The following is a 115343-nucleotide window of genomic DNA, read 5'->3' as shown; positions in this document are numbered from 1 at the left end:
TGGCGCCTTCAACCCGGCAGCCCGCATGCCGAAACAGGGCCAATGCCTCTTCATTCAGGAATTCGACGCCGATTTCGGCCAGAATATACAGCGCGCCCTGATGGATCGCCTCGCATCCGTCTTCGTTCAAGGGGGTTGTCGGCTGGTCAGTGTTGCAAGGCACGGACCACGGCATCTGATCCAGCCGGAAGGTATCGCTGCGCCGCGCATTGCCGCCACGACCGCCATGACGGCGGGCGCGCTGGGGTGCTGGGGTATCCATTGCCATGCGACCCTCCGTGCATGTGCCACTCTACAGACGCTAGCGATGTCAAGGGGAGCGCGACAAGCGGAGTGTTGTCAGCAGGGCTGTGGTGTTGGGGAACGGCGGCAAAGGAGGGGCGTTGCGGACGGTGGATGGTTTCGACAAGCCGCGCAGCGACGGGCCGCGGTGCGGCGATCCACGGTTGAATCTGTAGCGCTTTATGCTGGCCAAGTCCTTGAGAGATATGATCTGAGTGCTGGGGGCAGCCAAATCGCCGTGCCGTGGGGGCGGCCCGGCGATGCGCGGCGGCCTTCGGCCTTGATTCCGCGCAACCGAATGACGCCAAAGTCCCGCAAAGCTGACTTTTGTCACCCGTGGCAGCGCTTTGTTTCAGCTACGGAACACCAGCGTTCCGATAAAAAAAGCCGAGCAGCATTGCCCGGCTTTTTTCGCCCTTCGAAAAGGTTTTTCATTCTGCTGCGATCGCATGACTTTGCGGGGTGTCATCCTCCACCAGTTCAAGAACCTCTCTGGTAATTTCGGCGTTTCGCTGCGCGCGCAAGGCAAGGTCTTCGACATCAAGCGCCAATGTCTTGTGCGACAGGCCCAGCCGGTTCAACTGCCCCTCAGACAGGCGCATCAGGTTTGCGGTGATGATGGTCATGTCACGCTCTCGCAGCCATGCATCATAAGCGCCCGGCTGACGGTACCGCACGCGCCCCCAAAGGCTGATGACCCCATGCTTGCGTAGGCTTGGGCGGGCAGGCTGCGGATGGTTGGTCGAGGTCATGGACATGGTATCCTCCTTTTGTTGATACCGCACTAACGCCTGCGCGCCGGGTTTCATCCCCAGCTCGCTTTTTGGTGAGAAAATTCTTCAGCATGACCTGCGCCCCGCCCCCAACAACCCGATGACCCGGTAAATCTGTCGTTTTTTGTCAGATCGCGGGATGAAACCCACAGCTTGTGCGTTCTTTGGCCAACAGCGCGGAAAGATTTGCGCAACTCTGGCATGGCTTATCGGACGGATCGGACAGGCAGCCCCATCCCCCGCCCATGTCAGGGACCATACAAACATCAAGGCTGCCCGGACATAATCTGATGCGCGCAACTTCTTCCAAGTGCCTGAACGCGTCTGCGCGGGTGCAATCCTTGACGCTGGCTGAGCCGCAGAACCTGCCACCGGCCTCGGCGCAAACCGTTTCTGCTACAGGCCACGCAGCCGGGCAGGTCTTGCGGCACTGTGTGCTGTCAATTCTGGTGCTGGCCGTCCTGTGGGGGGCATTGACCGGCTGGCGGGCGGACGCTCTGATCTTCGGGCTGCCGGCAATCCTGCTAGGGGCGATGGTTCCGTTTCTATTGCCGCCAGCATCCGGTTTCCGCCTGTCGTTGCGCGGGGCCATACGCTTCGCACTCTGGTTTGCCGTGCAATCGGTGCGGGGTGCCGTCGATGTCGCATTGCGGGCTTTTTCGCCGGACATGCGGCTGCGCCCGTGCTTTCGGACATATCCGCTCAATCTGCCTCTGGGTGCGCCGCGGATCACGTTCATCAACATCATCACACTACTTCCCGGCACCCTGTCGGCCGAAATCAATGACGACATGGTGACCGTCCACATGCTCGATGCGCACATCGAACTGGAACCCGAACTGGCAGAACTCGAGACCCGCATTCGCGCGCTGTTCGCCCTACCCCAGCCCCCGGAGCATTCGTCATGACCACTTTTCTGTCCCTGATCCTGATTGCACTGCTGCTCTCGATCCTTGCAGGGCTTGTGCGCATTTTTCGCGGCCCCGAACCGGCTGAACGGATGCTGGCTGCGCAATTGTTCGGCACGGCGGCGGTGGCTATCCTGCTGATCTTGTCGCAGCTGATGGCACTGCCCGCGCTGCTTGATGTCGCAATGGTATTCGCCTTGCTGGCAGCCATCACGCTGGTGGCCTTTGTCGTGCTGGCATCACGGGGGGTGCGCTGATGCAGGACGTTGTCGCCGCTGTCCTGATTACAACTGGCACTGTGTTTTTCATTGCGGGCACCGTCGGCTTGCTGCGGTTTCCAGATATTTTCTGCCGCCTGCACGCGCTGACCAAAGCCGACGGACTGGGGCTTGCACTGATTGCGCTTGGGGTGGCCTTTCTGGCCGCCACGCCGGGGGCGGTATTTCGTATCGTGCTGATATGGTTCTTTGTTGCTGCCGCCAGTGCAACCTGTGGTCATCTGGTCGCCCGCTACGCACGCCGCAGTGGTGCGGGGGTGCGCCATGACTGACCCGCTGGTGATCTTTGATCTGCTTCTGGCGCTGGCAATCGTCGCGCTTGCCGCAGCATCGCTGAGTGTGCGTGATCTGTTTTCCATGATCGTGCTTTTCATCATCTTCGGACTGCTCTCGGCGCTGGCCTGGGTGCGTTTATCCGCGCCCGATGTCGCATTGGCAGAGGCTGCGATCGGCACAGGCGTGACTGGTGCGCTGCTGCTCAAGACGTTGCATCATCTGCGCTTTGCCTCGGGGACATTGGGCCAGAAAGCGGCCTATGGCGTTACGCCGGTCGCCCCGGTGCCAATGGCCGTAATCATGACCAATGCAGTGTTTTGCGGGCTGATCACCCTTGGGCTGGTCGTGGCGTTTCTGGGCGCACCGGCTGCCGGGCCGGGCTTTGATCCGCTGGTGGCCGAGGCCATGCCCCAAAGCGGCGTCGAACATCCGGTCACAGGCGTTTTGCTGAACTTCCGGTCCTATGACACGCTGATGGAAGTGGTTGTGCTGCTGGCCGCAGTGGTCGCTGTCTGGCAGATCGAGCGCGGGCTGTCCGAAGCCCCGGCCCCCGCGATGGGCGAGGTCTGGCAAGGCTTTGCGCGGCTGGCCCTGCCCGCCATCGTTGTGGTTGGCACCTATCTTCTATGGGTGGGGGCCGAGGCGCCGGGCGGGGCGTTTCAGGGCGGCGCGGTGCTTGCGGCTGTGGGGCTTTTGCTGCTGCTGACACGCGCCTATGTCCCGCAGCCCGCCCATCGCGGCATTGCGCGCGGGGCCTTTGTGCTGGGCACAGCGGCCTTTGCGCTGGTCGCACTTCTGGTCGCCAGCGGCGGGCGCGTGGCGTTCGAATATCCGCTGGACCACGCCAAAACCCTGATCCTGCTGATCGAGGGGATGGTGACCATCTCCATCGCTGTCACTCTGGCCGCGCTGTTTCACGGGCGCGAGCCGGTCGCGCTTGCCAAAGGGGACCGCAATGACACCTGATCTGATTTATGGCCTGACCGGGGTTGCCGTTTTCGGCATCGGCCTTGTTGGTGCGCTGTCTGCGCAAGACCGGCTGCGCCGGGTGCTGGCGCTCAAGCTCTGCTCGGTTGGTGCAGGTTTCCTGCTGGTCGTTGGGGCTTGGCGCGAACCGCCGGCAGCGCCCGACCCTGTGCCCCATGCGCTGGTGATTACCGGCATCGTCGTCATGGTCAGCGCGACAGCCGTTGCCCTTGCCCTGATCCGCCGTCTGCAAACTCTGGAAGCGACCGATGAGCGTTGAAATCTCTCCCATGATCCTTTCGGTGTTTGTGCCGCTATTCGGCGCGATTGCCGCCTTTGTGCTGCCGCGCGCGGCCGCGCTGATCGGGTTTGCAACGCTGGTCCTGACCTCCGGCGCAGTGGCCTGGCTGGCGCGCGATGTGCTGGCAGCGGGGGCTGTTGGTCTGCCGCTTGGCGGTTGGGGCGCGCCTCTCGGGATTGATCTGCGCGCTGACGGGCTGAGCGTGGCGATGCTGGCGCTGACCAGTGTGGTCGGGTTTCTGGTCAGTATTGCCGCGCTTGATAGCCTCAAAGGGCCAGAGCAGGCACGCCAGCGGCAGTATTTCTGGCCGCTCTGGCTGCTGTTGCTGACGGGTATGAACGGGGTTTATCTCAGCACCGATATCTTCAACCTCTATGTCATGATCGAAGTGATTGCGCTGGCTGCTGTGGGCCTGACAGTCCTCAGCGGCAGCCGCGCCGCACTTCAGGCGGGGCTTGACTACATGTATGCCTCAATCTTTGGGGCGCTGTTGTTCCTGATGGGGGTGGGGTTTGTCTATCTGCAACTGGGGCGACTGGATTTCGCAGGGCTGACCGGGGCCGCACCGACCGGCGCATTGATTGCCGCACTGGCGCTGATCTTTGTCGGGCTTGCGCTGAAAACTGCGCTTTTCCCGCTGCATTTCTGGCTGCCTGCCGCCCATGCCAACGCCACTGCACCTGCAAGCGCGCTGCTGTCGGGGTTGGTGGTCAAGGCCGCGCTTTATGTCGTGCTGCGTCTGGCGCAATACATGCCGTTTCCGTCGGAAAACCTGCTGACGCTCGTGGGGCTGATGGGCGCGGGCGCGGTGATCTGGGGCGGGGTTCAGGCCCTGCGCGCCGAGCGGCTGAAGCTGCTGGTGGCCTGGTCCACAGTCGCACAGATCGGGCTGATCTTTGTGGCCTTTGCCCGCGCGGGCGAGGTAGGGTTGTCGGAAAGCTGGAAGGCGGCCGCACTTCTGATCCTTGCGCATGGCATCGCCAAGGCCGCGATGTTTCTGGCCGCAGGCCGGATTAAGGACGAGATCGGCCATGATGTGATCCGCGATCTGGACCGTACGCCGATACGGCCCACGCTGGCACAATTCACATTCGCATTGGCCGCAATCAGCCTGATTGGCCTGCCGCCTTCGCTGGGTTTCATCGGCAAATGGTCCTTGATGGAAGGCGCGATGGCAGCGGGCTACTGGCACTGGGTTGGCGTGACAATGGCAGGCACATTGCTGTCAGTCGCCTATTTCAGCCGCGTCTTTGCGGGCTTCCTGCGCTTTGACCGGGTGCGCGCACCAGTGGGCGAGCATCAGGGCTGGGCCTTGGCCGATGCGGCCCCGCTGACACTGGCACTGATGGCGATTGGCCTTGGGCTGCTGGCCGCACCTGTCCTGAGCTTCATTGAAATCGGTTATCCTTTCGGAGTGGCGCCATGATGGATGCACCCCTTCTGCCCCTGTTCATTCTGCTGACCTCGCTTCTGGCCGCGCCGATCCTGTTCGCGCTGCCGGAACGGGCGGCACGGTTGCGCACTGCGATCAATCTTGGCATGGCAGCGCTGAAAGTGGCGCTGGTCGGCTGGCTGAGCATCAAGGTCAGTCAGGGCGTGATCTATGATCTGCGCTTCGAGATGCTGCCGGGGCTGGAATTCAAGCTGCAAGCCGACCCGCTGGCAATCCTGTTCATCGCGCTTTCGGCGGTGCTCTGGCTGATTACGACGATCTATTCTGTGGGCTATCTGGAGCACGGCCCGCATCGCGCGCGCTTCTTCGGTTTCTTCAGCCTGTGCGTGGCCGCAACCGTGGGGATTGCCTTGTCGGGCAACCTGTTCACCTTCTTGCTGTTTTACGAATTGCTGACGCTGGCAACCTACCCGCTGGTCATCCATCGCGGCACCGCTGAGGCCCTGCGCGCCGGGCGCATCTATCTGATCTACACGCTGGCGGGGGGCTTGGTGCTGCTGCTGGGCACGCTGGGCCTGTGGGTTCTGGCAGGCACGACCGATTTCGTTCCCGGTGGCGTACTGGCCGATGTGGTCGCAGAAAACCGGTTGGCGGCGCAACTGCTGTTCGTGGTGCTGATCGGGGCGCTGGGGGTCAAAGCCGCGCTGGTGCCGTTTCACCGCTGGCTGCCGATTGCAATGGTCGCACCTGCGCCGGTTTCGGCCTTGTTGCATGCAGTGGCGGTGGTCAAGGCCGGGGCCTTTGGGATCATGCGCGTTGTCTATGAGGTTTTCGGGATCGAGACTGCGCAGACCCTTGGCATGACCGCGCCGTTGGCAGCGCTGGCGGGCGTCACCATCATCTATGGCTCGATCCGCGCGATCACGCAGGATGACATCAAGAAGCGGCTGGCCTATTCAACTGTATCTCAGGTCAGCTACATCACGCTGGGCGTGGCCCTGGCCAGCCCGATCGCCGCCGTGGGTGCGCTGGCGCATCTGATCCATCAAGGGTTGATGAAAATCACCATGTTCATGGCGGCTGGAAATCTGGCCGAAGGGCTGGGTGTCAAGCGGGTCAGTCAGATGGACGGTGTCGGCCGTGCCATGCCGGGGACGATGCTGGCCTTCACTCTGGCCGCGCTGGGCATGATCGGCCTGCCGCCCTTGGCCGGATTTGTCAGCAAGTGGTACCTCGCCCAAGGCGGGTTGCAAGCAGATCAGGTATGGGTGATCGCGCTGCTGCTGGGCTCCAGCCTGCTGAACGCGATCTACTTCCTGCCAATGCTGCACCGGGCATGGTTCCGTGATGCCGCGCCAGAGGGAACAGGCGCACCGGGCCGCCCCCGCATTGGCTGGATGCTGGCCGCACCCCCTGTCACCACGGCGGTACTGGTGCTGGTGGCAGGCAGCTTTGCCAATGCACCCTTCAGCCCGCTGGAATGGACCCGCTTCATTGTCGCCATCGAGTATCAGGAGTAACACCATGAGCCTTTTGCCCTACATTGCCGCTCTGGGCCTGCCGCTGGGGCTGGCCGTATTGCTGACATGGGCGCAGGCACGCAGCCTTGTCTGGCGTGTCATGCCCTTTGCGCCCCTGTCTGCGCTGGCGCTTGCGCTGCTGGGTGACATGCCCATGACCGCACAGGCGGAATGGCTGATCCTTGGCCTGCATCTGGGCCTTGATGACACCTCGCGCCTGTTCGTGATCTTTACCGGCCTGCTATGGTGCGCGGCAGGCGCAACTGCGCGCCACTGGATGCGCGACGACCCGCGCGCCACAAGCTTTGGCGTCATGTTTCTGATGGCGCAGCTTGGCAATCTGGGCCTGTTGATGGCGCAGGACGCGCTGAGCTTCTATGCCTTCTTCGCGCTGATGAGCTTTGCGTCTTATGGTTTGGTCTTGCACAGCCGCACCCCGCAGGCGTTGGGGGCCGCGCGGCTCTATATAGGCTTTGTGGTGCTTGGAGAGCTGGCGTTGTTTGCAGGGCTTGCGCTGGCCGGGGCGCAAGCGGGATCGTTCCTGCTGACTGATCTGCGCCAGACCGCGCTGAGTGATATTTCGGTGGCGCTGCTGATGATCGGCTTTTGTGTGAAGCTGGGGATCATGCCGCTGCATTTCTGGCTGCCGCCTGCGCATGGCGCGGCCCCTGTGCCAGCCAGTGCTGTGCTGTCAGGCGCCATGATCAAGGCGGGGCTGTTTGGTATGATAACCATCTTGCCGCTGGGCAGCGCTGCCTATGCTGACCACGGCACTGTGCTGATGGCGGCAGGGATGGTCACGATCTTCGCGGCCCTGTTGCTGGGCGTGCAACAGGCCAACCCCAAAGCCGTGCTGGGTTTTTCCAGCGTCAGCCAGATGGGCATTCTGGCCCTTGGTCTGGGCGCGGGTCTGATGGTGCCGCAGGCATGGGCCGCGATCGTGCCTGTGCTGATATTTCTGGCCGCCCATCATGCGCTGGCCAAGGGGGCGCTGTTTCTGGGCACAGGTGCCTTTGCCGCGCAAACCGGGCGCGTCACCAGATTGGTTGTTACACTGGCGCTGCTGTTTCCTGCACTTGTTCTGGCCGGACTGCCCGCCAGTTCGGGCGGTCTGGGCAAAGAGGCGCTGAAAACTGCGCTGGGGGCAGCCTCTCCGGTGTGGCTTCCCTGGCTGACAGTTGCCCTGAGTCTCTCCGGCGTTGCAACGACCCTGCTGATGGCGCGCTATATCGCGATGATCTGGCATAACCCGCCAAAGGCACCCGCAAACCTTGCGCCAGAGGCGGTTCTGTTACCCTTTCTGCTCGTGTCGGCAGCGTCACTAGCCCTGCCCGCAGTCTGGGGCACCCTTGCGCAGACAGTGGCCGCGCCAATCCGGCTGGCCCCGTCGGGGGCGCTATGGCCAGTGCTGTGTGGGGTGGTTCTCGCTGCTGGTGTGGCGGTATTTGCACATGCGCAGCGCATCGGCGCTGGCGTCTTCCTGTCGCAGTTGACCGCGCCTTTTCGGGCCTTTGGGGCGCGTGCAGATGCGATTGTCGCAGCCAAACGCCGCGCCGCGCGCAGGCTGGGCCATTCAATACCCAAAGCGCTGGGCGAAACCGCTGACCAATGGCGGTTGGGCCAGACCGCCATAGCGGGACTGATCGTGCTGACCCTTGCGGTTGAACTGCGCACGACTCTGCCCGCCGAGACGGCCATTTTTCCTGAACAGCAGCAACACCCAATGCCGCTGCAAGACCTGACCCTGACACCTGATTTCTGACAAGGAGAGAGTGACATGCGCCACGAGACTGACTTCACCATCGCCACCGCCAACCCATCAGAGCCACCACAGGCGGGTTTCACCCTGCTGCGCTACCGCGTCAGCAATTTCCGCTCGGTCACGGATTCAGGCTGGCTGGAGGCCGATACAGTAACGGCCCTGATCGGGGTCAATGAATCCGGCAAAACCAACCTGTTGCTTCCCTTGTGGAAGCTGAACCCCGCCAGCGAGGGGGGATTGCAGCCGACATCGGATTATCCCAAGGCACTGTTTGCCACGATCCGCAACGCGCCCGAACAGTTCCAGTTCATCACGGCCGAATTTGACACAGGGCGAGAGGCCGCAAGACTGGCAGAACTGGCGAAAATCCCGCTGGCGCAGGCGCGGCGCGTATCTGTCGCACGGCTCTATGATGGCAGCTACCAGATCAACTTTCCCGACTACCGGCTGGATGAGGACGGCACTATTGCCGCCGCGCTGACGGCACTGCGCCTGGCGCGCACCGATCTGGACGACATGACAGCCGACCCGCTTTTTGACCCCGCCTGCAAGCTGATGGATAATCTGCTGGCGGAGTTGAGCGATGCCGCGAATGTCACAGGCAATGATCTGCGACTGGCGCGCAATTGCGTGGCAGCCCTGATCCCCGAAGATCCGCCCGCGACCAGCCAGATCATCCCGCTTCTGCGCGCATTGCAGAAAAAACTGGGGCAACAGATGGCGGCCATGATCGCACCGGACCCCGCCGCGCGCGAGGACATACGTCAGGCCGTGATCACTTGCTTGCCAAGGTTTGTGTATTACTCGAATTACGGCAACCTCGATTCAGAAATCTACCTGCCACATGTGGTGGAGAACATGGGCCGTGCAGACCTTGGCGCGAAGGAAAGCGCAAAGGCCCGCACCCTGCGCGTGCTGTTCGATTTTGTCGGCGTTCAGGCGCAGGAAATCCTCGAACTGGGGCGTGATTTCCGCGATATCCGCGACGAGGCAGAGGCGCAGATGATTGCCGAGACTGGCAAGGCGGGGCTGGTGCGCAGCCTGTGGCAGCGCGCGCGCGGCCATGAACACCAGCCGGACTCGGTACTGCTGTCGCAGATTGCCGAGGCCAAGCGCACGCGCTCGATCCTGCTGCAATCGGCAGGGACCAAATTGACCGCAAGGTTTGCCGAGTGGTGGAAGCAGGGCGATTACCGCTTCCGTTTTGAAGCAGATGGCAATCATTTCCGTATCTGGGTGGCCGATGCGCGGCGTCCGCAGGAAGTGGAGCTTGAGCACCGCTCGACCGGGTTGCAATGGTTCCTGAGCTTCTTTCTGGTCTTTCTGCACGAGGCTGAGGGCGCGCATGAAAACTGTGTTCTGCTGCTGGATGAACCGGGCCATTCCCTGCACCCGCTGGCCCAGCGGGACCTGTCAGCGTTTTTTGAAGGTCTGGCGCTGAAAAATCAGATTCTCTATACAACCCACTCGCCTTTTCTGGTCGATGCCGACCGCCTTGCGCGGGCGCGCAAGGTGTTTGTGGGGCGCGATGGGTCCACCCGTGTCAGTGGTGATCTGCTGGAGGCCGAGGGCAGCGACAGCCAGCGCGGCGCTGGTTTTGCAGTGCGTGCCGCGCTCAATCTTGCGGTGGCCGAGGTCAGCATGGGCTGCGCGCAGCCCGTCCTTGTGCAAAGCCGGGTCGAGCAGACCTATTTGGGTGTCATCAAGACCCTGAGCATTGCCTCTGGCCGCTTCGTTCCACAGCGTGACATGGTGTTTGCCTCTGCCTGTAGCCCAGAGGTCATGCAGGTCATGGCGCGTCTGCTGACCGAAACACAGACTACGCCGCCCAGACTGGTCCTCGATGGTTCTGCGCAAGGGCGTGCGCTGGCGGCAAGGCTGGCCGACGACAAGACGACACTGGCACTTGAAAGCATAACCGGGCGACAGGACAGCACGGTAGAAGACCTGTTTCCCGCCACGGAACTGGCGGCGCAGCTGGACCGCGTGGAACGCAGGCCAGAGCGGCTGTTTGCCGATGTGGTTGTGGCAGACCGGCCCTTTGTTGCCCAAGCGCTGGTATGGGCCAAGGCCGAAGGCATATCCTTGCCCGAAGACTGGCGGTTTCAACTGGCAGAGCGTGTGCGCCGCAAAATGCTGGACGCAGGACCAGCCCGACTTGCGGAGGGGGCAATCGCAAATTGGTGTAAGCTGTTAGAGGGGCTGGCCGCTAAATAGTGGCAGATCGGCGTGTTGGCATATGCACAACCATTCGTCGGGTTCGCACGGGCAAGGTCAGCCGTTGCTGCGATGCCGGCTGTTACCTTGGCTCCCGGCATTACGGTCACTCGGTCGCATGTGTTGCGCTTATCAAGGTGACTGGCTGGCGCATGTCCGCAACTGTCACGTCTGCGACAGGTCGATGGATCAATAACGATCGTCGAATGAGGTCAATCCCGAGTATCGTGATCCGGGTCGCCGGGCCGGGGCATGCTGGATCATCGCATTCCACCTCGACCACAGTGATAAGTGCGTTTGGCCCTGCGCGCGCATGCGCGCGCACCAGACCCTTGACGCGCTGGATGTGCCAGAGCTTTGACGCTTTCTGGCGCAGTTCGGTGGCAAAACTCATAGTTGTGTGGGGTTGGGCGCGTCGCCATAGGTTGCGATGGGGTCAAATGTTTTTGCGCGCTCGGTAAAGCGCAGTTTTGTGCCCGCTTTATTTTTCATCGGGACAGTCCGATAAAAACACGACCGATAGCCGACATGGCAGGATGCGCCAGAGCCTGCGACTTGCACCCGCAGCCAGAGTGCGTCTTGATCGTCGTCAATCCGCGCTTCAATCACATGTTGCACAAGGCCCGAGTTTGCACCCTTTCGCCACAGGGTCTGCCGCGACCGACTGAAGTAATGCGCCTCTCCGGTTTCGAGTGTCAGGCGCAGGGCGTTTGCGTCCATCCAGCCGAGCATCAGCACCTCGCCCGTCTGATGATCGGTGGTGATGCAGGGCATCAGGCTATCGGGTCCGAACTTCGGGGCGAGGATATTGCCTTCCTCGACTTCCTCAATCGTGCGGCGGGGGTGGAATTCGATGATGGGCATTGCGTAGCCTTGTGGTATGAATTGTTATAATATAACAAACACATTTGCTCAGATCATTCAAGCCGGAAGCCCACCATGCCCGATCCCATTCCTGTAACCTTGCTCACTGGATTTCTTGGTGCAGGCAAGACGACACTGCTGAACCGCTTGCTCCATGATCCAGAAGCAGGCCGTATTGCCGTTGTGGTGAATGAATTCGGTGATGCCGGGCTGGATCACGATCTGATTGAGGAAGCCGCCGAAGATGTGGTGCTCATGCCTGGGGGCTGTGTCTGCTGCTCGATCCGGGGGGATTTATCCAAGACGTTGCTCTCACTACTGGCGCGACGGGCGCGTCAGGAACTGGCCTTTGACCGGGTGGTGATTGAAACCACCGGCCTCGCTGATCCCGGTCCGATCCATCATACGCTTCTGGTCGATCCCGTGCTGGCCCCCAATTACGCGCTGGATGGAACCGTCACAGTTGTCGATGCCGCTCTCGGCGCGGCAACGCTGGATCGCCACGCCGAGGCACAGGCGCAAGTCGCTATGGCGGATCGGATCGTTGTGTCAAAGCTTGATCTGGCAGATACGGCCACTCTTGCTTCATTGCATGCGTGTCTTGACCGGCTAAACCCCGGCACCCCGCGCATAACAGCGGATCAGGGCGCTGTGCCTGCCGGCAGCTTGTGGGGCCTTGGCGCGCTGCGCAAACCGATGGCGCAAGATCATGCGCTGGAATGGCTTGCCCAGCCCGCCGCCGACCCATTGGCAGGGCTGTCGGGCTTGAGCAAGCCGCAGCCTAAAGCCGTTGACCTGGCCGCGCCCTCTCATCATGCGACAGATGGCCGGGTCACTACGGCATCGGTCACTCTGGCCGACCCGATCCCCGCTGAGGTGTTCGATTTCTGGCTTGATACGCTGATTGCCTTGCGCGGCGCCAACATCCTGCGCCTGAAAGGCATCGTGCATATCAAGGATGTGCCAACGCCTTTTGTTTTTCATGGGGTTCAGCACATCTTCGAACCACCCGTGCCGCTGGAAAGCTGGCCAAAGGGCGACACGACCAGCCGCGTTGTGATCATCGCGCGTGACATGCCGAAATCAGACCTGAATGAGAGCCTGTCCTTGCTGTCCCTGTCCAAACTGCCCGACGCAGCGGATGAGGCGGGTCTGGCAGGCATGACTGTCCACTCATTGGAGCAGCCGTTCTGATGGCGGCCCGGCGAGATACAAGACGCGTGCAATCGCCCACAGACCTATTCTGAAAGCGTCATGTCCGCATCCAGACGTGCCGCGATGATACGGCGCGCATTGGCCAGATCGTTGCCTTCGGCCCGCTTTCTGGCGGCATCAAGATCATGCCCATGACCCAGCCACCGCGCGACGCAGCGCTGAAGGATCGTGTCTTCCGCTGTATCCAGCCAGATCGAGAAATCCCAAAGTGCGGCCAGATCCGACCACGGTTTTTCGTCAAAGAGCAGATAATTCCCCTCAATGATGACCATCTCGCAATCAGGAGAGATGACACCCGCGCCCGCAATTGACAGATCGCGCGCGCGGTCGAACAGGGGATACACCACTTCCGCGTCAGAGCGCAGCCGCCGAACCAGAGCGATGAAGCCTGCCACATCGAAACTCTCTGGTGCGCCCTTGCGCGCCCGTAGGCCGCGCGCATCAAGAAGGCGGTTGTCCAGATGGAAGCCATCCATCGGAACCAATTCTGCCCGCTGGCCATTGCGGCGCAGGGCATCGCGCAGCGCCATGCCAAGCACAGATTTTCCGCTGGCAGGCGCACCTGCCACGGCAATCAGTTTCCGGCCCGTGCCGTGCAGATCGCGCAGCCGTTTCAATAGGTCTGGCGAAATGGAATCAAGGGGTTGGGCTACACTCAAGGCAGGTCTCCATGCGGCATAGAAGGTGGAAAGGGCTTGGCCGTATAGCGCATATCAACGCCTACAGACATCAACCAGCCTGCTGCCCGACATAGTCCCCGATGGCGGCATTCACGCCACGCGATTCCAGCAGCGCGTACCAGCGACCGAACGCTTCGGCAAATTGCGGCGCGTCCTTGACATCGTGGTAAATCGGCACCTGCTCCAGCCAGGCTGCCGGATGGACATGCGCGGCGGCTGCTGCCGTTTGCAGAACCGGCCAGAGCGGGTCATTCGCCTCGATCCGCGTGCCGTTTTCGCGCTGGCCCAGACAATAGCGCGCCCAGAGCGCCGATACGAGCGCCAGCCCTTGCACCGGCGCCCCCTTCGCCAGCCCATCGCGGATGGACGGCAGAAGGAACCCCGCATGACGACTGGCGCCGTCGAAGGCCACGCGCCGGGTTGTGTCATGAATATCGGGATTGGCGAAACGCGCCTCGATCAGGTCGATATAGTCCAGCGCCGAGATACCGGGCACGGCAGGCACATGCGGCGCAATCTCTTCGCAGGCGACTTTGCGAAACATGGCACGGATGGCGTCATGCGCCATGGTGGCGGCTATCGTGTCCAGCCCCAGCAATTCGCCCGCCCCGCAAATCACCTGATGACCGCCATTCAGGATGCGGATCTTCATTGTCTCATAGGGATGCACATTGCAGGTGAAAACTGCGCCCGCTTGCCCCCAGTCAGGCCGCCCAGCGCAGAAATCATCCTCGATTACCCATTGGCGGTATTTTTCATGCGTCACAGGGGCTGCGTCGATAATCCCGAAGCTGCGCACCAGCGCAATTTCGCGCGGGCCAGTGGAAGGCACGATGCAGTCCACCATGCTGTTGGGAAAACTGCACTGCGCCTCGACCCAATCAGCAAGGCCGGGGTCCGACAGCCGTGCAAGGCCCACTACCACGCGGCGCAAAATATCGCCATTGCCTTGCAGATTGTCGCAGGACAGGCAGGTAAACGGCCCCGTGCCCTGAGCGCGCCGCAGGCGCAGCGCCGCAACCATTGCGCCAAAAGCGGTACGCGGGCTTGCGGGATGGCGTGCATCATGGCGGATATCTTCGTGGCCGGTATCCAGCCCGCCGGTTTCCGGGACCATATAATAGCCGCCCTCGGTCACGGTCAGGGATACGATGCGGATGTCGGGCTGCGCCATGCGGGCGATCAGCGCGGCATTGTCTTGCTGGACAGGCAGAAAATCCACCATCGCGCCGGTGACTTCGGCGGATTTTCCGGCGGGATCAAGCTCGATCAACGTGGTCAGGCAGTCTTGCGCCAGCAGCTTGTCGCGCATGGCGCTATCGCCTTGGCGCACGCCCGCGCCGATGATCGCCCAGTCCTGCGCCAGCCCCATTTGCATCAGCCGATGCGTGTACCACGCCTGATGCGCGCGGTGAAAATTGCCAAGGCCGATATGCACAATACCGGGCCGCAGCGCTTTGCGATCATAGCGCGGCACAGGGACAGTGGCCGGGATTTCCCCCAACGTCCCCTGCGACAACTGTATCAACTCATCCATTGCCCGCCATCCACATTATAGGTCTGCGCGACGATGTAATCGGCCTCGGACGAAGCAAGGAAAACGGCCATGCCGGTCAGATCCTCGGCCACGCCCATCCGCCCGAAAGGCACACCCGCGCCGACTTCACGTTTCTTCTGGCCGGGTTCTTTGCCTTCATATTTCGCAAAGAACGCATCGACCCCATCCCAATGTTCGCCATCCACCACACCGGGCGCGATGGCGTTCACGTTGATGCCATGCCGGATCAGGTCCAGTCCGGCCGATTGCGTCAGGCTGATAATCGCGGCCTTGGACGCACAATAGACAGCCACCAGCCCTTCACCCCGCCGCCCGGCCTGGCTGGCCATGTTGATGATCTTGCCGCCCCCGCCGCGTTCAATCATGTGCCGCGCCACGGCCTGCATCGTGAATAATGCGCCCGCGACATTGATCTCGAAACACCGCGCGTAATCAGCGCGCGTTATCTCGATAATCGGGGCGGCGGTGAAAATCGCGGCATTGTTGATCAGGATGTCGATTTGGCCGAAATGCGCCACGCTGGCCGCAACAGCAGCGTCGATACTGTCTTGGCATGTCACGTCCATTTCGACGGCAAAGGCGGCATCCCCCAATGCGGTTGCCTCAGTTCGCGCGCGCGCGATGTCTATATCGCCCAGCACCACTTGGGCACCTTCGCGGATATAGGCCTTCGCAAAGGCCAGCCCGATACCCCGCGCAGCCCCGGTGATCAGGGCAGTCTTTCCGTTCAGCCGTTTCATGCGATGCGCAATCCCTTGTCGTCAAAGCGGTGGATCATGTCGGCGCGCGGGGTCATATGGATGGGGTCGCCATGCTTGAAGCCGACTTCGCCATCGGCGCGCACGGTGATGCTTTCGGCCAGCCCGGTCTTATGAACATGGAAAAACGTATCCGACCCCAGATGTTCCGAGACACCGACCACCCCGGACCAGCGCCCATCCTCGGCGGAAATGCTGATATGTTCAGGGCGGATGCCGATGGTGGTTGCGTTGTGCTTCGCAGCCTCTGCGCCCTCGATCAGGTTCATCTTGGGCGAGCCGATGAAGCCAGCCACGAACAGGTTGCGGGGGGCGCGATACAGTTCCAGCGGGCTGCCGACCTGTTCGATATGTCCCGCGCGCAGCACCACGATCTTGTCTGCCATGGTCATCGCCTCGACCTGATCATGGGTGACGTAGATCATCGTCGTTTTCAGTCGGTTGTGCAGTTCGCTGATTTCCAGCCGCATGCCCACCCGTAGTGCCGCGTCAAGGTTCGAGAGCGGTTCATCGAAAAGAAACGCCGCCGGTTCGCGCACGATGGCGCGGCCAATGGCGACACGCTGGCGCTGCCCGCCCGAGAGTTGCCCCGGACGGCGGTCCAGATAGTCGGTCAGGTTCAGCACAGCGGCCGCCTGTTCAACGCGGCGATCCTGTTCGGCGCGGTCAAGCCCTGCCATGCGCAGCGGAAAGGCGATATTCTTGCGCACAGTCATATGCGGATAAAGCGCATAGGATTGAAACACCATCGCAAGCCCGCGTTTGGCAGGCGGGATAGAGGCCGATGGCCTGCCATCAATCCTGATCTCGCCGGAACTTACATCTTCCAGCCCCGCGATCAGGCGCAGAAGCGTGGATTTGCCGCAGCCCGAGGGGCCGACGAAGACGGTGAATTCGCCATCCTTGATCGTCAGGTCCAGCGGTGGAATGACCGTGACTTCACCGAAGCTTTTCGTCACCTGTTCCAGAACGATTTGTCCCATGTCTGTGTTCCTTATTTCACGGCGCCGAAGGTCAGACCGCGCACAAGTTGTTTCTGGCTGAACCAGCCCAGGATCAGGATCGGCGCAATTGCCATCGTCGAAGCGGCCGAGAGTTTCGCATAGAACAGACCCTCGGGGCTGGAATAGCTGGCGATGAAGGCCGTCAGCGGGGCTGCGCGGGCAGCGGTCAGGTTCAGGGTCCAGAACGCCTCGTTCCAGGCCAGGATGATGTTGAGAAGAATCGTCGAGGCAATGCCGGGGATCGCCATCGGCGTCAGAACATAGAGGATTTCTTCCTTCAGGCCCGCCCCGTCCATCCGCGCGGCTTCCAGAATCTCGCCGGGGATTTCCTTGAAATAGGTGTAGAGCATCCAGATCATGATCGGCAGGTTGATCAGCATCAGCACGATGGTCAGCCCAACGCGTGTATCCAGCAGCCCGAACTGGATGAAGATCAGATAGATCGGGTAAAGCACACCCACGGCAGGCAGCATCTTGGTGGACAGCATCCACAGCAGGATATCCTTGGTGCGGCGCGAGGGCACAAAGGCCATCGACCACGCCGCCGGGATTGCGATGATCATGCCAAGGATCGTTGATCCGCCCGCGATGATGATCGAGTTCCACAGGAAGCGGCTGTAATTCGAGCGCTCCTGCACCACGCGGTAGTTTTCCAGCGTCCAGTCGAAGAAGAACCACACAGGCGGGTCGGCGATGGCCTGCGCCTCGGTCTTGAAGCTGGTCAGGATCGTCCAGAGGATCGGAAAGAACAGAAGCAGTCCGATGATCCAGGCGATCAGTGTGTTGAATGACTTGCGTTGTGTCGTGACAGAACGTGCCATGGTCGCCCCCCTATCGGTCCAGGTTCTTGCCAACGATGCGCATCAGGAAGAGCGCAAAGATATTGGCGAGAATGACCGCATATATCCCCCCGGCAGAGCCAAGCCCGACATTCTGGCTTTCCAGCACGCGCTGGAAGATCAGATAGGTCAGTGTTCTTGTGCCGAACGAGCCTTGGGTCGTGACGAAAATTTCAGCGAAGATCGCGAGCAGAAAGATCGTCTGGATCAGAATGACGATGGTGATGGCGCGCGACAGATGCGGTAAAATGATATGCCAGAAACGCGACAGCACCGGGGCGCCATCCATCTCGGCGGCCTCTAGCTGTTCACTGTCGAGCGACTGGATTGCCGTCAGCAGGATCAGCGTGGCAAAAGGCAGCCATTGCCAGGACACGATCAGGATGATCGAGAGCATAGAGGCGTCCGACAGCCAGATGATTGGATCGGCCCCGAAGGACCGCCACAGGTGTGAGAGAAGGCCGTTATTGGGGTCCATGAACATGTTCTTCCACACCAGCCCCGAAACGGTCGGCATGACGAAGAAAGGTGCGATGACAAGGATGCGGACAACGCCTTGCCCCCACATGGGTTGGTCGAGCAGGATCGCAAGCAGGATGCCCAATGTGACAGTGATCAGCAGCACACCGCCGACGATGATTACCGTTGCCTGCACCGAGGGCCAGAACGCGCTCGAGGTGACAAAACGGACGTAGTTTTCAAACCCGACCCAGCCCTGAAACCCGCCGCGCAAGGGCAGATAGCGCTGGAAGGAGAAAATCAGCGTCAAGGTGAGCGGCACCAGCATCCAGCCCAGAAGCAGGATGACCGCAGGCGCCAGCATCAGCCGCGCCGCTGAGCGCGAAGCCTTGGTGGACATGGCACTGGCCTTTCATCGAGGCAAGCGGGGCTTGCAGATGGGTGGAAGTCAGAGGGGCGCGAGGAAAACGCCCCTCTTCAATGGGTGCCGGGGCTTAGTAACCCGCAGCTTCCATTTCATCCGTGACCAGCGCTTGGGCACGTTCCAGCGCCTGTTCCGGGGTCAGTTGCCCTGCCACCATCGCCGAGAATTCCTGCCCGGCGGCTGTGCCGATGCCAGCCCATTCGGGGATCGCCACAAACTGGATACCGACATAGGGGACAGGGTCGATGGTCGGGTTGTTCGGATCAGCCGCATTGATGGACCGCAGCGTCATGTCTGCGAAAGGAATGCTGGCATATTCCGGGTTTTCATAAAGCGACGTGCGTGTGCCCGGAGGAACATTTGCCCAGCCCTCACGCTCGGCCACCAGCTCCAGATAAGCTTTGGATGTTGCCCAATTGATGAACTCCATCGCGGCTTCTTCCTGCTGCGTGCCGGCAGGGATAGCCAAGGCCCAAGCCCAAAGCCAGTTTGCGCGCTTGTCCATCCCGTCCTTGTTCGGTGCAAGCGCAAAGCCCACGCTGTCCGCCACGGTCGAGTCGTTAGGGTTGGTCACGAAGCTGGCAGCCACAGTTGCATCCAGCCACATGCCACAGCGCCCTTGCTGGAACAGCGTCAGGTTTTCGTTGAACCCGTTATTCGCGGCACCCGGCGGGCCGTAATTTTGCAGCAGATCATTGTAGAAGGTGACAGCTTCCAGCCATTCGGGACTGTCAAGCTGGGCGTTCCAGTCCTCGTCAAACCAGCGCGCACCAAAAGAGTTGGCGACCGTGGTAATGAAGGCCATATTCTCGCCCCAGCCTGCGCGCCCGCGCAGACAGATCCCGTTGATGTTATTGTCGCGATCCGTCATCGCGGCGGCGGCCGCAGCTATGTCATCCCAGGTGGGTTCCTCGGGCATTTCCATCCCGGCGGCTTCCATCAGGTCGGTGCGATACATCACCATCGAGCTTTCGCCATAGAACGGCGCAGCAAACATCGTGCCCTCAAAGGACAGGCCAGCCCGCATGGCAGGCAGGATGTCATCCTTGTCATAATCGTCCGGCAGCCCGTCCAGCGACACAAGCCAGCCGCGTTCGGCCCAGATGGGGGCCTCATACATGCCGATTGTCATGATGTCGAACTGGCCACCGCTGGTTGCGATATCCTGTGTGACACGCTGGCGCAGGATGTTTTCTTCCAGAATGACCCATTCCAGCTCGATCCCGGTTGCATCGGTGAATTCGCTGCTGAGCGCCTGCATGCGGATCATGTCGCCATTGTTGACGGTCGCGATCGTCAATGATTGGGCATATGCGCCCGAGGCCGCGATCAGCGCAAGCGCCGTCGATGCCACAAGTGACTTACCGAGTCTCATCTGATTCCTCCCTGAACGATATGAGTGGCGTGAGCGTAAATCAAATATTGCCACGCGGTCAATAAAAATTTTACACGCGAAAACTTTATGCCGATTTGCGCAGGATCAACTTGGTGGGATACAGGAATTCTGTGCGCTCTTCGGGAATGGCACCATCCTCGATCATGTGAAACAGGACTTCGACAGCCTTGTTGGACACGGCGTCATAATCATGTGCGACCGTCGTCAGTGGCGGACAGGTAAAGCGCGAGACGGGGTGATCGTCATGGGACATCACGCGCATCGCATGTTCCGCGCCAAAGCCCACGGACAGCCCCTCTTCGAAACAGGCGGTCAGAAGGCCCACGGCCAGACGGTCATTGCTGCACAAGATGGTATTTGTCGCGAATGCCTTTTCCCGAATGGCCTTTAGCCCGCCTTCATAACCGATGCGCTCAAAATCCCAGCCTTCGCCATCAACCTTGACGATATGAGGTTCTCTTCCCAGACGCTTCATATTGGCGATAAAGGCCAGCCTGCGTTTGTTGGCATTCGGGTTGGCGGGATTGCGCATCTCGAACAGCACAGGGGAAGAGCCGGTGCGTATCAGATATTCGACGCTCTGGGTTACGAAATCGGTATTGTCTGACCCCACGAAAACCTTGCCGACACCCTCGATATTACTGTCGAACAGCACTGTCGGCACATCTTCGCAAAAGCGCTCGACCGCCGCGCGATCAGATACGCGCCCTAGCGGGGCCAGCAATACGCCCGCAGGCTTCAGAACGCGCAGACTTTCAAGGATGGCATTCTCCAGCTTCTGTTCGCCATGTGCTGAAAACAGGATCGGCCAGAACCCCGCATCAATGCAGCGCCGTTCAATCTTGCGCGCGATTTCGGCAAAGAACGGGTCCGCCAGATAGGGCACGACGACACCTACAATTTTCGTGAGCTTGCGGTTCTGGTTCATCGCAAAGATGTTCGGACGGAAGTCATAATGTTCCAGCGCAGTCTCGATTCGCTTGCGGGTTGTGGAGCGTACGCTGTCAGGGTCCTGAAAATACTTCGAAACGGTCGGCCGCGATATGCCGCTTACCGCTGCGAATTCTTCCATATTGCGTATCTTCTGCCCGGTCACTGCGCTCTGTCCTTTAGTTAACGGCCAAGCTGAAACTTGACAGGGGCAATGATAATCTTATCGCGCGCAAACTTACAACAAGTAAAATATGAATATCAGCACCATATATAGCATATAGCCACCGACCGGTGATCGCTATGTGATGGGTGCGATGGGCGACACTTAGGCGCCTACTGATTGTGCCAGCGGCACGCTGACATTGCAGCAGGTTTTGGTCCAGCCCCCCGCGTCTGGCTGTTTCCGCCAAGCGTCTGGTCGAGGAGGCATTGAAAATATCAGTTATCGCATCAGGACCAGCGGCACCTTGCAGGCGCGGATCATGGCGGTGGTGGTGGAGCCGATGATCAGGCTGCGAATGCGGGAATGGCCATAGGCCCCCATCACCAGCATGTCGAAACCGGCGTCCTCCACCAGCCGCGCGAGGGCCGTTTCCGGCTGTCCGGGCAGGATGGTCGTTTCCGCCAGGATGCCAGCGGCGCGCAGCGTGGCCTGCGCATTCTCCAAGCCCTTTGTCACCAGTGCGCTGGCAGTGCCCACAGTGACAATATGGACTGTCAGCCCCAAAAACACCGGGCTGCGCGCGATATGGTCGATGGCTTTCAGCGCGGATGTGCCGCCATCAAACGCGACCAGAACCTTCTCTATGGGCCGGAACGCGCGGGATGCGACCAGCACCGGCTTGTGCGCGCTACGCAGAATCCGTTCCAGATTTGACCCCAGATGCCCGGTTGCGAAATCCGCTGCCTCGCCGCGTTTGCCGATCACAATGACGCGGGCCTGATCCTCAATCTCGGCCACAGTCTCGACAATGTCGCCATGGCGCAGGCGGGTCGTGACCCCGGACACATTCGCTTGCTCTAGCCTGTCGCGCGCATCATCCAGAATGGCGCGGCCCCGCTCCATCATCAGTTTCGCGCGCTGCGCATCAAGCGTTGCCAGTTCATTCAGCAGCGCTGTGCGCGCGCCAAGCGCGATGGCGCCAGACCTGTCACTGGTCTCGGCCCCGTCACGGCGGCGAAGCACATGCAGCAACTCGACCGGTACATCTGTGCGTCCTGCGATCCACGCGGCATGATCACAAACAGAGGCCGAATAGACCGACCCATCCACCAGCGCGATAACTTTCTCACTCATATCCGTTCCTTCCTCAATGTGCGCTCAGCTTGTCCAGCGCACCGGGCTTGTCATGGATGCCCAGCCGGTCAACCAGCGTTTCCGAGGCATCATTCATCCCGACAACCTCAACCTGCGCCCCGTCGCGGCGGAATTTCAGCACCGCCATATCCAGCGCCTGCACCGAGGAAATATCCCAGATATGGGCGCGGCTGACATCAATGATGACACGGTCGGGCGCTTCGCGGAAATCGAAGGCCGCCATGAAATCTTCAACCGAGCCATAGAACATCTGCCCTTCGACCCGGTAGGTGCGGATGCGCCCATCGGGGCTGATGTCACTGGTGACACGGAAGAGTTGCGCAATCTTGGCCGCGAAGAAAATGCCCGACAGCAGCACACCCACCAGCACCCCGATGGCGAGGTTATGGGTGTAAACAACCGTTGCCACCGTCGCCAGCATCACCACGGAACTGGACCGCGGATGGCTGCGCAGATTGGCGATGGAGGACCATGAAAAGGTGCCGACAGACACCATGATCATAATCGCCACCAGCGCGGGCATGGGAATGATGCTGACCAGATCGCCCAGCCCCACCACAAGGATCAGCAGGAACACACCCGCCACAATTGACGACAGCCGCCCCCGCCCCCCGGATTTGACGTTGATGATCGACTGCCCGATCATCGCGCAGCCCGCCATGCCGCCAATGAAGCCGGTTGCGGTATTGGCCAGCCCTTGCCCCACGCATTCCTGATCGCGATTCGATGTGGTGTCGGTCAGATCATCGACGATATTCTGCGTCATCAGGCTTTCGAGAAGGCCCACCACCGCAATCGCGGTAGAATAGGGCAGGATGATCAGCAGCGTTTCCAGCGTCAGCGGGATTTGCGGGATCAGGAAGACCGGCAGCGTGTCGGGCAAATTGCCCATATCGCCCACAGTCCGCACATCCAGCCCCAGTGCCCAGACCAGCGTCGTCAGCACGATGATCGTGACCAGCGGAGAGGGTACAGCCTTTGTCAGGCGCGGGAACAGGTAGATGATCGCAAGGCCGCCTGCGACCAGCAAATAGGTCAGCCCGGTCACATTGCGCGGGTCGAGTTCTGGCAGTTGCGCGAGAAAGATGAGGATCGCCAAAGCGTTGACGAAGCCAGTCATCACCGATTTCGATACATAGCGCATCACGAACCCCAGCCGCAGCACGCCTGCGCCGATCTGGATCAGCCCCGCCAGCACAGTCGCTGCCAGCAGGTATTGCAGCCCGTGATCGCGCACCAGCGTCACCATCAGTACGGCTGTTGCGGCTGTCGCGGCCGAAATCATCGCGGGCCGTCCGCCGGTAATCGCTGTGATCACGGCAATCGAGAAACTGGCATAAAGTCCCACCTTCGGATCGACACCTGCGATGATCGAAAAGGCAATCGCTTCGGGAATAAGCGCGAGCGCCACCACCAGCCCCGACAGCAGGTCGCCGCGAATATTGCCGGTCCATTGCCGACGGTAGGCATCAATTGAAATCATGCGAAATCTGTCCCCAACCGCGCCGCGCAAAGGCGCGCGCATCGGTATCATGTCTGGTTTTCTTCAGGTTGTCCGGCGGATCGGCGGCCGGAAGAGCCAGCCGGGATTTGCACCCGGCTCCAGGTTCGCTAGACGCGCCGGATAACGGAAGTTGCCGAGGATGCCAAGCCTGCATCCCCATTGGCGCAGGTAAAAGCCCGAATTCACAACGCCGCTGGTTCTTTTTGCAGCATATATCGTTCATTCACATGCAGCGCCGTCGCCCCGACAGTGCGCGCAATCTCGCCAAACGGCCCCTGAACGACGGAGCGAGGCCCGAAACGCACCTTGTCGTATGCGCAGGGTGAAGCGATTTCCCCCAATGCTTTTCGCTGCTCGTGATGCGAATCACACAGCAAGTCACGAGTTTCGCTGCGTGCCATGCGATTGCACTGATGGATCGGCCGATGATTAAACTGACGCGTTTCTCCGGCTTCTGCGGGGGTGCGGTTCCGAAAGCGGGGATGACGGTTTTCAGGACCGTGTATGCATGCGGTAGCCCGGATGGAACAAGAGACGCACATAGGTGATCATATCCTCGCCGCGTTGTGTCGTCCGCTCCATCATCAGCAATGCGTCTGCGGGCTGGCAACCCAACACTTTGGCGTCTGCGGTCGTCGCGGCGTAACCTGAGAAAGCGAAATCTCCCCTGTCGAAAGGCACTTCGCGTACCAACCACTCATTCGGGCTGAGCGTGTCGAAATCGGCATCAAGCGCGTTCGGGACTGCGGTTGAATTGATCCAGCGGGTCTCGAAAACATAGGGCCGACCATCTGCTGTGTACAGCGTTTGCAGATGCAGGATCTTGCGGCCATTCGCAAGATGCAGCAGCGTCAGCACATCTGGTGGCGGCGCGCTCATGTGCCGATGCAGTATCCTGTGGTCGAAGCGGTGGCCCTTGCCCTCGATCTCTTCGCGAATGATCGGGATGCTGAACTCGGCCTTGCGTGCAGGGGTAAGCGCGACCCGTGTGCCCGCCTTGCGCCGCCGCTCCAGCAATCCGGCATCTGCAAGGCCTTGCAGGGCACGATTGACAGTTGCGCGGGCGCATCCGAATTCCCGCGCAAGATCAGCTTCATGCGGGATCAACTCACCTGGTTTCCAGATACGTTGACGAATGCAGCGACGCACTTCTTCCTGCACGGTCAGCCATGTCTTTCGTTCGCTTTCAGTCACAGGTCCTGTCCAAGGTTTTGCAGCACCGCGCGATAGGCCTGCGTGATCTCGTGGTGCCGTATATGCCGGCCATGCTGGACCAAATGCCTGCCCGCAGACCAGACGTCCAGCACCATGCGGTCATCCCCTGCGAAAACATAGCTGTCCAGAATCTGATCGCCTTGTCGGTTCATAAGATCGACATGAGAGCTGTCAAGCGCGATCAGATCAGCAAGCAAGCCCGGTTGCAGCCCGCCAGACGCACGACCAGCCGCAATTGCGCCTCCTTTGCACACAGCCGAAAACAGACGACGGCCCGTCGACTCGGCATTGGTTGCAAGCGCGGCGCGCGAACGGTCGCGCAGGCGTTGCGAATATTCCAGTGTTCGCAGTTCTTCAGCCAGAGCGATCCTGAGGTTGGAATCTGATCCAACGGCGATTGTGCCCCCCGAACCCAGCCAGCGCGTTGCATCGAAAATCCCATCCCCAAGGCTTGATTCTGTGATCGGGCACAGACCCGCGACGGCACCACTTCTTGCAAGGGCTTCGGTTTCATGCGGCAGCATCTGCGTGCAATGGATGAATGTGTAGCGCGCATCCGGAGCCATGTTTTCAAGGACCCATTCGGCAGGGCGTTTGCCCAGCGCGCGGTAAACCTCGTCTACCTCTGCCTGCTGTTCGGCCAGATGCATATGGACCGGACCATCTGTGAGTGTGACAATCTGCGCCAGCCTGTCCGGTGCCACTGCGCGCAGGCTGTGCGGTGCCACGCCCATAGCGCAATCGCCGGGTAAAGCCTGAAGGGCGGTATTGGCCGCTTCGTGCAGACGCGCGAAACGGTCAGGGTCGTTGCCGAAGCGGGTCTGCCCCGCCTCCAGTGGCCGGCGATCCAAGCCGCCGAACTGGTAATGGACGGGTAACAATGTCAGCCCGATGCCGGTCGTTTCTGTCGCCGCAATGATGCGTTCCGACATTTCAGCCAGATTAGCATAGGGTGTACCATCAGGCTGGTGATGCAGGTAATGGAACTCGACATTTGCAGCATAGCCTGCCTCCAGCATCTCCATCTGAACATATGCGGCGATCGCTTCGACATGATCCGGCGACAAACGGTTGAGAAAGCGGAACATCAGCTTTCGCCATGTCCAGAAGCTGTCTTGCGGGTCGGGGCCGCGCGCTTCGCTCAAGCCTGCCATCGCGCGTTGAAAGGCATGACTATGGGCATTTGCGGGCGCTGGCAGCAGGATGCCAACCCTCGACGCGCCCGTGTCATGCGCGTTCGGCTGCACATTGGTGATACAGCCATCTGTTCCGACCGTCACAAGGACATCGCGCGCCCAGCCTTGGCTGGTCAGCGCCTGCTCCGCCCAGATTTTCATGCCATTATCCTCTTGACAGATTAATATGTATATACATAAACACGATAAGCATACATTTTACAAGGCCGACCATGCTTCTTGCAAACGCAACCATTGTGACTGTGACCGCCAAGGGCCAATACGGCCTAATCGAACGGGGCAGTCTGGCCATCGAAGGCCAGAATATCGCATGGGTCGGCGATTCTGACGCGCCGCCTGCGCAATTCCGCGAAATGGAGCGGCTGGATCTTGGTGGCAGGTTGGTCACGCCAGGGCTGGTGGACTGTCACACCCATCTTGTTCATGGCGGCAACCGTGCGCGCGAATTCGAAATGCGACTTCGTGGGGCAAGCTATGAGGAAATCGCGCGGGCGGGCGGCGGTATTGCATCGACCGTGGCGCAAACCCGCGCCGCCTCGGAAGAGGCGCTGGTTGCTCTGGCCTTGCCGCGCGTGGATGCCTTGATCGCCGAAGGGGTCACGACGCTGGAAATCAAGTCCGGCTATGGGCTGGATACTGACACTGAACTAAGAATGCTGCGCGCGGCCCGGCGTATCAGCAGGCTGCGGCCTGTTCATGTCAGAACCAGCTATCTTGGTGCACATGCCATTCCATCCGGTATGGACCCTGATACTTACATTGACGAAGTCTGCCTGCCCACGCTTGACGCGGCCCATGCTGAAAAGCTGGTCGATGCCGTTGACGGATTCTGCGAAGGCATCGCGTTCACACCCGCCCAGATTCAACGGGTCTTCGCCCATGCGCGCGCCTTGGGTCTGCCGGTCAAGCTTCATGCCGAGCAATTGTCCAATACAGGCGGGGTGCAACTGGCGGCAAATTTCGGTGCGATATCAGCCGATCATCTGGAATATGCCACTGACGCTGACGCGGCGGCAATGGCCCGCGCGGGAACTGTCGCGGTCATTCTGCCCGGCGCATATTACACATTGCGCGAGACACAGGCCCCGCCAATTGATGCCTTTCGCACACATGGCGTGCCGATGGCATTGGCCACCGATTGCAACCCCGGATCATCCCCGATGACGTCGCTTCTGCTGACCATGAATATGGGCGCGACCCTCTTTCGGATGACGCCTGAAGAATGTCTTGCGGGTACGACGCGGTATGCGGCCCTCGCCCTTGGACTGAGCGACCGGGGCCACATCACCACAGGCGCACGCGCCGATCTGGCCATTTGGGATGTCGAACACCCATCAGAGCTTTCCTATCGCATCGGCTTCAACCCGCTCTGGAAGCGCATCTACGGAGGCATTTTGTGACCATCACCCTTACCCCCGGCGCGACTTCTCTGGATCAATTGCAGGCCATCTGGCGCTCTGGTGTCCCGGCACGGCTGACTGACACGGCGCGCTCTGCAATTGACGCTGCCGCCGCGATGGTTGCACAGGCTGCCACTGGCAATGTCGCGGTCTATGGGATCAATACCGGCTTTGGCAAACTGGCTTCGGTGCGCATCGCGCCGCAGGATACGGAACAGCTACAGCGTAATCTGATATTGTCACATTGTTGCGGTGTCGGTGAGGCGCTGGACGTTCCGACCACGCGGCTGATGATGGTGCTCAAGCTCCTGTCGGTCGGACGTGGTGCGTCGGGGTTGCGCTGGCAAACAGTGTCGCTTCTGCAAGACATGCTGGCGCATGGCGTGACGCCGGTCATCCCGGCACAAGGTTCGGTTGGTGCTTCGGGTGATCTGGCGCCTTTGGCCCATATGGCCGCCACTTTGATCGGTGCAGGCGATGCGTATTTTGAAGGTCAGAGAATGCCCTCCGAGGCTGCGCTTGTCCGGGCTGGCCTCTCGCCTGTCACACTGGGCCCCAAAGAGGGCCTCGGCCTTATCAATGGCACCCAGTTTTCGACCGCATGCGCATTGGCCGGGTATTTCGATGCGTTGCGGAATGCGCAAAGTGCCGTTGCAATCTCCTGCCTGTCAACAGATGCGATCATGGGCTCGACCGCGCCCTTGGAACCGGCCCTGCATTCGCTGCGCGGCCATAAAGGCCAGATAGATGTTGCGCATGCGATGCGCGCCATCATGGACGGCTCTGATATCCGCGAGAGCCATCGCGACGAAGATGCCCGCGTGCAGGATCCCTATTGCATCCGCTGCCAGCCGCAGGTGACAGGGGCTGCACTGGACTTGCTGCGTTTTGCTGGCCGCACGCTTGAGATCGAGGCCAATGCCGTTTCCGACAACCCGCTGGTGCTTGTGAACGAGGGGAAAATTGTTTCAGGCGGGAATTTCCACGCCGAACCCGTCGCCTTCGCGGCTGACCAGATCGCGCTTGCACTTGCAGAAATCGGCGCGATTGCGCAGCGCCGCGTGGCACTGATGGTGGACCCGACGCTCAGCCACGACCTGCCGCCCTTTCTGACGCCAGAACCGGGGTTGAATTCGGGGTTGATGATTGCGGAAGTGACATCTGCCGCGCTGATGAGTGAAAACAAGCATCTGGCCAATCCGTGTTCGACCGACTCGACGCCGACTTCGGCCAATCAGGAGGACCATGTTTCTATGGCCGCACATGGTGCGCGGCGGCTGGCGCGAATGAACGCCAATCTCAGCGCTATTCTGGGGGTCGAGTTACTCTGTGCCGCGCAAGGCATAGAATTCAGGGCCCCGCTGACAACATCTGCAAAATTGCAGCGCTTGCTTCAGATCACCCGTAAACATGTTCCCGCCTTGGCTGATGATCGCTATATGGCCGATGACCTGAGCCGCGCCGCCGCCCTTGTCACTGGCGGGGATGTGGTGAAGGCCTGCGATGTCGATCACCTGCTGCGAGGCACAGCGTGATCGCTGTCGAGGTCACACAGGGCGATAGCCCCGTGGTTCTGGCCCTGCCACATACTGGCACCTGGCTGCCGAAGGATGTGATTGCGCGCCTGACCCCGCGCGGGCAGATCCTGGCGGACACAGACTGGCATGTCGAGCGGCTTTACGATGGCCTTTTGCCCGGCGCAACGACCGTGCGCGCGACCTTCCACCGCTATATGATCGACGCCAATCGCGACCCGTCGGGCGCAAGCCTCTATCCCGGACAGAACACCACCGGACTGGTTCCGCTGACCGATTTTGATGGTGCGCCCCTCTGGACCATTCCGCCCGATGCTGCCGAGATTGAGGCGCGGCGGGTGGCCTGTCATGCCCCTTATCACGCGGCGCTGGCCGCAGAACTGGAACGGGTGCGTGCAAAGCACGGTGTTGCGATCCTGTATGATTGCCATTCCATCCGCAGCGAAATTCCCTTCCTGTTCGAGGGCCGTCTGCCCGATTTCAGCATTGGCACGAATGACGGCACCGCCTGTTCCCCGCAGGTCGAAGCCGCAGTCACGGCAATTTGCCAGCGGGCAGAGGGTTTCAGCATGTGCTTGAACGGTCGTTTCAAGGGGGGGTGGACGACCCGCCATTACGGCCAGCCCGCGCAGTGGCTTCACGCTATCCAGATGGAACTGGCGCAATCCACTCATCTGGCGCAGGAAGCGCCGCCCTTTGCCTATCACCCTGTCAAGGCCGGTCGATTGAGGCCGCATTTGCGCGCGATCCTTGAAACACTGGACACGCTCGCCCCAACCCTGAGAGGACGATCATGACCAATCCGCGTCATAACCTTCGTGACATTTACCCGCCCACTGGCACCGAGATCACCGCAAAAAGCTGGCAGACCGAGGCCGCGATGCGAATGCTGATGAACAATCTGCACCCGGATGTGGCTGAAAACCCGCATGAGCTTGTGGTATATGGAGGCATTGGCCGCGCGGCGCGGACATGGGAGGATTTCGACCGCATCGTGGCAGGGTTGAAAGACCTCGAGGCTGATGAGACCTTGCTTGTGCAATCCGGCAAGCCTGTTGCGATCATCCGCACACACCCGGACGCACCGCGCGTGCTTATCGCCAATTCCAACCTTGTGCCTCACTGGGCGACATGGGCTCATTTCAATGAACTCGACCGCAAGGGCCTGATGATGTACGGCCAGATGACGGCCGGGTCATGGATCTATATTGGCACACAAGGTATCGTTCAGGGCACGTATGAGACCTTTGCCGAGGCTGGCCGCCAGCATTATGACGGCACGCTCAAGGGACGCTGGATTCTGACTGCGGGTCTTGGCGGTATGGGCGGCGCGCAGCCTTTGGCTGCCGTGATGGCAGGTGCCTGTTGTCTGGCGGTGGAATGCGACGAGACACGCGCGGATTTTCGTATTCGCACGCGCTATTGTGACGCCAAAACCCATAGTCTTGATGAGGCGCTGGAGATGATCAAGCGCTGGACAGCGGCGGGAGACGCAAAATCTGTGGCTCTCATCGGCAATGCCGCCAAGGTTTTCCCAGAGATATTCAAGCGCGGCATCCGCCCCGATATTGTGACCGATCAGACATCGGCGCATGACCCGGTGCATGGCTATCTGCCGATCGGCTGGAGCGTTGCAGAATGGCGCGAAAGGCAGGAGAGTGACCCCACGGCCGTTGAAAAAGCAGCACGCGACAGCATGAAAACCCATGTCGCGGCGATGGTGAATTTCTGGAATGCAGGTGTGCCGACGCTGGATTATGGCAACAATATCCGGCAGGTCGCCCGCGAAGAGGGGTTGGAGGACGCCTTTGCCTTTCCCGGTTTCGTGCCTGCCTATATCCGGCCTCTGTTCTGCAAGGGCATTGGTCCGTTTCGCTGGTGTGCGCTGTCAGGTGACCCCGAAGATATTTACAAGACTGATCAGGCGATGCGCGAATTGTTCCCTGAAAACGACCATCTGCACCGATGGCTTGACATGGCGCGCGACCGCATAGCCTTTCAGGGTCTGCCCGCGCGCATCTGCTGGCTGGGCCTTGGCGACCGCCACCGCGCTGGCTTGAAATTCAACGAAATGGTGGCCTCTGGCGAATTGAAGGCACCCATCGTGATCGGGCGCGACCATCTGGACAGCGGGTCAGTTGCCAGCCCCAACCGCGAGACGGAAGCCATGCTGGACGGGTCGGATGCGGTGTCGGACTGGCCGCTTTTGAACGCGTTGATGAACACGGCCTCAGGCGCGACATGGGTCAGCTTGCATCATGGTGGTGGGGTCGGCATGGGCTTCTCGCAGCATTCGGGCGTAGTCATCGTGGCCGATGGAACGCCAGAGGCCGCCAGACGATTAGAGCGCGTGCTGTGGAATGACCCCGCTTCCGGCGTCTGGCGCCATGCCGATGCTGGTTACAGTGATGCACTGAAATGCGCGAAGGAACATGGCCTCCGTCTTCCTGGTATTTTGGGGAACTGACGGCCCTTGTTCTTTGGCACCGGAGGGTCATGGAACAAGGGCGAGGAATGCTGCGGGGGGATCAATTTCGACTGGGATGAAAGTGTCCATATTCCCAAGTGTGGCCGGTTTCTTGCAATCTGCGATCAACCAGTCAGCGCGGGCCATTCGCGCAGAAGCGCTTCGCGAATGGCCTTGACCCCGTTGAACCGGAGATCATCCTGCCCCGGACAGCTTACAGGCACTCTCGATCCAGAAGCCGCGCACCGGCTGTGGCGGCTTCTACCCGGTTGCTTGCCCCCAAGACACGAAATATCGCCGAGAGGTGAAACTTGATCGTTCCCCCACTCAGGCCCAGACTACGTGCCATCGCCTTGTTTGATTTGCCTTCGACCAGAAGTTTCAACACTTCATACTGTCGCGGCGTCATGTCTGACACCGCCATCTCTCGACGTATGGGCAAAGGGTCTTTTACAGGGGGCGCAGGGACAGCAATGCTTTCTGAGATTGCAAGTTCTGGAAAGAATGGAGGCAGGTAGACGTCACCCCGGCAGATCGAGCGGATGGCGCGCGAAAGTTCTGAAACGCCAAGTCCCTTGCTGATGTAACCCTGCGCGCCGATGCTGAGTGCTGTCAGAATATCAATTCGATCTCGTGACCCCGAAACAACCGCAACCCGTATCTCTGGAAAGCGCTCTCTCATCGATCTGAGTGTTTGCCAGTTATTTCTGCCCGGCATGTTCAGATCAAAAAGGGCGACGTCTATATCACGACATTCGGACATTTTCTGCACGGCTTCATCAAAAGAGCAGGCCAATACAATGTGTGAGAACCCAAGTCGGGCGGTTAAGACATCGCTTAGTGCGATCCGAAAGAACTCGTCATCATCCGCCACCAATGCCGTAGTCCCGACACCGACAAGTTTTCTATCCATTTCCAACTTTGCCTGCCCCAAGCTTGTGCAACACACGCGTCTGCATGGCGTGATTGCGTTATGCAAACCGCTGATCGGAATTCTGATCTGCTGGTTTATGTTTGTTCTATAGGTGAACTACGCGGCCTTCGATCAGGGCCGTTGGCGGTGATAGATTTGAGTAAGGAAAGAAGTGCCTGATGGTTTTTCATCACGATCCTCCGTTTTCTTTGGACAATTGCAGTACTGGACGTGCGTAGTGTCGAACGGGTGGGCCGCGTCCTACGACTGAAGTGCCAGCCTTAGGCGCCTTACAACTATAGCGTGCAATTCGTGCTTTGCAACTCAACCTTTGCATTTTGCTATGATTTTCAATGCGGATAATCATATGCTTATCGAGGATAGACCCAGTAGATCCTGATGGTGGGAAACTGTTGCGCCGCTTGGCCTGACAAAACACTGCGGACAGGCCAACCAAGGCGGGCGCCACGTCGCCGCGACCCGAATGTGAAAGAGCTGATCAAGCAAAGGGTAATGCAGGACAGGTTCGCCGGGGTTGCTGGTCCGGGATTTCACCTGCTGAAACGGGTGCAAAGTCGTGTCGTGCGGGCTTAGCGGATAGGCACGCGCCGGTCCACGCCCAGCGTGATGCGCCCATTATTCAGCCCGGGGATGATCAGGCTGATCGGCTGGCTGATCAGGATGGTGCGAAACTCAACGCCTTGGGAACTTTCGGTGCCAAGCGTGATTTGCAGATCAGATGAAGCAAAGGCAATCGCATCGCGCAAGGTCAGTTCAAGCTCGGCATTCGATATAGCCGGATTCATCAGGATCTGTCTGGCTGCGCGATCCGCCGCATAGGACATTTCATTGCGGATATGCAGGCCGCGCCCGAATTCGATGATTCCCAAAAACACAGCAATACCAACCATGCTCACCAGCGCGAACTCGACAGCGGTTGCGCCGCGCTCGGACCGCGCAAAACACTTGAGGCAAGCGCTCATCGAACCTGCACCCAGAGTTCCCGCGACTGCGAAAAGCTGGGCATGAACAGCCCAGTATAGGTTTTCGTGCCCGACAGAACATAGAAAATATGGGTCGGAGTTGCCCCGTCGCAGGTTGTATTCTGACCCACTGGCGTTGACGGGTCTTCCGGGCAGGCGTGAAACAACCTGACATCAAGCTCAAGCGTGGCATCACTGGCAGATGTCGGCGCGACCACCATATTCTTTTCTGCGGTCATCCTCAGTATCTGGTCGACTGCGGAAACGCCTATATCCTCTGCTGCACCCTGTGCCCCCGCCCGCAGGACATGCCCGATCGTCATCCGCTCGGAAATCGCAAGACCAATATCGACCATCGCAAGAAGCGCGAGGGTCAGCATCGGCGCGACAAGGGCGAATTCGATGGCCGATACAGCGCGTTCATCGCGCAGAAAGGCGCGCAACCTGCATTGCCCATCAGGCCTACATTGCATTCCCGTGTTGAGAGACTGGTGAGCCATCGTCTGCGGTTCATCCTGAAATTGCAAACGCGCCGCTCGGGGCTTGGTGTGTGCCAAGCGACGCATCATTCATGCTACTGAGAATGGCTGCGTAAACCCACTTGATCTGACGGACTGGCCAAATGGCCAAGTTTCGACCGTAAATATACAATTCTGTGGGTTTATTTGGCGAATTGCTGCGGCTGGGTGCGGCGGGAACATATCAGTGCCGCCAATGCCGTCCATCTGGCTGGCCAAATGTCCAGCCCATCAGTCCAACTATATCGATGCTACCGAATCGGTGCAGCCTCAACCTAACGCTGAAAGTTTGGCGTTGGACATGTCCTGTAGATGGCATTGGGCATCAAACTGGGCGCTCCCCTCGTACCGAAGGATAGGAACAAAGCAATGAAATACCTCATCACTCGCTTCAAGAACGACGAATCCGGCGCTACTGCAATTGAATATGGCCTGATCGCTGGGCTGGTTTCGGTGGTGGTCGTCGGCGCACTTCTTGCGCTAGGGCCTCAACTGACAAGTGTTTTCCAAACCATCACAGGCGCGTTGAGTGGCGTTGAGTAAACCGGATTCTAAAATATCGGCATGCAAATCGGCGGGGACACCCTCGCCGATAGCTGCGCGCCTTGTTTGGGTCTGGTAGACACGCCGGCCCCTTAAACTTGCAATTGAAAAGGACGGCACATGCTGCGCGGATTCATCCTTCTTGTGGCTTTGTCTGCAGGCGCGATTGCGGCATGGATGTCCATGGGCGCATCTGGCGCGCTGACAGCGGCCACGGCCCGCGAAGATATCGAAGCCATGCCGCGTATGGCAGAGATCCTTGTCGCTTCCACCAACCTGTCTTCTGGGGCACTGGTCGGCCCGACTGCCCTGCGCTGGCAGGTCTGGCCTGAAGAGGCGCTTAATCCAGCCTTCATAACACGCGATGATCGCCCGGACGCCGTTCACGAGATGGATGGCTTGGTCGTTCGCAACGGATTTCTGGCGGGCGAACCAATCCTTGATGCGAAACTATCTGCGGCCGATGCGGGGGCTCTGTCGGTCATGCTGGCAAGCGGCAAGCGCGCCGTCGCTGTGCGGGTCAGTGCCGAAAACAGCGCGGGCGGGTTCGTGTTGCCCAATGACAGGGTCGATATCTTGCTGACAACATCGCAAGTCAATTCAAGCGGCAAGAACACGGTCAGCAGCAGGGTCATTTTGCAAAACGTCAAGGTTCTGGCCGTGGACCAGATGAGTGATGGTGTAAGCGAAGCCGTGGTCGGCAGGACGGCCACGCTGGAACTGACCGCCGCACAGGTCGAGATTCTGACCGCTGCCGAGGCCACAGGTGCCCTGTCACTTGCCCTGCGGTCCCTCGCAGACAGCTTTGAGACGACCGAAGTCACCACCGCAGAGAAGCGAACCGTGCGGATCCGGCGGGGCAGTGAGGTAGACGTGGTTGAACTGGATTGAAGGCAGCGAAACCGGAACTGAAATTTTGGATCGGACCTAAGATGCAACATGCGCCGCTAAAGCTGACACCTGACGCAATGATCAGCATGCCACGGATCCAGCCGGTGGGCCGGACGCCGCATATCTCGATACATGCCTATTGCGAAACACCCAATCTTGCCGCGTCGATGCAGCGCGCAGCCAGTGACCGGCGCCTGTATCGGGCCACATGCGATATCAGGGCCGGTGGAATAAGCGCGGCCATTGCGGAATATCGTGACAGCCCGACCCCGGATTTGCTGATCCTTGAAAGCGCGGCTGCGCGTGAAGACCTGCTGTCGATTCTGGCGAAACTGGCGCCTGTATGCGACAGCCGGACCAAGGTGGTTGTGGTGGGCACCAGCAACGACATTGCGCTGTTTCGGGAACTGGTGGCGGGTGGCATTGCGGAATACCTGCTAGCCCCAGTGGGCGCATTGACGATCATCGGCGCAGTGCTGAGGTTATTTCCAGAAGAAAGCGGAACACGTCTTGGCAAGATTCATGCCGTGATCGGCGCAAAGGGTGGGGTCGGGTCGTCAGTGTTTGCGCAAAACCTGGCGTGGACTGTTTCACACTGCACCCATGCCACGCTGCTTGCCGATCTGGACCTGCAATTCGGAACCGCTGCGCTGAATTGCAATATCGACTGCCCGACCGGGTTTGCTGAACAGCTTCCCGAAGTGGACCGCCTTGACGGAGCCTTGCTGGAGCGGCTGCTTTTCAAGCGCGGGAAAGGCCTGAGCCTTCTTCCCTGCGCGACCGCAGCGCATATCGCCAGCGACCCCGATATGGCCACCATCGAAAAGGTGCTGGATCTGGCGCGTTGCGCGTTTCCGCATGTCGTGCTGGACCTGCCTCATGCGTGGTCACCCTTGGTGCGCAGCTCACTTCTGGCCGCCGATGATATTATTCTGGTTGCCGAACCGGACCTTGCGAACCTGCGCAATGCGCGCAGTCTGGTTGATTTCCTCAGACAGTCGCGCCCCAATGACCCGCCACCGCGATTGATCGTCAACCGGGTTGGGGTGCCCAAGCGTGTAGAAATTCCGCCGCAAAAATTTGCAGCTGCGTTGGAAGTCCCCCTGACAGCAAAGATCGCGGACGATCCGGTGGTGTTCAGTGCTGCGGCGGCCAATGGGCAGATGATCAGTGAATTCTCTCGCAAGTCGGCGGTCACACCAACACTCGAAGCGCTGGCCGGACAGCTAACCGGTATGACGGCCCGAAAAAAACGCAAAGGATTATGGGGGTTCTGGGGCGGGCGGGCGTCGTAGTCCGCACAGGACACACACAGGGACTTTGACCCTATTCCCACAGCGCTGGCAATTTACGCGACCTGCCAGCGATACGACAGCAAAGGCACAAGCGCGGGTCCAACTACGCCACGACGAGGAGAGCGCCAGATGTTTGGCAAAAGACGTGACTTCACGCCTGCGGATGCAACGGCACCGTCAAGCACAGTGCCTCTAAAGGTGGTGGCGGAGAAAGCAGACCCTGTTGCTGCGCCGGTTGATGACGCGCGGACATCGGAATCGCAAAGGGCCAAAGCTTATTACGACCTGAAGCGAGAAATTTTTGCCGCGCTTCTTGAAACGATAGATGTGGCGCAGCTTGGCACTATGGAAGTAGAAGAGGCCCGCCGCGAAGTCAGCATCATCGCGAATGATATCCTGACGGCAAAAAAGGCCCTCATTTCGACGGCTGTTCAGGATGAACTGGTTTCAGATATCTGTGATGATGTGCTGGGTTACGGCCCGCTAGAGCCTTTGCTGGCTCGGGATGACATTTCGGACATCATGGTCAATGGCGACAAGCACATCTTCATCGAGGTTGGCGGAAAGGTCATTCAGACAGGTATCCGCTTTCGCGACAACACCCAGCTTCTGAACGTCTGCCAACGGATCGTGAGTCAGGTTGGGCGCAGGGTCGATGAATCCAGCCCGATCTGTGATGCGCGGCTGCTCGATGGCAGCCGGGTCAATGTCATCGCGCCGCCCCTCGCGCTTGAAGGGCCAACCCTGACAATCCGGCGCTTCAAGAAAGACAAGCTGACGCTTGATCAACTTGTCGAATTCGGTGCAATCACCCCAGAGGGGGCTGAGATCCTCAAGATCATCGGGCGGGTCAGGTGCAATGTTCTTATTTCGGGCGGCACAGGGTCCGGCAAGACCACGCTTCTTAATTGCCTGACCCGATACGCCGAAGCTGACGAACGCATCATCACCTGCGAGGATTCTGCCGAGTTGCAACTTCAGCAGCCCCATGTCGTCCGGCTGGAGACCCGCCCCCCGAATATTGAGGGCATCGGCGAGATTACCATGCGGCAACTGGTCAAGAACTGCCTGCGTATGCGCCCCGAGCGGATCATTGTGGGCGAAGTGCGCGGCCCTGAGGCGTTTGATTTGCTACAGGCGATGAATACGGGTCACGACGGTTCTATGGGAACGCTGCATGCCAACAGCCCGCGAGAGGCCCTTTCCAGACTGGAATCCATGATCACGATGGGTGGTTTCTCTCTGCCAATCAAGACAATCCGGGAGATGGCTGTATCCTCGATAGATGTCATCGTTCAGGCAGCGCGACTGCGCGACGGATCACGGCGCATCACGCATATCACCGAGGTCCTCGGGCTGGAGGGCGATGTCCCGATTACACAGGACATCTTCGTCTATGACATTACGGGAGAGGATGACCAGGGCAAGATTATCGGACGGCACAGATCGACCGGAATCGGACACCCGGCATTCTGGGACAAGGCCCGGTATTATGGTGAAGAACACCGCCTGACTGCCGCACTGGAAGCCGCGCAAGCCTATGGTTCCTGAATTGGTCGCTAAAGCTAAGGATGAAAGATGTCCATCTCTGCCAATGTCTACATGGCTCTGACCTTCCTGCTTACCGCGCTGAGTGTGGGCGGCTTGCTGTTTGCAGCTTTTCAACCGCGACTGGCCAGTGCCGCCCGCACAAGACGCCGGGTTGGAATGGTTCTTGGGGCGCGTCACTCATCCTCTGCCGTGAGTGGCACCGGCGAGGGCAAGCGCCGCAGACGATCCGTGGAAGAAACCTTGCGCGAGATTGAAGAAAAGCAGAAGGCCGTCGCCAGAAGCCGCTCACGCAAAAGCCTGAAAAGCCGATTGGGTGAAGCGGGTCTGATCTGGTCCAGAAAGGCGTATTGGGGCGTATGCACGGCAACGGCGTGTACGATCCTGCTGGTGCTTTGGGCGACCACCGGCCTTGCGCTGTCAACCGCCACAATCCTGTCAGCGCTGGCGGGCCTGTTGCTACCCGATGCATATCTGCGCTTTCGCCGAAAGCGCAGGCTGGCGGCTTTTGCCGCGCAATTTCCCGATGCGGTCGATGTGATTGTGCGCGGCGTCAAGTCGGGTATGCCACTGGCAGACTGCATCAGGGTGGTTGCGTTCGAGGGGCAAGAGCCGGTCCGAAGCGAGTTTGCGACCGTCCTTGATGATCAGAGCCTTGGTCTGCCAGTGCAGGAAGCAATTCAGCGGATGGCCGAGCGGGTGTTTCTGCCGGAAACCAATTTCTTGTCCATTGTCATCACAATCCAGAGTCGATCCGGCGGCAACCTGACCGAAGCGTTGGGGAACCTTTCAACGGTGCTCAGGGAGCGCAAGAAAATGACTGCCAAGATCAGAGCCATGAGCGCCGAGGCAAAAGCTTCTGGCTGGATCATCGGTGCGCTGCCGGTGATCGTGGCGTCACTGCTTTTTGTGACAAGTCCCGAATATATCTCACTGCTCTTCACGACAATGACAGGCAACGTGGTTCTGGCCATCAGCGCGTTCTGGATGCTGACGGGTGTGCTGATCATGCACAAGATGATCCACTTCGACTTTTAGGGTGGCCGCAATGATACTCGAGTCCGTTATTGCCAGTAGTGATCTTGTCGTGCCAGTCTTTGCCGCGCTGGCCTTGTTTTGCGGTGTGCTTGTGCTTGGGTGGCCCTACCTTGTTCCAGACCCCCTTACGCAGCGCATGAAGCAGGTGCTGAACACGCGCGGCAGGGAACAGCGGCGCGACAGATCACAAGCAATCGAGGGCCAGAAGCGGCGGCTGCTGCGCAGTGAACCAAGCAAGATGCTCGCCGCTATCGTCAAGCGGTTCAACCTGTCGCGGCAACTGGAGGACGGGGTGACCGTACAACTGCTGCGCACAGCCGGATTTCGCGGCCGATCCCCGGTTATCACCTATCTTGCGATGCGGGTGCTTATGCCAGTTTGTGTGATGGGTTTTGTCGCGGGCTATATCTTCCTGATCATCAAACCCGACGTGCATGTCATGGTGATTCTGGCAATCCTCATGGTCGCTGGATATCTGGGGTATTACGTGCCGCTGATATATGTGAAGAACAGGATAGCCAAACGCCAGCAATCAATCCGGCGAAGCTGGCCGGACGCGCTTGATCTGCTGTTGATCTGTGTCGAGTCCGGCATGAGCAGTGAACACGCGTTTCGCAAGGTGGCCGACGAGATTGGCGATCAGTCAAAAGAACTGGCAGAAGAACTGTCGCTGACCACTGCAGAATTATCGTTCCTGCCGGACCGGCGGACGGCTTACGAAAACCTTGGCAGGCGTACGGATCTGGATGAGGTCAAGGCCGTTGTCTCGGGGCTGATGCAATCAGAGAAATATGGCACATCCCTTGGCCATGCATTGCGCGTCCTCGCCGAAGAGAACCGCGCAATGCGCATGAGCGAGGCCGACAAAAAGGCCGCAGCACTTCCCCCGAAGCTGACGGTGCCGATGGTCATCTTTTTCCTGCCGGTCCTGTTCGCGGTGGTGATCACCCCTGCCGTAATCCAGATCATCAACAACTGATGCTGTGCCCGGCTTGAACAACGGAGGCGACCCAATGCAAGACGAGGCAAAGCTGCTCCCCCCTCGGTCCGCCCCCTATGCCATGAAGCGCGCGTTAAGCGCCGAATGCGGCCAACGCCTTGCTGAATTTGGCTGTGATGGCAGCGGCAGCGTGGCAATCATGACGGCGCTTCTGATGCCTGTGCTGGTCCTTGGCATGGGCCTAGGGGCAGAGACCGGCTATAACTACATGACGCAGCGCAACCTGCAACATGCCGCAGATCTTGCGGCCCATACTGGCGGTGTCAGACTGCGCGCAGGTGACAGCCCCGAAGCGATCCATGCCGCGGCGCTGCATGTGGCGACCGCGGCCGGTTTTGCGGCTGAAATGGGCGACTTTGATCTGCACACACCGCCGTCCAGCGGTCCCAATGCCGGAAACACGAATTCTGTCGAAGTGCTGCTGACCAGAAACCAACCCAGATTCCTGTCTGCGATTCTCAGCAATGAACCAATTCTGATTGGGGCCAGAGCTGTGGCGCAGGTGACAGCCTCGAATTCTGCTGCTTGTGTTCTGGCGCTTGCCCCGACGCAATCCCGCGCCATCACAGTGAGCGGGAATACTGACGTTTCGCTGGAAGGCTGTGATGTCGCGTCGAATTCGAACGCTTCGGATGCGTTCTGGATGGCAAATTCATCGGCAAATCTTGCTGTTGGCTGTGTGCACACGGTGGGTGGCTATGTCAGCAGCACCAATCTGCGCCTTCTGGACTGCGTCGCACCCAATGACTACGCCCCAAAAGTGCGCGACCCCTATGCCGACCTTGAAGAACCAAGCACAAACATACCCTGTGAAACCAACACCAATGTGTCGGTATTTGAGCCGACTCATATGCACCCAAGCGGTGTCATGGCGATGCGGATCTGTGGGGGGCTGGACATCAAAACTCAGGTGTCTTTCAAGCCCGGCCTGTACATCATTGATGGTGGTGATCTGTCGTTGAACGCGAATGCCGATGTCACCAGCGCCCAAGCCGGGATGACGGTCGATGGCGCGACCTTCTTTCTCACTGGGAACTCTCGACTCAAACTGACCGGGAATGGCGGGTTGAACATGCAGGCCCCGACATCGGGTCCATATGACGGGGTACTTATATTCGCGAGTCGCAGCCAGTCTGGCTTGACCCATGAGATACGCGGCAATTCCGGATCGACAACGCAGGGCGCCCTTTACGCGCCCACCACCAACATCAGTTTCAGCGGGAATTCGACAACGACCAATGGCTGTACGCAAGTTATTGCCAATACAGTTGAATTCACCGGCAATTCAACGCTCCGTTCGACATGCTCTACCTTTAATGCACGCCGGATCGAAACTAATGTGACGGTAAAAATAGTGGAATGACCCACGAAGCCAGCTTGGCTGTTACCCTCTCGCAGTGATGGTACGATCTGTTCGCGGTCGGGATATCGCCCGACATCGAACACTCAGGCGACTGATTTCGAAGGTCGTCGTCACACCCGAAGAAAAAGTCTTCAAGATAAGGCTGGAAGGACGGATTTCCGAGCTTATGGACGCCCCGAACCTCTATGCCAAAATGCGTATAAGAGCGTCGGGGGGAACAATGGTAGCGGAGGAGGGACTTGAACCCCCGACACGCGGATTATGATTCCGCTGCTCTAACCAACTGAGCTACTCCGCCACATGACTGCGCCATTTATTCGAGGGATGATGCAGCGTCAAGACCTGATCTTGAATGTCTTGACACGTGCGTGTGACGCATAGGTCGTATGCCGGTTGCCAAGGCCCTCAAGACCCAATCTTCTGAGGGATATCGAATTCTGGCGCTGCAAGTTCGAACCCCGAAAATGAAAACCCTGGCGACACTGTGCACCCGACAAGTGTCCAGTCGCCAAGTGAGCGTGCTGCCTGCCAATAGTGCGCCGGAACAATGCCTTGCGGGTTTTGTCCTGCCTTCAGATCGGCACCCAGAATCAGACGCTCGGCGGGGCCGGTGTCGTGCTTTGCACAAAGCAGTTCCAGCGGGGCACCGGCATGGAAGTGCCATATCTCGGTCGCATCAACACGGTGCCAATGGCTGCGCTCGCCTTGTTTCAGTAGGAAGAGAATAGCAGTCCCCGCCGGGCGCGCACCCGGATCAGCCGCGGCAACCCATGTCTGACGATACCACCCCCCTTCCGGGTGTCGCGTCAGGGCGAAACGCTCAATAATCTGGTCAGCCGTCATTTCTGCCCCCCTTGTTCGCTCATGCATTTATCAGTGTGACGTTGCTAGACAGGGCCATCTGCAAGTTTGAATACCGGTTCCATCCGACCAAGTATGTCTGCCGCCAGATGGCATTTGATCTGATGGCCGCCGTCCAGCACGCGCATGGGTGGCACTTCAGTCTCGCATAACCCGCCCGGAACCTCGGATTTCCAGCGGCAGCGGGTCTGGAAGGGGCAACCCGGCGGCGGGTTCATGGCCGAGGGGATGTCACCGTCCAGAACGATGCGCTTCTTGACAATGGAGGTGTCGGCAACCGGCACGGCTGACAGCAGCGCTTCGGTATAGGGATGGTAGGGCGGTGCAAAGACCTGATCGGTGCTGCCCAGTTCGACCACATGGCCCAGATACATGACCATCACGCGATCAGACAGATAGCGCACGATGCTCAGGTCATGGCTGATGAACAGCAATGTGGTGCCATTCTGGCGCTGGATATCCATCAACAATTCGGTCACGGCGGCTTGCACCGACACATCCAGCGCAGAAACAGGTTCATCCGCGACCACCACCTTGGCATCACCAGCAAAGGCGCGCGCAATGCCAACGCGTTGTTTCTGCCCCCCCGACAACTGCCGTGGCATCCGCGTGGCGAATTCACGCGGCAGCTTCACCAGATCAAGCAGCTCAAGCATACGCTTCTCGCGCTCTGCTGTGGTCTTGCCGATCTTGAAAATCTCCAGAGCCCGGACAATCTGCGCGCCAACCGTCATGGACGGGTTTAGGGTGTCGAAGGGGTTCTGAAACACCATCTGCAAGGACGAGACAGCATCTGTGTTGCGTTGCTGGATGGGGGTGGACTGGACGTTTTCATCAAACAGCATGATCTTGCCGCTGGTCGCGGTTTCCAGCCCCATCAGCACCTTGGCGAAGGTGGATTTGCCGCAACCGGACTCGCCGACAATGGCCAGTGTCTCGCCCGCGCGTGCGTCGAAGCTGAGTGTTTCATTGGCCTTGACGACCTTGGTATCCCCGCCGGAAAACAGGCTGGAGGCGGCGACCTCGTAATATTTGCGCACATCATCCATGCGCAGAACAACCTCGCCGATCTCTGCCGGAGCGACCTGCTTGTCCGAACTCCAGGCCGCGTCCCAGTCTATGTCATCAATGCGCAGGCAGCGGCTTTCGTGACGGTCGTCGCCTTCGATCTCTGCCATTGGAATGTCGCGCGCATTACAAAGCCCCTTGCGGAAATGGTCGCAACGCGGACCAAAATTGCAGCCCGGCGGGCGTTCATGCGGTAGGGGGAAGTTGCCGGGAATGGCGCGCAGGGGCCGCGCGCCCTTATCCGCCGAGGGTAGCGGGATCGCGCGGAACAAGGCTTGGGTATAGGGGTGGCGCATACGGTTGAACACGTCACGAATATTGCCCGTCTCGACCGCTTCGCCGGAATACATGACACAAATGCGGTTGCATGTCTCCATCACCAGCCCAAGGTTGTGGCTGATAAACAGCATCGAGGTGCCGTATTTGCGCCCCAACTCCTTGACCAGATCAACAATCCCGGCTTCGACCGTGACATCCAGCGCGGTTGTCGGTTCATCCAGGATCAATAGTGCGGGGTTGGCCATCAGCGCCATGGCGATCACGATGCGCTGTTGCTGTCCGCCGGACAGTTGGTGTGGATAGGCGTCCAGAATGCGGTCAGGGTCCGGCAGGCGCACATCGGCGACAAGCTGGCGCGCGCGGGCGCGCGCCTCTCTCTCGCGCATGTTCTGATGGATCATGGGCACTTCCATCAACTGCCGCCCGATCTTCATGGCTGGGTTCAGGCTGGCCATCGGTTCCTGATAGATCATGGCAATCTCGGAGCCGCGCAGCTTGGCCAGTTCTTTCGCACTCATGGTATTGAGGTCGCGCCCCTTGAACTTGATCCTGCCGCCCACGATGCGACCATTCACGCCCAGATCCTGCATCACGCCAAGCGCGACGGTGGATTTCCCGCAGCCGGATTCGCCTACCAGTCCCATCGCTTCACCGGGCATGATGGTGCAGGAAAAATCCATCACGGCGGGAATTTCGCGCAGGCGGGTGAAAAAGGAAATCGAGAGGTTCTCGATCTCCAGAATGGGTTGCGTCACGTCGCGGTCAGACATGGTGTTTTCCCTTCTGGCGGATCATGGCGGTAGCGCAAAGGTGGTCCATCAGGGAACCGCCTGTGGTCTGGCGTGTTGTATCTTCAAGCGAAACGGAGATTGAAACATGCCTATTCTACTCTGGCTTCTGGGTGTGCCCCTGTCAGCCATTATCCTGCTGCTGCTATTTGGTGTGATCTGATTCAGGTCCGATCCGCAGCAATGTGACACCACAAAATTTGAACAGGGGCGCGCCCACGCATGGGGGCGCCCCTTCTCACACGCAGATGTCGTGTCGTTATGCATCATCGAAACACCATCAGTCCTTCAGGCTTTCTTCGCGCAGCCCATCTGCCAACAGGTTCAGCCCCAAAACCAGCGACATGAGGGCCAGCGCAGGGGCAAGGGCCGCATGAGGGTAGACAGTCAGCAATCGCCGCCCCTGATTGATGGTGGACCCCCAGTCAGGGCTTTCAGGTGCGACACCCAGACCAAAGAAGCCAAGCGTGCCCAGAAGAATGGTTGTGTAGCCGATACGCAGGCAGAAATCGACGATCAGCGGCCCGCGCGCATTGGGTAGGATTTCCCATAGCATGATATACCACGGCCCTTCGCCGCGCGTCTGTGCTGCTGCAACATAATCGCGGGTCTTGATGTCCATGGTGATGCCGCGCACGATACGAAAGACCGTTGGCGCATTGACGAAAACCACAGCCACAAAAACATTCAGCAGGTTGGGCGACATGCCCCAGACGCCCAGCGGGTCCGCATTGAATGCCAGCCCCGTATAGGCCCAAAGCCCCACCACCAGCACTGCGCCCACATAGAGGTTGCGCTTCATCGGCTGCGTGAAAAAGCGCGCGTTGAGCAGGACAGTAAAGAACAGAACAGGCATCAGGAACAGGATGCCCGCCATGACGCGCGGGATTGCCGTGTTCTGGATTTCGGGGGCAACCAGCAGGAAAAACAGAAGGATGACCGGAAAGGCCAGTACCAGATTGGCAACGAAGGTCAGGCCCGTATCCAGCTTGCCGCCAATGTAACCGGCGGGCAGCCCAAGGCTGATGCCGATCATGAAGGAAATCATTGCCGCAAACGGGGCGATGCGCAGCACTTCGCGTGCCCCCATCACCATCCGCGAGAAAACATCGCGCGCCAGCGCGTCACCGCCCAGCAGGAAAAACTCGTATCCCCCGGCAGGGTCGCGCAGCGGGGTTCCGGGTGCTGCGTTGCGCATCCCGCTGAACTGCGCCAGCGGGTCATGGGTGATGATCATATCCGCGAAGAGTGCGGCAAAGACCCAGAACATGACCAGCGCAAACCCGATCATACCCACAACGGAATCGAACAGCTTGCCATACAGGCCAAGGCGGCGTTTGTATGTGATCGAGACTGTGAACATTACAATCAGCCCGGCCCATACCGGCCAAAGCTGGATGAAAAGACGGCTGAGGATATCAAGCCAGCCCAAAGGGTCAGTCATGGCAAGCCCTCCTCATGATATCCGGATGCGCGGGTTCAGCCACACATAGCCGATATCGGATATTAACTGCGTCACCAGCACCACCAGCACTGCAACCACAGACGCGGCCAGCAGCAGTTCGATGTCGTTATTCGCAGCCGCCTCGAACAGGGTCCAGCCAAAGCCGGGATAGCTAAACAGCACCTCGACAATCACCACCCCGTTCAAAAGCCACGGGATTTGCAGCATGATTACCGTAAAGGGCGCGATCAGCGCGTTCCGCAATGCGTGGCGCAGCACGATATTGGCGAAGCTGACACCTTTCAGGCGGGCGGTGCGAATATATTGCTGGGTCATCACCTCGGTCATCGAGGCGCGTGTAATGCGCGCGATATAACCCATCCCGTAAAGTGCGATTGTCATGACCGGCAGGGCAAAGTTCCAGAAGGTGATCTTTTCAAGCGCCGAGCGCGCGTTACCCTGAAACAGCACTGGCCCGTCGATCCATCCCCAACTGACCAATAGTGGCGATAGCCCGATTGTGGATGAGGCCAGCAATGCAATGAACACCACGCCGGACACATATTCGGGCGTTGCCGTCGATGCGATTGCGAAGGTCGAAAGCGTGCGATCCGTGCGCGAGCCTTCGCGCATCCCCGCCAGAACGCCGACAATCAGCGCCATCGGCACCATGACGATCAGCACCCACATCATCAGCAGGCCGGTGGCGCCCAGTCGTGCCCCGATTACATCCGATACCGGCGCGCGAAAGCGCGTGGAATTGCCCCAATAGCCTTGAAACAAGCCGCAATGTGTCGGCGCGGCAGCCGGATCTGTAACACCTGCCAGGCGATGGCAGCGCCCTGTGGTGCTGCCATCGGGATCTTCACGCGTCCAACCGGGGGCAACGCCAAGCCACTCACCATAGCGCAGCAGCATGGGCCGGTTGTAACCGTTCCGTTCCAGCCAGCTTGCAACCTCTGCATCCGAGATGCGCGAGCCTGCCTGCGTCTTGGCCAGCGTGTCCAGTTTGGCAGGCAGATTTGTCAGGTAGAATACGATGAAGGTCAGGCATAGGGCCGTGACAAGCATGACACCGATGCGACGAAGTAGAAAGCTGACCATGGGGTTCCCACTGGCTCAGGGCATCTAAGGTGATGCGCTATTTCTAAAATCGGCCCCTGTGCCCGCCCAGATGGGCAGGCACAGGCTTATGCGCAGAAAGCTACTTTATACAGCTTTGGTCACGACAGCCAGTAATTCTGGAAATGCACTTCGAATGTGGGGTGCATTTCCGCGCCATTGATATTCGGGCGCGCATGGCGGAACAGCGACCGCCAGTAGGGGATGATCGACACACCCTCTTCCTGCATGATTTCCTGCAAGCGCCGCATCACCTCGCGCCGCTCATCCGCGTCAACGATGCCATTCGCCTGTTCCAGCAATTCATCGAATTCGGCATTCGAGAAGGCAGATTCGTTCCATGCCTCGCCACTGCGATAGGCAAGGTTCAGCACCTGAACGCCCAAGGGCCGCATCGCCCAGCTTGTCGCCGAAAACGGATAGGTCAGCCAATCGCCCCAGAAGGTCGCGCCCGGCAGAATAGTGCGCCGGATATTGATCCCGGCGGCGCGAATCTGTGCGGCCACGTTGTCGCAAGTGTCAGAATGGAAGGTCTCATCCGATGAAATCAACTCGAATTCAGTGTCACCATGACCCTCTTCCTCCAGCATGGCCTTGGCGCGCTCTCGGTCCACTGTCAGCGGGGGCAGTTCTGCATATTCAGGGTGCACAGGGCAGACATGATGGTTTTCCGCCGCGATCCCCTGATCGTTATAGCCCAACTCCAGCACCTGCGCGTTATCGACAGCCATTTGCAGCGCAAGGCGCACATTGCGGTTGTCATAAGGCGGATTGTCTTGATTGAACCGCACACACAGCGTGGCTGAGGTGATGGCCTCGGTCTGGGTCATTCCGATTGCGCTGAAAATATCGAGGAAATCACCCGTCGTTTCATACAGCATGTCAATTTCGCCACCTTCGGCGGCGGCAACCCATGCGGCAGGGTCGGTGCCCAGATCGACAAATTCGATCCGGTCAAGCCAGGCGCCGTTGCCTTCATTCCACCATGTATGATCCGGGTTGCGTTCAATTACGGCACCAATGCCGGTGTCATAGCTGACAGGGCGGTAAGCGCCGGTTCCGATCGGGTTGCCGATAGGGTCGCCATTGAAGCTAGGATGGACCACAGCCGCCGGATAGTCCGCCAGCCCTGTCAGGACGGTTATATCCGGACTCGACAGGTGCAGGCGCACAGTGTGCTCATCGACCACCTCGACCGCGCCTTCGCGCAACTGCCCGTCTTCCATGATCGCACCCAGACGGCTGGCCATCGAATTCCCCTCGACCGAGGAATCGCACCAGCGTTCAAAGTTATGGGCGACATCTTCAGCGGTGAACGGGTCGCCATTATTCCATGTCACACCCTGCCTGACATTCAGGGTATACTCGGTAGCCTCGTCATTGGCCTCCCAGCTTTCCAGCAGGACCGGGGTAATGGTGCCGTCGCGGTTATACTGGACCAGATATTCCAGCCAGCCGCGGCAGGCATTAGCAAGTTCCGACCAATCCCATGTGCGCGGATCGCGTTGGGCGCGCACATCCATCTGAATTCTGACGGTTCCCCCCATTTGTGGGGTCTGTGCTTTCGCCTCTGGCGCAGCAAGGCCCAGCAAACCATAGGCCGCAGGGGCCGCCACACCCAGTGCGGTTGCACGAGTCAAGAACTCCCGGCGGCTGAGTTTGCCCTCTTTGCACTCGCTTGCATAAAGCTTTGCAGCCCGGTGCAACTCGGTCGCCTTGCGTTTGGTATGTGTCATTCTCGATCTCCCTGTCGGTTGGTTCAGTGCGTGGTCCGGGCCACTGAGGTTTTTTATTCAAGCGTCCATGCAATCGCGTCTGCCTCGTGCAGAATATCGTCATATCTCTTTCGAAAAACGACATCTTGTCGCTTTTCAACCTGACGCAAACCGCGCGTCAGGTCAATCTCGGGGCGCACCTCCTTCGAAACTGTTCGGGTTCACGTAATCGCAAGGTGCTTCCTGCATCTGCAAATGCAACGCATCCCCGTCATAGGGGTGGGCGCGCGCGAGCGCCTCATCAAACGCAATGCCAAGGCCGGGGGTGTCGGGCGGGGTGACGAAGCCATCCTCGACCCGCAGGCTGTGGCCGATCAGGGGCAGGTGAAATTCACCCCCCGTCTGGATGCATTCGATCATCAGCAGATTGGGGATCGAGGCGGCCAGATGAATATTCGCGGCCCATTCCACCGGCCCGGCATACAGATGCGGCGCAAGCTGTGTGCCAAACACCTCGGCCATGGCGGCGATCTTCTTCACCTCCCATATCCCGCCCGCGCGGCCCAGCGCCGGTTGCAGGATGCTGGCAGCCCCTGCACGCAGCACTGCGCCGAATTCGGCCTTGGTGCTTAACCGCTCACCAGTGGCAACCGGAATACGCACGGCGCGCGCCACTTCGGCCATGCCGGAGATGTCATCGGGTGGGATGGGTTCCTCGAACCAAAGTGGCTGATGACGCTCCATCGCGGCCCCAAGGCGGATCGCGCCCGAGGGGGTGAATTGCCCATGTGTGCCCAAAAGGATATCGGCGCGCGTGCCAATTGCAGCGCGCACCGCCCCCAACATGCGGTCGCACAGGTCGATATCGCGCATCCCGGGCTGGTGACCGCCGCGCATGGTATAGGGGCCAGCCGGGTCAAGCTTGATCGCTGTAAAGCCCTGATCGACAGCAGCCAGCGCACTTTCCGCCGTCATCTCCGGGCTGGTCCAGAAATCGGCCTTGGTGTGATGGGGCAGCGGATAAAGATAGGTATAGGCGCGCAGTTTCTCATTCATCATCCCGCCCAGAAGCGCCCAGACAGGCCGGTCGCGTGCCTTGCCCAGAATATCCCAACAAGCAATCTCCAGCCCGGAGAAAGCGCCCATGACCGTGGGGTCAGGCCGCTGGGTGAACCCTGAAGAATAGGCGCGGCGAAACATCCGCTCGATATTTTCGGGGTTCTCGCCCTTGCAGTAGCGGTCAAACACGTCGCTTATCACGGCGCGCATGGCGCGCGCACCAACCGCACTGGCATAGACTTCGCCATAGCCGGTCACGCCGCATTCCGTGACCAGTTTGACAATTGTCCAGTAGCGCCCACCCCAACCGGGGGGTGGGGTTTCGACAAGGAAAATCTCAAGCGCTTCCAGTTTCATGGCGCGCCCCTTTCAAATGCGTCAAACAAGATGACATTGCGCCGCGTGCCCCCTTTGGCAGTGTCGGCAATGGCCTCGTTGATCTGGTCCAGCCGGTAGCGGTTCGAGATCAGTTCATCGAGTTTGAGCCTGCCTTGACGGTAATAGTCGATCAGACGCGGGATGTCGCGGCGTAGCACCGTGCCGCCCATTTTTGACCCCAGAAGCCGTTGCTCCTGATAAGCCACCATCATCGGGTTCAGGCGCATGTAGTCGTCATTTCCGGTCATCCCCGCCATGATGATGGCACCCCCCGGCGCGCATAGCCCAAGCGCCTGTTCATAAGCGACAACGGCCCCGACGGTCACAAAGACATAATCCGCACCGCGCCCGTCGGTTATTGCGTGCACCTGTTTGCGCGCGTCCGCGTCTGCGGCAAGCACCCCATGTGTTGCGCCAAAATCGCGCGCAGCGTCCAGCTTTTCGGGGGCGATATCCATAGCGATGATGCGCCGCGCCCCCGCCAGCCGCGCACCCTGAATGGCGTTTAGACCCACCCCGCCTGTGCCGATCACCAGCGCGGTGGCCCCGGCCTGCATTTGCGCAGTGTTGAACACTGCGCCAACCCCGGTAATGACCCCACAGGCCAGGAGCGCCGCCACATCCATCGGAATATCGTCAGGCAAAGGGGCAAGCTGGCTGGCATCGACCACGACCTTTTCAGCGAAAGCGCCGGTTTTCATGCCCTGCGAAACCTTTGTGCCATCGGGCAGGGCAAGGGGGGTATATTCTGCGCCGGAATGCTCGCAAATCGCGGGCCTGCCATTTGCGCAGCAGGCACATGTCCCACATGCCCGGATCAGCGTGACAAGAACGGGCTGGCCAAGTTGGTAATGCCCGACCCCATCGCCCAGCCCGGTGACATAGCCCGCCGCCTCATGGCCATAGACCGCAGGAAGGCTGCCGCCCCACGCCCCTTCAATGAAGTGCAGATCAGAGTGGCAGATCGCGCAGGCCGCAAGCGTCACTTCGACTTCGCCCTTGCGCGGGGGGGCGATGGTGACCTCGGTAACCGTAAGGGGGGCGTTGAAGTCGTTGCAGAGTGCAGCTTTCATATGGGGTGCCTTTGTCTGGCGGGGGGTCTGGCCTTGCGGCCAGATGCCTCCGGCGGGAGTATTTGGAGCAAGAAAATGTCAGCTTCGCATGCGTGACCCGGTCGGGTCAAACGGTGGCTCAAGGGCGAGATATGCAGCGCGGCGCTGGCCCATGATTTCGACCTCGAACAGGTCCTTGTCCGGTCTTGTGGCAAGAGCAGCGGGGATATAGCCCTGTGCCAGCGACAGGCCAACATGATGGCCATAGCCCCCCGATGTAACCCATCCCACCACGCGCCATTCTTCTTGGATAGAGGGATGCGGGGGGTGCAGCGCCCGGCCAGATGTGTCAAAGCGCGCTGCGCCGAAACCTTGTGGTGGAGTGATCGTGCCAAAGTCTTTCGCCACGCGCGCCCAGATCGGGCTGTCGGGGCTGGCATCGGCGCAATCGGCGTCAATGACCAGCGAGACGCGGCGCAGGCGGGGGCCATCCTCGCGTTCCCTCAACGCGGCGTCGCGGCCAATGAAACCGGGCTTGTCATAGGCCACGAAACGTTCCATCGCGCCCTCGATCGGGCCATAGATCGGGCGCAGTTCGGCAAACCATGTCGGAAAGTTCTTCTCGAACCGCATCGACAGAAGCGCGCGCATCCCGAAATCGCGGATGCCGTGGGACGCGCCTGCGTCCTTGATGGCCTGATAGACGCGGCGCTGGTATTCGGAGGCCATCCAGATTTCATAGCCCAGATCGCCGGTATAGGTGATGCGGTTGACCAGACAGGGCGCGCCCGCCACATCCATCTTACGAAAGTCCATGAAGCGGAAGGCAGTGTTGGATACATCTTCATCGGTCAGCGCGGCCAGAACATCGCGCGCATATGGCCCCGCGATGGACAGCCCCATCAACCCCATGCCCAAAGCACGGATAGTGACGCTGCCATCCTTGGGTTGGTGCTGCTCGAACCAACGCAGGTGGTATTTCGTTGCCGCCAGTGACCCCCAGATCAGAAACCGGTCAGGCGCGGCATGGGCAATGGTGAAGTCACCGATCAGCATGCCCGCGTCATTCAGCATCGGCGTCAGCACAATACGCCCGGCTTTGGGCAGCTTGTTCGTCATCAGCCGGTCAAGAAAGGCCCTGGCACCTGCACCGGCGACCTCGTATTTAGCGAAATTGGCGATTTCCGTGACGCCGACACCCGTGCGCACGGCCCGCACCTCGGCGCTGATATGGGGGAAATCATTGGAGCGGTGGAAGGAGGGTATATCCCGCGCTTCGGCGGCTGAGGGGGCGAACCAGAGCGGTGTTTCCAGCCCCCAGCTATCGCCCATGACAGCGTGATTTTCCCGCAGCATCAGATCGTAAAGCGGGGTGGTCAGATGCGGGCGCGCGGCGGGCAGTTCCTCATTCGGGAAGCGGATGGAAAAGCGGCGGGAATAGTTTTCGCGCACCTTCGCATTGGTGTAGCGCAGGCTGGCCCAGTCACCGAAACGCGCGACATCCATCCCGAAGACATCATGGCCGGGATCGCCCGAGGTCATCCAGTTGGCCAGCACCAGCCCGACACCGCCACCTTGCGAAAACCCCGCCATGACCGCGCAGGCTGACCAGTAATTGGTCAGACCCGGCACCGGACCCACCAGCGGGTTGCCATCGGGGGCGAATGTGAAGGGGCCATTGATGACCTGTTTTATACCTGCCCGTTCCAGCGCCGGGAAATGGCGAAAGCCTACTTCAAGCGAGGGGGCGATGCGGTCCAGATCGGGGGGCAGCAATTCATGCCCGAAATCCCAAGGCGTGGAGAGAGGCGACCAGGGGCGGCAATCCTTTTCATAGGTGCCCAGCAGGATGCCATCGCGCTCCTGCCGCGTATAAATCTCTCCCTTGAAGTCGATCACGCCAATCAATTCGCGCCCTGTCTCGCGGTTGAAGGTGGCGACCTCCTCCATCGGTTCGGTGAGAAGATACATATGCTCCATGGCCAGAACCGGCAGTTCAATGCCCACCATGCGGCCCAATTCGCGCGCCCATAGCCCGCCTGCATTCACGACATGTTCGGTGCGATATGTGCCGCCCTCGGTGATGACATTCCACATGCCGTCCGGGTCCTGGGTCAACTCGCGCACGGGGTTGCGCAAGGCGATCTGTGCGCCCAGTACGCGGGCGGCTTTGGCATAGGCATGGGTCGTGCCGGACGGGTCCAGATGCCCTTCGACCGGGTCCCACAGCGCGCCCACGAAATGCTGCGGGTCCAGCAGCGGGAACATGGCCTGTGCTTCGGACGGGGTGATCAACTCGGTCTGCATACCAAGCGCGCGGCCGCGTGCATGGGTCATGCGCAGGAAATCCATCCGCTCGGCGCTGTCGGCCAGCATCACACCGCCGGTCAGATGCAGGCCGCAGGACTGGCCAGACAAGTCTTCAAGTTCCTTATACAGCCCCACAGTATAGGCTTGCAGCCGCGCCACATTGGGATCGCCATTCAGGGTGTGAAACCCGCCTGCCGCGTGCCAGCTTGAACCGGATGTCAGCTCTGAACGCTCGATCAGCAAAATGTCGGTCCAGCCTGCTTTTGCCAGATGATACAGGACCGAACAGCCGACAACCCCTCCTCCGATGACGATGGCGCGGTAGGTCTGGGTCATGGTCACTCCTTTCGATCAGGCGGGGGCTGCGCCAAGCTGGACCAACGCCTGAGCGAGCCGGGCGCGCAACGCGACAGGCGTGTGGCGCGATGTGATGAAAGGCAGGCCGGGGCGCAGGGCTGTCCAGCCCGTGACAGTCAGCGTTCGGGCGGCGGGTTCATGGGACAACGCATAGGCCCAAGACCGGCAGTCAATTGCAGCGAAATCGGCCCTGCCTTCGGCCACGGCCTTGATAGAGGCGCGGTGGCTGCCGGTCACAAGCGCGCGCTGGGTCAGATCGGGCGCGTGCATATCCTGCATCAGGGCAAGGCAGCCGGACATCGAGTCCGGCGCGTTGATTGCAGGGCGCAGCTGCGCCAGCCCTTGCGGCAGGCAGGCCCCATCAGACAGGGGGGCGGCGCAAGACTGGCCTGCGCGCATGACCAGCGCAGAGCGGTAATGGCTGCCCCGCCCGCCCGGCACATCATCATAGCGGGGTTGGGCCAGCACATGCACATATGCGCCAAGACCGGATTGCATCGGCCCCCAACAGCTTTGCGCCAGCACCAAGTCGGGCGCGCGCCACAGCGCGTGCATCTGTTCCTCTGTTTCCACGCGGGTGAGGATTTCGGGCAGATCGGGCACAAGACCGCGCAGGTTTGCATAAAACGCATCGACCTGATCGCGCAATTCGGGCCAGTCATACATGGGCAGGGCCGCTTGCATTTTCATGCGGCCTGTTTGCCCGAAGGATCAAGCGCGGGTGCGGCTGGGTGTTGCTGCAAGACGGGGTGCACAACGGGTTCCTTCGGGCGCAGGGCATAGTCGCGGAACAACTGCCAGTAATTGCGGTAAACATAGCCATGATTCACGGCCTGCCAATGCGCGCGGCGTTCCGCATAGAGGCGCGGCAGCTTGTACCAAGGCGCTGATGGTACCTGATGATGAACGATATGCAGGTTGTTGTACAGAAACAGCCATGCAAGCGGAGAGCGTTCGACAATGATCGTGCGCCCTTCCGGCGCGTCATGCCAGCGATGCTCTGCAAAGGTACGGATCGAGATTAGCGCCAGCGCGGGCCAGACAACTGCAAGCAAGTATAGCCAAAGCGGTATGCCAAAGCCCCAGATAAGCGCCAGAACAGGCACAAGGCTGGCCAGATGCAACGCCCATGCCCGCCGCACGCCGCGCGCATTGCACAAGATAAGTTGCGCTTCGCCTATAAGAAAGCCGAAAGCCCCTAGCACTGGCCCAAGCAGCATGCGCCCCAGCAGCGTGTTATTGGCGACCAGCAGGCGTTGGAGTGGGCGCGGCATTCGGGCATGCTGCCAGCGGGCCTTGTACCAGCTTTCAGGGTCTTCCAGCGGGTCGGTCAGCCGTGCATCGTGATGGTGCGCCAGATGCGTGGCCTGATAGCGCCGGTAAGGGTAGATCAGCGACAAGGGCAGGGTAACAAGTGCCTCGTTCACATGGCGGTTGCGGGTGGGGTGGCCGTGCAGGTTCTCATGCACCAGCGAAGAATGTAGTGCTGTCATAAGCGCCATGATACACAGCGCGCTGACCGGGGCCACCGGCCAAAGCCACAGGCCGCAAAGGGTCCAGACCCCGTAACAGCCTGTAATCAGCGCAACTGTCGGCCATTCTATGCGCTGCACGCGGTCCTCCTCTGGGCAAGAAACTAAAATCTGCGCCGAGAGTGCCTGCAAAGCCGCGCTGCGACAACGCGAGTGTTATCTTCACTTTCATAAAGCATTGATGTTTTGAATTACTCATGTTTACTGAAGTCTACATTATTGAGTTGGGACGCGGATGAACAAACGTGAAGCTTCGGCCTTGTTTCGGGGGCGGTTGGCGCAACTGCTGGCGCAGAGTCGCATGACGCAATCGGCATTTGCGGAAAGCCTTGGGATTGACCGTTCTGCCTTGTCGCAGCTTCTGACCGGGCCGGACCCGCGCCTGCCGCGTGCTGAAACCCTGCTGGCGATTGCGGCGCAGTTTCAGGTCTCTACCGATTGGCTGCTGGGATTGAGCGAAGACTTTGGCGCTGTGACCCAGACCCTCGATAGTGTCGAGACTGAAGCCGCGCTGGACAGCGAAAGCCGCACCGCGATGGAACGCTGGCATCAGGAAGCGACGGGCCAGAAAATGCGGTATGTGCCTGCGCATCTGCCAGATCTGATGCGCACATCTGAAGTTATTGCCTTTCAGGCGCAGCAGTCAGAGCAGGAACGCCGCCGTCTGCACGCCCAGACCCAGCGCCGCCTGCGCCTGTCGCGTGCGCCCGAGGCCGATATCGAAATGTGCATGCCATTGCAAAGTTTCGAGATATTCGCCGCAGGCTGTGGCGTCTGGCAGGGATTGCCCGCTGCAGTGCGACAAAGGCAGCTGGACTACATCGCGCAGACGGTGGACGAGCTTTATCCGTCGTTTCGGATGTATCTGTTCGATGGCCGCAAACGATTTGCCCCGCCCATGACGCTGTTTGGTTACCACCGCGCGGCTGTTTACGCGGGTGAAGTGTATTTGCTGATCCGCTCCAAACGCCTTATCCGCGATCTGGCGCAGGGCTTTGACGGGCATATTCGCGCGGCTGAAGTGCATGCCCATGAAGCCGCCGACTGGGTTCGGGGGTTAAGAGCGGTATGAGAAGGGGGCGGGAAGTGCCATGGGCGCTATGCGGACTTTGCGGACATAGCGACGCCGGGCGCAAAGTCGCGTAGCGTCCGGCCGCGGTGCGGCGATCCAAGGCTTGCTCTGTAGCGCTTATGCTGGCCAAGCCCCTGAAAGAACAGATCGTTGCGCTGGTGGCAGCCAAATCGCCGTGCCGTGGGGGCGGCCCTTTGAGTCGCGGCGGCCTTCGGCCTTGATTCCGCGCCGGTCACAATCCACAAAAGGCTCAAAGCGGTCATCGGAGATTTTGTTTCAGCGGCTGGCCCAATTCTGACTAAACGTCCATAGATACCGTATTCCAGCAAAGAGAACGGCGCTCGGATGAGCTCTCATCCAGGCGCCGTGTCAGGGTGAGGCAAGTTCAGGCCGACAATTACCGTGTCGCCCTTATAACGCGCGATATCTCATCAAGTTGCAGGATCGCGCGCTTCAGATAGAAGCCCTGCAAGTGCAGGTGATTTGCCAGAAAGCTGTTTGCACCAGAGCTGTTCAGTACAACAAGAGGTTGTTGCTGGGACGCTTCGCGCAGGCTTTCGAGCGCCTGAAGCCAGACACGCGTCAAGCCCTGCGCCGAAATGACAGCCTCGAAATCGCGCCCCAATTCGCGCAACAAGAGATATGACGCATAGGCCATGCCCTTGTTCATGTAGAAGATGTCATCTGACACCATATCGATGATGAAACCATCGCCGCTGACATGTTCATCGACAATCGCGGCGCGGGACCCCAACTCGCTCGCCATCCGGTCGAGGGTCAGGGCAAGCGCATCTGCGCGGGTTTCAAAGATCGCCAGACCCATTGCAACCCGCGTGTTATAAGCCCGCAGGGCACGCGCGGCAGATTCATATTGTGTGTCGGCAGGCTGAATCGGCAAGAAGGACTGATCAAAGTCGAACATCCAGACATCGGTGGGAAATTGCAGCAAGCCACTTGCGCGTTCCAGATCACTGTCAATCGCAGAAGAGCCACGCAGCCGCCCGATCTGGTTTTCCAGCTCCAGCGTGAAGCGGCTGATCGCGCGCATCATGCCGCGCTGAAAATTCGGCATATTATCGTGAAACGCAGTCGGAAAGAAAAACGGGTCATTTGCGGTCCAGCGATGGGTCACCACTTCGCGGGTGATCAGCGCCTCGGCCATGTTCACGGCATGGCTGCCCCCTTCTACCGGGCTAGGCGGGGTGAATTCGAGGTCTGCATCGATACGATGCATCAGATTACCAATCACCCCGAAATAGAGTACGAGACATGTCAGCATCATCCAGAAGCTGCGCTTGAGGATGACGCGAGGTCTGGTTCCGAACACCAGCCCGGGTAGTGAAACCTCTGGCCTCTTCGCCGGAACCTGTGGCCGGATGATCAGATCATTGCCCATGGCAGCCCTCCTGTAACGTGGCAGTCAGACAAGATTTGCCCGCTGCAATTCACCCGAAATAACGCAGGCCGCGCCGATTTAATCCGCACCTTGTGAAAGAGTTTTGCGCAATGGTGTGATTTTTTTTGGATGAAAATGGTCGGTGATGCGTATGTGCAGAAACCTTGATCGGAGGCCATATCGTGAGTCTGAAAGCTGAAGTGACGTTGCACACGGCGAGTCTGCGCCGCTATGCGCTGGTTCTGACCCGCGATCCGACGGCGGCAGATGATCTGGTGCAGGAAACGCTGATGAAAGCCATCGACAAGGCAGATACTTGGCAACCCGGCACAAATCTGCGCCCTTGGTTGTTTCGCATCATGCACAACACGCATATCAGCGACTTGCGCCGTGCGAAAACCCGCAGCGATGCCGCGCCGGACCTGCCTGAACCTGTCGTACCGGATCATCAGCATGTGCAGCTTGAACTCAAGCAGGTGTTGCAAGCGCTAGATCAACTGCCAGAGGCGCAGCGGCTTCCCATCATCCTGATTGCACTGCGCGAAATGTCCTATGCCGAGGCGGCGCGCACGCTCGATGTTCCGCTGGGCACCTTCATGTCACGTCTGGGGCGCGGGCGCGAAGCGTTGCGCAAGATCGTATCTGGCGTCACGGCAGGAAAGCTGACCGTTCTGAACAGGAAAGGAAACATCTGATGACACAAGACACCAATACCGAACAGGATCTTGGTCTGGATGATGACCTGATGGCCTATGTGGATGGAACGCTTCCCCCCGAAAAAATGGCTGAGGTCGAGGCGCGGCTTGCCCGCGATCCGGACGCTCGCGCGGCAACTGCAAGCTGGCGCCACCATGACAATCTGATCCGGCAAATGGCACAGACAGCGGACGATCTGCCTGCAAATATGCGTATTGCTGCGCTGGAACGCGAACTAACCGCAAAGTTGAAAGCGCGAAAGCGTCGTGCGTTTCTGATGGGTCCGGCCCTTGGCCGGATCGCCGCAAGCGTGCTGATATTTACCGCCGGTTGGGGGGGCAATGCCTTGTATAACTCTGCCGCGTCGATTGGTGGGTCCGCCTATCCGCAATTTGTTTCGGCAACCGTGACCGGTCATTACGCGCTTCAATATGCGTCCATGCAAGAGGCAGAGTTCCAGCCAGAAGAAATGGAGACTGCACTGGATTGGATCTCGGAGCGAATGCAACGCAAGATAGATAGTCCGAAGCTGGGGCGATTGGGCTATGAGGTCGAAAGCGCAAGGCTGGTATCAGCCGAGGGCGGTCCCCTTGCAATTTTTCATTTCCGTGACCAACAGGGCGAGCGGGTAACAGTATCTATTGCCCCACATGCGCCAGATAAAGCAGATTACCCGCTACGCGTTGTGCGGATGGACACCGACAGCATAGCCTATTGGACAGATGCAGGGCTGGATTATTCGATTATCGGCGATGTCGATGTCGGCCAGATCACAACACTCGCAGCAGCGGTTCGGGAGTGACGTTTCATCTTGTTCGCTATCCTTCTGCCGAAATACCCGTGGGATCCGGCAGGTGCCGGTTGAATGGCACGGTGCAATCTGATTTGCTTTGAAGACTGAGTGAAGACAGCCGCCCCATTGAGGCCGCCGAAGACTTGCAACCCTCTGGCCTATAGCCTGTCGGCCCGCCCCACATGCCGGGCGGCGGTCCTGCGTTGTCATCTTGCCCCTGCGCATTCTGAACGGATCACCGCGACCAGTCTGCATCTCCTCCAGCCCGATGTCGCTCGATGGCAAGACGTTTGACTGCAAGATGAGTTCTGGGTCGCGCGGGGGTCGTGTCGGGCCATGCGCATTGGTGAACAGGCCCTACAATGTTGCGCGGGTTGTTTCATGTGTCAGGTGCGCAGGTCTGGGATGTGGTTTTCCCGATCCCCTTTCCGATACCACCTTTCATCGCGGCGATAGCCTGGATGATGACACTGCAACCGCACGGTTATCTGTTCCAACTTGTCGTGTCTCGACTGCGCCCTCATGACCATAGATGGTGAGAGGAAAAAGACCTTGCATGGCAAGGAATTGACCTGATCAAAAGCTATCCGATCAGTCGTTCAATCCTCGCCTGTGGAAACGCCTGAAGCGTTTGTGCAATCCGCTCAGGGGTCATCAGGCAAAAGGCCGTGCTCAGACCATCGGCAAGCCATGCCTGAGGGGCGGTTACAGTGACCAGCCTCCACCGCTTGGGCGCGGGCAACCCGGTTTTAGGGTTCAGGATATGACCAACCCGGCCTTCGCCGTCAAAGCTGATGCCCTGCGCGGCAGAGCTTGACAGCGCCGCATCCCGAAGGGCAGCCCGTTCTGGCAGCAGGTCATCCCCCGCCCGCAACCCGATCTGCCACGGCTGGCCGTCCGGCGCCTGACCAAGGGCTGAGAATTCGCCGGTATTGACCAGCACATCAGTCAAACCCTGCGCGCGCAACAGCGCGGCCACCTTGTCTGCGATAAAGCCCTGCGCGATCCCGTTCAGGCTAAGCGCCATGCCGGATTTCAGCCTTAGCTCATTGGGATCAAGGCGTATTTTTCCAAACCCGACATGTTTCAGCACAGACTTTAGCGCGGTGGCGTCGGGCGGGGCCGCATTGGTTGTCTCCGCAAAGTGGTGCGCATAAAGTGCCCAAAGCGGCTGAATCGTGGGGTCAAACAGGCCATTTGTGGCGTGGTGAAGCGTTGCGCAGTGGCTTAGGCATTCCAGAAGTTCAGGCGGTGGGGCGACCAGCCTGCCAGCCGCATTCAGCCGGTTCAGCGCCGATGCGGGCGTGTGCAGGCTGAAGACATCTTCCAGACGTGCAATCTCGGCGCGGGCCATCGCCACGATGCGGGGGGCGTCCGGATGCGCCAGCGTGATCGAGGCATCCGCCCCCAACGCCACCCCACGCCAGTGATGCACCGATTGCCCAAGCGCTGCCACCGGCAAGGCAGAGGCTACCGCAGAAATGACCAGAAACCGGCGTCGTGACAAGGTCATGTTCACCCCTCCTGCCCGCGCGACAGGGCGCGCAGGCGTTCTTCGAAATCACCATCATCCTCAATGCCGATATCGGATTCAAATTCGACCGGGGCGAGCACCATGTCATCCGTGATGCCATCCAGTTGCAGCGCCTCGCCGCCATGGCGGGTGATGAAGGCCTGCGCACCCTCACGTGTGGCAAAGGGCACCAGTTCGGGGGTTTCCATCCCCCCCACCATATCCGACCCCACAACGTAATAGGCGGCACTGGCAAGTATCCAGTTATCTGCGCCGGGGTTGTCCCAACTTGCCCCCGACCACCCCATATCCGAGACATAGATAGCCGCGATCATGTGGCTTTGTTCCGGCATCCGGTCATAGGCGATGGCATCGCGCACCTGAGAGAAGAACAGCGGATAAGGCAGGCCGTCCAGAAACACTTGCGCCTTGGGGCCGGGATGTTCCAGCATCTCCATCTGGCAGAAATGGCCAACCGCCTCTTCGGTCATGGTCACGGGGGCAGGCAGCGCGGCGGTGCTGTCCTCGCGGCAGGCAGCAAGCGCGAGAACCGCGCAGGAAAGCAGGATTGGATGTTTCATGGGGTCACCTTTCTGAAGGCCAGCACAGCCAGCCCAAGGCCCAGCAGCGGCCAGAGCAGGATTGACGCCAGTGCATGTGACGGCGCAATGGTCTGCGCGGCGGCACCGATACCAGCCGCAGCGGCCGTCGCGTCTGACGCCGCCAGGTTATACAGGCGGAAGGCATCGGCAGGGTTGCCCACCAGCAGCCAGGGGAAAAACTCGGTAGTGAAGCGCCCGCCATCATCGGCCACGACAGCGGCCAGAAGCCCCAGATCGTAAAGCACGATCATCACCAGCCACAGCGCAATCGCCAGCCCTGCAGCGGCACCGGGGCGGCGCGCGAAGGCCGAGATTGCATAGCCGATAGCGACAAAGGCCGCGCCCAGCAGAAGCGAGGTCCAGAACAGCCGAAACATGGCCGGAAAGCCCGCGCTGGCGCGCGGGTCTGTCCAGATCGCAGCCCCCGCCGCCAGCCCGTAGCCGATGGCGACCGCCAGCGACAGGATGACAAGATGCGCGATGAACTTGCCCAGCAGGATTTCAAACCGCCCCAGCGGATAGGTCAGCATCAAGGGCAGCGTGCCGCGCTCTACCTCGCCTGCGATGGCATCGAAACTCATCAGCAGCGCGACCAACGGCACCAGATAGACCGCAAGGCTGGTCAGGCTGGCCACCGTCACCGACAGCCGGTCCGCGCCCAGCGTTCCTGTGGGCGCACTACCTGCACCTGCCAGCACCAGCGAGAAAACCGCCATCATGGCAATCGCAATCGCGACCCAGCGGTTACGGAATGCGATGCGGAATTCGGCGGCAGAAATGGCAAGAATGGCGTTCATGGCTGCACCTGCTTGCTGAAATGGGTGTAAAGGTCTTCCAGGCTGGGGGGGATCACCTCGACATCCTCGATCATATCGCCCAAGGCTGTCACCTGCCCCAACCGCGCCAGTTTCTGATCTGGCGCACAGGACAGCGTGACCGTGGCCCCATTGAAACGCGCCCCGCCCAAACGTGCGGCGACCTGATCCGCAGCGGCTGCAGAAGCGCGCACTTGCATCTGGATTGGCAACGCCGCCTTGCGGCGCAACTCGGCCAAAGCGGCATTGGCCACCATCACGCCCTTGGACAGGATCACGATGCGGTCGGTGCGGGCCTCGACCTCGGTCAGGGCATGGCTGGACAGCAGGATAGACGCCCCTTCGGCGGCCAGCCCGTCCAGCGTGGCATAGAATTCCCGCCGCGAGACCGGGTCCAGCCCTGATGTGGGTTCATCCAGCACCAGCAGGCGGGGCCGCCCGATCAGCGCCTGCGCCAGCCCCACGCGCTGGCGCATCCCCTTGGAATAGGTGCCAATGCGGCGTTTCGCGGCCTCGGCCAGCCCCACACGTTCCAGCAGGCCCATTGCCTCGCGCACGGGCGCGCCGCGCAGGCGCAGATAGGTGCGGATCTGCTCCAGCCCCGTAAGGGCGGGGTGAAAGGCCACATTCTCGGGCAGATAGGCCACCTGACGGCGCGCTGCGCGGTCGCCGGGGGAGGCACCCAGCACCTCGACGCGGCCAGAGTCATAAGGGATCAGGCCCAGCACGATCTTCATCAGCGTGGATTTGCCCGCGCCGTTATGGCCCAGAAGGGCGATACGCTCGCCGGGGGCAACATCGAAGCTCACCTCGCGCAGCGCGCGCGTGGCCCCGAATGACTTAGTGAGCTGTGAGAGGGTCAAGTTCGGCATCGTTAAACCTTCCATATTGCCATGCGGGGCGGGCTTCGGCCTCTAGGCGGGCAATGTCATCGGGAACGTGGATTTCTGGCGCACGCATCAGCGGGAAACTATCCAGCACGCCACCGGGCAACGTGGCGGGGAATTGTGCTTGCGCAAACCGGATCAGTTGCACGGCAGGCGAGCCAAGCAGCAGGCCAGCGGCGGGTTGGGACCACAGGATATGGTCCATCATGTCATTGGGGCGGAATTTCGCATCGGCAATCCCGTCGCCATCCAGATCGAAACTGGCATGATCCGACCAGTAATTGCCGCGCCCGTCATGACTCCATTCAATGTCACGGGTGCCGACATATTTGACCTGCGTGCGATTGCCGGTGAACGCATTTCCGGTCAGCGCATTGCGTTCAGACCCGGCGGTGAAATGGATGCCGATATCGCAACCTTCAAACCGGTTGCCGACGATCACGTTGCGATGGGCGTTATAGATGAAGGTGCATTTTTCATGGCTGCCGCCGCGGATCAGATTGCCGCTGACATCGGCATTATTGGCGAAATTCAGCATCAGCCCGTGGCCACGGTCACGCAGGGACATGTTATCCGTGACCTGTGTGCGGTTCGAGAACATCATGGCATAGCCAAGGTGGTTGCCGATCGAGACATTGCCCGAGACTTCGCTCATGTTCGTATACATGAAATGCACGGCAAAGCGCAGATCGCGCATGATGTTGTCGCGGAAGATATTGTCGCGCGAGGCATTGGCGAAAATCCCGTCACGGCCAAATCGGATGTCATTGCCTTCGACAATCGTACCGGGGGCATTCCAGACATAGACGCCGTTGCCACGGTCATTCATCCGCGCATCCTGCCGGCCAATGATCGTGTTGCCGCGCACGATGGAATCGGTCGCGCCAAAGACATGAACGCCAACCAGATTCTCGATCATCACATTATTTTCGATCAGCGCGCGGGTGGCGGTGCGGTCCAGCTTGACCGCTGCATCCACAACCGGATGGGCATTGCCGGACCCGATCAATGTCAGCCCGCGCACCACCACATCCGCGCCAGTCACGCGGATCACATCCGCCACGCCCTGCCCGTCAATCGTGGCCTCATTGCGCCCGTCCAGCGTTATGGGGCGGTCAAGGGTGACCGGGCCATCATGGCGGCCCGGTGCAAGGACAAGCACATCGCCGGGGTTCGCCCCGGCGATGGCCGCGACCAGCGCCCCCGGATCAGCGGGCACAACGTGCTCCCCCGCCCCGGCAAAAGCCGGGACAAGGGCCGCAAGCAGCGCCGCAAGAAGGAAACGCAGGTCACGCATATCAGGCGTCCTTCGGTTCGACGAACATGCGTCCGCGCATTTCCATATGCAGCGCATGGCAGAACCACTGGCAGTAATACCAGTAGACACCGGGTTTCGCTGCGACGAAGGTGGCCGAAGCCGTTTGGTTGGGGCTGATCTCGAAGGCCACGCCATGGTCGCCCATGCAGAAGCCATGCGCCAGATCCTCGATATCATCGAGGTTGGTGATGATCACTGTAACCTCGTCGCCTTCCTTGACGGTGAAGCTCTCCAACGAGAAGTTGGGCGCCATGGACGACATGTAGACGCGCACCTTGTTGCCATCGCGCACCACGGTTTCCATCCAGTCGTCGATATCGACGCCGTCCGCCTCGGCGATGCGGCGGGTCTCGGCCCATGTCGGGTCATTGCGGTCATAGACATGCAGCGGATTGACGATGTCCGAGCGCACGATGATTGAATCATGTGGCTCGGCAAAGGTTGGCCCGTCATGAACCAGCCGCAGATTGTCCCCCTCGATGACGAACAACTGCTCGTTCTCGGCCTTGAGGGGGCCGACATTCAGGAAACGGTCCTTCGAGAACTTGTTCATCGACACGAACCACTTGCCATCCGCCTCCAGCGTTTCGCCCATCGAGGTGGAGTTGTGGCCCGGCTGATAGTGAACATCGGTCTTGGACAGGATTGGGTCCACATCCTCACCGTTGAACAGACGGATCGCGTCCTCGATGTTCCATTTCACGATCTGACTGTCGAGGAACAGCGTGGTGAAGGCATTGCCCTTGCCGTCAAAGGCCGTGTGAAGCGGGCCAAGGCCCAGTTCGGGTTCGGCCACCAACACGGTTTCGCGCGGATCAAGGCTTTCATCCTCGAAAATCAGGTCGAATTTTGTGACATCAAGCACAGAGACTGTGGGCGACAGCTTGCCCCCGACGCACAGGTGCTTCTTGTCTGGTGCCATGTTGATTCCGTGCGGGTTGTTCGGGATATCGACATAGCGCGTGTAATCCTTGTTCTGGCCCTTGCGCCCGTCCACGACCTTGACGCCCTGCAACTCGATATAGTCGCCTTCGGCAATCGCGCGCTCGATAGCGGCAATGTTAAAGATGACAACGTGATCCATATCGGCCGCTGTCATCTCGGCCAGGTTCATGCCCATTTCAGAGTTGTAGCTGGTTGAGAAGGCCCATTTGCCCTCGTAATCGGCGTCGGTATTGTCGAGGTTCCCGGAAACCATCACCTGCCAGGCGACTTCCATCGTGTCACCATCCAGCGCGGTGAAGAAGTTTACATATTGCGACGGATCATCAAGGATCTTGCCGTCATTGACCATCGGTCCTTCATCCTCGCCATTGGCAAAGACATAGCCGGTACGCGGGTACTTCTGCGGCCGCAGCCCGTGGATCGCCTTGGCATTGGGGATTTCGGTGATCTTGTCGCATTTCATGATGTCGGTGCGGATACGCGCCACGCGGGTATTCGCCTTGTCGTTCATGAACAGGAAACGCCCGTCATAGGTGCCTTCGGTGAAGGACATGTGAATATGGTGAAGGTCGCCATTGTCGTGGATTTTCTTACCATTAGCCTCCAGAAAGGCCTTGGTCTTGGGCAGCATCCGTTCCTGATGGATGCGAATAGATTCATTGGTCTGGCCCCAGCCCGTGGCCGAGCAGCGGTTGAACACCGGCACGCGCATCAATTCGCGCATGGACGGAATGCCAAGGATGCGCATCTCGCCTGTCTGGCCCGAAGACCAGAAGCCGTAATATTCGTCCAACTGGCCCGGCCCGACATGGTAATCGGCTGCTGCATGTGCGCCTTTTGTCGCTGCCGCGGTGCCGAGCGCCGCTGCGCCGCCCATCAGGCCCAGCCGCGCCGCGCCTCCGCCAAGGCCTGCGCCCATCAGCGCCGCCCCGCCTGCGGTTGCGCCCAGCAATCCGCGCCGGCTGATGCCGGGTTTTTGTGTCTTGTCAGACATTGGAAGTCTCCTTTTTCAGATTGGGATGGTTCGCACGGGCAGGATCGACCGCTTTGGGCGCGGCACTCGCCTTGACAGACTCGCGCCGCTTCAGCTTGCGGATCACGACCGGGCATTTCGTTTTCGACTGGTAGAGCACCTGACAATTCATGCAGTTCAGGCATTCATTGGGGTTGATCTCTCCCGTCGGGTGGATGGCCTGCACAAAACAGTCGTTCGCGCAGGTCTGGCACGGGGTGCCGCATTCCGGATAGCGTTTCAGCCAGTCGAACATGCGAATCCGCGCCGGGATCGCCAGTGCCGCGCCCAGCGGGCACAGATAACGGCAATAGAAGCGCTCGATGAACAGCCCGATGCCCAACAGCACCAACGCAAATGTCACGAAGGGCCAGGCGCGGTCGAACTTCAGGACAATTGCTGTCTTGAAAGGCTCGACCTCGTTCAGGCTGCCTGCCCATGGCACAGCGGCCAGTGATGCAGCAAAGAGCGCAAGAAAGATGATGTATTTCAGCGGCCATAGGCGTTCATGCAGCCCCCAGGGCAGGGTGACCTGCGGCACCTTGAAAAACCGCGCGATCTGGTTGGTCAGTTCCTGTAGCGCACCGAACGGGCATAGCCAGCCGCAATAGGCACCGCGCCCCCAGAAGATCAGCGCCGCCGCCACCGCCCACCATAGGATGAAGGTCAGCGGGTCCAGCATGAACGCCTGCCAGCTGAACCCCGCGCGCAGCGACTCGACCAGCGCAAGGATGTTGACGACCGACAGTTGCGCCGCTGCATACCAGCCCAGAAAGACCAGTGTGAAGGACAGGAAACCCATTCGGAACCAATAGGTTGCGCGCGCCGAGCGGGTCAGGAACATTTGGAAGAAAAACGCCGCTGTCAATACGGTCAGCATGAGGGCCAGCCCTGCAATCTCGACGCGGCGATCCCACCAGATACGTTCAATCAGCGCCCGCTGCGCGGCCAGTTCCGCCTCTTGGTCATGCAGGTCGGGCATGGCGGCTTGTGGCGCAGCAACTTCCGTCAGATACGGTCGCGGCAACTGAAAGCCCAGATCAAAGGTGGTGAACACCCGTTCCAGCGCGGCCACATCGCGGCTGACCAGAAGCTGCAAGCGCCATGGCTCTGTCGGATCGAACCCGTATTCGGCAGGGATGCGGAACAGGTCCAACTCGTCGAAGGAGGGCGCGCCATCCACATCCAGCGCGCGCAAGCGGCGGTTGTCGCGGTCACGAAAACGGATGGATTGTTCGTTCTGGATCAGCACGATGCGGTCGAACACACCGCCGCGCACATAGCCCGACCCCTTGAAGGAATAGAGCCCCCGAGCGCCGATTACCAGCGCATGCTCGCCCTCTTCCAGCCAGTTTTCCAGATTCGCAAATTCGCGTTCACCGATCAGGGTCCGGCCGATTCCCGGCACGCTGGCCACGGTCGCATACATGTCGATGAAGCGGGTGTCGTCAGGTTCGGTCAGGGCGCGGCGGGTGGCACGCGGGTCATCCATCACGGCGAAGGCGGCATTGACCTGCCCCACATCCAGCGACATGCGCCGCACCGTGCCGTCACCGACCAGCGTGAACCAGTCATCCGCGACGGGTGCGTCGGGGTTGATTTCAAATTGCGGGCCTGACGCGACATCGCGCGGGGCCAGACCGCCCAGCCCCAGCGCGCGGGCCACACGGATACCCGAGCGGACGATGGAATCGTCGATCACCATGATCGTGACAGTCACGCCCGAAATGATGTTAAGGTCCTGAATATCGCCGCCCGCCTGCGCGGCAACGGTCAGGTCCAGCCCGATATGGTCGCGCATCAGATCGCGGATGCGCGATTCGGGGATGCCGATCAGGACAATGGGTTCCCAATGCTGGACAAGGTTCAGCCCGATGATGCGGGCATCATCGTCAATGGCCACCATTGTATGGATGGGTTTGCCCGCATAGCCGGTGGTGCCGACATAGTCAGAGGTGATGAAAACCCAGCCGATCTGCGCGTCGCCGCGCAGCAGAGGGGCGGCAGGAATGTCTTCGCGCATCGGACCAAAGCCAGTTGCGTCTGGAACAAGCGTTTCGGGCGCAACTTCGGCCAGAAAACGCGGCAGATGCGGGGTCTGCGCCGATACAGGCGTAAACGCCAGAAGGCAGAGTATGACGGCAAGGCAGCTTTGCCACAAAGCGCGCGTTACGCCAGAGAGGGCTGGGGAAATCATCGTTCAGGCCTGTTTCAGAAGAGGGGGCGCGCGTGGCTGGTGTGCCATGCGGAATATGACAGGGAGTGCGCGCGAGATGCGGGGGGCGCCTGCAAGCGCGCTGGTGATTTCATGCGCGCGTGTTGTCACGATGCTTGACGACAGCGCTGCGGTTACGCGCAGGCAATCCTGACATAGGGTGTCAGGACAAGTATCGGGATCAATCAATTCACCAGACTCATCCACGAAGATCGTCTCTAGGCCGGTTTCACCGCAGATAACCAGTTCATGCACGTCCGGCGCAGGCGCCTTCACCTGTACATACCCTTGCGCAAAGGCGCTTACGGCAAAGCCGAGGGCCAGAAGGGCAGACAGAAAAGGGAATGCACAACGTAGCATGCGTGTATATTATAAAGGGATGTTTTGTTTATCTTTGATCAAGATCAAATAAAATATCCTTTATTAGATATAGGCGTGCTATACCTTTAGAAACAAATAAATAGTGAAAGATCGAAGAGGCGACCGAGACAATGCAACTGTCGAAATTTACTGATTATGCCTTACGTGTACTATTGCTTGCCGCCAGCGCCCCGGGTCGCAACACCACAATCCGCGAGGCGGCTGAGATTTACGGCATTTCCCATGCACATCTGAAAAAAGTTGTGCTGATGCTGTCCAAGGAAGGCTATCTGGAATCGATGCGCGGCCATGGGGGCGGGTTTCGCCTTGGCTTGCCACCTGAGCAGATCAACCTTGGTGCCCTGATCCGGGCGACCGAAACTGATTTCGCACTTGTCGAGTGTTTCGATCCGAACTCAAGTTGCAGCATAGCGTCAACATGTGTTCTGCCGGGCATCCTTGATGAAGCACTGGCGGCATTTCTCAACGTCATGGACAAGTATACATTGCACGATATTGTCTTGCAGCCAAAAGCCTTCGCGATTGGCGCATAACCGGCACGCCTTTCTGCGGTTCGGGCAGTGTGCTTTGTATGCCGATCTCAACCAGACGACCCGCCCCCGATAGCGCAGCCGTGGCCGAGGGCGTCACCTTTAAGAAGTGTAACAGCTTGTCTGACAGCGCCCGTCTGAAATCGTGATCTTCTATGTCCCTCACGGCACCAGCGGCGGAAAGCTTGGGGGGAAAATCTCTTCGACTGGCGGATGCGAGAAGGTCCGTTCCGGGTAGCGGGCAACCAGTCCGTCAAACTGTTTTTGCGCCTGCGCGCGGGCCTCGGGGATGTTCATTCCCGCAACTTGACCTTCATGCATGCTCAGACGGCCATCGACAAAGACGGTGCGCGTTATCCGACCAGTTGCACCGAGAACAAGCGACTGGATCGGGTCAACCGTCGGGACAATCATGGGATCAGCCAGATCGAAGACAGCGATATCAGCGCGCGCGCCGATCGCGATACGCCCCAGATCACTCCGACCAAGGGCCTCGGCGCCGCCCATAGTTGCTGCATTGAACATGGCGGCGCTGTTCACGGCTTCGGGGCGGTCGCCCACCAGTCGTGCGGCCATGACCCCGACAGCCATGTTCAACACCATGTCGGGCGGGGCTGTATCAGTGCCCATACCGATATTTATCCCCATGTTCCGGCAACTTGCGAAGGATTGCAGCGCAGCGCCGGAACGCGCCGCCACCACCGGACAATGCGCGATACTGACCCCATGATCACGATAGAGCGCCAGATCATCTGGTGTGGCGACTGTGGCATGCGGGGCAATGAGCCTTGCATTCAGCGCGCCGATCCGCGCCAGCCATTGCGGTGCAGTCGCTCCGTGCAGGGCCTGCACAGTGTCGCGCTCCATCAAGCCTTGCGCACAATGCAACCGAACCGGAACATCCAGTTCTTCCGCTGCGGCCATGGTCTGGCGGAGCAGGGCCTCGGTGCAGGTTTCAACCCGGTCAGGGGCCAACAGCCCACGCACCAGTCCCCCGCCTTCGCCATTCCAGCGGCGAATATAGCCGGTCGCATCTGCAAGCCCCTTCAACCCACGCGCCTCATCGAATTGCGGGCGCAGGTCATCGGGGCCCTCGCAAACCATACCGCCGCTGCGATAGGCAGGCCCCAGATAGACGCGCAGACCCAAATCAATGGCAGCTTGCGCGGCGGCATCGAATTCGGGCCGCGTCTCGCCCCATTCCCGATAGAACAGCGACGCGACAGGCAGCGCCGTGGTTATACCGTTCATGAGAAGCTGCGCGAATAAGAATTTCTTCTGAAAGGCCAGTTCCTCAGGACTATACATTTCATATGGGCCGCGTGTCACATAGCTTCGCGGCCAGACACGCCCCTTGGCCCAGGCGGGTTGATTGTCCACACCCAGAAGAGTTGTGTCCAGGTCCGACAACGCGTCCAGATCAATAAAGCCGGGTGAGATAAGGGCTTCGCCAAAATCAATGCGGCGGGCAACCTCACCTTCAAAACCGGGGCCGACATACAGGACTGTCCCCCCTTCAATCACAATTTCGCCGTCACGCAAAAGCCGGTGCTGCCCGTCCTGACAGGCGACAATCCAGCGCGATTTCAGGGCTGTACGGCCTTCGGCACGTTTGCCCAGTTGAATATCCTGCAAATGCATCAGGGTGCCTTTCTCAATGCCGCGCCATTCCTTGCCGTCACGCGACCTGCTTTCAGAACCAACGGGCGCGGCGCATCGGAAATCGCGCCTTCGGCAAGGGTTTCCGCGTCCAGCAAGGTCAGATCAGCCATGCACCCCACCTCCAGCCCGTAGCCCTGCAACCCCATGACCCGCGCGCCGCCGGCGCTACAGATGTCCAGCGCAAGCGCCAGATCCGCATCAGAGCGTAGGTTGTTGCGCATCGCGATAATGCGCGTGCGGTCGATCATGTCGGGGCGGTTCAGCGGACTCCATGTATCGCGGACGCCGTCGCAGCCCACACCAAGGCGCACCCCTGCTGCATGCAGCCGCTTGACCTGCGGCACTTCGCGCGAGGGCGCACCCGTGGTCAGGATGGCGATGTCACATTCAGCAAGACCTGCGATAAGCGCTTCGGTTGCGTGCCAGTCATTCATGCCCAGACAGAAGGCATGGCTGACAGCCACCCTGCCCTGCATGCCAAGCGCGCGCGTCCGCTCCATGATAAGTTCCAATGAGAACGCGCCCAGCGTTCCGGCCTCATGCAGGTGAATATCGACGCCTTTCCCGTGCGTCTCGGCCAGTCCGAAAATGGCATCCAGGTGACCTTTGGGGTCACGATCCATACCCGAAGGGTCCAGACCGCCAACCAGATCAGCACCCGACGCCAGCGCCTCGTCCAGCAATTCCAAAGTGCCGGGCCGCACCAAAAGCCCGGATTGGGGAAAGGCCACGATCTCGATGTCGATAATGCCCTGCAAGGCATCTTTCGTTGCCAGCACACCTTCCAGTATGGCAAGGCCGTGTTCGGTGTCGATATCGACATGGCTGCGGGCATGTGTGCAACCGGCCCCAACCAACGCCAGCGCATGGCGCATGGACTGGCGGTGCGGGTCCATACCTAGCCGATGCCGTTCTGCGCGTTCATTGTCGATCATGGCGCGCAGGTCTGTACCAACAGCATTCTCATACCAGCCCAAGCCCATGACAGTCTTGTCCAGATGAGTATGCGCTTCGACCAATCCGGGGATTGCGATGGCGCCTTTGCACTCCTCTACAGGCAGGTCGTCAGCCTGTAGTGACGGGGCGATTTCTGCGATCTTGCCTGCCTTGATGCGCATGTCGAGCGCGGCACCGCCCATCGGACGCAGATTGCGCAAAAGAATATCACTCACGATGCCATCCTCTCAAACCCGCCCGCTTTTTGAATTGGCGTGGCATAGCCGCCTGTTTTCGAGGTGCGATAGCCCGATGCGGCCAAGGCTTCTGCCATCCTGACGGCTGCTGTCACGCCATCTATCACCGGAATACCGCATTCCGCGCTTAGCCACCGGGTCAGCGATGTCATGCCCGCGCAGCCCAGCACGACGGCGTCGACATTATCTGCCTTTTGCGCGGCACGCACCGCATGCAACAGCTTTGCGCGCGCGGTCCCCTCATCCGTCTCGAAGGCCAGAACGGGCAAGTTGACAGCATGTACCCCCCGACAATGGCGGCCTGCACCATAGGCCGACACCAGATCCTCGATAATCGGCACCGAGCGCGGCAGGGTCGTGACCACCGAGAAACGCACTGCAACTGTCATCGCGAATTGAACAGCCGCCTGACAGGTTCCGACCACAGGTGCGCCAGCCACTTCGCGCGCCGCGGACAGGCCCGGATCATCAAAACAGGCAATCACATGGGCCGCCGCCCCGCGCTGGTCGACCGCGTGTATTGCGTTGAGCATAGCGGGGACCGCCAGCGCCTCATCCGCATAACCTTCGATTGAGACCGGAGTGGCCTGTCCACCGCTGACTTCGATCCGGGAATTCGGCCCTGCCCCCTCACGTGCGGCAATGGCGATCTGCTCGGTCATCTCGCGCGAGGCATTGGGGTTGATGACGTGAATTAGCATTATTTTCGTCCTTGTGCCGGGGCGAGTTGCGCAGCCTCATAGGCGTGCATTTCTGAGGGCTTGAGCAATTGGAACTGGCGGTCGCTGACAATGTAATTGTCGGCATGCAACCGCGCGATGGGTTGGTAGACAGCAGAATCAACATAGCGCCCCTGGGCATCAAGGCAGTCGTCGCGCACATGCATTTCCAGCACTTCGCCCAACACGATAGCGCGGTTTGGGTAATCTATTATTCGCTCGATCCTGCATTCCATCGCGCAGGGCGTGCCGCGTGCACGCATTGCATTCACTTGCCGACAAGACGCCGCCTCAATACCCGAGAAAGCGAATTCATCCACGTCAGGGGCAAAATTCACACCACACAGGATCATGGCATCGGCCATGTCCATATCGACCATATTGACCACGAATTCCCCTGTACGACGGATATTGCCCATCGTGTCTTTCTCGCGCCCGTCGGGTCGCGTTTGAATGCCCAGGATGACGATCGGTGGATCTTGCGAGAAAACGTTGAAGAAACTCATGGGCGCGGCATTCGTATGGCCTGCCTCTGCGCGGGTGCTGACAAGCGCAATGGGGCGCGGCCCGATGAAATTGGTCAGCAACCTGTAGCGGTCTGCGGGCGGAAGTTGCGTAAAGTCGAATTGCATCAGACCGCCCCGCGCAGGGCTGCCCGTTCGGCAATCGGGGACAAGCGCCCTTCCTGCACCGCGTGGCACCGGGCATGTCCGGTTGCAGAGGCAATGAAATCCGGCATCTGCGCCTTGCAACGCGCATCGGCATGCACGCAACGCGGATGGAAATGACACCCCGGCGGCGGGGTGATCGGATTGGGCACCTCGCCAGCAGGACGGTCCATATCACGATTAACCATCGAGATATCTGGCACGGTATCCAGTAGCAGCCGGGTATAGGGGTGCTGCGGCTTTGCAAAAATCTCGGCGGCGGGCGCCAATTCGACCAGCCGTCCGAGATACATGACGCCGATCCAGTCCGAAATATAATTCACGACCGCAAGATCATGGCTGATGAACAGATAGGTCAACCCCAACTCTCGCTGCAATTCGCGCATAAGATTGAGGATCTGCGCTTGTACCGAGACATCCAGCGCCGAGGTCGGCTCGTCACAGACCAGAAACTCCGGTTTGGTCGAAATCGCCCGGGCAATCGAGATACGTTGACGTTGCCCGCCTGAAAACTCATGCGGGAACTTGTCGCCATCCGCAGCAGAGAGGCCCACAAATTCCAGCAGGCGATCAACTTCCTTGCGGCGTTTCCCCGGGTCGGGATGGGTCGCAAAGGATTTCATCGGTTCTGCGATGATCCGCGCCACCCGCCAACGCGGGTTCAGGCTGGCATAGGGATCCTGAAAGATCATTTGCATCCGGCGCCGCAGTTGTGCGGGCTTGCCAGCAGGCTGATCGGCCAGTTCGGTTCCCTCAAATCGGATGCTGCCGCCGCTCGGCCTGCTCAGACCCATGATCAGTTTTGCGACTGTGGATTTGCCACAACCTGATTCCCCAACCAGACTGAGGGTCTGACCGCGCTGGATCGTGAAGTCGACCCCATCAACTGCCTTGACGAATTGACGCTCACTGCGCTCAATCAGCCGATTGATAAAGGGTTTGGAAAGGTCGAAACTCTTGCGCAGGCCAGACACCTCCAGCAGGGGGCGGTCATCAGGGTGCATCATGTCGCTAACTCCTTGCTGAAGAGATGGCAGGCAACTTCGCCTTGCGCATCGGCGACCAGGTCCGGGCGCAAGCGGGCGCAGACCTCCATCCGTTTGGGGCAGCGCGGGTTAAAGGCGCAGCCCTCTGGCCGGGCATTCAGCCGGGGCATGGCCCCGTCAATCTGCGGCAGGATATCCGGCTTTTCGCCAATGCGCGGGATCGAAGCCATCAGCCCCGCCGTGTAAGGGTGGCGCGGCGCGCGCAGCACATCAGCGACCGCGCCCACCTCGATCACACGGCCTGCATACATTACCGCCACACGATCTGCGGTTTCTGCGATCACCCCCATGTCATGCGTCACCAGAATGACAGAGGCGCCGGTTTCCTTGCACAGCTTGCGCAGTAGCGCGATGATCTGGGCCTGAACCGAGACATCCAGCGCAGTCGTAGGCTCATCCGCGATGATCAGCCGTGGCTCTGCACAGAGTGCCAACGCAATTACCACACGCTGACGCATCCCCCCGGAATACTGATGCGGATATGTATCCACCCGCTTTTCAGGGGCGGGGATACCCACGCGGCGCAACCAGTCGATCGCACGTTCGCGCGCTGCACTGCGCGACAGCTTGAGATGCGTCTGGATCGTCTCAATCAGTTGCTCGCCCACCGTCAGAACAGGGTTGAGGCTGGTCAGCGGGTCCTGAAAGATAGCCCCGATCTGGCGGCCACGTACGCGGCGCATGTCTTCACGACCAAGATTGTCGATCCGGCTTCCATTGAGGAGAATCTGCCCGCGGGCAATGCGGCCCGGCGGCTCGATCAACCCGATGATGGCAGCGCCGGTCATCGACTTTCCGGCACCGGACTCGCCCACCATCCCCAATATCTCGCCTGGTGCGACCGTCAGGCAGACATCCTCGATAGCGGTCAAGGTGCCACGACGTGACGGAAATTCAACAGTCAGATTTTCGACTTTCAACAAGGTCATGGCACTTACCTCAGTTTGGGGTTGAGCGCGTCGCGCAGCCAGTCGCCCAGCAGATTGACCGACAAGACAAGCGCCACAAGCACGGCCGAGGGGAAGATCACCACCCACCAGATACCAGAGAACAGGTATTCGTTGCCGATCCGAATAAGTGTACCAAGGCTGGGCTGGGTCGCGGGCATACCCACACCAAGGAAGGACAGCGTCGCCTCGGTCAGCACAGCCATGCCAAGATTGATCGTGGCGATCACAAGAACAGGCCCCATCACATTGGGCATGATGTGATTGAACATGATACCCGGGCCGGAAATACCATTGATGCGGGCAGCCTGAACGTATTCCTTCTGTCGCTCGACCATGGTCGATCCGCGTACGGTGCGCGCATATTGCACCCAGTTGGTCAGCCCGATGGCAAGGATCAGCACATAAATCGCTGCATCCTGATGCTGGCTGGGGGGCAGGATGCCGCGGGCGATCCCGTTGACCAACAAAGCCACAAGGATAGCGGGGAAGCTAAGCAGGACATCCGCGAAACGCATTATCGCAGCATCCACAATTCCGCCCAGAAATCCGCCCAGCAAGCCAAGAGAAATGCCGATCACCGCCGCTAGGATGACACTTGCAAAGCCGACGATCAGCGACAGGCGCAGCCCGTAGAGGATTGAGGAATAGACATCGCGCGCCTGCACATCCGTGCCGAGCAGGAATTGCCGGGACCCGCCCTCGACCCAGAAAGGCGGCAACTCGCTGTTCCACAGTTCGAGTTCGGCGATGTTGAACGGGTTCTGTGTGGCAAGCTGTGGGGCGAAGATCGCGGCTGCGAACATGATTGCCAGCAAGACGCTGGAAATCAGCGCGGTTTTGGAGGTGCGGAAACTCCATGCGAGATCGCTGTGCCAGACGCGTGCGAGGGTGGAGGTGGCCATCTACGGGCTCCTTTCGCTCAGTGACCGCCGCCTGCCGGACCGGCATCATCCACGCGCAGGCGCGGGTCGATGCTGGCGTAAAGCAGGTCAACGCTGGTGTTTATGACGACGAAGATGAAACTGACGAGCACCAGATAGGCCGCCATCACCGGCACATCGCCAAAATTGACGGCCTGAATGAATAGCGCACCCATGCCCGGCCACTGAAAGACCGTTTCGGTGATGATGGCAAAAGCGATCAACCCGCCAAGTTGCAGCCCGAAAATGGTGATGACCGGGATCAGCGTGTTGCGTAGCGCATGGCGGAAATTGATCGCACGGTCGCGCAGCCCACGCGCTCTGGCGAATTTGATGTAATCAGTCCGCAAAACCTCCATCATCTCGGCGCGCACAAGGCGCATGATCAGGGTCAGCTGGAACAAGCACAGCATGATCGAGGGCAGGATCAGCGCCTTGAGACCGCTCGCTGTGATGAAGCCTGTGCTCCACCAGCCTATATCCACTACTTCGCCACGCCCGAATGAGGGCAGCCACCCCAACCAGACAGAAAACACAAGGATCAACAGAATACCTGTGACGAATGTCGGCAATGAGATACCAACAAGAGACAGGAATTGCAGCATCTGCGCATTGAAACTGTTCGGCCTGAGCGCTGTATAAATACCAAGGGGAATGCCTACGACCAAGGACAGGGCAGCCGCAACAAGCACAAGTTCGGCCGTTGCAGGGAAGCGTTCCGCCAATAGCGTGCTGACAGGGCGCGCATTGCGCCAGGACAGGCCGAAATCCCCCGTCGCGGCACGCGCGACAAACCGCCCGTATTGCACGAAAAGCGGCTGATCCAGTCCAAGCCGCTCACGGACTTCGGCGCGCTCCTGTTCTGTCGCGTGCTCGGGCACCATCGAGCTTACCGGGTCGCCCATGAAGCGGAACATCATGAATGCGATCAGGGCGACAGCCAGCATCACGATGATGGCCTGAATGATACGGCGGATCAGAAAACCCAGCATGACCGACTCCTTTCTTGCTCTGTGTTGGCCCCGCGCCGCTGCTGCAACGCAGCGGCGCGGGGCTAAAGGTCAGGTCAGCGATTGATGCGTACAGTCCAGAGCCGCGCCAGATCATCGGCGGACTGATATATCTCCACCCCCTCGCGCGCGGCCCAAGCAAGCGGCTGCTGGTGCAGCGGCAACCATGCAAGATCTTCCTTGGCGATGCCGAACGCCTCGACCATCATGGCGATCCGTGCCTCGTCATCCAGTTCGACCGCGATTGCCTGGGTCAGCTCATCAACCCGCGGGTTCGAATACTGACCCGGATTCCAGGTCCCGTAGCTACCCTCTGGACTATGCAGCATTGCGGAAAGGACGCTGAAGCCATCGAGCATCGGCAATGTGGCCCAGCCAAGCATGAACATGTCGGTCTGGCCCGCCTGCGCGCGCTCGAAGTGAAGCTGACGCGGTTCGGCTACCAGACGCGGTTCCAGTCCGACCCGCGCCAGCATGGCCGCCAAGGCCTGACAGATGCCTTCGTCATTGACATAATTATCATTGGTGCAGTTCACATTGAAGGCAAACCCGTCAGGATAGCCCGCTTCCGCAAGAAGCTCTCTGGCAAGATCGGGGTCATGGGGCAGCCGTTCATTCAGTTCAGGCGCAAAGCCCGGCACTTCGGGCGCTATCAACGCGGCCGTGTTGCGCGATTTGCCCCGCATGATCCGTTCCTGAATAAGATCCATGTCAATCGCATGCTTTATGGCGCGTCGGACGCGAATATCCTGCAACGGGTTTTCTTCAACATTGCCATCATTCAATGTGTCGGTCAGGTTGAAGCCCATCATGATGGTGCGCAGCCCGGGGTTTTCCAGCATCCGCACGCCTGGTGCGGCTTCTACGCGGGCAGCATCCTGCAGCGGTGCGGGCTGGATCAGATCAATCTCACCCGACAGAAGTGCGGCAACGCGGGTTGCAGCGGATGAGATGGGCCGATGTTCTATCCGGGTCAGATTGTGCTGCGGCTCGTCCCACCAGTCGGAATGGACGACCAGAACTGTCTGCGAATCCGGGCGGCGGCTTTCCACCATGAAAGGACCAGTGCCATTGGCGTTGGATGTGGTGAAACCCTCTTCCCCCTGATTGGCGTCAATCGGCTCGACCGCGTTGTTTTCGCGCATCCAGCCTGCATCCATGATGAAGATATTGGTGAGGAAGTTGTTCAGCAGCGGCGAGGGACCGGACATGATCAGATCGACGGTCAGATCATCGACAATCTCGACATCCACCAGCCCGGGCAAGTTGCCCCGCAAAGGCGAATTGGGATGAACCGCGCGCATCAGCGAGACAGCGACATCTTCCGCATCAAAGGTTTCGCCATCATGGAAGGTCACCCCTTCACGCAGAAAATACCGGATGCGTGTCGGTTCGATAATTTCCCAATGCGTGGCCAGTGCTGGCTCGATGTCGAGCTGCGGGCTGTAGCGCACCAGCGGCTCATAGATGTTGTGGACGAAGATGTTGTCATAGCTTGACGTCACGCCATGCGGGTCGAAGCCATAAATATCGGCGGAAGCGCCAAAGCGGAGAGTCTCCGCAGTGGCCGTGCTGGCAAATAGGCCCAAAGCAACGGCGGCAGTGGTGGTGAGTAAGCGGTGATGCATATCAGATGCTCCTGTTGTGGATGACGTCGGCTTTCGTTTTTCCCGCCTCTGCGTGCAGGCTTGCGACTCACGGTTGCAGATGTTGTCAATTTTGTCTACAATTTTGTTGACTGTTTTGTAGATCACGATTGTTTTTTTCAATTTGTGCGTTGATATTGGTCAATGAGGCAGATGAGGGACCGCAGGAATGAACGACATGGCGTCGCAAGTGACATCGCCGCACGAGATTATCTATACTCGGATCTGGACCGCCATCGCAGAACGCAAGCTGCGTCCCGGAACACAGCTGAAAGAGGAGCAGTTGGCCGAATTGTTCTCGGTCAGCCGCGCGCGCGTACGTCAGGCGCTCGCAGCGCTGGAACGCGATGGGCTGGTCACCATTTTTCGCAACCGCGGTGCCTTCGTCTCTGAACCCTCGATTGAGGAAGCCCGCGATGTGTTCTTTGCCCGGCGCATGATCGAGGCGCGACTGGTTGAACGCCTTAGCGCCGCGCCGACACGCGACGCAATTGACCGCCTGCGCAAGCATCTTGAGCTGGAGAAGCTCGCGCATCATGCACAGGACCGCAAGGCGATCATTCATCTATCCGGCGAATTTCATCTGCTGATCGCAGAACTGGCAGGGTCTCGCTACCTCTGGCAAGTGCTGCGGGATCTGATCTCACGGACCTCATTGATCACTGCTGTCTATCAGTCACATGATACAACGTCCTGCGGTCCTGATGAACATGGCCTGATCGTTGACGCCATCGCCAAGGGCGATGCCGCACATGCAAATCACCTTATGGACCATCATCTTGAACATATCGAAACTGCGCTTGATCTTCGCGAAGAGAAAACACGCAGCACTGACCTGCGCGACATCCTGACATGAGCAGGACGACACCAGACATGCACGACCTTGTCATCCAGTGCGAAACAATCATCACCGTCGATTCAGAGCGACGCATTCTCGAAAATGGCTGGATCGCGATTGACAAGGATCGCATCAGCGCCTTGGGTCAGGGCCCTGCTCCTGCTGGGCGCAAGCGTCTGGCCAGACCACATATGATAGCCCTGCCCGGCCTTATTGATGCGCATGCCCATGCCGGGCATGGCCTTGTGCGCGCTGCTGGCGACGGGAATGGGGATGTCTGGTTTGATATTTGCGAGACAATCTATGCCCGCCAAGCACCCCCCGAATTCTGGTATGCAGAAGCCCGGCTTTCTCAACTTGAACGGGTTTTGAGCGGTGTCACCACTGCGGTTTCTCTTTTGGGTGGCGGGGCCGATGTGATGCGCACCGACAGCCCCGATGCCGGCGAGGCCCATTGCCGCGCGACGCGCGAATCGGGCCTGCGCACGCTTCTGGCCGTCGGGCCATCGCGTTATCCATTTCCCAAATCCTATGCGCGCAGGGATAAGCAAGGCCGCCTTCAGAACTTTGATCTCGCATTCGAGACCCAGCTTGAGGTGTCTGAAGACCTGGTTCGCAAACAGAATGATATTCTGAAACGCCGTACAGGCGTCTGCCTGGTCGCCCCGGTCTATACCAAAGAGCACCTGAACAGCCACGGCCCGGCAATTCGAACCCTCTGCGACAGGGTCAGTGAACTGCGAGAAACGCTCGAAGTTATATTCATGCAGGATGGCCATCGTGCCGGTAGTATTGCCACCGCAAAAACGCTTGGACAACTTGGTCCATGGGCGGCACTTGCGCATTGCGTGGACCTCACGCCCGATGACATTACCGCGCTGCAAACCACCGGGGCCAGCGTCATCCACAATCCAAGCGCGATCATGTCCATTCTAGGCCGCTGCCCAGTGCCGGAGCTTCTGGACATTGGCGTAACCGTTGCGCTTGGGTCAGATGCTGCCGCCCCGGATCGGGGCTACGACATGTTCCGACATATGGCCCAATGCATGCATTACCATAGGCGTCATTTCCGCGAACCCGCTGTCATGACTGAGGGGAAAACGCTTGAATTGGCCACGATCGGCGCAGCCCGTGCCCTCGGCCTCGACCAAGATCTCGGTTCGCTTGAGGTCGGCAAGAAAGCCGACATAATCCTGGTCGACGGCTTCAAACCCCATCTCTATCCGCCCGTGATGCACTTGAACAGAATTACGCATTTTGCTGGTGCAGCAGACGTCGACACAGTCATCGTCGATGGCGCAATCCTCATGGAACAACGCCGTCCAGAATACGTGTCCGGACCTGACATACTCGAACACGCCGCGGCTGTCTCATCGTGGATATTCGAAGAGGCAGGCATAACGGATAGTCGCAACGAAAAACCCGACATTTGGAACACGACGCGCGAAGTAACCGCAGGTTTCCGAGCGGCCGGATCTGAAATAGACTGATCCTGATATCACTGCGCTTTCGTACCGCCCTGCTGCGGAGAACGAATGGCGGCTTCTGTGGCGTTCCTTCGCACCTATGTCCCTCATGCACGTGCGACGACGCCGACACCCGTGATTACCAGAAGCATGCCAAGCCCCTTGGCAAAGGAAAACGTCCGGACTTCCAGACCCATTGCCCCCAGATGATCGTAGATCGCCGCGCCGACAAGGTTACCGATCACAACGATGACCAAGAATAGCGTGACCCCCAGCACCGGGATGGCCTGCATAGAGATGACGACATGGATCGCGCCAAACAGCCCACCCAGCCAAACCCAGGGCGGTAACTGTCCAAGGGTGGCGACAGACAAGTTCCGAAAACTCCCGGTGAAGAGCGCGAGCATACCCGTCACAACCGTCGCAGTCGCGAAGGCCAGAAAGACAGCGATCAGGTAGTCCCGGTTTAGGCCCATAGACAGCCGGGCATAGATTGGACCTTGAGTCGCCACGAGCATCCCGCCCGTGAAGGCCAAGGCCGCACTGATCAGGGTTGCGGCAGGGGCCATCGCTCAAAGATACCGATACATATAGGTCGTTGCATGTCGCGCTTGCCCATCCGGGTCAAAGGCGAAGTCGGGGATCACGCCCGCCTGTTCGAAGCCGACGCTGCGATAAAGAGCTTCGGACACATCGCCCGTGCGGGTATCAAGCGTAACGAGCACCTTGTTGGCGCGCCGTGCGGCATCAAGCGCAGCAGTCATCAATGCCCTGCCTAAACCAAGGCGACGGCTTTGAGGATGAACGATCATCTTTGAGATTTCGGCGCGATGAGGCTGGTTTGGGGGCATGCCTGTGATCAGCTGAACCGTACCAACCAGACGACTATCAATAAATACCCCAAAAAGATGCCGCCTTCCGCTCTCAACTGCGGTGCGGACGTCTTTGCGCCAGAACCGCTCTGCATCCGCCATTGTCAGCGTCGCCATAAAGCTGATTGCTGCGCCATCCGCGACGCTGTCCATCAGGACCCGACACAGGTCGCTGGCGTGCGTGTCAATATCGCTGGATGAAAGTTCGACGACAGAAAAAGTGCGGCAAATCATGAGAGCGCAATCACATATGTACAGTGGGTTTCGGTGGTTTTGAAAACAGTCTCTCCAAACAGGATGTATCGCAAGCAGTCTCCCTCTTTCAGATCATAGGCCATGCCATCGACGGTGATCTGCATCTCGCCGGATAGGACATAGACATGATGTTCCTGACCTGGGATCGCGGGGGCCGCGTATGCGATAAGTTGACCCTTACCGAGTTGGCTTTCGACAACTTCAATCGAAAGAGGCCCATTGGATGGAGAAACGCTCCGCCGTACAAAATCATGCTTCGGATCACGCCAGATGGCCTGATCCTTGCGCTTTACAACAGGTTGAAAGCCTTTGTCGAGCGGAGCCAAGAGTTGCGAGATGGGGAGGGCATAGACCGATGCGAGCCGTCCAAGTGTTTCGGCCGTGGGGCTGACCTCTGCGTTTTCAATGCGCGAGAGCGTTGCACGGCTCAATCCGCTGCGCTCTGCCAGAACGGCAAGAGTCAAGTTATGATGTTCGCGGAGGCCGCGAAGGTGGTGTGCCAATTTCTGGCTTTCTGAAAGATCCATGATTCCCATATTCGGAACAATTCCCTTATAAGGGACAAAAGGTCAAGTCGAACAACCGGGCATTCACCCGTGTCCTATGAACGGCACGGGTGTCCGCAAGAAGAGTTAACTGGAACTGTATTCCTGTTAACAGAAGGATCTGACAACCAAGCGGTCTGTTGGCGGATATCTGGGATTGTTGCAATCCCCCGGAAGGCGGAACGAGTGAAAATTGGGGAGCAGACGTGGCGCCGGGTAGCGATCAGGGAGCACTTTATCGAGGGCAAGTATGACCGCTGGAGCACCCAATACCTCGTATAATGACGGGCCTTGCGGTAACGAACCAGTCTGGATCGTGCGCTCAATCTGCTGATGCCGCTGTGAAATATGCTCTCCGCCACACAGACAGAGGCGGAACCCAATGATGGACAGCTGCACGTGTTCCGGAGCGCAAGTTTCTGAATATCCCTTCTCAGGCTTGCATCACTGGTAATGATATGAATGGATGATTGCAGCAATCAAATATGAAAGAGGCCAGATGACAAGTAATCACCTGAACATCGCCGTCATTCCAGGTGATGGGATCGGAAAAGAGGTAATCCCGGAGGGGGTTCAAGTGCTCGAAGCCGTTGCCAAGCGTCATAGCATTGGGCTGCACTTCGACATGTTTGACTTCGCATCCTGCGACTACTACGCCGCTCATGGACAAATGATGCCAGATGACTGGAAAGAGCAGATCGGTAGCCATGACGCACTTTTCTTTGGTGCGGTAGGCTGGCCAGACACAGTGCCGGACCACATCTCACTTTGGGGCTCGCTGATCCAGTTTCGGCGCCAGTTCGACCAGTATATCAGCCTGCGCCCCGCGCGGCTGATGCCGGGTGTGCGCAGTCCGCTCGCAGGTCGCGAGCCAGGCGACATTGATATGTTGATTGTTCGCGAAAACACCGAAGGGGAGTATTCCTCGATCGGCGGCAAGATGTTTGAAGACACTCCGCGTGAAATCGTCATGCAAGAAACGGTGATGAGTCGGATCGGCGTGGACCGGGTCTTGAAATATGCATTTGAACTTGCGGCAAAACGGCCGCGCGCGAAACTGACGTCGGCCACCAAGTCCAACGGTATCTCGATCACGATGCCCTATTGGGACGAGCGCGTTGCAGAAATGGCGAAAGCCTATCCGGGCGTGACCGTTGACAAGTATCACATTGATATTCTTGCAGCGCATTTTGTGCTGAATCCGGACAAGTTTGACGTCGTTGTGGCCTCTAACCTTTTCGGCGATATTCTGTCTGATCTGGGCCCCGCCTGTACCGGAACTATTGGCATAGCGCCGTCAGCCAACATCAATCCCGAACGTGCTTTCCCGTCACTGTTTGAGCCAGTTCATGGATCGGCTCCCGACATTGCCGGGCAAGGGATCGCCAACCCGATCGGTCAAATTTGGGCGGGTGCCATGATGCTGGACCATTTGGGTCATTTCGAGGCGGCGGCCGATGTCGTTACCGCGATTGAACGGGTTCTTGCTGAGCCTTCCTTGCGCACACAGGACCTCGGAGGGACAGCCGATACCCAGACTTGCGGCAAGGCAGTAATCGACGCACTCAACTAAGGCGCTTCAATATGAATAGGGGGATGTACGATGACGGGCGTGGTGAATCGTATATCTAGCTACATGTTATCACGCGGGGGCAGCCGTCAGCATTCGTCTTCACTTTGCGCAACTTGGCAATCCATTTCCCGTTGAAAGGGCTTCAGACACCTGCCTAGCGCGTGCCCCAAGGGTCGCGCAGGGCAGGTGTTTGGTCTGTTTTGTCGATGTGGAAGCTTGCGCGTTCCGCGCGCTTGCATTCGGCGTCGCGTGATTGGCTGGGATGTCAACAACCGGATGAAGCGTGATCTGGCGACCTGATACAGTATGGTCCGAAAACCTGTTTCCGTACACTTTCACAAGACAGTGCTCGCCCAAAATCGAACTGTGAGCAACAAAGTAGCTGAGCTATTTACCTCTCCCCAACTTTCACCTTGTTTGATGACCCGCCACTGTTGAAGGATGAGCCATAACCTCAAGGGAAACCGCAACAGTCGCAAAAGCGCCGACCAGACCCCAAAGATGCCAAAGGCGATGCCCAATGTCAGGCAAAGTCGCGCCCATCTGGCTGACACGCACAAGACCATCTATCGCCGCCGTCGATGGGATGATCTGCGCGATCCAGTTCAGATGCGCAGGAATGGCCTCGACCGGCCAAGCAAAGCCCGAGAGGAAGAAAAACGGCAGCCCCACGGCCAGCAGCACGACCTGAACCACCTCGCCGCGCTTGAACAGGGCCGCGACGCATTGCGCCAGCAATCCAGTTGCCAGCACAAAGGGCAGCCCGAGCATCAGAACAGCCGGTACATTGCCCAGATTGGGCAGGCCATAAAGCGCAGGCAGGACAATCAGATAGACCGGCAGCAGCAGCGCATAGAGCGCGACCCACGCCCCCATGCGCCCCAGAACCCGCCAGACCGGGTGCCCCAGCCCCTGCCCGCGCCGTGTCGCGACCAACGCCAGCCCCATCAGCATGGTTTGTTGCAGGATCAGCACGAAGGCCGCGGGCAGCACATAAGTCGCATAGCCTGCCGCCGGGTTGAACAGGGGCACCTCGACCTGAACAGCCGGGCTGACCTGTGCCAGTGCCACGTCGGGGGCGGTGCCCTGCGCGATCAGGCGGCCCATCTCGACCTCGGCCCCCATCTGGCGCAGGGGCACGGCGGCGCCTTGCATAACGCGCTGATACATCAGGAAATAGCTGGCATCGGCATATAGTGCCACGGGGCTTTGGCTACCGCGCAACAGCGCACGCTCAAACCCTTCGGGGATCACGAGCGCCCCATAGGCGCGGCGCTCCTGCACCAGACGGGTGGCCGTGATCATGTCGGGCGCGTCATGGCTGAGCATGACAGCCTCCGAGGCATTGACCCGGCGCGCAAGGTCCGCTGAAATGGTGGAGCGATCCAGATCGACCAGCACGACCGGCACATCGCGCAATAGTTCTGCACGATAGGGGTAGGGATAGATCAGTGCATAGATCACCAGTGCAACCAGAATGATCAGCCGGACCTGACGATCGGCAAAGATACCGCGCAATTCGGCGCGCAGGGCAATCAGGATATCGCTCATGACGTAGCCTCGATTTCGCGGCGCAGACGAACCAGCCTAAGCAGCACCAAAGCCCCCAGCGCAACAGCAATGCAGGCCAGCCAGACCACCGACCAGACAGAGATATCGAGCGGTGTCTCGCGCAGGGACTGGTCGATGCGCAGTTGCACATACCAAGTGCCGGGGATCAGCGCGCCCCAAGCTTGGGCAAGCTGCGACATCGCCTCGCGCGGGAAGCCAAGCCCCATGAAGCCGAAAGCCGGGGCGGTGATCACCGCGATAATACTGGCCGCGCGGCCCATGTCGCGGGTCAGCACGAAAGCCGCCGCACCGATCAGTTGCACGCCCAGCACAAACAGCACGGCACCGGTTGCCATCAGTAGCAGCGAGCCGCGCAAAGGCACGCCCAGCCAGCCATAAAGCGCGATATCCGACAGCCCGAGGATCAGCAGGAAAATCACCGTATAGGGCAGGATCTTGCCTAGCATCGCAGGCAACACCCCGCCAGCCATACGCGCCAGAACTTGCGGGTGCCGCCCCGGCCCGAAATCGAGCGAAATCGCATAGGCCGTCGCTGCCGCTGCGATGATCTGCAGCACTGTGGGCACGAGCGCGGCCAGCAGAAAATGCACATAGTCGAAAGCTGGGTTGAACAACGCATGCGCTTGCAAGGGGATCGGCTGGATACTCACCATGGCCTGTACGGGCGCTTCGCCCTGACCCTGTCGGACCGACAGGCGCAGACCCGTCAGCGCTGCGTCAATGGCACCGCGCGCGCCCCGCGCCACCAAAGAGCCCGCGCTCATATGCTGGTTGTCGTAGAAGATCACGATCTCAGGGGGCGCGCCGCGCAAGATGTCGCGCTCCAGCCCCTGCGGCAGGTAGATGGCACCACGTGCATGACCGGCCACGATCTTCGCGCGGGCGTCAGTCAGGCTCAGGGCCTGTTCACGCACTGTGATTTCGGGCGCGGCATCCAGCATCCGTGTGATGCTACGCGACAGATCCGAGCGATCCAGATCGACCACAACCACAGCCATGCCGGTGGGAATGCCTGCGCGAAAGATGCCCGTCAGCACGACCAGCATCAGCACCGGCAGCACGACCACCAATCCCAGCAGGGCCGGACGACGCAGGATCAACCGGAATTCGCGCAGCATCACCGCCAGCATGATCTAGCCACCCAACGCGATCAGCGCTGACATGCCGGGGCGCAGCCCGTCGACCGGTGCAAGCGGGCGGGCGCGCAGCTCAAAACTGCGCAGGTCAAAATCGCCTGTCGCCCGTGTCGCCCGCCAGCTTGCAAATTGCCCCTGCACATTGATCAGCGTGATCTCGGCATCAACATCTTGTTGCAGCGCAGGCACATGCACTGAAAACGTGTCGCCCACCTGAAGCCCTGTCAGCAGGTCTTCGCGCAGGTTGAAGGTGAACCATGCCTGATCCAGATCCACAATTGTAAACAAGGGCGCGCCGGGGCCGACATTTTCGCCCAGCTCTACCAGCCGTGCGGAAATCTCACCGCTCAGTGGAGCATAGATGGTCAGCTCGTCCAGATCGGCCTGACGCTGGGCCAGCGCGGCTTCGGCCTGCGCGACCTGCGCGGCGGCCACAGCGCGTTCTTCGGGCGAAGCCCCGGCGCGGGCCAGATCAAGCTGCGCCTCGGCAGCTTCGACACGGCGGGCGGCGGTTTCGACATTGCGCACGGTCTGGTCGATTGCCGCTTGCGGGCGTAGGCCCTGCTGCGCCAGTTCCGTGTCGCGGGTGACTTGGCCCTCGGCCAGTCGCAGATCAGCCTGTGCTGCGGCCAGTTCCGCTTCGCGGGCGCGGATCACCTCTGGCCGTGTCGCACCCGCTGCCGCTTGCGATGCGCGCGCGACCTCCAGCCCCGACGCCGCAGCCGCGTGAGACGTGACAAGCTGCGGGTTGGAGAGTTCCACCAGAACCTGCCCTGTCTCGACCTGTTCGCCCAACTCGGCCCCAATCTCGGCCACGCGACCAGAGGTGCGGGCGGATATGTCGACACGCGGGGCTGCGACCTCGCCCTGGATCAGCAAGGCGGCAGGGCGCGTGACCCACCAGACAGCAGCGGCAACCGATATTGCAAGAAGGGCAATAAGCACAAACGGCAGCGCGGCCTTGCTGGATGAAGCCTGTGAAGACGGCATGACAATCGCTTTCTATGTATAGATCGTCACGCTTTTACAGAAATTATGCGTGCGCCACAATTCGCCTGCCCCGCCCAGGCCGCAACGTCATTTGCGCTGTCATCGGCTAAATGGTTGTGTCTTCTTCATGGTCAGATGCCAGCCCTGCGCGAATACATGCTGCCGCGACATACTCGGCCCCTGACTGCCATTGGCTTCATGGTCGCGCGCTGCGGTGCAGCTTTCGTATTCCTGCCATTCGTGCATCGTGCAGCATCTCTGAAGGGCGAAGGTGGGCAGTGCAAACGAAGCTGGCGTCTGCTTTCGCCAGAGCCAATAACCTGGCATTGGTCGGCGATGGTATCCGACTTGAACCAAAGCAGCATGCAAACGGTGGAAAAGTGGCGCTGGACATGCGTGACGCCCCATGATCAAGCTCGTTACTGTATCCTGACTGCGTGCTGTCCGCTCTCTCTGGCAGCGCAGAGCGCAGTCAGACCAATTTTTGAAAGGCACCGCTTTTGTCTGACAAGACGCCTTCCGAATTTGTTTATCCATTACTGCTGGCCGGTGGCTCCGGCACCCGGCTCTGGCCGCTGTCGCGCAAGGCCTATCCCAAACAATTCGCGCAACTTATTGGGCCAAAAAGTCTGTTCCAATGCGCGGCCCAGACCCTTGGAGGGCCGGATTTTGCGCCTCCTGTTATCATAACTGGAAATGATTTCCGCTTTATCGTCACCGAGCAACTGGCCGCTTGCGAAATCGCCCCGCAAGCTGTTCTGATCGAACCTGAGGGTCGCAACACCGCCCCTGCCGTGCTGGCGGGCGCGCTGGTGATCGCAGCGCGCGATCCACAGGCCCTCATTCTGGTGGCCCCTTCGGACCATGTCATCCCTGATGGGCCTGCCTTCCGCGCCGCTGTGGCAGCGGCAAGCGCGCGGGCGCGGGCGGGGGATCTGGTCACTTTCGGGATTAGACCCACGCGCGCCGAGACGGGCTATGGCTATCTCGAACTCGCCTCCGATGCAAATGCGGGCGCGAAGGCCCCCCAGACGCTGGCGCGCTTTATCGAAAAACCAGATGCCGCGCGCGCGGCGCAAATGCTGGCCTCAGGGCAATATCTTTGGAATGCCGGGATTTTCCTCTTCAGTGCTGAGACGATCATCGCTGCCTTTCGCGCCCATGCTCCTGATATTCTGCCGCCTGTCGAGCGTGCCGTGACAGAGGCCACATGCGATCTGGGTTTCACGCGGCTCGCACCTGAGCCTTGGGCCGAGGTGCCGGATATCTCGGTCGATTACGCGATCATGGAGCGCGCGGACAATCTGGCCGTCATGCCCTATGGCGCGGGCTGGTCAGATTTGGGGGGCTGGGATGCAGTCTGGCAGGAAAGCGCGCCCGATGGGCAAGGCAATGTGGTCTCGGATCATGCCACAGCGCTTGACTGCTCTGGTACGCTCCTGCGCTCTGAAACATCGCGGGTCGAACTGGTGGGGATCGGGCTCGAAGATATTATGGCGGTTGCGACAGGCGATGCGGTTCTGGTTGCCCATCGCGCCCATGCGCAACGTGTGAAAGACGCGGTTGCAGCCCTGAAGGCGCGCGGGGTGGCGCAAGCGACCGAATTTCCGACCGATCACCGGCCTTGGGGCTGGTTCGAAAGCCTGGTGGTCGGCAACCGTTTTCAGGTCAAACGTATTCATGTCCACTCTGGCGCCGCACTTTCGCTTCAAAGCCATCACCACCGTTCGGAACACTGGATCGTGGTCGAGGGAACCGCCCGGGTCACGATTGACGACACTGTGCAGCTCGTGAGCGAGAACGAGTCGGTCTATATCCCGCTTGGGGCGAAACATCGCATGGAAAACCCCGGCAAGATGCCGATGGTGCTGATAGAAGTGCAGACCGGCAGCTATCTGGGCGAAGATGATATCATCCGCTATGACGATGTTTATGCGCGGGGGCAAGGCGCCAAAGGGTAGGGCAAATGGCACCGAAATTCGGCACAAGCGGGTTGCGAGGGTTAGTTACGGACCTGACCACCGAACTGGTTGCGGCTCATGTCTCGGCTTTCGTGCGGGCCTGTCAGATGGGACAAGGAGTATTCGTGGCGCGCGATTTGCGCGACAGCTCTCCTCGCATTGCAGGTGATGTGATCGCCGCTGCGCGGGCAGCGGGGCTGCGCGTTACGGATTGCGGCGCGACGTCTACGCCAGCGCTGGCCCTTGCTGCACAATCGGCGCGGGCAGCCGCCGTGATGGTGACAGGCAGCCATATTCCGGCAGATCGCAATGGACTGAAATTCTATACCCCGGCGGGCGAGATCACCAAGGCGGAGGAAGCAGTAATCCTTGCCGCGCTTGATCACCCGCCCATCCCCGCGCGCGAAGCCGAACCACTGCAACGTTTAGATCCCGGCCCTGATTATGTTGCGCGCATGCACGCGGCCTATGGACCCAACGCGCTGGCAGGTCAGCGCGTGGGCGTTTGGTCGCATAGTGCGGTCGGGCGTGATCTGCTGATTGCGACTTTGCGCGCGCTGGGGGCCGAGGTGATCGAGATCGGTCGCAGTGACACATTCATCCCCATCGACACAGAAGCTGTCAGCTCTGAGGCGCGTGCGCTTTTTGCGGCGGCAGCAGCAGAACATGGGCTGGCGGCCATTGCCTCGACTGATGGTGATGGCGACCGCCCGCTTCTGGCGGATGCAACAGGCCGGGTCATTCCGGGCGATGTGCTGGGCCAGATCACAGCGCGCACACTGGGGGCGCAGGTTGTGGTGACGCCCGTCAGTTCCAATACCGGCGTCGCTCAGATGGGGTTTGCGCAGGTGATCCGCACGAAAATCGGCTCGCCATTCGTGATCGCCGGGATGGAGGCGGCTGCGGCAGGCGGCGCAGAGCGCGTCGTGGGATATGAAGCCAATGGCGGGTTTCTTCTGGGCTTTGACGCGCATGGGCCCGCAGGCCCACTGCCCCGGCTGCTGACGCGCGACAGCCATCTGCCGATTGTCGCCGCGCTGATTGCTGCGGGCACAGATGGTTTGGCCGCGCTCGTCGCGCAGGGGCCACAGCGCTTCACCGCCGCCGACCGGCTGCAAGAGGTGCCAACAGCGCGCACAAAAACCTTGGTCGCAGCTCTGGCGCAGAATCCCACCGCCCTTCTGACCCCACTTGAGGCAGGAGAGCTTCAAAGCCTCGAGCAGACGGACGGGCTACGGCTGACACTCACGTCTGGGCGGATCGTGCATTTGCGCCCCTCTGGCAATGCGCCTGAGCTGCGCCTTTACACTGAAGCCGAGCGCTCTGATCTGGCCGAGGCCCTGCTGGCTGCCGCGTTGGCGCAGGTCATGGCGCTGCTTTGAGCCCCATTCAGGTGAGCTTAGCTTGTCTCAGCTACGGCCAGCGCCTAGGCTCCAGACTCATTGATATTCACAGCCAGAACAGGACGGTTGATGCCGATGATCTGGCTGCGCGCGCGATATTATTTGAGAAAAACGCCTATGGCTCCTATCTCAGCAACGTGTAATGGTTTGTGTTATCCTAAGCCGAAATATGTGCGATGAAATCCTGTTTAAATCGGGCGATGAAGGCCTCATTATAGTGGTCTGCCTGTCTTTGTAGTCTAGCTTGGCCCAGATTGAAGCGTCGAAGGCTTAGGCCAAGTTGTGAATGAACGGCATTGAGCACGCCGACCGGATCAGCCAACAGATCTTCATAGTACATTTCGACCCGCGGTAGATCATAGATGCAACAAATCTGGCGAATCATACGGTTGCCGTGACTAGATCCATTGAGACGGTCAAGAATGTCCGAAAACAAATAGTCGGGGACAGGCTTTTCGCCCTCCATCAGGCTATTCCACCGCTTGGTCTGTGCCGCGATCGAGAAGGACACGGCCTGTGCAAGCAAGTCACGCCGCTGGATATGCAGAATGTGAAGGCCACTGAACATGGCAGGAATGTTCCAGCGCAAAAGCATCAGTAACTGGTCCCAAGACGCCTTGAAGCCAAAACTTGCTGCCGCTGTAACCTTGGCAGAGGCCATGCCGGCGACATAATTGGGAAAGCTGTCATAGCCGGCCTGACGGGCCAACCGTGGTACCACATCATGGTTTAGCTGCTCGTGCAGGCCAGTAAAATTGGTTGTCAGCCGCAGGTATTCGGCCAGCATATTTGAGCCACAGCGATTGGTAAAACACAGTAATGTCAGCGGGAAATCGAAAACGGGCGCTTTGCCGTCAAACCGTGTTGCAGCCCCGAAATATTTCTGAATGCTCTTTTGATGGGGCCCCGTATATTGGTCGCGCAAGCTGGTGATCAGTGACATGATGGTTTTTTTCTATCCGATATCGCTTTGAATATTCTTAGCGCGGCAAAATGCCGAGCCCAATTGCATAGCCATATAAAGTTCGGCAGCGAAAAGCTCAAGGACAGCACGTGCGCCGCACAGGCGGGACACTCAAGTTTAATGCCTTAGCGAATTTTTCCCGCTGAACATCTTTGGGGAGCCTGCCCTAAAGTCAGAAATGCATCGCCCGTTTCTTGCGCTGAAGTACAATACCAGGATGCCAAAATCAACCTGCCGGAGGGGGTTCAGTCGCCTCGCCCCGATCCCGAAGCAGATCAGCCACAGCAGTGACATGATCGACCCCGGCTTGGGCGACCAGGACGGGCCAGTCTCGCACCTCGGTCCAGCCCGAGACGAAGACGAAATCCAGTCCCGCACGACGCGCAGCTTCAAGGTCATATCGGCTATCGCCGAGAAACAACGCCGGTTGGCGAATGCAACCCGTAGTCAGTTCACGCGCCAGGATCCTGTCCTTGTCATCGGGGCTGCCGAAGATGCCCCCGTCGAAATGGGCGTCCAGGCCCCGGGCGGCAAAGACCGCGCGCAATTCGTCTTGTGCCCCACCCGAGACGATCAGCCAGCGCGCCCCGGGCGTGGCTTCGCGCAGGGCCTCCAGCCCTTCAGCCACGGCGCAGCTCAGCAGTCCGTCCCGCACCGCCGCAGCATAGGCTTCAAGAAGCGCTTCCAGATCGGGGCCGTCGCGCCCCGGCACCGCGCCGGGGGCGTGGCACGGCAGGATGCAGTCGATGAAATGGCGAAACTTCGCAAAGCGTGAAACTCCGCCATGGCCAATGTGATGATCGACCAACGCCTGCGCCGCCGCCGTTCCCCAAGGCAGGGCAGCACTGCGAAACGCCTCAGTCTTGATCCGGTTCGAGTCGAGCACCACCCCGTCGCAGTCGAAGACAAGGGTGGTATAGTTTCTTATGTTCAGCGTCATGTCAGCGCTTTTGTCCGCAGCGCTGCCTCCACCTTGGCCACATCTTCCGGGACATCCACTGCCAGGCTTCCCGGCTGACATTCATACATGATGATACGCCGATCAAGTTCCAGAAAGCGCAGGATCTCAATATCTTCGGATTTCTCCAACGTGCTTTTGCGGCCATAACCAGCATAGGCGCCCAGTTCCTCGCGGGTAAAGCCGTAGATGCAGACTTGCTTCATGTAGCGCGTAGGCGCATTGGCGGCTTCCTTGAAACCTGGCAAGGGGCGGCGGGACATATAAATCATTGCACCGCCCTCTGTGGCGATCACCTTGGGAATATTCACGCTGCTTGGATCTTCGCCGTCTCCGATCCAGCAAAAGCCGTTCACAATCACATTAGGTTGCTCGGCCTTTATGGCAATGCAGCGGCGGATGTCGTCAGGCGCGACCAGCGGTTCATCGCCCTGAACATTCACGTAGATGTCATAGTCGATCATCTGAGCTGCTTCGGCAAGCCTGTCCGTTCCGGTCAATGCCTTCGGGCTGGTCATAAGCGGTGTGAAGCCTGCCGCGCTCACCACATCAGCGATGCGCGTATCCTCTGTTGCGATATAGACATGCTCCTGCCCGACAGCACGGGCGGAAAGCTCAGCCACCCAAAGCACCATCGGTTTGCCCAAAAGCGGGACCAGTGGCTTGCCGGGAAAGCGTGACGAGGCATAGCGTGCGGGGATAATGACACAGGCGCGCATGACGTCACAATCCATAGAGGCTTTGCGCGCGCAAGCCTTTGTAGCGGGTAGGGGTGATGGAAACAGGGGTCATGTTTTCGCCAACCCCGCTAAAGGCAGATAACATTGCTTCTATTTCCCTGTTTCGCGTATCGCCTGCCGGATAACCATCAAACCCGGCCATCAATATCCGCGCGGCGCGGCCACTGGCGGCGACCGCCAGCGCATAGGCGATCACCAGAGAGGTTGGCGCCACGCAATGCGTGTCATGGAATTCAAACCGCCCCGGTTCGATCCCGATGCCGAAATCCAGCAACTCTTTCTCGCCCAGCTCATTACGCAGTGCTTCGGGGAGCTGCGATGCAGGGGTGATCAGCGGCTGTGGCAACGTGGCATGTGTCTGGGCATCGGCCAGAAGGCGCACTGGGTGACAGGCGATGCGCAGGTCGATCAGATCGGGGTCGATGGCCGACTGCGTGTTGAGCGCCATGACCAGCGGTCGGACGCGGCGGATATAGGATTCGAGCGCAGGGCGATGCGCAGCCACGCCAGGTCCCGTGCCCAGAATAATTACCTCACGCCCGGCCATGACCGTTGCGGGCAGCCAGCTGCCACAGGGCGCACCACGGAAAAATTCGCGCGCGCCGTTCAGAGTGTTGAAGCTGAACTTCTTGCCCCCCTCGGCGCGCAGATGGTCGATGACGGAAAGGATGTCCTCCTCGTCATAGCGTGCGTCGCCCAGCATCTCTTGGATGTAGGTCGGGTGGATGCCGTATTTGCCCGCCAGGTAGTAGTAGGGGTTGGTGCCCCAGCCGTATTGCGACTTCATTGGGCCGAAATGCTTGCGTATCAACTCCATGAGCGGCACGAGGTTGGCCTTGCGGTCGCGCAACGCCTCGGCCTCGATCACCAGTTCCTCGGTGCGGGCGTTGCCAGGGCCGCGGCCCATGCCTGTCACGGTCGCATCGAGCCAGGTCACACCCTCGGCCTGCGCGCGCAGCGTGTTGGCGAGGGCAAGGCCAAGATTGTCATGCGTGTGGATGCCGAGGGGCCCGGACCAGAACGCCTTCAGCCATCCAATGATGCGGGCAGTGTCGTCGGGGGTCATGCTGCCCATGCTGTCGGCGAAATAAAGCACCTCGATCGCCCCGCCCGAGGCCATACGGGCAAGCTCTTCGATCTCTGCGCGACTACGATCGGCGATCTGCATGAGGTTGAGTCCCACGCGGTAGCCACGATGCGCGAGCCAATCCGCCGCCTCCAGCGCCTGCGGCAGTTCGTGGAAGTGGCAGGCGAAGCGCACGATCTTCACCGGCGTGGCGGTGGCGGGGTCCGGGAACATCCGCTCCACTGCGCCGATGGGGCCGCGCGGCGTGCAGAGGTCTGCACCGTTCATCATCACGCCTATGGTCAGCCCCTCGGGGATGGTCAGGCTGCGGATGAAGTCGTCGGTGGTGTAGGCGCAGGGGCCCTTGAACCCGCGGTTTTCGACAAAGCGGAAGCCGAGTTCGACGACATCGACTTGCGCGGCCTTCATCGCAGCAAGGTAGTCGTTGACCAGCGCAGGCGGGAAATCCCAGGCGTTGTAATAGCCGCCATCGCGGAAGGTGCAGTCAAGCAGGGTAACCATCAGCTTACTCGATCCCATCTAGGTAGGTATGGGCGAAATCAGGGTCGTGTTTGGCCATCAGGCGCAAGGTGGGGGCGTAGTAGGCGTTGAGGCTGGCGATGTTGTCCTCCGACAGCTCGTGCTTGTAGCGCCCCGGCATCACGTCGCTGCCGGCCCACCTGTTACCGATCCACTTGGGATTAGACGTGACCGTTTCGGGCTGTTCTGCTTCGAGGAGCTTTTCCTGTGCCGGTGTAAGCGTCACGCCCAGGAAATCTGCAAGCTGTGACTTGAGCGACGTAAAATCGAGGCAAAGACGGGCATAGGTTATCGCAATGCAATGTTCCTTGCCGCCCCTCTCCAAAGCGTGGAACAAATTCTCATAATATGCATTATCGTAGCCCCGCTTTTTAAAGTTCTGCGCCACCCACTGATCCATGCCCATTTCGATGGTTTCCTGGATGCGGCGTTCGCGAACCTCCGGCGTTTCCGAAGATGGATGCACCAGCTTCCAGTGGTAGACGTTACAGATGCGATCTCTTGGGTCCCGAAAGTTGACTACGGTGCGGTAATTGGAAAGATCGAGATTCACATTCCAATGGATCGGCGAGTTATTAAGAAGAATGTGATCTTGTTCGGGTGGAATCGCAGACACGATCTGTTCTGGTGGAAGATTCTTGATCGTGTCGAAATAGCGCAGGTCGGTGTAGGCGTTCTCTGCATTCACAAGAATGTTGATAATGCGCTGCATCGACAGCGTGCCACTGGTCGCGCTTGTTAGCAGGAGTATTGATTTCATAGATCAGACCTCATCAGTTCCGTGTCTAAAAAGTGGACTTGCAGGTGCCCGTTTCAGTTGATGGTGATGTTTTGCGTCGAGTCTGCATGTCAATGTCAGGGGTAATATTCTTCTTAATCTTCAGGGAGCTGGCTTCACCGGATGATATCCAAACGATCAGCCTGTCGCCAACGATCGCCGCACGTGTCAGGCATGTCCAATCTGGAAAGGTCAAGGATCCTTATGTTATAACTATTCTCATATCGCCTCCATTGCGTCATTGCAGATAGCAATTTTAATTTAAAAACATATAGAGTCAATGCAACATAGTCATATACAGAGAATACATATATTTTCTTTATCCAGAAACCATCAAAATATTAGCGCCTTTCAAAGTTGCTTTACGGTATATTTAAGATGATCTGTTTCAGTGACAAACGCCGAGAATACTCTATGGTAGCCATCGAGATCATTCGCTGGTAACTTCCCGCCCTCATTATCAGCTATCTGCATATCTCCATTTGAGAAATCTGTAAAAACAACGACTGGAAAAGTGTCATCATACTCCCCCATCATCATGCTTTCAAAAGATGCGAACCTCTTGCTTATTACTTTAGGCATTAGCTCTGCTTCAAATATCTCTTTCAGGCCTGGATCAAAGTTTGTTTCCTCAAAAACATCTTTGAGATAAACATAAAAAGGATTTTCATCAGGCTTTACTGTCTCAGTAAATCTAATAAATGCACCATGTAGAAATTGATACCAATAATAAGCGCCTGAGGCTACCTCTTTGTAAGTGTTCCTTGCGTCTTTTGAAAAATCGGGGGACGTCTCTAGCTTTAGCAAGAGATGCTCCAAATCATCAATTTTGCGAACAGGTTTTATCTCTCCGGCTCGAGCTGAAAATCTTTCAAGGAAGGGGAACACAGATTTCTTGACCGACATAAACTTGTCTTCAGCCGTGCTCTCAGAAGCTTGCTCCGCCATCAAACCAACTCCAGATGCGCCCGCGCGCAGTCCGCATAGCTGATCGGTTTCGTGATCCCGGCGCGCAGGCGGTCCCAGTCCTCGGTACAGGATGACAGGCGCAGCAGCGTGTCGCCCCAGGCTTTGGCATTGCCCACCGGCACATGCACCCCATCCACACCATCGGTAATCTTCTCGGCCATTCCGCCGATGTCAGAGCCCACCAGCGGCCGGCCAAGGGTAAAGGCTTCCTGTATCACCATGGGCGAGTTTTCCCACCAGATGGAGGGAATGACAACCCAATCCACCGCCGCCATGCGCCCGGCCATCTGGAACGGCTCATAGGGGCCAATCCATTGCAGACAGCCCTCTTTTTCAAGTGGGCCACGCAATTCCATGATCATGTCGCGGAAGTCGGGGGTCTGATGTTCCAGATTGGCCCCGTGGATTTCCAGCACGATCTTGCGGCGCTCGGATTTCTTCAGGCTGGCCAGTCCCTGCAACAGCAGGCTGACGCCCTTGAACGGGTTGATCTGCCCGAAAAAGGCAAAACGGTTGCGGGTCTCGCCCTCGGCCAGGGGGCGGGGGGGCAGCATCTCGCCACTGGCCTGGCCGTTTTCGATCATCACAATCTGATCGGGTGCAATGCCCCAGTCGATATAGCGCTGACGCAGGAATTCCGAGGGGGTCACGAATTGGTCCACCAGCCCAAAAAAGCTTTGATAGCGATGCTTGCGCAGCCAGAAATCCTCGATACTGTGTTCGGGGAAGCAGCGGCTGCAATCATCGGGGCTTTCGCGGAAACACAGCCGGTTGGTGCCGCGCTTGACCATCTGTCCCTGATTGAAGCAGATTGCGATATATTCATGCAATGTCATGATGATCTTGATCGAGGGGTCGATCTGTTTAATCACATGCAGATATTCCAGCCCCATATGCACATAGTGATGCACATGCACGATGGTTGGACGCAATTCACGGATCAGTTCGGCAAAATGGCGTGTTGTCCCGATAGGGGTCGCCATTTTCATACGCAACCATTCGGAGACCCCCTGTTCCCACATATATTCATTCTTACGGCGGGGGAAAATATTGCCTGTTGGGCCGCGGCCGCGATCATGACGGGCCAGGAAAAAGGTTTCCTCGACATCCGGATGGTCGGCATAAGCTTTGAACAGGTTATAGGCGGCCAGTTCTCCGCCCCCCAGATGAAAATCCGGGTGCCCGTGGCTGGTGACAAGGATGCGGTGTTTGGCAGAATTCATGCGTCAGTATCCTGTTGCAGGTCGGTATCGGCAACATCCGGATCGGAGTGCGGTTCAAGAAATTCTTTCCAGATATTGTAGTGGCGCACTGCATTGCAGATTGTCATGCGCATGCGAAATGCATCGCCGCCGATACCTGTGAAAGACTGGCGCTCCAGATGTGTCAGGGTAGAGGCGGGCTGACACATGACGCGGTAGCCGGCGGCCCGGATCGCAAAGCAGATATGGCTGTCTTCGAAATCACCAAGCAGATAGCCGGTATCCCAGGCTTCAATCTGATCAAAAACCGGGCGAGGGATCAGGATACACGCGCCTGTGACCGCAGGAACTTCGAAGGGCGGTGCAGTCGCCGCGAGCGGGGGCATGCCTGAGCCGGGATGGTTGTTGCTCCAGATATTGAAATAGTCAAGATACTCGAAATCCATTCTGATGTGCTGAATGCCGCCATCAGGAAATAGTAACTGCGCGCCTACAGCGCCCACATTGTCATCTTCGACAGCTTCGAGCATCTTTTCCAACCAGCCGGGACTGATCGGAATGACATCGCTGTTCATGAACAAAAGATGCGCACCATTGGCGTGATCGGCCCCCAGATTATTCGCGCCGCTAAACCCTCGATTGCGCAACCCTGATATCACCTTGAACGGCAGACCATAGAGGCGGAACAGATGATCCGCTTCATTCAGGACAGCGGTACGAATTTCCGGGTCATCTATGACATAGATCACTTCTGCATTGCTCCGCAAAAACGGATCACGGCAGAACTCCAGCATTTGATGCTCCATGAAATCAAAGCGCTTATAAAGCGGGATGATCACGGATACGGCCGGTGTCTCGGGCGGTGCGCCAAATTTCGCAACACGCGGCACGATCGTCGCTAGCTCTTCGCGGTACCTCTTGATAACAGGTTGCAGAATTGGCCAGTCGATGATGTTCGCGCGTCGTTGGAAGTTACGATCCTCGGTCTCAATGGCGAAGAGTTTCTCTGCAACGCCGCGTGGGTCGCTTGGAAGCATCTCGGCGCCTGAACGCTCGGAGAGTGTGACCACGCCCGAGCTGGTCGCCGCTCTGAGCTTGATGGTCGGATTCTTTGAACTTGTCGGAAGATGCGTGATAAATGCGGCTTCCATATCGCTCCAAAGGATTGATTTGAAAGCTTCTGCGATGTCGCGCCGCTCACGACGAAAGCTGACCTCGATCGGATAGATGTTGAGAAGTTCATCCTCCAGCCAAACAGGGGCACCTTCTGGATGCAACGCCCAGCCGAAAACGACGCCATTGCCTTCAGGGCTGACAAAGATGCCCTCCACAAACCCGTGAAACCCGGCAGGGGCTTTTTGCGCTTCCGGCAGCTTTGCCAAAGCCTCGCGCCACTCCACGCTTCCCACCTCGTGTGCCTTCAGGTCAGCGATTTTGCTTTCAAGCAATTCAGGAATCAGCGTGCGCTGCAAATTCGTCAGACCTGTAACTTCACCGAGCGCACCTGATTGATAGGGTTTCGCATTCGGGAGCCCGACACTTACTTCGAGGGCAGCTTTGCTGACTGGAATATCTGCAAGTACGCAAAAGCCCAGTGTGTCACCTGAGGTCAGCTTCAGGGCCTCGGCAACATCGCCGCGCGCATGACGTGAGAGTTTCGCGGGGAGCTTTGTTGTGCCTTGCAGCAGGTCTATGTTGACGATGGCACTGGAAGACCAGCCAAGAACAACCAGCTTTCCATCCGCACGCGCGACGGCGTCAACGAACACCCGATGCTCTGTTCCTGCGGCATCTTTCAAATTGACCGGATTGACCTGAATCGGAGCTTTCTTGCCAATTTCACGAATTGAGTCGCCAGCCGCTTCAGCAGACGCTTCTGATCCGCTCGAAAAAAAGTGTTGGAAGTTTCAAATTTGTTACTCCTAAAGAAAATTTTTTACTCCTAAAGAAAATTTTTTACTCCTAAAGAGGTCTGAAGCCCGAAAACCATATCGGTGTCACCTACTGAACGCAACTGCACAATCAGAGCAACAAGACGCTCAGGCCAGAAATCCCTGATGCCGCGCGATCGCCTCTTCGATATCGTCAAATGCCTCAATCTGCCCGTCATTCAGCACCAGCCCGGCATCACAAAATGCGCGGATATCGCTCATGGAATGGCTGACCATCACGGCGCTGGCCTCGGCCGTGCGCGCGCGAAAAACATCTTTGCTTTTGCATTTGAACCGCGCGTCACCTGTCGCGGTGGCTTCATCAATCAGATAGGTGTCAATCTTGATCCCCATCGACACACCAAAGGCGAGGCGCGCTTTCATGCCCGAAGAATAGGTGCGCACCGGCATGTGAAAATGCGATCCGATCTCGGCGAAGTCTTCCACGAAATCACATAACTCATCCGTATCCACACCGTAAACCCGCGCCAGAAAGCGGGTGTTCTGCGCCCCGGCCATGTCCTTATGGAAGTTGCCCGAATAGGCGACTGTGAAGGAAATGCTGCCATCGCTGATGATTTCATTCGTATCGGGGCGCATGGTGCCGGACACCATATTCAGAAGCGTTGTCTGCGGATATTGCGCGCGCTGCGCGCGGGTGGGCTGGATGAAATTAGCCAGATACAGGTTCTGACGCGAGGCATTCGAGCGGCCCGCGTCCATTGCCGTCAGGGCGGCCTGATAGGTGGCCTCGGCAAAGACCTGATCGACCTGCAGGCGTTCGAATTGCGCGATCAGTCGCAGATAATCCGTGTCATCTTCCGTGTCATCTATGGTCACATCGTGTTTAGTGAAATTCAGCCGCTCGTCGCGGATGCGGTGGCGGATCGCCTCGATGCGCCGGTTGAGTTGACGCATGCGCGGGTCATTGGCATCGGCGGTCTGCGAGAGTAGATCGAATTCGACCAGTGCTTCGGCAAGCTGTTGCTGGAAATTGCTGAACACGCCCATCCGGGCCTGAACATCGGCCTGTGGATCCACGATCTGGGTGCGCGCGCGGAATTCGGCCAAGGCTGCGCGTTTTCTTTCTGGGCTTTTCGGATGCAGGCTCTGCAATGTCAGCCATGGGCTGTCATACCTTTGATGATTGCGCCGCTGGGCTGTGGAAATCACTTTGGAATTCGAATAGCAAGGCTGGTGGGGAAACCCAACACGGTACTTATCATATCTGTAGCAGCAGAAAGGGGTTTCATGTCACAGAGTGTGTCCGACACGCGCGGGCTACCATCCGCCACACGGTCCAGCCTGCGCGCAGTGGCCGCTCTGGTGTTGCGCGAAATGTCAACGCGCTACGGGCGCACACCGGGGGGCTATCTCTGGGCGATCCTGGAGCCGCTGGGCATGATCATAATCCTGAGCTTTGCGTGGTCACTCTTGGCCAGAACGCCTTCTATGGGGACCAGCTTTCTGCTGTTCAAGGCGACCGGATTCATGGTTCTGCAGACTTTCACAGTGCTCGGTGGACAGGTCGGACATGCGCTGACCTTCTCCAAGCCCTTGCTGCGCTATCCGCGCGTGGCCTGGATCGATGCGGTGATGGCGCGCTTCCTGCTCAATGCACTGGTGGTCTATGTCGTGACCTTCCTGATCCTGAGCGGTATCATTCTGTATGAAGATATCGACACGCTGCTGCGTTGGGGGCCAATCTTTCTGGCCATGGGGCTGGCGGCCATGCTCGGGTTAGGGGTGGGGTGCCTGAATGCGTATCTGTTCATGCGCTTTCCGGTCTGGCAACAGATATGGAGCATTCTGACACGCCCGCTGTTTCTGATTTCAGGGGTGATTATTCTTTATGAAGACATACCGCCATTTGCGCAGGCAATACTGTGGTATAATCCGCTTCTGCATCTGACCGGGTTGATGCGTGACGGCTTCTACCCGATGTATCGGCCCGATTATATCTCGCTGGTATTTGTGCTGACCTGTGCCTTGACCCCCATGGTGCTTGGCCTGTTGCTGCTGCGGCGCCACCGCCGCACGCTTCTGTATCGTTGAGCGCATAGCAAAGTACGCTGCCCTCAGAAAAGGTAAAGGCTTTCGCAGTAAGTTCTGCGGAGACTTCACCCGATCGGAGGCGCTTCATGTCCCAGAGCACAGCACGCCATGCTTTGCCTTTCATCCAGCCCGCGCAGGCGCAAAAGCATGTCACGCATAATGAGGCGCTGGAGCAACTTGACCTGCTTGTGCAGCTGACCGTCGAGGCGTTTGACGCCAGCACCCCGCCCGGCGCGGCGGAGGACGGACAGATCTGGGCGCTGGGGCCTGCGCCCGAGGGCGTATGGAACGGGCAGGGCGGGCGGCTTGCCGCATGGGTCAACGGGGCCTGGATTTTTGTCACCCCGCATATGGGCTGGCGCGCAAGCCTTGGCACAGACCTGCGGGTCTGGTCAGGCAGCGACTGGCGCGCACCTGATCTGCCGGATCTGCAGAATATCGACGGTCTGGGCATTCAGACCAACTTTGACGCGACCAACCGGCTGGCGGTTGCATCAGAGGCCACATTGCTGACCCATGACGGCGCGGGCCACCAACTCAAGATCAACAAGAATGAGGCCACGGATACGGCCAGCCTGTTGTTTCAGACCGGCTGGTCAGGGCGCGCAGAAATGGGAACGGCTGGCAATGATGGTTTTGCGATCAAGGTCAGTGCCAATGGCAGCGCCTGGCATTACGCGCTGCTGGCCAACAGCACCACGGGGGCGCTCTCTGCACCAAATGGGCTGACTGTAACTGGCAATATTTCGGGCAGTGCCGTCACACAATCGGCCACCGACACCACCCCGGGGCGGTTGCTGACAACGCAAGCCGGGGCCGCGCAGGCTTATCGGCGCGGTAATATTCTCGGCACCGTCTCGCAATCCGGCGGCGCCCCGACAGGGGCCGTTATCCAGCGCGGCAGCAATTCAAATGGCGAGTTTGTCCGGTTCGCGGATGGGACGCAGATTTGCACGCATGGCCTCAATTCTAACTCCTCGGGAGAGGTGACATGGACATATCCAGCAGGCTTTGTCAGTTCTCCGCGCGTGGTTGGTACTCCAAACAGTTCTAATCCGATTTTATTTGCGCCGCGCTTCACCGCTCGGACGCATACGTCTGTTGATATGTCAGTATTCCGCTCAAATGACACAAGAACCGCTGTTTTTGTCGAAACACAAGCCATTGGCCGTTGGTTCTGAGGAGATAATCATGCATCTGATACTCGTCCCACAACAGGGCCTGCCCGGACAGGCTGAAATGTCACTCCATGTCGCAGGCGGTGTCATCACTATTGATAATATCGCCTATGACTTGGGCCTTGTGCCCGAGGGGGGCGAAGGATGGCCCGAGGGTGACAGCCCCTTCATCGGCCCGATCACGCGCAGCGGCGGCGCGTTGACTGTAACGATCATCGCGCGGTTGGGCGATGATGCAGCGTCTGTTCAGGACGGCCCCTGGGTGATCGAGGATGCAGCAGGCGATGTCATAATTCCAGCGAAGCGCAATCCGAACGAGGCCGAAGAATGAAACTACGCATCAAGACCCCTGAAGACATCACTGCCGAAGCACAAGCCGAGGCCCGCGCGGCACAGCGTGCCGAGGCCCGCACCTATCTGAGTGAAACAGACTGGCTGGTTGTCCGTCAGGCGGAAACCGGCACCCCCATCCCCGGTGTTATCCGTCAAAACCGTGCCGAGGCGCGCATTTTGCTAAACGCATCAAATGATGATCTTTCCTGAAAATGTCACTTGGCCTTCGCAAAAAAGTCACACAGTGCTGACAAGATGCCAAAGACTTGGAGCTAGGTAAGGACCTGTCGTGATGGTGATTGTCGGCCTGATTGTTCTTTCTGCCAGTCTTTTTCTGGCAATTGTTGCATATGCTTCCTGCATGCAGATTAGCGCCATGGGGGATCACACTGAATGCCTGCCTGGCTTTGCACCCGTGGACCAGCCCTCGCCATCCCGGTCTGCGTCAGCTGGATCCTGTCCTGACAGTTTTTCAGACGGCTGAACCTGCCTGCGCGGGCGGGTACGCGCGATCCAGTGGCGCGTCCGTTAGCGCGTCCAGCACAAGCTGTGCCAGTTTCTCTGGCGCGCGCTCGCGTGCCTGCCAAGGCAGGACAATGCCATTCGCCGCTGCTCTGACCGCATCGCCCTGCGCGCCCAGATCAAAGGCCAGTGTCGGCAGGCCCGTCGCCAGACATTCATGCACTGTGTAGGAAAATGTCTCAGGCCAGACCGAGGGGATCAGCCAATGCGTGATGCCATAGCGCGCCGCCAGCATGGGGATATCCTCGATCACATAGGCCCCATGCAGCGGCACATGCGGCCCCAGCGGATACCCTGGCGCGATGCGGCCGATCAGGGCCAGACCAAGCTCAGAGCGCCCCGCCACAGCCTGCGACAGCGCCGAGACAACGCCTGCCCCTTTTTGCGGGCCAATCGCCCCCAATACACCAATGACCTTGCGCGGGCCGTCAGGCGGCTGCAGGCGCGGGATGGTCTGCAGTGGCGTATGGGGTCGGATATGGATATTGTCGCGCAGCTTTGGATAGGCCGCTGAGATGATCCGTGCGCTCGCAGGTGAAAAGGCAATCAGCCGCTCGGCCCTGCTGGCCACATCGCCCCAGAGCGCGCGCCAATCCGCCAGGGTCAGATCCTGCCCGGTGACGCTGCGATAGTGATGGGCTGGATCCGAGCGTGTCGGTTCCGGCACACCACGATACAGCCCGTCAGCATCCAGTAAGGTATAGGACGGGCTGAGCGGCAGGTAATCATGAAACAGCACGTCCAGCGGCGCGGTCTGCGCCAGCTGCGCCAGAAACCCTGTCAGCGTGATCAGATCCGGATCGCCCACAGCACAGGAATAGATGATCCGCCGTTTCGAGACTGGCTCCAGCAGCCGCGCGACCAGGGCCAGATCCTCGGTTGTGGCAATCATGCGCCCGGCTGGACTGGCGAATTCGATCCGGCAGCGTGTGGACCCGCCAAAGCGCAGCACCAGCGAGACCGGGGCAACCCGCACCTGGGCTTGCAGGTAGTGTTCCGCCCCGCCGCCCATGGAGTGCGCGATATAGACCGGGATTTCCGTGACATCCGGCAGGCTGTCGGCCCAGGCCAGCGCGGCCATCAGGCGCGGGGTGAGCAAAGGGTCCGCGCGGATGAAATCCTGCACCATGCGGTCATAGCCCGGGTAGCGCGTGGCGATGATCGCATTATGCGCTTGCACCAGTGCCAGTTTCTCATCGCCGAAACTGGCCCCGCCACGGTGTTCGACAAACAGGTTCGGCACGGCCACATGCTGCCCACCGCGCGCGCTGGCGCGGCGGCACCAATCGACCTCTTCGCCATAGCCACGCCCGAAAATCGTATCAAACCCGCCCAGATCCTTCAGCCAGTGGCGCCCCAGCGCCATGCAGAACCCGACCCCTGTCGGGGCGGTGACGCGCGGCGCATCGGGTGCGATGCGCGCATCAAGAGCCGCGTCAATCTGATCGCCCTGACCAGCAGCCAGAGCCGTGGGCGCACACAAGACAGGCGCGCCAAAAATCTCGGCGTCATTGGACATGGGGGTCGCGCTGGCAACCATAGGGTCGGCCAGCGGCGCCAGCAGTCTACGACACCAGCCCGCAGGCACCAAGGCATCGCTATTAAGCAGGATAATCGGCCCTTCGCCATTCGCCAACGCATGGTCAAAGCCGCGATTGACCGACCCGATAAATCCAAGATTACTATCGTTTTCCAGCAAGGTGATACGCAGATCGCCGTGGTCGCAGCTTGCCCAGCTGCGCAGGAAAGGGCGCACCCTTGGATCGGGCGAAGCATCCTCAATCACGATCACATCGCAAGGCAGATCTGTATGCGCGCCCAATCGGTGCAGGGTTTCCGGCAATAAATCGAAGGCATTGTAAACTGGCAGAATCACGCAGGCGCGCTTTGGCGGCCGCGGACCAGAGGTGTCTGTGATCGCCGGAGTCGCCCCATCCGAGGCCAAGAAGTTAGAATCCAGCACACCTTCAACCGGGCTTACCCCCAACCCAAGGGCAGATTTGATCTGGCGCGGCAAATCAGGATCCTTGCGAAGCATACCGAAAAAGATCATGGGCATCAGCGGCAGGATATCGCGCATGAACTGGCGGTTCAGACGGCGGTCTGCACAGATCAGGGACCGTGATGCCTGCAGATCATGCGACATGCTTACGGTTTCTGCACCATGCAACAGCTCGATCAGCAAGGGCGCATCGACAAACGGCAGGCTTGCTTTGAACCCTACATATTTGTCACAGCCCAAAGCCTGAGCGACATCTTCGCGTTCTTCCTGCGGTCTGCGCTGGACATACATGTCACCCAGTCTGAAGGTGATCTGCTCAGCCAGGACCCAACCGCGCAAGTATAGGCGGCCTTCTCGAAGCTGGGCGATTTCAAGAAATCCGACCGTTGTCCCCTGCGCGTCCTTGATCGGACAGGTCGCCAAAGCTACTTGCAAATGGGCGTCTCGATAATAGGCACGGAGCCACTTATAACGCGCAATGTGATAAGTTAAGGACATAAGAACAGGGATTCGCAACTACATTATTCTGCATCCTGACTAGAGGCGCAGTGAACGTTTGACCAGAGTAAGCACTAAACTCTGTGCAAGCTTCTGCCAGATGGTGACATAATGCGCCATAGTGAGACACGTTCTTGTTATCTGGGTTCGCTCATGTTGCGCAGCAATTCGGCGGGCCCGGGGACAAAAGGCGTCATATTCGCAAACGCTGACCGATCAGCCTGTATCTGGCTGGTCAGCGCGCAGACCAAAGTATGAAATGTCCTGTGCTGCACGGCAGATATGCAGGTCGGAGAGACTGCAGGAAAAGCTGGTCCACGCTTGCCTTGATGGCGCGACCCTGAAGCTGTATGTCGCATATATCCAAGTTGTTGATGAAAGCTCGTTATTATGCCCATTGTGACAAAAGCTGTTTTTCCCGTGGCCGGATTTGGAACGCGCTTCCTACCCGCAACCAAGGCCATGCCGAAAGAGCTTTTGCCAATCATCGACAAACCCATCGTGCAATTCGCAGTCGAAGAGGCCATCGCCGCAGGTATCATCGAGCTGATCTTTGTCACGGGCCGCAACAAACGCGCTGTTGGTGATCATTTTGACACCAACCTGGAACTGGAAAGCCAGCTGATGGCCAAGGGCAAGACCGAGCTGCGCGATCTGGTGCGCAATATCGTGCCAGAGGGGGTTTCATGTATGTTCGTAAGGCAGCCAGAGCCACTTGGGCTTGGCCACGCTGTTCTTTGTGCCGCCCCAGCGGTAGGTGACAACCCTTTTGCTGTGCTGTTGGCCGATGATCTGATGCATGGCGTGAATCTGCCCACCAAATCGCTTGTGGATGCTTTCGCAACAGTACAGCACTCCATCCTGTCTGTGTCGGAAGTTCCCCTGCAAGAGGTTCCGAAATACGGCATCCTCAAGCCCGGTGCGCGAGAGGCCAACGGTTTGATCGCGGTTCAGGGACTGGTCGAAAAGCCCGAGATACAGGATGCGCCCTCAAATATGGCATCCTTCGGGCGTTATGTGTTCACCCCCGAAATCTTCGCCCTGCTACGTAAGCTCAAACCCGGGGCGGGCGGCGAAATACAGCTGGCCGATGCGATTGACCAACTGGCGGCACAGGGCAAGGTGGCGGCCATCGTCAACCCATCCAGCCGGTATGATTGTGGCGATAAGTTTGGTTATCTGACCGCCATTGTCGATCTGGCCCTGTCCAATCCCGAATATGCAGAGCGCTTCGCGGCTTTGCTGCGTGACCGTATTGCCAAACTGGAGAAGCCCGCATGAGCACGACCCCGAAACCTGTCGTTCTGGTCACAGGCGGCGCGGGCTATATCGGCTCGCATGCCTGCAAGGCGCTGGCGCGGGCAGGATTTTCCCCTGTCGTGTTCGACAATCTGTCAACGGGTTGGGCAAAGGCCGTGAAATTCGGCCCTCTGGTGCAAGGCGATTTGCTGGACCGCGCAGCACTGGACGCCGCTTTCACCCAGTACCGCCCCGAAGCAGTGATGCATTTCGCCGCTCTCAGCCAGGTTGGCGAGGCCACACGCGATCCGGGCAAATACTGGCGCAACAATCTGGTCGGCTCGCTGAACCTTGTAGAAGCCATGCTGGCGCATGAGTGCCGCAAGATGGTGTTCTCCTCGACCTGCGCCACCTATGGGGACCAGGATGGCGTGACGCTGGATGAAGACAGCGCGCAACGGCCGCTCAATGCCTATGGCGCGTCAAAACTCGCCGTCGAGGGCGTGTTGCGCGATTTCGGGGTCAGCCACGGGCTGAACGCAGTGATCTTCCGCTATTTCAACGTCGCCGGCGCGGACCCGGAGGCGGAAATCGGCGAATGGCACCAGCCCGAAACCCACCTGATCCCGGTGATGCTGGAAGCGCTTGCAGGTGCGCGCGATGCGCTGACGCTGCATGGCGCGGATTACCCGACGCCGGACGGCACCTGCATCCGCGATTATGTGCATGTGACCGATCTGGTCGATGCGCATATACGGGGCCTCGACTGGCTGCGCGCGGGCCGGGGCAGCCGCGTGTTCAATCTGGGCACAGGGCACGGGTTTTCCGTGGCCGAAGTGCTGGCCGCCGCGCGCGCCGTGATGGGGCGCGAGGTGCCGCATGTGATCGGGCCACGGCGTGCGGGCGATGCGGCGGCACTGGTCTCGGGCAGTGCGCGCGCGCATCAGGAACTGGGGTGGGAAGCGCAAAACTCCACGCTGGAGAGAATGATCTCGGATGCGCAGCGCTGGTATCAGACGGGCGGCTATTGAGGGATCTGATTTGCCCCAATGCGTCCTGCATGATAGCCGCCGATTGGCCTCCTGCGTCTTGGCCAGCACTGCCTCCACCTCGGCGAGGCGAGCTTTCAGTATGGCATTTTCGCGCTCAAGATCAGTGGTTTCATGAGGGAAGTGAAACACAGGAGGCCCTGTAGGGCCAGTAAAAACAGGTCTTTCTGAGTATTTTGCCTGTCATTCAGCCACCAGCGGACGCTTCGCCCGTTCTGGCCGCACCAGTCGCCAATCCACACCTTCAAACAGCGCCTCGAACTGCGCGCTGGACATGCGCATGACGCCATCACGCACCTGCGGCCAGACGAACTTGCCGCCTTCCAGCCGCTTGTGAACCAGAACCATCCCGGTCTGATCCCAGATCAAGAGCTTGATCAGATCCGCCCGTTTCGCGCGGAACACAAAGGCCGCCCCACAGAACGGGTCCATCACGAACATTTCCTGCACCGCGAGGGCCAAGCCATCGTTCAGGGGGCTTACGCATTCGGGGCTGAAATGATCCCCCGGATCATTTCTTGTCGCCCCTCATCACTGGGGCGACGGTCCCCCTTCACCCCTTGCGAAAGTTCACCGGCCGGGTCGTCACGAAGACCTTTACCGGCCCGCCATGACCGAACATCTCGATGCCACAGCCCGTGCCGCGCGGATCGCCCGCGTCAACTGACCTTCATCGGCATAAGCACCAGCACGGATCACGATGTCGCCCACAACGATCTCAAGATCGGACCCAGCGACTGTCGACGGTGTCTCAGCCGAACTGTCATCGACCACCAGCTCCGCGAAGATCGGCAGGGATGCCACGCTCTCGGCCACCACGAGATTGCCTTTGCGCAAAGCTTGCGCCAATCGTAAATCTGCCAGCGCGTCGTGCCGTGCTTGCGTGCAGTATCGGCAACCGTCACCCCCGGCATCATGCTCTCCGCCGCGATCCGCGCCCGTTCCGCCTTAGTGCGCAGCCGCCGACCACTCGGCCCCTCGATCACTTCCAGCCGAGAAACTCCAACACCTCTTGAGCCGTCCAAATGGACGCCCATTTCGCCGTATACTTCCAAAACCCAAACCCTCCGTCACGCGCATGCGCGCCGAATGGCCGGATCAGGCCAAGCACGGCAGGAGGGGAGCGGCGTTGCGCTTACAGTCATCAAGCAGCCCGATATCCCGCGCGAAAGACGCGCCAGGCATAGCGAGGGAAGGTGCGGGCGGCTAATGTAAACCCGTCGCAAATAGCGCGTCTTCGCTTTAAGGCGCAGCAGGCTTTCGACCTGAATTTTGATGCGATGTTGGCTCCAAAGACTGCAATGTAGTATCAAGGTAGCGGATCACCTGCGCCTCGACTTCTTCAGGGCGCATATTTGGCACCACTTCGACTAGCGGTATGCCCGCGCGGCGAAGTGCCTCTTTTTTGACTGCATCGCGCATGAATGCCGTTTTCCCGATGTAGTGGCCACTGCCCTGCACTTCGACAGCGAGGACGGCCTCGCCGTTTTCGTCAATGATCAGGAAATCGACACGTTTTGAATTGATTGAGACAAACGCTTCCTCGCGTCGTGCAGCATCTGCCTCAGGATCGGGCGCAACAAACTCTCCAAGGCACACCTGCGCCATAACACGCCCGCCAAAATTGGTTCTTGCCACTGTTCGCTCAAGGAGTTCAAAGACGCGATTTTCGCCCTTGTTCATCAACTGCGTTTTCACAAAGCCTACCTGAGCAACAGAGTCCAGTTGCAGCTTCGGGTCCCGCATATTGCGTCGGCTCGGTTCGCGCCGCCGACGACGCTTTCTACGCAAAAGCACGTCAATGACTGTGACCAGAACTAAGGGGATCACCAAGGCCGCAATCAGCCACGGTTGGATCAACCCTACGAGATTCGTAAAAAAACAGCTCAGAAATATTGTCCATAATGCCCCGGTAATCCCCCCGAAATTTAGGGGCTGCAAAAGTAGAATTTTCTCGGCAAGATGATCGAGGAGATTTCGAATGAAGACAAGCAGATACACTGAAGCGCAAATCATCGCGATCCTGCGGCAGGCCGAAGGCGGTGTGCCGATGGCGCAGTTGTGCCGCTAGCATGGGATGAGCGAGGCGTCTTTTTACAAATGGCGGGCCAAACGAGCCATTGAGGCGCCATTGGTTCGAATTCAATGGCGAGTGCGGCATGGATGCGTCCATGGTCAGCCAGATAAAGGCGATGGAAGACGAGAACCGGCGGTTAAAGCGAATGTATGCGGATCTGTGCATGCAGAATGATCTGTTAAAGGAAGCCTTTGGAAAAAAGTGACAGGGCCATCTCAGCGCCGCGAGATGGCCGAAACGGCGGTAGAACGACGGGGTGTCAGCATCGCACTGGCCTGCCGCGCCTTCGGGGTCAGCGAGACCTGTTATCGTTACAACTCGAAGCTCAAGGACGAGAACGAGGTGATCGCCGACCTGCTGACAGGGCTGACGGATGCGCGCAAGACCTTGGGTTTTGGCCTGTGTTTCTTGCATTTGCGTAACGTGAAGGGGCGCCCTTGGAACCATAAGCGGGTCCACCGGATCTATTGCGAGCTGGAACTGAACCTGCGGATCAAGCCTCGCAAAAGGCTGAAACGGGAGAAGCCCAACGTTTTGGCGGTCCCCGACAAGCCGAACATGACCTGGTCGATGGATTTCATGGCCGACAGGCTTGGTGACGGTCGTGCGTTCCGCTTGCTGAACGTCCTGGATGACTTCAACCGCGAAGGGCTGGGGATCGAGGTCGATTTCTCGCTGCCCGCCGAACGGGTGACACGCAGCCTCGACAGGATCATCGAATGGCGCGGCAAGCCAGGCACGATCAGAGTCGATAACGGGCCCGAATACATCAGCGAAACGCTAAGAAAATGGTCTAAGAAACATGGGGTTACCATCCAACACATCCAGCCAGGACAGCCCCAGCAGAACGCATATGTCGATCGCTACAATCGCACAGTCCGGCACGAATGGCTGGACCAATACATCATCAAAAGCATCGAGGAGGCACAGAATCAGGCCACACAATGGCTATGGACTTACAACAACGACCGCCCCAACATGGGCATTGGTCCAAGGGTAAGTGCGCTGAACCTTTTATTGCTAGAGAAATATTTCTTGCGCGTTGCGCTTTCGCCACACCCTCGACCTTGCGCCTGTTGCTTCCACAGTGCTTCCACGGATTTCTGCACAGCAAAAAGCGCCCCGAGGGGCGCTGCGTAACGTGTTGTTATTGTTGATGGATTTGGTTGCGGGGACGCGCTACCGTCGTGACTTGCCTGCTCCCTCTTGTTTCGTATGAGGTGGGCTCTTGGCCTCAGGGTAAGCTCTCTATCCTCCCAGACGAGACGCGCATTCAAAACCACTATATCAATATTTACCCACGCCCTCAACGACGGTGACCCCAAGGCTGTTTCGCAACGGAAACAGATCCGCAGGCAGCGTGCCCCCCAGTACCAGCAGAAGCACAACCGGCCTCGAATCTCCCACAAAATCTGAATGCGCCTGAAGTACAGCTCGATACTTCACACATTGGAACAAACCACGTGTGATATCATGGATTGGGGCCGACGCTGGCTTGACCTCGACCGCAACAATGCAGTCCATCCGCTCGAAAATGACATCGATCCTGTCACCCGACGGAGTAACCACCTCAGACTCCCCTTCGCCACTTCCGATCGGTAAACCCACACACTGCGGGTTTAAACGCACGAATTCTTTGAGCGATTTGTGCTCCGGCCCCTCGCCGCCGCCAAAAGACCTAGCCGCCTCGATAATATCTTCGATTTTCGACGCGGCTGGCTTCAACCCGAGCTCGGAAAGGACGTCATCCCAGCACTTTCATGACCGGCAGATCGCCGGTGGCCTTGCCGTCCGAGAAGTGGATAAACGCCAATTCCCGGGCACCCGACTTCCCGAAGCTGGCGGCGAAGATCAGGTCATGTAGGTGCCATGCCTGCCTATCAGGCGTTTGGGCCTGACCCCGCCGATTCAGGATCAACGCCTTGAGGATACGTCGAAGGACAGTCACAGGCAGCGCCTTGTCCTCAAGCGATATGAAAAACACGCCCCAAGGCTGGCTGGTCACCAGTGGGCGGAGTTGATGGATTTCCCGGATTTTTGCGACTTCGTCTTTTTTCAGACCCAGCTCGCTGGCCTCATATTCAAAGACGACATCTTCGAAGTCGTAATCGCCATGGATAGGCCATTCCAGCTTGTCACGCAGAAGCTCGACCAACTGGTCAAAATTCGAAACCCTGTCGAGATCGGCGGCGCATACATTTCCCATCAAACAATCACCTTCAATTCAATTCCATCCATGCCTTCAGGATCGGCTTCACGCCAACAGGAGCCTGGACCTTTCGTAAGTATGTCTTCGCGATGTGCTTCTCGACTGACTTTCGTACCGCCGAGAGCTTCTCCTGATCGATCTGAACGCGCCGGGGCGTTTTGGGATCGCAGCGCACAAACTCAATAATCCGGGCGGCATCCTCCAAGATCGCATCACTCTCAAGATTTACCATATACCACTTCACGTCGCCGGCCTCGGCAGACCAGACGTCTTGGCCGTCGCGAACGGAGGCCTCGCGATCATGGGCCGGCCGAGAATAGCAGAAAAAGACAGCGCGTGCGCCGTGCTTGGTGTGCTGTTTACCGGAAAACACAGAGTCTGGCAGGCTGGACAGATGCGCCTCTAGTTCAGGGTCGGCTGCGAGCAGGTCCTGCCATTCCAGATGCATCTGCTCATCAGGGCTAGCGGTGCCTTCATACTGCTCCGTGAAATTTCGCAGGTCCTCATAGTCGTCGTCCTCACGCAGCAGCTTCTTGCCCTCGATGCCGAGCGTCTTTGAGATGCGCAGCGTCTTGTGTGAGACACGGTTATAGAGCCGAAGGAGCTCATCGAGTTCGTCAGGCGGGAGAAAATTCCAGTAGCCAACGGTTCCCCGCAGGTCTTCCTGGTCCGGATGATCAGCGAGTATCTTCTCCTCGATGGCCGGGTTCATGCGGCGATCAACACGCCCAATCCGCTGCATAAGCCGCACCGGGTTCCAGTGCAGGTCATAGTTGATGAGTCGTGTAGCGTCCTGAAGGTTCAGACCCTCCGATAGCACATCGGTCGATATCAGGACCCTGAACCGCCCCGGGTTTACCGGAGGGTGATTTGTTCACATTTCAGGCGACCATATCGAGTGTGTTCAGGTTTGCATAGAACGCCTCCTCTGCTTC

105 protein-coding genes, 1 tRNA gene, 2 pseudogenes and 1 other annotated feature (1 of these 109 running past the window's edge) are annotated in these 115343 nt (G+C 59.2%); of the genes and pseudogenes, 37 read left to right on the top strand and 71 right to left on the bottom strand.

What is annotated here, in order from left to right:
- Both EV660_RS00535 and EV660_RS00530 read right to left on the bottom strand, forming a co-directional pair.
- Positions 1–268 carry the 5' portion of a trimethylamine methyltransferase family protein gene (locus EV660_RS00535; RefSeq protein WP_375781707.1) on the bottom strand. 1298 nt of this gene lie to the left of the window's left edge, so the window shows 268 of its 1566 coding nt (coding positions 1–268); it begins with the start codon at positions 266–268; the stop codon falls past the left edge of the window.
- A 445-nt stretch (positions 269–713) separates the two neighbouring features.
- Complete coding sequence (locus EV660_RS00530; RefSeq protein WP_134014050.1) at positions 714–1040, bottom strand: hypothetical protein; 327 nt, start codon at positions 1038–1040, stop codon at positions 714–716.
- 356 nt (positions 1041–1396) lie between these two features.
- Here EV660_RS00530 and EV660_RS00525 point away from each other — a divergent pair, with 356 nt between their 5' ends.
- The 9 genes from EV660_RS00525 to EV660_RS00485 are packed head-to-tail and all read left to right on the top strand — an operon-like array spanning position 1397 to position 10676.
- Positions 1397–1963, top strand: a complete 567-nt coding sequence (locus EV660_RS00525) for a Na+/H+ antiporter subunit E (RefSeq protein ID WP_168800662.1) — start codon at positions 1397–1399, stop codon at positions 1961–1963.
- Positions 1960–2220, top strand: coding sequence for an MrpF/PhaF family protein (locus tag EV660_RS00520; RefSeq protein WP_071482444.1), 261 nt, complete (start codon positions 1960–1962; stop codon positions 2218–2220). The genes EV660_RS00525 and EV660_RS00520 overlap by 4 nt, the downstream gene beginning before the upstream one ends.
- The gene (locus tag EV660_RS00515; RefSeq protein ID WP_198510645.1) at positions 2220–2513 is read left to right on the top strand and encodes a cation:proton antiporter; all 294 of its coding nucleotides are present in this window, start codon (positions 2220–2222) and stop codon (positions 2511–2513) included. Before EV660_RS00520 ends, EV660_RS00515 begins: the two co-directional genes overlap by 1 nt.
- Positions 2506–3483 (top strand): hydrogenase subunit MbhD domain-containing protein, encoded by a 978-nt coding sequence (locus tag EV660_RS00510; RefSeq protein WP_071482442.1) that lies wholly within the window; start codon positions 2506–2508, stop codon positions 3481–3483. Before EV660_RS00515 ends, EV660_RS00510 begins: the two co-directional genes overlap by 8 nt.
- Entirely contained in the window at positions 3473–3763 is a 291-nt protein-coding gene (locus EV660_RS00505; RefSeq protein WP_071482441.1) for an NADH-quinone oxidoreductase subunit K, read from the top strand. The genes EV660_RS00510 and EV660_RS00505 overlap by 11 nt, the downstream gene beginning before the upstream one ends.
- Positions 3753–5210: a complex I subunit 5 family protein gene (locus tag EV660_RS00500; RefSeq protein ID WP_071482440.1), complete on the top strand. Its 1458-nt coding sequence runs from the start codon at positions 3753–3755 to the stop codon at positions 5208–5210. The genes EV660_RS00505 and EV660_RS00500 overlap by 11 nt, the downstream gene beginning before the upstream one ends.
- Entirely contained in the window at positions 5207–6697 is a 1491-nt protein-coding gene (locus EV660_RS00495; RefSeq protein ID WP_071482439.1) for a complex I subunit 5 family protein, read from the top strand. The genes EV660_RS00500 and EV660_RS00495 overlap by 4 nt, the downstream gene beginning before the upstream one ends.
- A 4-nt stretch (positions 6698–6701) precedes the next feature.
- Positions 6702–8459: a complex I subunit 5 family protein gene (locus EV660_RS00490; RefSeq protein ID WP_071482438.1), complete on the top strand. Its 1758-nt coding sequence runs from the start codon at positions 6702–6704 to the stop codon at positions 8457–8459.
- A gap of 15 nt (positions 8460–8474) precedes the next feature.
- Complete coding sequence (locus tag EV660_RS00485; RefSeq protein ID WP_071482437.1) at positions 8475–10676, top strand: AAA family ATPase; 2202 nt, start codon at positions 8475–8477, stop codon at positions 10674–10676.
- A gap of 106 nt (positions 10677–10782) precedes the next feature.
- On the opposite strand, the gene EV660_RS00480 is transcribed toward EV660_RS00485, so the two are convergent.
- Both EV660_RS00480 and hisI read right to left on the bottom strand, forming a co-directional pair.
- Positions 10783–11070 carry a hypothetical protein gene (locus tag EV660_RS00480; RefSeq protein WP_071482436.1) on the bottom strand — a complete coding sequence of 96 codons (288 nt, stop codon included), beginning with the start codon at positions 11068–11070 and terminating at the stop codon, positions 10783–10785.
- On the bottom strand, positions 11067–11540 hold the full coding sequence (gene hisI / locus EV660_RS00475; RefSeq protein ID WP_071482435.1) for a phosphoribosyl-AMP cyclohydrolase: 474 nt from the start codon (positions 11538–11540) through the stop codon (positions 11067–11069). Before hisI ends, EV660_RS00480 begins: the two co-directional genes overlap by 4 nt.
- Positions 11541–11615: 75 nt before the next feature.
- Here hisI and EV660_RS00470 point away from each other — a divergent pair, with 75 nt between their 5' ends.
- A complete protein-coding gene (locus tag EV660_RS00470) occupies positions 11616–12734 on the top strand; it encodes a CobW family GTP-binding protein (RefSeq protein ID WP_071482434.1) in 1119 nt (372 codons plus the stop codon).
- Between the two features lie 44 nt (positions 12735–12778).
- Here the strand turns inward: EV660_RS00470 and EV660_RS00465 are convergent, their stop codons facing one another.
- From EV660_RS00465 to EV660_RS00410, 12 genes are all read right to left on the bottom strand, one after another.
- The gene (locus EV660_RS00465; protein WP_071482433.1) at positions 12779–13414 is read right to left on the bottom strand and encodes a nucleoside/nucleotide kinase family protein; all 636 of its coding nucleotides are present in this window, start codon (positions 13412–13414) and stop codon (positions 12779–12781) included.
- A gap of 70 nt (positions 13415–13484) precedes the next feature.
- Positions 13485–14972 (bottom strand): mannitol dehydrogenase family protein, encoded by a 1488-nt coding sequence (locus tag EV660_RS00460; RefSeq protein ID WP_071482432.1) that lies wholly within the window; start codon positions 14970–14972, stop codon positions 13485–13487.
- The gene (locus tag EV660_RS00455; protein WP_071482431.1) at positions 14960–15733 is read right to left on the bottom strand and encodes an L-iditol 2-dehydrogenase; all 774 of its coding nucleotides are present in this window, start codon (positions 15731–15733) and stop codon (positions 14960–14962) included. The genes EV660_RS00460 and EV660_RS00455 overlap by 13 nt, the downstream gene beginning before the upstream one ends.
- Positions 15730–16734 carry an ABC transporter ATP-binding protein gene (locus tag EV660_RS00450; protein ID WP_071482430.1) on the bottom strand — a complete coding sequence of 335 codons (1005 nt, stop codon included), beginning with the start codon at positions 16732–16734 and terminating at the stop codon, positions 15730–15732. The genes EV660_RS00455 and EV660_RS00450 overlap by 4 nt, the downstream gene beginning before the upstream one ends.
- A gap of 11 nt (positions 16735–16745) precedes the next feature.
- On the bottom strand, positions 16746–17576 hold the full coding sequence (locus EV660_RS00445; RefSeq protein ID WP_071482429.1) for a carbohydrate ABC transporter permease: 831 nt from the start codon (positions 17574–17576) through the stop codon (positions 16746–16748).
- 10 nt (positions 17577–17586) lie between these two features.
- A complete protein-coding gene (locus tag EV660_RS00440) occupies positions 17587–18453 on the bottom strand; it encodes a carbohydrate ABC transporter permease (RefSeq protein ID WP_071482428.1) in 867 nt (288 codons plus the stop codon).
- Between the two features lie 94 nt (positions 18454–18547).
- Positions 18548–19852, bottom strand: a complete 1305-nt coding sequence (locus EV660_RS00435; RefSeq protein ID WP_071482427.1) for an ABC transporter substrate-binding protein — start codon at positions 19850–19852, stop codon at positions 18548–18550.
- Positions 19853–19937: 85 nt separating this feature from the next.
- Positions 19938–20969: a LacI family DNA-binding transcriptional regulator gene (locus tag EV660_RS00430; protein WP_184409735.1), complete on the bottom strand. Its 1032-nt coding sequence runs from the start codon at positions 20967–20969 to the stop codon at positions 19938–19940.
- Positions 20970–21248: 279 nt separating this feature from the next.
- On the bottom strand, positions 21249–22103 hold the full coding sequence (locus EV660_RS00425) for a universal stress protein (protein ID WP_071482426.1): 855 nt from the start codon (positions 22101–22103) through the stop codon (positions 21249–21251).
- A gap of 13 nt (positions 22104–22116) precedes the next feature.
- Positions 22117–23607: a SulP family inorganic anion transporter gene (locus tag EV660_RS00420; protein WP_071482474.1), complete on the bottom strand. Its 1491-nt coding sequence runs from the start codon at positions 23605–23607 to the stop codon at positions 22117–22119.
- 66 nt (positions 23608–23673) lie between these two features.
- Positions 23674–23731, bottom strand: a sequence feature (sul1 is cis-regulatory element that is thought to sense ions involved in sulfur or methionine metabolism; They are found in Alphaproteobacteria).
- A gap of 389 nt (positions 23732–24120) precedes the next feature.
- A complete protein-coding gene (locus EV660_RS00415; protein ID WP_071482424.1) occupies positions 24121–24822 on the bottom strand; it encodes a histidine utilization transcriptional repressor HutC in 702 nt (233 codons plus the stop codon).
- Positions 24819–26180 carry a formimidoylglutamate deiminase gene (locus EV660_RS00410; protein ID WP_071482423.1) on the bottom strand — a complete coding sequence of 454 codons (1362 nt, stop codon included), beginning with the start codon at positions 26178–26180 and terminating at the stop codon, positions 24819–24821. Before EV660_RS00410 ends, EV660_RS00415 begins: the two co-directional genes overlap by 4 nt.
- A 71-nt stretch (positions 26181–26251) precedes the next feature.
- Here EV660_RS00410 and hutI point away from each other — a divergent pair, with 71 nt between their 5' ends.
- The 4 genes from hutI to hutU are packed head-to-tail and all read left to right on the top strand — an operon-like array spanning position 26252 to position 31441.
- Positions 26252–27439 (top strand): imidazolonepropionase, encoded by a 1188-nt coding sequence (gene hutI / locus EV660_RS00405; protein WP_071482422.1) that lies wholly within the window; start codon positions 26252–26254, stop codon positions 27437–27439.
- Entirely contained in the window at positions 27436–28974 is a 1539-nt protein-coding gene (hutH, locus tag EV660_RS00400) for a histidine ammonia-lyase (protein WP_071482421.1), read from the top strand. Before hutI ends, hutH begins: the two co-directional genes overlap by 4 nt.
- Complete coding sequence (gene hutG / locus EV660_RS00395; protein ID WP_071482420.1) at positions 28971–29771, top strand: N-formylglutamate deformylase; 801 nt, start codon at positions 28971–28973, stop codon at positions 29769–29771. The genes hutH and hutG overlap by 4 nt, the downstream gene beginning before the upstream one ends.
- On the top strand, positions 29768–31441 hold the full coding sequence (gene hutU, locus EV660_RS00390; protein WP_071482419.1) for a urocanate hydratase: 1674 nt from the start codon (positions 29768–29770) through the stop codon (positions 31439–31441). Before hutG ends, hutU begins: the two co-directional genes overlap by 4 nt.
- A 214-nt stretch (positions 31442–31655) precedes the next feature.
- Here the strand turns inward: hutU and EV660_RS00385 are convergent, their stop codons facing one another.
- The 3 genes from EV660_RS00385 to EV660_RS00375 all read right to left on the bottom strand — a co-directional run bounded on the left by EV660_RS00385 (position 31656) and on the right by EV660_RS00375 (position 33810).
- Entirely contained in the window at positions 31656–32354 is a 699-nt protein-coding gene (locus EV660_RS00385; protein WP_071482418.1) for a response regulator, read from the bottom strand.
- A 590-nt stretch (positions 32355–32944) separates the two neighbouring features.
- Positions 32945–33337: a TadE/TadG family type IV pilus assembly protein gene (locus tag EV660_RS00380; RefSeq protein ID WP_071482417.1), complete on the bottom strand. Its 393-nt coding sequence runs from the start codon at positions 33335–33337 to the stop codon at positions 32945–32947.
- Positions 33334–33810, bottom strand: coding sequence for a TadE/TadG family type IV pilus assembly protein (locus EV660_RS00375; RefSeq protein ID WP_198510646.1), 477 nt, complete (start codon positions 33808–33810; stop codon positions 33334–33336). The genes EV660_RS00380 and EV660_RS00375 overlap by 4 nt, the downstream gene beginning before the upstream one ends.
- 414 nt (positions 33811–34224) lie before the next feature.
- Between EV660_RS00375 and EV660_RS00370 the strand changes: the two genes are divergently transcribed.
- The 7 genes from EV660_RS00370 (at position 34225) to EV660_RS00340 (ending at position 41533) form a co-directional block, all read left to right on the top strand.
- Positions 34225–34398, top strand: a complete 174-nt coding sequence (locus EV660_RS00370; protein ID WP_071482473.1) for a Flp family type IVb pilin — start codon at positions 34225–34227, stop codon at positions 34396–34398.
- A gap of 120 nt (positions 34399–34518) precedes the next feature.
- Complete coding sequence (cpaB, locus tag EV660_RS00365; RefSeq protein ID WP_071482415.1) at positions 34519–35289, top strand: Flp pilus assembly protein CpaB; 771 nt, start codon at positions 34519–34521, stop codon at positions 35287–35289.
- A 77-nt stretch (positions 35290–35366) separates the two neighbouring features.
- Positions 35367–36584 (top strand): CpaE/TadZ family protein, encoded by a 1218-nt coding sequence (locus EV660_RS00360; protein WP_168800321.1) that lies wholly within the window; start codon positions 35367–35369, stop codon positions 36582–36584.
- A gap of 129 nt (positions 36585–36713) precedes the next feature.
- The gene (locus EV660_RS00355) at positions 36714–38135 is read left to right on the top strand and encodes a TadA family conjugal transfer-associated ATPase (RefSeq protein WP_071482413.1); all 1422 of its coding nucleotides are present in this window, start codon (positions 36714–36716) and stop codon (positions 38133–38135) included.
- A 27-nt stretch (positions 38136–38162) separates the two neighbouring features.
- Positions 38163–39170, top strand: coding sequence for a type II secretion system F family protein (locus EV660_RS00350; protein WP_071482412.1), 1008 nt, complete (start codon positions 38163–38165; stop codon positions 39168–39170).
- Positions 39171–39180: 10 nt separating this feature from the next.
- Positions 39181–40149, top strand: coding sequence for a type II secretion system F family protein (locus tag EV660_RS00345; RefSeq protein WP_071482472.1), 969 nt, complete (start codon positions 39181–39183; stop codon positions 40147–40149).
- A gap of 34 nt (positions 40150–40183) precedes the next feature.
- Positions 40184–41533, top strand: coding sequence for a pilus assembly protein TadG-related protein (locus tag EV660_RS00340; RefSeq protein WP_100319217.1), 1350 nt, complete (start codon positions 40184–40186; stop codon positions 41531–41533).
- A 221-nt stretch (positions 41534–41754) separates the two neighbouring features.
- On the opposite strand, the gene EV660_RS00335 is transcribed toward EV660_RS00340, so the two are convergent.
- From EV660_RS00335 to EV660_RS00285, 11 genes are all read right to left on the bottom strand, one after another.
- Positions 41755–41831: transfer RNA gene (locus EV660_RS00335), tRNA-Met, on the bottom strand.
- Between the two features lie 107 nt (positions 41832–41938).
- Positions 41939–42376 (bottom strand): cupin domain-containing protein, encoded by a 438-nt coding sequence (locus tag EV660_RS00330; RefSeq protein WP_071482470.1) that lies wholly within the window; start codon positions 42374–42376, stop codon positions 41939–41941.
- Positions 42377–42420: 44 nt separating this feature from the next.
- A complete protein-coding gene (locus EV660_RS00325) occupies positions 42421–44511 on the bottom strand; it encodes a dipeptide ABC transporter ATP-binding protein (RefSeq protein ID WP_071482411.1) in 2091 nt (696 codons plus the stop codon).
- Positions 44512–44809: 298 nt separating this feature from the next.
- Positions 44810–45973 (bottom strand): ABC transporter permease, encoded by a 1164-nt coding sequence (locus tag EV660_RS00320; protein WP_071482410.1) that lies wholly within the window; start codon positions 45971–45973, stop codon positions 44810–44812.
- A gap of 12 nt (positions 45974–45985) precedes the next feature.
- Positions 45986–47077, bottom strand: coding sequence for an ABC transporter permease (locus EV660_RS00315; RefSeq protein ID WP_071482409.1), 1092 nt, complete (start codon positions 47075–47077; stop codon positions 45986–45988).
- A 119-nt stretch (positions 47078–47196) separates the two neighbouring features.
- Complete coding sequence (locus EV660_RS00310; protein WP_071482408.1) at positions 47197–48831, bottom strand: ABC transporter substrate-binding protein; 1635 nt, start codon at positions 48829–48831, stop codon at positions 47197–47199.
- A 162-nt stretch (positions 48832–48993) separates the two neighbouring features.
- On the bottom strand, positions 48994–50226 hold the full coding sequence (locus tag EV660_RS00305; RefSeq protein ID WP_071482407.1) for a mandelate racemase/muconate lactonizing enzyme family protein: 1233 nt from the start codon (positions 50224–50226) through the stop codon (positions 48994–48996).
- Positions 50223–51320, bottom strand: coding sequence for a Zn-dependent alcohol dehydrogenase (locus EV660_RS00300; RefSeq protein WP_071482406.1), 1098 nt, complete (start codon positions 51318–51320; stop codon positions 50223–50225). The genes EV660_RS00305 and EV660_RS00300 overlap by 4 nt, the downstream gene beginning before the upstream one ends.
- A gap of 78 nt (positions 51321–51398) precedes the next feature.
- Positions 51399–53945, bottom strand: coding sequence for a GcvT family protein (locus EV660_RS00295; protein WP_071482405.1), 2547 nt, complete (start codon positions 53943–53945; stop codon positions 51399–51401).
- 15 nt (positions 53946–53960) lie between these two features.
- Positions 53961–54656, bottom strand: coding sequence for a phosphate/phosphite/phosphonate ABC transporter substrate-binding protein (locus EV660_RS00290; protein WP_071482404.1), 696 nt, complete (start codon positions 54654–54656; stop codon positions 53961–53963).
- Positions 54653–55579, bottom strand: a complete 927-nt coding sequence (locus EV660_RS00285; RefSeq protein WP_071482403.1) for a fatty acid desaturase — start codon at positions 55577–55579, stop codon at positions 54653–54655. Before EV660_RS00285 ends, EV660_RS00290 begins: the two co-directional genes overlap by 4 nt.
- A 154-nt stretch (positions 55580–55733) precedes the next feature.
- Here EV660_RS00285 and EV660_RS00280 point away from each other — a divergent pair, with 154 nt between their 5' ends.
- Positions 55734–56570, top strand: coding sequence for a helix-turn-helix domain-containing protein (locus tag EV660_RS00280; protein WP_071482402.1), 837 nt, complete (start codon positions 55734–55736; stop codon positions 56568–56570).
- A gap of 397 nt (positions 56571–56967) precedes the next feature.
- On the opposite strand, the gene EV660_RS00275 is transcribed toward EV660_RS00280, so the two are convergent.
- Positions 56968–57966 (bottom strand): DUF2333 family protein, encoded by a 999-nt coding sequence (locus EV660_RS00275; protein ID WP_084635176.1) that lies wholly within the window; start codon positions 57964–57966, stop codon positions 56968–56970.
- A gap of 182 nt (positions 57967–58148) precedes the next feature.
- Between EV660_RS00275 and EV660_RS00270 the strand changes: the two genes are divergently transcribed.
- Together EV660_RS00270 and EV660_RS00265 are read left to right on the top strand one after the other, a co-directional pair.
- Positions 58149–58661: a sigma-70 family RNA polymerase sigma factor gene (locus EV660_RS00270; protein WP_071482401.1), complete on the top strand. Its 513-nt coding sequence runs from the start codon at positions 58149–58151 to the stop codon at positions 58659–58661.
- Positions 58661–59464, top strand: coding sequence for an anti-sigma factor family protein (locus EV660_RS00265; RefSeq protein WP_071482400.1), 804 nt, complete (start codon positions 58661–58663; stop codon positions 59462–59464). The genes EV660_RS00270 and EV660_RS00265 overlap by 1 nt, the downstream gene beginning before the upstream one ends.
- Positions 59465–60038: 574 nt before the next feature.
- Here the strand turns inward: EV660_RS00265 and EV660_RS00260 are convergent.
- Genes EV660_RS00260 through EV660_RS00225 form a run of 8 tightly spaced genes read right to left on the bottom strand, consistent with a single transcriptional unit; the run spans position 60039 to position 69122 of the window.
- Positions 60039–60968, bottom strand: a complete 930-nt coding sequence (locus tag EV660_RS00260) for an FAD:protein FMN transferase (protein ID WP_071482399.1) — start codon at positions 60966–60968, stop codon at positions 60039–60041.
- A 2-nt stretch (positions 60969–60970) separates the two neighbouring features.
- Complete coding sequence (locus EV660_RS00255; RefSeq protein WP_071482398.1) at positions 60971–61549, bottom strand: nitrous oxide reductase accessory protein NosL; 579 nt, start codon at positions 61547–61549, stop codon at positions 60971–60973.
- Positions 61546–62367 carry an ABC transporter permease gene (locus EV660_RS00250; protein WP_071482397.1) on the bottom strand — a complete coding sequence of 274 codons (822 nt, stop codon included), beginning with the start codon at positions 62365–62367 and terminating at the stop codon, positions 61546–61548. Before EV660_RS00250 ends, EV660_RS00255 begins: the two co-directional genes overlap by 4 nt.
- The gene (locus EV660_RS00245) at positions 62364–63257 is read right to left on the bottom strand and encodes an ABC transporter ATP-binding protein (protein ID WP_071482396.1); all 894 of its coding nucleotides are present in this window, start codon (positions 63255–63257) and stop codon (positions 62364–62366) included. The genes EV660_RS00250 and EV660_RS00245 overlap by 4 nt, the downstream gene beginning before the upstream one ends.
- On the bottom strand, positions 63226–64569 hold the full coding sequence (locus EV660_RS00240) for a nitrous oxide reductase family maturation protein NosD (RefSeq protein ID WP_071482395.1): 1344 nt from the start codon (positions 64567–64569) through the stop codon (positions 63226–63228). The genes EV660_RS00245 and EV660_RS00240 overlap by 32 nt, the downstream gene beginning before the upstream one ends.
- Before the next feature lies 1 nt (position 64570).
- Positions 64571–66529, bottom strand: a complete 1959-nt coding sequence (gene nosZ, locus EV660_RS00235; protein WP_071482394.1) for a TAT-dependent nitrous-oxide reductase — start codon at positions 66527–66529, stop codon at positions 64571–64573.
- On the bottom strand, positions 66522–68744 hold the full coding sequence (locus tag EV660_RS00230) for a NosR/NirI family protein (protein ID WP_071482393.1): 2223 nt from the start codon (positions 68742–68744) through the stop codon (positions 66522–66524). The genes nosZ and EV660_RS00230 overlap by 8 nt, the downstream gene beginning before the upstream one ends.
- A gap of 3 nt (positions 68745–68747) precedes the next feature.
- Positions 68748–69122: a hypothetical protein gene (locus tag EV660_RS00225; protein WP_071482392.1), complete on the bottom strand. Its 375-nt coding sequence runs from the start codon at positions 69120–69122 to the stop codon at positions 68748–68750.
- A gap of 131 nt (positions 69123–69253) precedes the next feature.
- Between EV660_RS00225 and EV660_RS00220 the strand changes: the two genes are divergently transcribed.
- A complete protein-coding gene (locus EV660_RS00220) occupies positions 69254–69676 on the top strand; it encodes an RrF2 family transcriptional regulator (RefSeq protein WP_071482391.1) in 423 nt (140 codons plus the stop codon).
- Positions 69677–69835: 159 nt separating this feature from the next.
- Here EV660_RS00220 and EV660_RS00215 read toward each other — a convergent pair whose 3' ends face one another.
- From EV660_RS00215 to EV660_RS00175, 9 genes are all read right to left on the bottom strand, one after another.
- Complete coding sequence (locus tag EV660_RS00215) at positions 69836–71314, bottom strand: amidohydrolase family protein (RefSeq protein WP_071482390.1); 1479 nt, start codon at positions 71312–71314, stop codon at positions 69836–69838.
- Positions 71314–72507, bottom strand: coding sequence for an amidohydrolase family protein (locus EV660_RS00210; protein WP_071482389.1), 1194 nt, complete (start codon positions 72505–72507; stop codon positions 71314–71316). Before EV660_RS00210 ends, EV660_RS00215 begins: the two co-directional genes overlap by 1 nt.
- A complete protein-coding gene (locus EV660_RS00205) occupies positions 72504–73229 on the bottom strand; it encodes an aspartate/glutamate racemase family protein (RefSeq protein ID WP_071482388.1) in 726 nt (241 codons plus the stop codon). The genes EV660_RS00210 and EV660_RS00205 overlap by 4 nt, the downstream gene beginning before the upstream one ends.
- Positions 73229–73879 (bottom strand): flavin reductase family protein, encoded by a 651-nt coding sequence (locus tag EV660_RS00200; protein WP_071482387.1) that lies wholly within the window; start codon positions 73877–73879, stop codon positions 73229–73231. Before EV660_RS00200 ends, EV660_RS00205 begins: the two co-directional genes overlap by 1 nt.
- Entirely contained in the window at positions 73879–74922 is a 1044-nt protein-coding gene (locus tag EV660_RS00195; protein WP_071482386.1) for an ABC transporter ATP-binding protein, read from the bottom strand. The genes EV660_RS00200 and EV660_RS00195 overlap by 1 nt, the downstream gene beginning before the upstream one ends.
- Positions 74919–75890: an ABC transporter ATP-binding protein gene (locus EV660_RS00190; protein ID WP_071482385.1), complete on the bottom strand. Its 972-nt coding sequence runs from the start codon at positions 75888–75890 to the stop codon at positions 74919–74921. The genes EV660_RS00195 and EV660_RS00190 overlap by 4 nt, the downstream gene beginning before the upstream one ends.
- Positions 75891–75895: 5 nt before the next feature.
- The gene (locus tag EV660_RS00185) at positions 75896–76813 is read right to left on the bottom strand and encodes an ABC transporter permease (RefSeq protein WP_071482384.1); all 918 of its coding nucleotides are present in this window, start codon (positions 76811–76813) and stop codon (positions 75896–75898) included.
- 17 nt (positions 76814–76830) lie between these two features.
- On the bottom strand, positions 76831–77823 hold the full coding sequence (locus tag EV660_RS00180; protein WP_071482383.1) for an ABC transporter permease: 993 nt from the start codon (positions 77821–77823) through the stop codon (positions 76831–76833).
- A gap of 74 nt (positions 77824–77897) precedes the next feature.
- Positions 77898–79469, bottom strand: a complete 1572-nt coding sequence (locus EV660_RS00175; protein WP_071482468.1) for an ABC transporter substrate-binding protein — start codon at positions 79467–79469, stop codon at positions 77898–77900.
- A 187-nt stretch (positions 79470–79656) separates the two neighbouring features.
- Between EV660_RS00175 and EV660_RS00170 the strand changes: the two genes are divergently transcribed.
- Together EV660_RS00170 and EV660_RS00165 are read left to right on the top strand one after the other, a co-directional pair.
- Positions 79657–80343: a GntR family transcriptional regulator gene (locus EV660_RS00170; RefSeq protein WP_198510647.1), complete on the top strand. Its 687-nt coding sequence runs from the start codon at positions 79657–79659 to the stop codon at positions 80341–80343.
- Complete coding sequence (locus EV660_RS00165; protein WP_084635174.1) at positions 80340–81815, top strand: amidohydrolase family protein; 1476 nt, start codon at positions 80340–80342, stop codon at positions 81813–81815. The genes EV660_RS00170 and EV660_RS00165 overlap by 4 nt, the downstream gene beginning before the upstream one ends.
- Positions 81816–81898: 83 nt before the next feature.
- On the opposite strand, the gene EV660_RS00160 is transcribed toward EV660_RS00165, so the two are convergent.
- The 3 genes from EV660_RS00160 to EV660_RS00150 form a co-directional block, all read right to left on the bottom strand.
- Entirely contained in the window at positions 81899–82360 is a 462-nt protein-coding gene (locus EV660_RS00160; RefSeq protein ID WP_071482381.1) for a DMT family transporter, read from the bottom strand.
- 3 nt (positions 82361–82363) lie between these two features.
- Complete coding sequence (locus EV660_RS00155; protein ID WP_244927327.1) at positions 82364–82765, bottom strand: GNAT family N-acetyltransferase; 402 nt, start codon at positions 82763–82765, stop codon at positions 82364–82366.
- Between the two features lie 128 nt (positions 82766–82893).
- Positions 82894–83445: a helix-turn-helix domain-containing protein gene (locus tag EV660_RS00150; protein WP_071482466.1), complete on the bottom strand. Its 552-nt coding sequence runs from the start codon at positions 83443–83445 to the stop codon at positions 82894–82896.
- Positions 83446–83962: 517 nt separating this feature from the next.
- Here EV660_RS00150 and EV660_RS00145 point away from each other — a divergent pair.
- Positions 83963–85036, top strand: a complete 1074-nt coding sequence (locus tag EV660_RS00145; RefSeq protein ID WP_071482465.1) for a tartrate dehydrogenase — start codon at positions 83963–83965, stop codon at positions 85034–85036.
- Positions 85037–85444: 408 nt separating this feature from the next.
- Here the strand turns inward: EV660_RS00145 and EV660_RS00140 are convergent, their stop codons facing one another.
- From EV660_RS00140 to EV660_RS00130, 3 genes are read right to left on the bottom strand one after another with little or no spacing between them, the layout of a single operon-like run.
- Entirely contained in the window at positions 85445–86587 is a 1143-nt protein-coding gene (locus EV660_RS00140) for an ABC transporter permease (RefSeq protein WP_071482379.1), read from the bottom strand.
- Positions 86584–87738, bottom strand: coding sequence for an ABC transporter permease (locus EV660_RS00135; protein WP_071482378.1), 1155 nt, complete (start codon positions 87736–87738; stop codon positions 86584–86586). The genes EV660_RS00140 and EV660_RS00135 overlap by 4 nt, the downstream gene beginning before the upstream one ends.
- A 3-nt stretch (positions 87739–87741) precedes the next feature.
- On the bottom strand, positions 87742–88734 hold the full coding sequence (locus EV660_RS00130; RefSeq protein WP_071482377.1) for an HlyD family secretion protein: 993 nt from the start codon (positions 88732–88734) through the stop codon (positions 87742–87744).
- Between the two features lie 500 nt (positions 88735–89234).
- Here EV660_RS00130 and EV660_RS00125 point away from each other — a divergent pair, with 500 nt between their 5' ends.
- Together EV660_RS00125 and EV660_RS00120 are read left to right on the top strand one after the other, a co-directional pair.
- On the top strand, positions 89235–90695 hold the full coding sequence (locus EV660_RS00125) for a mannose-1-phosphate guanylyltransferase/mannose-6-phosphate isomerase (RefSeq protein ID WP_071482376.1): 1461 nt from the start codon (positions 89235–89237) through the stop codon (positions 90693–90695).
- Positions 90696–90700: 5 nt separating this feature from the next.
- The gene (locus EV660_RS00120) at positions 90701–92077 is read left to right on the top strand and encodes a phosphohexomutase domain-containing protein (protein ID WP_071482375.1); all 1377 of its coding nucleotides are present in this window, start codon (positions 90701–90703) and stop codon (positions 92075–92077) included.
- Positions 92078–92255: 178 nt separating this feature from the next.
- Here EV660_RS00120 and EV660_RS00115 read toward each other — a convergent pair whose 3' ends face one another.
- The 9 genes from EV660_RS00115 to EV660_RS00075 form a co-directional block, all read right to left on the bottom strand.
- On the bottom strand, positions 92256–93041 hold the full coding sequence (locus tag EV660_RS00115; protein WP_071482374.1) for a Stf0 family sulfotransferase: 786 nt from the start codon (positions 93039–93041) through the stop codon (positions 92256–92258).
- Positions 93042–93288: 247 nt separating this feature from the next.
- Complete coding sequence (locus EV660_RS00110; protein WP_071482373.1) at positions 93289–94002, bottom strand: HAD family hydrolase; 714 nt, start codon at positions 94000–94002, stop codon at positions 93289–93291.
- Positions 93999–94739, bottom strand: a complete 741-nt coding sequence (locus tag EV660_RS00105; protein ID WP_071482372.1) for a 3-deoxy-manno-octulosonate cytidylyltransferase — start codon at positions 94737–94739, stop codon at positions 93999–94001. The genes EV660_RS00110 and EV660_RS00105 overlap by 4 nt, the downstream gene beginning before the upstream one ends.
- A 4-nt stretch (positions 94740–94743) precedes the next feature.
- A complete protein-coding gene (locus EV660_RS00100) occupies positions 94744–96348 on the bottom strand; it encodes an aldolase catalytic domain-containing protein (protein WP_071482371.1) in 1605 nt (534 codons plus the stop codon).
- 4 nt (positions 96349–96352) lie between these two features.
- Positions 96353–97126: a sulfotransferase domain-containing protein gene (locus EV660_RS00095; protein WP_071482370.1), complete on the bottom strand. Its 774-nt coding sequence runs from the start codon at positions 97124–97126 to the stop codon at positions 96353–96355.
- A gap of 369 nt (positions 97127–97495) precedes the next feature.
- Positions 97496–98092 carry a hypothetical protein gene (locus EV660_RS00090; RefSeq protein ID WP_071482369.1) on the bottom strand — a complete coding sequence of 199 codons (597 nt, stop codon included), beginning with the start codon at positions 98090–98092 and terminating at the stop codon, positions 97496–97498.
- Positions 98092–99336: a glycosyltransferase family 4 protein gene (locus EV660_RS00085; RefSeq protein ID WP_071482368.1), complete on the bottom strand. Its 1245-nt coding sequence runs from the start codon at positions 99334–99336 to the stop codon at positions 98092–98094. Before EV660_RS00085 ends, EV660_RS00090 begins: the two co-directional genes overlap by 1 nt.
- Positions 99333–101084, bottom strand: coding sequence for a glycosyltransferase family 2 protein (locus tag EV660_RS00080; RefSeq protein WP_134014049.1), 1752 nt, complete (start codon positions 101082–101084; stop codon positions 99333–99335). Before EV660_RS00080 ends, EV660_RS00085 begins: the two co-directional genes overlap by 4 nt.
- Positions 101085–101354: 270 nt before the next feature.
- Complete coding sequence (locus EV660_RS00075) at positions 101355–102317, bottom strand: hypothetical protein (RefSeq protein ID WP_134014048.1); 963 nt, start codon at positions 102315–102317, stop codon at positions 101355–101357.
- A gap of 180 nt (positions 102318–102497) precedes the next feature.
- On the opposite strand from EV660_RS00075, the gene EV660_RS00070 reads away from it, so the two are divergent.
- The 4 genes from EV660_RS00070 (at position 102498) to EV660_RS00055 (ending at position 105022) form a co-directional block, all read left to right on the top strand.
- Positions 102498–103301, top strand: coding sequence for an ABC transporter permease (locus tag EV660_RS00070; protein WP_071482365.1), 804 nt, complete (start codon positions 102498–102500; stop codon positions 103299–103301).
- Between the two features lie 86 nt (positions 103302–103387).
- Positions 103388–104482 carry a DUF2793 domain-containing protein gene (locus EV660_RS00065; protein ID WP_071482364.1) on the top strand — a complete coding sequence of 365 codons (1095 nt, stop codon included), beginning with the start codon at positions 103388–103390 and terminating at the stop codon, positions 104480–104482.
- 10 nt (positions 104483–104492) lie between these two features.
- Complete coding sequence (locus tag EV660_RS00060) at positions 104493–104810, top strand: hypothetical protein (RefSeq protein ID WP_100319219.1); 318 nt, start codon at positions 104493–104495, stop codon at positions 104808–104810.
- Positions 104807–105022 (top strand): hypothetical protein, encoded by a 216-nt coding sequence (locus EV660_RS00055; RefSeq protein ID WP_071482362.1) that lies wholly within the window; start codon positions 104807–104809, stop codon positions 105020–105022. Before EV660_RS00060 ends, EV660_RS00055 begins: the two co-directional genes overlap by 4 nt.
- Before the next feature lie 262 nt (positions 105023–105284).
- Here EV660_RS00055 and EV660_RS00050 read toward each other — a convergent pair whose 3' ends face one another.
- On the bottom strand, positions 105285–107675 hold the full coding sequence (locus tag EV660_RS00050) for a glycosyltransferase family 2 protein (protein ID WP_157798964.1): 2391 nt from the start codon (positions 107673–107675) through the stop codon (positions 105285–105287).
- Positions 107676–108233: 558 nt separating this feature from the next.
- Between EV660_RS00050 and galU the strand changes: the two genes are divergently transcribed.
- On the top strand, positions 108234–109115 hold the full coding sequence (gene galU, locus EV660_RS00045) for a UTP--glucose-1-phosphate uridylyltransferase GalU (RefSeq protein ID WP_232727323.1): 882 nt from the start codon (positions 108234–108236) through the stop codon (positions 109113–109115).
- The gene (gene galE, locus EV660_RS00040; protein ID WP_071482359.1) at positions 109112–110104 is read left to right on the top strand and encodes a UDP-glucose 4-epimerase GalE; all 993 of its coding nucleotides are present in this window, start codon (positions 109112–109114) and stop codon (positions 110102–110104) included. Before galU ends, galE begins: the two co-directional genes overlap by 4 nt.
- Positions 110105–110305: 201 nt before the next feature.
- Here the strand turns inward: galE and tnpB are convergent, their stop codons facing one another.
- From tnpB to EV660_RS00025, 3 genes are all read right to left on the bottom strand, one after another.
- Positions 110306–110584, bottom strand: a complete 279-nt coding sequence (gene tnpB / locus EV660_RS00035; RefSeq protein ID WP_134014046.1) for an IS66 family insertion sequence element accessory protein TnpB — start codon at positions 110582–110584, stop codon at positions 110306–110308.
- A gap of 135 nt (positions 110585–110719) precedes the next feature.
- Positions 110720–110971, bottom strand: coding sequence for a hypothetical protein (locus EV660_RS18900; protein ID WP_071482357.1), 252 nt, complete (start codon positions 110969–110971; stop codon positions 110720–110722).
- Between the two features lie 393 nt (positions 110972–111364).
- Positions 111365–112123: a DUF2726 domain-containing protein gene (locus EV660_RS00025; protein WP_157798966.1), complete on the bottom strand. Its 759-nt coding sequence runs from the start codon at positions 112121–112123 to the stop codon at positions 111365–111367.
- On the opposite strand from EV660_RS00025, the pseudogene EV660_RS00020 reads away from it, so the two are divergent.
- A pseudogene (locus tag EV660_RS00020) lies at positions 112104–113189 on the top strand (IS3 family transposase); the annotation flags it as partial. The gene EV660_RS00025 and the pseudogene EV660_RS00020 sit on opposite strands and share 20 nt — an antisense overlap.
- A gap of 297 nt (positions 113190–113486) precedes the next feature.
- On the opposite strand, the gene EV660_RS00015 reads toward EV660_RS00020, so the two are convergent.
- From EV660_RS00015 to EV660_RS19000, 4 genes and pseudogenes are all read right to left on the bottom strand, one after another.
- On the bottom strand, positions 113487–113924 hold the full coding sequence (locus EV660_RS00015; protein WP_071482355.1) for a hypothetical protein: 438 nt from the start codon (positions 113922–113924) through the stop codon (positions 113487–113489).
- A 19-nt stretch (positions 113925–113943) separates the two neighbouring features.
- Positions 113944–114405, bottom strand: a complete 462-nt coding sequence (locus EV660_RS00010; protein WP_071482354.1) for a hypothetical protein — start codon at positions 114403–114405, stop codon at positions 113944–113946.
- Positions 114406–114418: 13 nt separating this feature from the next.
- Entirely contained in the window at positions 114419–115120 is a 702-nt protein-coding gene (locus EV660_RS00005; protein WP_071482353.1) for a hypothetical protein, read from the bottom strand.
- A gap of 15 nt (positions 115121–115135) precedes the next feature.
- Positions 115136–115252: pseudogene (locus EV660_RS19000) on the bottom strand (C-terminal helicase domain-containing protein); the annotation flags it as partial.
- Positions 115253–115343: the final 91 nt, after the last annotated feature.

It is taken from the genome of Roseinatronobacter bogoriensis DSM 18756 (assembly GCF_004366635.1).
In the GTDB taxonomy this organism is placed as follows: Bacteria; Pseudomonadota; Alphaproteobacteria; order Rhodobacterales; family Rhodobacteraceae; genus Roseinatronobacter; species Roseinatronobacter bogoriensis.
This window is presented reverse-complemented; position numbering and strand designations above follow the sequence as displayed.

What these genes read in the sequence shown, in the direction of transcription:
- EV660_RS00530 (WP_134014050.1), bottom strand. Translation starts at nt 1,040, where the DNA reads ATGTCCATGACCTCGACCAACCATCCGCAGCCTGCCCGCCCAAGCCTA.
- EV660_RS00520 (WP_071482444.1), top strand. Translation starts at nt 1,960, where the DNA reads ATGACCACTTTTCTGTCCCTGATCCTGATTGCACTGCTGCTCTCGATC.
- EV660_RS00515 (WP_198510645.1), top strand. Translation starts at nt 2,220, where the DNA reads ATGCAGGACGTTGTCGCCGCTGTCCTGATTACAACTGGCACTGTGTTT.
- EV660_RS00510 (WP_071482442.1), top strand. Translation starts at nt 2,506, where the DNA reads ATGACTGACCCGCTGGTGATCTTTGATCTGCTTCTGGCGCTGGCAATC.
- EV660_RS00505 (WP_071482441.1), top strand. Translation starts at nt 3,473, where the DNA reads ATGACACCTGATCTGATTTATGGCCTGACCGGGGTTGCCGTTTTCGGC.
- EV660_RS00500 (WP_071482440.1), top strand. Translation starts at nt 3,753, where the DNA reads ATGAGCGTTGAAATCTCTCCCATGATCCTTTCGGTGTTTGTGCCGCTA.
- EV660_RS00495 (WP_071482439.1), top strand. Translation starts at nt 5,207, where the DNA reads ATGATGGATGCACCCCTTCTGCCCCTGTTCATTCTGCTGACCTCGCTT.
- EV660_RS00490 (WP_071482438.1), top strand. Translation starts at nt 6,702, where the DNA reads ATGAGCCTTTTGCCCTACATTGCCGCTCTGGGCCTGCCGCTGGGGCTG.
- EV660_RS00485 (WP_071482437.1), top strand. Translation starts at nt 8,475, where the DNA reads ATGCGCCACGAGACTGACTTCACCATCGCCACCGCCAACCCATCAGAG.
- EV660_RS00480 (WP_071482436.1), bottom strand. Translation starts at nt 11,070, where the DNA reads ATGAGTTTTGCCACCGAACTGCGCCAGAAAGCGTCAAAGCTCTGGCAC.
- hisI (WP_071482435.1), bottom strand. Translation starts at nt 11,540, where the DNA reads ATGCCCATCATCGAATTCCACCCCCGCCGCACGATTGAGGAAGTCGAG.
- EV660_RS00470 (WP_071482434.1), top strand. Translation starts at nt 11,616, where the DNA reads ATGCCCGATCCCATTCCTGTAACCTTGCTCACTGGATTTCTTGGTGCA.
- EV660_RS00460 (WP_071482432.1), bottom strand. Translation starts at nt 14,972, where the DNA reads ATGGATGAGTTGATACAGTTGTCGCAGGGGACGTTGGGGGAAATCCCG.
- EV660_RS00455 (WP_071482431.1), bottom strand. Translation starts at nt 15,733, where the DNA reads ATGAAACGGCTGAACGGAAAGACTGCCCTGATCACCGGGGCTGCGCGG.
- EV660_RS00450 (WP_071482430.1), bottom strand. Translation starts at nt 16,734, where the DNA reads ATGGGACAAATCGTTCTGGAACAGGTGACGAAAAGCTTCGGTGAAGTC.
- EV660_RS00445 (WP_071482429.1), bottom strand. Translation starts at nt 17,576, where the DNA reads ATGGCACGTTCTGTCACGACACAACGCAAGTCATTCAACACACTGATC.
- EV660_RS00440 (WP_071482428.1), bottom strand. Translation starts at nt 18,453, where the DNA reads ATGTCCACCAAGGCTTCGCGCTCAGCGGCGCGGCTGATGCTGGCGCCT.
- EV660_RS00435 (WP_071482427.1), bottom strand. Translation starts at nt 19,852, where the DNA reads ATGAGACTCGGTAAGTCACTTGTGGCATCGACGGCGCTTGCGCTGATC.
- EV660_RS00425 (WP_071482426.1), bottom strand. Translation starts at nt 22,103, where the DNA reads ATGAGTGAGAAAGTTATCGCGCTGGTGGATGGGTCGGTCTATTCGGCC.
- EV660_RS00420 (WP_071482474.1), bottom strand. Translation starts at nt 23,607, where the DNA reads ATGATTTCAATTGATGCCTACCGTCGGCAATGGACCGGCAATATTCGC.
- EV660_RS00410 (WP_071482423.1), bottom strand. Translation starts at nt 26,180, where the DNA reads ATGAAAATCTGGGCGGAGCAGGCGCTGACCAGCCAAGGCTGGGCGCGC.
- hutI (WP_071482422.1), top strand. Translation starts at nt 26,252, where the DNA reads ATGCTTCTTGCAAACGCAACCATTGTGACTGTGACCGCCAAGGGCCAA.
- hutU (WP_071482419.1), top strand. Translation starts at nt 29,768, where the DNA reads ATGACCAATCCGCGTCATAACCTTCGTGACATTTACCCGCCCACTGGC.
- EV660_RS00385 (WP_071482418.1), bottom strand. Translation starts at nt 32,354, where the DNA reads ATGGATAGAAAACTTGTCGGTGTCGGGACTACGGCATTGGTGGCGGAT.
- EV660_RS00380 (WP_071482417.1), bottom strand. Translation starts at nt 33,337, where the DNA reads ATGAGCGCTTGCCTCAAGTGTTTTGCGCGGTCCGAGCGCGGCGCAACC.
- EV660_RS00375 (WP_198510646.1), bottom strand. Translation starts at nt 33,810, where the DNA reads ATGCAATGTAGGCCTGATGGGCAATGCAGGTTGCGCGCCTTTCTGCGC.
- EV660_RS00370 (WP_071482473.1), top strand. Translation starts at nt 34,225, where the DNA reads ATGAAATACCTCATCACTCGCTTCAAGAACGACGAATCCGGCGCTACT.
- cpaB (WP_071482415.1), top strand. Translation starts at nt 34,519, where the DNA reads ATGCTGCGCGGATTCATCCTTCTTGTGGCTTTGTCTGCAGGCGCGATT.
- EV660_RS00360 (WP_168800321.1), top strand. Translation starts at nt 35,367, where the DNA reads ATGATCAGCATGCCACGGATCCAGCCGGTGGGCCGGACGCCGCATATC.
- EV660_RS00355 (WP_071482413.1), top strand. Translation starts at nt 36,714, where the DNA reads ATGTTTGGCAAAAGACGTGACTTCACGCCTGCGGATGCAACGGCACCG.
- EV660_RS00350 (WP_071482412.1), top strand. Translation starts at nt 38,163, where the DNA reads ATGTCCATCTCTGCCAATGTCTACATGGCTCTGACCTTCCTGCTTACC.
- EV660_RS00345 (WP_071482472.1), top strand. Translation starts at nt 39,181, where the DNA reads ATGATACTCGAGTCCGTTATTGCCAGTAGTGATCTTGTCGTGCCAGTC.
- EV660_RS00340 (WP_100319217.1), top strand. Translation starts at nt 40,184, where the DNA reads ATGCAAGACGAGGCAAAGCTGCTCCCCCCTCGGTCCGCCCCCTATGCC.
- EV660_RS00330 (WP_071482470.1), bottom strand. Translation starts at nt 42,376, where the DNA reads ATGACGGCTGACCAGATTATTGAGCGTTTCGCCCTGACGCGACACCCG.
- EV660_RS00325 (WP_071482411.1), bottom strand. Translation starts at nt 44,511, where the DNA reads ATGTCTGACCGCGACGTGACGCAACCCATTCTGGAGATCGAGAACCTC.
- EV660_RS00320 (WP_071482410.1), bottom strand. Translation starts at nt 45,973, where the DNA reads ATGACTGACCCTTTGGGCTGGCTTGATATCCTCAGCCGTCTTTTCATC.
- EV660_RS00315 (WP_071482409.1), bottom strand. Translation starts at nt 47,077, where the DNA reads ATGGTCAGCTTTCTACTTCGTCGCATCGGTGTCATGCTTGTCACGGCC.
- EV660_RS00310 (WP_071482408.1), bottom strand. Translation starts at nt 48,831, where the DNA reads ATGACACATACCAAACGCAAGGCGACCGAGTTGCACCGGGCTGCAAAG.
- EV660_RS00305 (WP_071482407.1), bottom strand. Translation starts at nt 50,226, where the DNA reads ATGAAACTGGAAGCGCTTGAGATTTTCCTTGTCGAAACCCCACCCCCC.
- EV660_RS00300 (WP_071482406.1), bottom strand. Translation starts at nt 51,320, where the DNA reads ATGAAAGCTGCACTCTGCAACGACTTCAACGCCCCCCTTACGGTTACC.
- EV660_RS00295 (WP_071482405.1), bottom strand. Translation starts at nt 53,945, where the DNA reads ATGACCCAGACCTACCGCGCCATCGTCATCGGAGGAGGGGTTGTCGGC.
- EV660_RS00290 (WP_071482404.1), bottom strand. Translation starts at nt 54,656, where the DNA reads ATGAAAATGCAAGCGGCCCTGCCCATGTATGACTGGCCCGAATTGCGC.
- EV660_RS00280 (WP_071482402.1), top strand. Translation starts at nt 55,734, where the DNA reads ATGAACAAACGTGAAGCTTCGGCCTTGTTTCGGGGGCGGTTGGCGCAA.
- EV660_RS00275 (WP_084635176.1), bottom strand. Translation starts at nt 57,966, where the DNA reads ATGGGCAATGATCTGATCATCCGGCCACAGGTTCCGGCGAAGAGGCCA.
- EV660_RS00265 (WP_071482400.1), top strand. Translation starts at nt 58,661, where the DNA reads ATGACACAAGACACCAATACCGAACAGGATCTTGGTCTGGATGATGAC.
- EV660_RS00260 (WP_071482399.1), bottom strand. Translation starts at nt 60,968, where the DNA reads ATGACCTTGTCACGACGCCGGTTTCTGGTCATTTCTGCGGTAGCCTCT.
- EV660_RS00255 (WP_071482398.1), bottom strand. Translation starts at nt 61,549, where the DNA reads ATGAAACATCCAATCCTGCTTTCCTGCGCGGTTCTCGCGCTTGCTGCC.
- EV660_RS00250 (WP_071482397.1), bottom strand. Translation starts at nt 62,367, where the DNA reads ATGAACGCCATTCTTGCCATTTCTGCCGCCGAATTCCGCATCGCATTC.
- EV660_RS00245 (WP_071482396.1), bottom strand. Translation starts at nt 63,257, where the DNA reads ATGCCGAACTTGACCCTCTCACAGCTCACTAAGTCATTCGGGGCCACG.
- EV660_RS00240 (WP_071482395.1), bottom strand. Translation starts at nt 64,569, where the DNA reads ATGCGTGACCTGCGTTTCCTTCTTGCGGCGCTGCTTGCGGCCCTTGTC.
- nosZ (WP_071482394.1), bottom strand. Translation starts at nt 66,529, where the DNA reads ATGTCTGACAAGACACAAAAACCCGGCATCAGCCGGCGCGGATTGCTG.
- EV660_RS00230 (WP_071482393.1), bottom strand. Translation starts at nt 68,744, where the DNA reads ATGATTTCCCCAGCCCTCTCTGGCGTAACGCGCGCTTTGTGGCAAAGC.
- EV660_RS00225 (WP_071482392.1), bottom strand. Translation starts at nt 69,122, where the DNA reads ATGCTACGTTGTGCATTCCCTTTTCTGTCTGCCCTTCTGGCCCTCGGC.
- EV660_RS00220 (WP_071482391.1), top strand. Translation starts at nt 69,254, where the DNA reads ATGCAACTGTCGAAATTTACTGATTATGCCTTACGTGTACTATTGCTT.
- EV660_RS00215 (WP_071482390.1), bottom strand. Translation starts at nt 71,314, where the DNA reads ATGCATTTGCAGGATATTCAACTGGGCAAACGTGCCGAAGGCCGTACA.
- EV660_RS00205 (WP_071482388.1), bottom strand. Translation starts at nt 73,229, where the DNA reads ATGCTAATTCACGTCATCAACCCCAATGCCTCGCGCGAGATGACCGAG.
- EV660_RS00200 (WP_071482387.1), bottom strand. Translation starts at nt 73,879, where the DNA reads ATGCAATTCGACTTTACGCAACTTCCGCCCGCAGACCGCTACAGGTTG.
- EV660_RS00195 (WP_071482386.1), bottom strand. Translation starts at nt 74,922, where the DNA reads ATGATGCACCCTGATGACCGCCCCCTGCTGGAGGTGTCTGGCCTGCGC.
- EV660_RS00190 (WP_071482385.1), bottom strand. Translation starts at nt 75,890, where the DNA reads ATGACCTTGTTGAAAGTCGAAAATCTGACTGTTGAATTTCCGTCACGT.
- EV660_RS00185 (WP_071482384.1), bottom strand. Translation starts at nt 76,813, where the DNA reads ATGGCCACCTCCACCCTCGCACGCGTCTGGCACAGCGATCTCGCATGG.
- EV660_RS00180 (WP_071482383.1), bottom strand. Translation starts at nt 77,823, where the DNA reads ATGCTGGGTTTTCTGATCCGCCGTATCATTCAGGCCATCATCGTGATG.
- EV660_RS00175 (WP_071482468.1), bottom strand. Translation starts at nt 79,469, where the DNA reads ATGCATCACCGCTTACTCACCACCACTGCCGCCGTTGCTTTGGGCCTA.
- EV660_RS00170 (WP_198510647.1), top strand. Translation starts at nt 79,657, where the DNA reads ATGAACGACATGGCGTCGCAAGTGACATCGCCGCACGAGATTATCTAT.
- EV660_RS00165 (WP_084635174.1), top strand. Translation starts at nt 80,340, where the DNA reads ATGAGCAGGACGACACCAGACATGCACGACCTTGTCATCCAGTGCGAA.
- EV660_RS00160 (WP_071482381.1), bottom strand. Translation starts at nt 82,360, where the DNA reads ATGGCCCCTGCCGCAACCCTGATCAGTGCGGCCTTGGCCTTCACGGGC.
- EV660_RS00155 (WP_244927327.1), bottom strand. Translation starts at nt 82,765, where the DNA reads ATGGCGGATGCAGAGCGGTTCTGGCGCAAAGACGTCCGCACCGCAGTT.
- EV660_RS00150 (WP_071482466.1), bottom strand. Translation starts at nt 83,445, where the DNA reads ATGGATCTTTCAGAAAGCCAGAAATTGGCACACCACCTTCGCGGCCTC.
- EV660_RS00145 (WP_071482465.1), top strand. Translation starts at nt 83,963, where the DNA reads ATGACAAGTAATCACCTGAACATCGCCGTCATTCCAGGTGATGGGATC.
- EV660_RS00140 (WP_071482379.1), bottom strand. Translation starts at nt 86,587, where the DNA reads ATGAGCGATATCCTGATTGCCCTGCGCGCCGAATTGCGCGGTATCTTT.
- EV660_RS00135 (WP_071482378.1), bottom strand. Translation starts at nt 87,738, where the DNA reads ATGCTGGCGGTGATGCTGCGCGAATTCCGGTTGATCCTGCGTCGTCCG.
- EV660_RS00130 (WP_071482377.1), bottom strand. Translation starts at nt 88,734, where the DNA reads ATGCCGTCTTCACAGGCTTCATCCAGCAAGGCCGCGCTGCCGTTTGTG.
- EV660_RS00120 (WP_071482375.1), top strand. Translation starts at nt 90,701, where the DNA reads ATGGCACCGAAATTCGGCACAAGCGGGTTGCGAGGGTTAGTTACGGAC.
- EV660_RS00115 (WP_071482374.1), bottom strand. Translation starts at nt 93,041, where the DNA reads ATGTCACTGATCACCAGCTTGCGCGACCAATATACGGGGCCCCATCAA.
- EV660_RS00110 (WP_071482373.1), bottom strand. Translation starts at nt 94,002, where the DNA reads ATGACGCTGAACATAAGAAACTATACCACCCTTGTCTTCGACTGCGAC.
- EV660_RS00105 (WP_071482372.1), bottom strand. Translation starts at nt 94,739, where the DNA reads ATGCGCGCCTGTGTCATTATCCCCGCACGCTATGCCTCGTCACGCTTT.
- EV660_RS00100 (WP_071482371.1), bottom strand. Translation starts at nt 96,348, where the DNA reads ATGGTTACCCTGCTTGACTGCACCTTCCGCGATGGCGGCTATTACAAC.
- EV660_RS00095 (WP_071482370.1), bottom strand. Translation starts at nt 97,126, where the DNA reads ATGAAATCAATACTCCTGCTAACAAGCGCGACCAGTGGCACGCTGTCG.
- EV660_RS00090 (WP_071482369.1), bottom strand. Translation starts at nt 98,092, where the DNA reads ATGGCGGAGCAAGCTTCTGAGAGCACGGCTGAAGACAAGTTTATGTCG.
- EV660_RS00085 (WP_071482368.1), bottom strand. Translation starts at nt 99,336, where the DNA reads ATGAATTCTGCCAAACACCGCATCCTTGTCACCAGCCACGGGCACCCG.
- EV660_RS00070 (WP_071482365.1), top strand. Translation starts at nt 102,498, where the DNA reads ATGTCACAGAGTGTGTCCGACACGCGCGGGCTACCATCCGCCACACGG.
- EV660_RS00065 (WP_071482364.1), top strand. Translation starts at nt 103,388, where the DNA reads ATGTCCCAGAGCACAGCACGCCATGCTTTGCCTTTCATCCAGCCCGCG.
- EV660_RS00060 (WP_100319219.1), top strand. Translation starts at nt 104,493, where the DNA reads ATGCATCTGATACTCGTCCCACAACAGGGCCTGCCCGGACAGGCTGAA.
- EV660_RS00055 (WP_071482362.1), top strand. Translation starts at nt 104,807, where the DNA reads ATGAAACTACGCATCAAGACCCCTGAAGACATCACTGCCGAAGCACAA.
- galE (WP_071482359.1), top strand. Translation starts at nt 109,112, where the DNA reads ATGAGCACGACCCCGAAACCTGTCGTTCTGGTCACAGGCGGCGCGGGC.
- EV660_RS00010 (WP_071482354.1), bottom strand. Translation starts at nt 114,405, where the DNA reads ATGGGAAATGTATGCGCCGCCGATCTCGACAGGGTTTCGAATTTTGAC.
- EV660_RS00005 (WP_071482353.1), bottom strand. Translation starts at nt 115,120, where the DNA reads ATGAACCCGGCCATCGAGGAGAAGATACTCGCTGATCATCCGGACCAG.